The following is a 111,037-nucleotide window of genomic DNA, read 5'->3' as shown; positions in this document are numbered from 1 at the left end:
GATGTCTTCCAGGTTGACGCCGTAGTTGCCGATGTGCGGGTACGTCAGGGTGACGATCTGCTGGCAATAGCTGGGGTCGGTGAGGATTTCCTGGTAGCCGGTCATGGCGGTGTTGAACACCACTTCGCCGGCCGTGGCGCCGGGGGCGCCAATCGATTGACCGAGAAAGACCGTGCCGTCTGCGAGCGCCAGAATGGCGGGGGGGGTGGTTCCCTTGAGAGACAAAAGCACTGGGTTCTCCGGATTGTGCGGGTACGCCCAAGCGCGCGCAAGAACCAGAGCTCCTGTGACTGCTTTTGTGTGGGGGTGGGGCTTGGCTGCTGTAAGCGTACGGGGATGCGTGATAACCCTAGAGTATAGCCGAGCCAACCCCCTGGCCCGGCCCTAGAGCGCCCTGCCCAGACCCGAATCGGGTGCTGATTTCAGCCCGTGGCCGTGGTATCAGCCGGTGGCGCTGGCGTGCAGGCAGATCGCCGCGGCCGCCGCCACGTTGAGCGACTCCTCGCCGCCCGGCTGGGCGATGCGCACCCAGTGGCGGGCCGCGGCCTCCAGCAGCGGCGACACGCCCTGCCCTTCATGGCCCAGCACCCAGGCACAGGGCTGGGGCAGGGTTTGGTGGTGCAGATACTCGCCGCGGTGCGAGCTGGTGGCCACCAGCGGCAGGTTCAGCGCCACCAGGGCCTCGGGCGCCAGCCCTTCCACCAGGCTCAGGCCGAAATGTGCGCCCATGCCGGCGCGCAGCACCTTGGGCGACCAAAGGCCGGCCGTGCCCTTGACCGCCAGCACCTGGCGAAAGCCAAAGGCCGCCGCGCTGCGCAGCACCGAACCCACGTTGCCGGCGTCCTGCAGGCGGTCCAACACCACCGTGGGCATGTCGGCCCGGGGCTCTGCCGCCTCGGGCAGCGGCAGCACAAAGCCCATGCCGGCCGGCGACTCCAGGCCGCTGAGCTCGGCAAACAGCCGGTCGGCCAGCAGCACGGTTTTGGGGGCCGCCTCGCCAAACTCCCCGCTGGCCTGCGGCCAGAACGATTCGGCAAACACGGCAATCGCGGGCGCCAGGCCACGCAGCAAAGCCGCCCGACACAGGTGGTCGCCCTCCAGCCAGACCCGGCCCTGCTTGCGGTAGGCGGTGGTCTCCTGGGCCAGCCGCTTCAGGTCTTTCACCAGCGGGTTGTCGCGCGAGCTGATCAGCACCGGTCCGTCCTGGCTCATGAGGGCTCCCGTTGCGCCGCGGCGCCAGCCTGCCGCACCGGCGCGAACGAGCTGCGGTGATGGGCACAAGCACCATGGGCCTGCAGGGCCGCCAGGTGCACGGCCGTGCCATAGCCTTTGTGGCGGGCAAAACCGTACTGCGGAAACTGGGCGTCGATGGCGGCACACCAGCGGTCGCGGTGCACCTTGGCCAGGATGGAGGCGGCCGAGATGGCGGGCACGGTGGCGTCGCCCTTGACGATGGCTTCGGCCAGCACGTCCAGCGGCGGCAGGCGGTTGCCGTCCACCAGCACCTTGGCGGGTTTGAGGCGCAGACCGTCCACCGCCCGGCGCATCGCCAGCATCGTGGCCTGCAGGATGTTGAGGCGGTCGATCTCCTCCACCGAGGCCTCGGCGATCGCGCAGCACAAGGCTTTGGCGCGGATCTCGTCGTACAGCCGCTCGCGCTGCCGGGCGGTGAGCTTCTTGGAGTCGGCCAGGCCGGCAATCGGGTTCTGGTCGTCGAGGATCACGGCCGCCGCCACCACCGGCCCGGCCAGTGGCCCGCGGCCGGCCTCGTCCACCCCGGCCACCAGGCCCAGGCGGTCCCAGGGCAGCGGCACCTGCTCAGCGCGCAAGAAGGGCTTGGATCGCATCGGTGGCCAATTGGGCGGTGTCGCGCGACAGCTCGGCGTGCAGCGCGGTGAAACGGTGGTGCAAGGCCTCGCGGCGGGCTTGGGCTGCGGCGTCGTCGCGCAACCAGTCCAGCGTGGCCTGGGCCAGGGCCTCGGGCGTGGCGGCGTCCTGGATCAGCTCGGGCACCACCGTGTCGTTGCACAGGATGTTGGGCAGGCCCACCCAGGGCTGCAGCTGCTTGCGCCGCATCAGCCACCAGGACAGCCAGTGCATGTGGTAACCGATCACCATGGGCCGCTTGAACAGCGCCGCCTCCAGCGTGGCCGTGCCACTGGCAATCAGCGTCACGTCGCAGGCGGCCAGCACCGCGTGCGACTGGCCGGCCACGACCTGCAGCCGGTCGGCCACGCCAGCTTGGCGCGCCGCCTCCAGGATGCTGGCCTGCAGCGCGGGCACGGCCGGGGTGACAAATTTCAAGTCAGGCCGCTGCGCCGCCATGCGCGCCACCGCGGCGAAAAAACGCGGCGCGATGTACTGCACCTCGGAGCGGCGGCTGCCGGGCAGCACCGCCACCACGGTGTCGCTGTCGGCCAGGCCCAGGCTGCGGCGCGCTGCGGCACTGTCAACCTGTTCTGGAATGGCTCGGGCCAGCGGATGGCCCACATAGGTGGCGGCAATGCCGTGCTCGGCCAGCAGCGCCGGCTCGAACGGAAAGATGCACAGCACATGGTCGACGCTGCGGGCGATTTTGTGCACCCGCTCCGGCCGCCAGGCCCAGAACGACGGACAGATGAAATGCACGGTCTGGATGCCCTGCGCACGCAGGCCGCTCTCCAGGTCCAGGTTGAAGTCGGGCGCATCGACGCCGATGAACAAATCGGGCGGGTCGGCCAGCAAGCGGTCTTTGAGTTGGCGACGGATACCGGCGATCTCGCGGTAATGGCGCAGCACCTCGGCATAGCCGCGCACCGCCAGTTTGTCGCTGGGCCACCAGGGCGTGAAGCCCTGGGCCACCATCTGCGATCCGCCAATGCCCATCGATTGCAACGCGGGCCAACGGGCCTTCAGGCCCTGCAGCAACAGGCCGGCCAACAAGTCGCCTGAAGTCTCGCCGGCCACCATGGCCAGCCGTGGTGACATGGCCCCCACGCTCCCCGCTGCGCGTGGTTCGCTGCCCCCCTGGGGGGCCGTGCCTTGCTTGGGGCGGCCCGGCGCTGCGGCGCTCATGCCATTTTCAGCGGGCAATGCCGCGAGTGGCCTGCGCGAGGAAGCGCTCCATCATCGCCACATCGTCCTGGGCCAGCGGCTGGCTCTCCCCCAGCGCCAGGATGTCGGCGCGGGCGTCGGCCAGCGTCTTGCCGGAACGGTACAGCGCGCGGTGCATCTGCTTGACCGCGGCGATGCGTTCGGCGGCAAAGCCACGGCGGCGCAGGCCTTCGGCGTTGAAGCCGCGCACCGCCAGCGGGTTGCCGTCCACCATCATGAAGGGCGGCACGTCCTGGGTGACGGCGCTGGCAAAACCCACCATCGCATGGGCGCCGATCTTCACAAACTGGTGGATACCGGTCAGGCCGCCCACGATGACCCAGTCGCCCAGGTGCACATGGCCGGCCAGCGTGGCGTTGTTGGCCAGAATGGTCTTGTCGCCCACCAGGCAGTCGTGGGCGATGTGCACATAGGCCATCACCCAGTTGTCGTCACCCACGCGGGTGATGCCGCCGTCCTGCACCGTGCCGCAATTGAAGGTGCAAAACTCACGCACCGTGTTGCGGTCGCCAATCACCAGTTGGGTGGGCTCGCCGGCGTACTTCTTGTCCTGCGGCTCGGCGCCGATGGAGCAGAACTGAAAAAAACGGTTGTCGCGGCCGATGGTGGTGTGGCCCTCGATGACGCAATGCGCACCCACCCGGGTACCAGCGCCAATCACCACATGCGGGCCGATGGTGGTGTAGGGGCCGACCTCGACCGAGGGGTCGAGCTGGGCGGCCGGGTCAACCAGCGCGGTGGGGTGGATGGCCATCGCGCCGCTCCTCAGGCAATGTTGCGACGGGTGCACATCAGTTCGGCCTCGGCAGCCAGCTCGTCACCGACCATGGCTTTGGCCTTGAACTTGTAGATGCCAGCGCGCACGCGGTCCAGCTCAACCAGCAAACGCAGCTGGTCACCGGGCTCGACCGGCCGCTTGAAACGCGCGCCGTCGATGCCGACGAAATAAAACACCGAGTTGTCGTCGGCGGCCACACCCAGCATGTCAAAAGCCAGCAGCGCCGAGGCCTGGGCCAGGGCTTCCAGAATCAACACGCCCGGCATCACCGGGCGGTGCGGGAAATGGCCGAGGAAAAACGGCTCGTTGATCGACACGTTCTTCAGCGCCTCGATGCGCTGGCCGCTCTCCAGCGACAGCACCCGGTCCACCAACAAAATGGGGTAGCGGTGCGGCAGCTGTTTCAGGATTTGGTGGATGTCCATCGTCGTCATGTGCTTGTCTTTTTCTCAATGGCCTCGAGGGCCTTCAGGCGCTCACGCAGGCGGTGCAACTGCTTCAGCGTGGCGGCGTTTTTTTCCCAGGCGGCATTGTCGTCGATGGGGAACATGCCGGTGTAATGGCCCGGCTTCAGCAGCGAGCGGGTGACCACGGTGGCGGCCGACACGTTGACATGGTCGGCCACCGTCAGATGGCCCAGCACGATGGCGCCGCCGCCAAAGGTGCAATGGGCGCCGATGACGGCACTGCCGGCCACGCCCACGCAGCCGGCCATGGCCGTGTGTTTGCCGACCCGCACGTTGTGACCGATCTGCACCAGGTTGTCGAGCTTGACGCCGTCGTCCAGCACGGTGTCGTGCAGCGCGCCGCGGTCGATGCAGGTGTTGGCGCCGATCTCCACGTCGTTGCCGATGCGCACCGCGCCCAGCTGCTCGATTTTTTCCCAGGCGCCGGCGTTGGGCGCGAAGCCGAAGCCGTCGGCACCGATCACCACGCCGGGGTGGACCAGGCCACGTTCACCGATGCTGCAGAACTCGCCCACCGTGACCCTGGAGGTCAGCACCGTGCCGGCACCGATGCGGGCGCCCCGCTCCACCACACACAGCGGGCCGATGCGGGCCGTGGGATGGACCTCGGCCTCGGGATCGACCACCGCACTGGGGTGGATGGGCGGCCGGTTGGCCGGCGCGCGGCCCGCCTTCCACAGCTGGGTGACACGGGCGAAATACAGGTAGGGCTGGTCGGTGACGATGGCACCACCGCGGGCCAGTGCCGCCTCACGGGCGGCTGGGCCGACGATGACGCAGCCAGCGGCCGAGCTGGCGAGCTGGCTGGCGTACTTGGGGTGGCTGAGAAAGCTGAGTTCGCTGGGGCCAGCGGCCTCCAGCGGGGCCAGGCCGGTGATCAACAGGTCGGGCGGGGCCAGCAACTCACCACCCAGGGCGGCGGAGATGTCGGCCAGGCGCAGCGACCCCCCAGCCACGGACTTACTTGCCGCCGGAGTTCAGGACCTTGAGGACCTTCTCCGTGATGTCGTGTTTGGGGTTGATGTAGACGGCTTCCTGAAGAATCACGTCGTACTTCTCGGCCTCGGCCACCTGCTTGACGACCTTGTTGGCCCGCTCCAGCACCTGCTGCAGCTCTTCGTTCTTGCGCGAGTTCAGGTCTTCCTGGAATTCACGGCGCTTGCGCTGGAAATCGCGGTCCTGCTCGATCAGCTGCTTTTGCTTGGACGCGCGCTGGCTCTCGGACATGGTGGGCGCTTCGCGCTCGAACTTGTCCGACTGGGCCTTCAGCGCGTTGCCGGCGTCGACGATTTCCTTCTCGCGCCGCGAGAACTCCTGCTCCAGCTTGGTCTGCGCGGCCTTGGCCGAGTTGGCCTCGCGGAAGATGCGGTCGGTGTTGACAAAGCCGATGCGCACTTCTTGCGCCTGGGCGCTGCCGCACAGCGTCAACACGCCCAAGGCGGCACCCGCGGCAAAGTGACGGAAAGAATGCTTCATTAGAACGAGGTTCCGATCTGGAATTGCAATTTTTGGATTCTATCGCCTGCCTGCTTGCGAATCGGATTCGCAATGGCAAAGCGCAGCGGGCCCACCGGTGAGATCCAGCTCAAACCCACACCGGCCGAGGTGCGCAGTTCGTTGAAACGGATGGGGTCGTCGTCACCGAAGGCATTGCCGGCATCGAAGAAGCCGAACACACGCAAGGTGCGGTCGTTGCCGGCACCGGGAAACGGCGCCTGCAGTTCGGCGTTGAGGGTGATCTTCTTGGAGCCGCCGATGAAGGCGCCGGTGATGTCGCGCGGGCCCAATGTGCCCTGCTCAAAGCCCCGGACCGAACCCAGGCCACCGCTGTAAAAGCTCTTGAAGATGGGAAAGGGCCGGCCGCCCAGGCCCTTGCCGTAGCCAAACTCGCCGTTCAAGGCCACGGTGAGTTGCTTGTTGATGGGGATGTACTGCTGGGCCTGGTAGTTGCCGCGCACGTACTTCACATCACCGCCGACGCCGAAGTCGGCGTTGACGCGCTGGAAACGGCCGCGCGACGGCACCAGGGCGCTGTCGCGGTCGTCACGCGACCAGCCCACCGTCAATGGCAGCGATTGGCTGGTGTAGCCGAACTGGTTGGCATAGCTGAGGTAGGCGGCCGGGATGTTGGTGCCCGGCTTGATGGTGGTCTGCTCCACACCCGCGCCGAAGTAGACCACGTCGGTTTCGCTGAAGGGCACACCGAAGCGGGTGCTGGCGCCGCTGGTCACCAACTGGTAGTCGCCGCCCTGGTCGTTGAAGGGGCGGGAGGCACGGTGGTAGACCTCGAAGGTGCGGGACACACCGTCGGCGGTGAAATAGGGATCGGTGGTGTTCAAGACGATCTGGCGGTTGAACTTGCTGGTGTTGATTTCCACACCCAGGTAGTTGCCGGTGCCGAAGACGTTTTCCTGCTTGATGCTGAACACCAGCGACAGCTTTTCGGCGCTGGAGAAACCGGCACCGATCAACAGGTTGCCAGTGGGCTTCTCGGCCACGGTGACGTTCAGGTCAACCTGGTCGGTGGTGCCCGGCACCTCGGTGGTGTCGATGTTGACTTCCTTGAAATAGCCCAGGCGGTCGACCCGGTCACGCGACAGCTTGATTTTGTCGCCGTCATACCAAGACGATTCGAACTGGCGGAACTCGCGGCGAATCACTTCGTCGCGGGTGCGGTTGTTGCCCGCCACGTTGATGCGGCGCACATAGGCCCGGCGCGAGGGCTCGGCCTGCAGCACAAAGGCCACCCGGTTGTTTTCGCGGTCGATCTCGGGCCGGGCCTCGACCCGGGCGAAGGCATAACCAAAGGTGCCGAAGTAATCGGTGAAGGCCTTGGTGGTGTCGGTGACCTGGTCGGCGTTGTAGGGCTGGCCGGGCTTGATGGTCACCAGCGACTTGAACTCCTCGTCCTTGCCCAGGTAGTTGCCTTCCAGCTTGACGCCCGAGACCACGAAGCGCTCACCTTCGGTGACGTTCAGCGTGATGGAGATGCTTTGCTTGTCCGGCGAAATCGCCACCTGGGTGGAGTCGATGCGGAACTCCAGAAAGCCCCGGGTCAGGTAGTAGGACTTGAGGGTTTCCAGGTCGGCATTGAGCTTGGCGCGGGAGTAGCGATCGCTCTTGGTGTAGAAGCTCAACCAGCCACCGGTGTCGAGGTCGAACAGGTCGCGCAACGTGGATTCGCTGAAGGCCTTGTTGCCGACGATGCGGATGTCCTTGATCTTGGCGACATCGCCTTCGATCACGTTGAACGACACATTGACCCGGTTGCGCTCGATCGGCGTGACGGTGGTCACCACCTCAACGCCGTACAAGCTCTTGTTGATGTACTGGCGCTTGAGTTCCTGCTCGGCGCGGTCGGCCAGGGCCTTGTCGAAGGGCCGGCCTTCGGTCAGGCCGATGTCGCGCAGCGCGCTTTGCAAGGCGGTCTTGTCGAACTCCTTGGTACCGACAAAATCCACCGCCGCCACCGTGGGGCGCTCTTCCACCACCACCACCAGCACGTCGCCATTGACCTCCAGCCGCACATCCTTGAACAGGCCCAGCGCGAACAGCGCACGGATGGCCGCGGCGCCCTTGTCATCGCTGTAGCTGTCGCCCACACGGAAGGGCAGCGACGCGAAGATGGTGCCCGGCTCGACCCGCTGCAAGCCCTCGACCCGGATGTCCCGGACGGTGAAGGGTGCCACCGCCCAGGCCACATGGCTGGCCATGAGCAGCACGGCCAGCGCCGACGTGGAGAGAAGCTTGGAATGTTTGAATTGGTGTGTCATGAAGAGCGCCATGCGGCGGAATCTAACCTAGAAGACGGGTGACATCGTTGAACAAAGCGATCGACATCATGAGCAGCAGCACCGCGACGCCCCCACGTTGAAGCCGCTCCATCCATGCGTCGGACACACTGCGCCCTGTGACACCCTCCCAAAGATAATACATCAGGTGCCCCCCGTCCAAGACCGGCAGCGGCAGCAGGTTCAACACCCCCAGGCTGACGCTGATCAGCGCCAGAAACACCAGGTAGGCGCTCAGACCCAGGCTGGCCGATTTGCCGGCGTAGTCGGCAATCGTCAAAGGGCCGGTGAGGTTTTTCAGCGAGGCCTCGCCCACCACCATCTTGCCCATCATCTTCAGCGTCAGTGCCGACACCTCCCAGGTGCGAACCGCGCCGCGCCACAGCCCATCCAGCGGGCCGTAACGCACGGTCACGAAGGCCGGCGCGGCACCGACATAGGCACCGATGCGGGCCACCTTGGCACCGGCCTCGTCCACCAGCTCGGGGGTCACGTCCAGCGAGAGTGTCTGCCCGGCCCGCTCGATCTGCCAGGTGCGTGTGAGGGGCTGGCCATCGGTGTGGGTGTGCTTGATCAGTTCGCGCAGTTGCTGGCCGTCGACCACCGCCACCGCGCCCAGCTTCAGCACCTGGTCACCGGCTTTCAGGCCGGCCTTGTCGGCCGCGCTGCCGGGCAGGATGTCGCCCATCACCGGCCGGGTCCACGGGCCCAGCAGGCCGATCTTGCGGAACAGCGCGGCGTCGGCATCCTTGGCGCCCACCTGGGCGGTTGGCAGCGTCACGTCACGCAAGGCCCCGCCGTCGCCGGCCTGCAGCGCCAGCGTCACGTCGCGGCCGTCCAGCGCACCGCGCACCAGCAACCAGCGCAGGTCTTCAAACGAAGTCAAGGGCGCCAGGGCCTCGCCGGCGAACGCGCCTTGGGTCACCGTCTCGCCGCCCACCAGCCCGGCCCGCTCGGCCAGCGAACCGGCCACCGGGCTGGCCAGCACCGCCCGGGGCTGGTCCACACCGGCCCAGTTCACGGTGGCGTACAACACCACCGCCAGCAGCAAATTGGCCAGTGGCCCGGCCGCCACGATGGCCACCCGGGAACGCAGCGGCTGGGTGTTGAAGGCCAGGTGGCGCTCGGCCGCGTCCACCTCGCCTTCGCGCTCGTCCAGCATCTTGACGTAGCCGCCCAGCGGAAACGCGCCGATGACGAATTCGGTGGGGCTGCCCTGGGGCTGCCAGCGGTAAATCACCTTGCCAAAGCCCACCGAGAAGCGCAGCACCTTGACGCCGCAGGCCACGGCCACGCGGTAGTGGCCGTACTCGTGGACGGCGATCAGCAGCCCGAGGGCCACCACAAAAGCAACCAGGGTCAACATGGCAGAGTCCTCATGCGGCGAAACGCCGCACCGCATCTTGCGCCGAAGCCCGGGCCTGGGCATCGAGCGCCATCAAAGCCCCCAGGTCGTCCGGGTGGTCGGGCAGCACCGCCGACAAGGTGGCCAGGTTGACCGCGTGGATCTGGTCGAAACGGATGCGGCTGTTCAGAAAGGCGTCCACCGCCACCTCGTTGGCCGCGTTCAGCACCGCGCAGGTGCCCGACGGCGCTTGCAAGGCGTCCCAGGCCAGCTGCAGGCCAGGGAAACGGGCGCGGTGATCGAGGCTGTCAAACGACTCGAAGCTCATCGCCGCCATGGCCTTGAAGTCCAGCGCCGCGGCGCCCGACACCACCCGCTCCGGCCAGGACAGGCCGTAGGCAATCGGCACCCGCATGTCGGGTGTGCCCAGCTGCGCCACCACCGACATGTCGCGGTACTGCACCATGGAGTGAATCACGCTTTGCGGGTGGATCACCACCTCGATCTGCGCCGGCGCCAGGCCGAACAGGTAACGCGCCTCGATGACCTCCAGCGCCTTGTTCATCATGGTGGCCGAATCCACCGAAATCTTGCGGCCCATCACCCAGTTGGGGTGGGCACAGGCCCGCTCCGGCGTGACGTCGCGCAGCTCGGCCACCGGCAGGGTGCGGAAGGGCCCACCGGAGGCGGTCAGGATGATCTTGTCGACCCGCTCCGACCAGGTGGCCGGGTCTTCGGGCAGCGACTGGAAGATGGCGGAATGTTCGCTGTCGATGGGCAGCAGCCGGGCGCCGCCTTGGCGCACCGCGGCGAGAAACACCTCACCGCCCACCACCAAGGCCTCCTTGTTGGCCAGCAGCAGCCGCTTGCCGGCACGGGCGGCGGCCAGGCAGGCGGCCAGGCCGGCCGCGCCGACGATGGCAGCCATCACCGCGTCCACCTGTTCATGGGCGGCCACGCTGTCAATGGCATCGGGGCCAGACAGCACGGTGCAAGGCAAGCCAGCCTGCTGGACCTTGTCGGCGAGCAAGGCCGCATGGGGGGCGCTGGCCATCACCGCATAACGCGGGCGAAACTGCTGGCACTGGGCCAGCATCAGGTCGACCTGGGTGGCTGCGGTCAGCGCAAACACCTCAAAACGGTCGGGGTGGCGGGCCAGCACATCCAGCGTGCTGGTGCCGATGGAGCCGGTCGAGCCGAGAACAGCGATGCGTTGTTTCATGGGGCGGGCACAGCCGGTGCAGTGGCCATCACGCCGCTCATCGCGACACCAGCATCATGACCAGCGGCAGCGTGGGCAACAAGGCGTCCACCCGGTCCAGCACACCGCCATGGCCGGGCAACAGGCCGCTGCTGTCCTTGACACCGGCAGCGCGCTTGATCAGCGACTCCACCAGGTCACCAACCACGCTCATGGCCGACAAAAACAAGGCGCCCAGCACCAGCAGGCCCAGGTGCTGGCCGGCCAATCGACTGAAGACACTGGGCACGGCCGCCTGCCAATGCTGGTCGGCCCAGACCCAGCCGGCGGCCAGCAACAACACACACAGCATGCCGCCCCACACCCCTTCCCAGCTTTTGCCGGGGCTGATGGAAGCGGCCAGCTTGCTGCGGCTGAAACGGCCACCGAAAGTACGGCCGGCAAAGTAGGCACCGGTGTCGGCCACCCAGACCAGCACAAAGGCAGACAGCAAAAAGTTGACGCCGATCACCCGGGCCTGGGCAATCGCCAGCCAGGCCAGGCACAGGGCAAGCACACCGCCAACCACCCGCACGGCCAAAGGAATCAGCGGCCAGCCCACCACGCCCTGGCGCAGCAGCAGCGCACCACCCAGCACCCAGGCCGCACCGGCACACAGCCAGAGCACCGGTTGCGGCGTCAACAGCCAGCCCGCGCCCCACATGCCGGCACACAAAAGCACACTCAGCGCGGCCAGGGCCACAGCCGGCACCTGGCCCAGCCGGTTCAGGCGGCCCCATTCCCAGCCCCCGGCCGCGATCAGCAGCAGGGCCAGTGCACAGAACGGCTCAAACGAGGGGTAAAACAAGGCCGGCAGCAGCACGGCCAGCAGGACGATCGCGGTGATGATGCGGGTGCGCAGCATCAGGCGGCCTGCTGCACTTGGGCGGCGGTGAGTCCGAAACGGCGCTCACGCTGGCGGTAGGCGGCCAGTGCGGCGTCGAGTTCGGCCTCGTCGAAGTCGGGCCAGAACTTGGGGCTGAAATAGAGCTCGGCGTAGGCGGCCTGCCAGAGCAGGAAATTGCTCAAGCGTTGCTCACCGCCGGTGCGGATCAGCAGGTCGGGGTCATCGACATGGGCCAGCGCCATGGCCCGGTCCAGCGACTGCTCGGTGATGGCCTCGCCACGCGCCGCCAGCCCGGCCGCGGCCTGGGCAATGTCCCAGCGCCCGCCGTAGTTAAAGCAGACGTTCAACACCAGACGCCGGTTGTCCGCCGTGCTGCGCTCGGCTTCCGCCAGACCCTGGCGCATCTTGGGCGACAGCGCGCTCAGGTCACCGACAAAATGCAGTTGCACGCCGTTGCGCTGCAGCTCGGCCACCTCGGCGCCCAGCGCATGGGCCAGCAAGCCCATCAGGCTGGACACTTCTTCGGCGGGCCGGTTCCAGTTTTCCGAGGAAAACGCGAACACCGTCAAGACCTTCACGCCGCGGTCGATACAGGCCTGCACACAGCGGCGCAGCGACTCCACGCCCTGGCGGTGGCCCGCCACCCGTGGCAGGAAACGGCGGGTCGCCCAGCGGCCGTTGCCGTCCATGACGATGGCGATGTGGTGGGGTGCGGTCATGGGCGCGGCGTGCGGGTGGGTGGCGTCAGACGGCCAGGATGTCCTGCTCTTTGGCCGCCACCAGCTTGTCGATCTCGAGGATGGTGCGGTCGGTGAGCTTTTGCACCTCGTCGTGCGAGCGGCGCTCGTCGTCCTCGGAGATCAGCTTGTCCTTGACCAGCTTCTTGGCCGACTCGTTGGCGTCGCGGCGCAGGTTGCGCACCACGATGCGGGCCGACTCGCCCTCGTTGCGGACGAGCTTGGTCAGTTCCTTGCGGCGCTCTTCGCTCATCAGCGGCAGCGGCACGCGGATCAGGTCGCCCTGCGAGGACGGGTTCAGGCCCAGGTCGCTTTCGCGGATGGCCTTCTCGATCTTCGCGCCCATGCCTTTTTCCCAGGGCTGAACGCTGATGGTGCGGGCGTCCAGCAGGCCCACGTTGGCCACCTGGCTGATCGGCACCAGCGAGCCGTAGTACTCCACCTGCACCGTGTCCAGCAAAGCCGGGTTGGCACGGCCGGTGCGGATTTTGGTCAGGTTGTTCTTGAACGCGTCCACCGACTGGTGCATCTTGGCTTCGGTGGTTTTTTTGATGGTGTCAATCGTCATGGCGTTTCCTCATGGATGTCGGTGACGGCGATGGCGCCTGCAAGCGCCATGCGGTCAAACGTGGACCAATGTGCCTTCGTCTTCGCCCATGACCACCCGCTTCAGGGCGCCGTGCTTGAAGATCGAAAACACCTTGATGGGCAGTTTCTGGTCGCGGCACAGCGCAAAAGCGGTGGCGTCCATGATGCCCAGGTTCTTGGCCATGGCCTCGTCGAACGTGATCTGGGTGTACCGGGTCGCCGTGGGGTCGAGCTTGGGGTCGGCGGTGTAGACACCGTCGACCTTGGTGGCCTTGAGAACCACCTCGGCACCGATTTCGGCGCCCCGCAGCGCGGCCGCGGTGTCGGTGGTGAAAAACGGGTTGCCGGTGCCGGCGGCGAAGATCACGACCTTGCCCTCTTCGAGGTACTGCAAGGCCTTGGGGCGCACATAGGGCTCCACCACCTGCTCGATGGCAATGGCCGACATCACGCGGGCGATCAGGCCAGCTTTGTTCATGGTGTCGGCCAGGGCCAGCGCGTTCATCACCGTGGCCAGCATGCCCATGTAGTCGGCGGTGGCGCGGTCCATGCCGACCGAGCCGCCAGCCACACCGCGGAAGATGTTGCCGCCGCCAATGACCACCGCCACCTCGACGCCGAGCCGGGTGACCTCGGCCACCTCTTCGACCATGCGGGCGATGGTGGCGCGGTTGATGCCGAACGCGTCGTCGCCCATCAGGGCCTCACCGGACAGCTTGAGCAGGATGCGCTTGTGGGCTGGGCGGTCAGACGGCATGTTCACGGGCTCCTAAAACTGCGCGTAGTTTAGCGCCTGGGCCGGTCGCAACACCGGCCCTCGGCGTGGGAAAGACGCTCAGGCGGCGCCTTTCGCGGCGGCCACCTGGGCTGCCACTTCGGCGGCGAAGTCGTCAACCTTCTTCTCAATGCCTTCGCCCACCACGTACAGCGTGAAGCCCTTGACGCTGGTGCCAGCGGCCTTGAGCATCTGCTCCACGGTCTGCTTGTCGTTCTTCACGAAGGACTGGTTGAACAGCGAGACTTCCTTCAGGTACTTCTGCACGCCGCCTTCGACACGCTTGGTGACGATTTCGTCGGACTGCACCGGCTTGCCTTCGGCAATCGCCTTGGCCTTGTCTTCGGCGGCCTTGGCCACCGCCACCGAGCGCTCGCGCTCGATCAGCTCGGCGGGCACTTCGGCGCTGGTCAGCGAGACCGGCTTCATCGCGGCCACGTGCATGGCGACGTCCTTGGCGGCAACCTCATCGCCGTCAAACTCCACCACCACGCCGATGCGGGTGCCGTGCAGGTAGGCGGCCAGCTTGGCGCCGGAGGCGAAACGCTTGAAGCGGCGGAAGCTCATGTTCTCGCCGATCTTGCCAATCAGGCCCTTGCGCACGTCTTCCAGCGTGGGACCGAAACCGTCCTGGCTGTAGGCCACGGCGCCCAGGGCGGCAATGTCGGCCGGGTTGTGCTTGGCCACCAGCTCGGCGGCGGCCTTGGCCAGGGCCAGGAAGCTGTCGTTCTTGGTGACGAAATCGGTTTCGCAGTTGACTTCGATCAGCGCACCGGTGCTGCCGTCGATGAAGCTGGCGACCACGCCTTCAGCGGTCACGCGGGCCGCGGCCTTGCCGGCCTTGCTGCCCAGCTTGACGCGCAGCAGCTCCTCGGCCTTGGCCATGTCGCCACCGGCTTCGGTCAGCGCCTTCTTGCATTCCATCATCGGCGCGTCGGTCTTGGCGCGCAGTTCAGCCACCATGCTTGCAGTGATTGCCATTTGTGATTCTCCTGATTAGCGAGGGTTGTGTAGCGGTCGGGCGCCGGCCAACAACGGCCAGGGGCCCTGGCCAGCGTCGGCCGGCCTGAAGGGGGTGCGTAAAAAAGGGGCTACGCGAGCCCCTTTTCAACGCCGGAGGTGGCTCAAGCCGAAGCTTCGACTTCCACGAACTCGTCGGACTCGGCTGCCACGGCCTTGACCACGTCTTGCGAGGCGTTGGCGCGGCCTTCGAGGATCGCGTCGGCGATTTCACGGGCGTACAGCGTCACGGCCTTGGACGAGTCGTCGTTGCCGGGGATGACGTAGTCGATGCCGATGGGCGAGTGGTTGGAGTCGACCACACCGATCAGCGGAATGCCCAGCTTGCGGGCTTCGGCAATGGCGATCTTGTGGTAACCGACGTCGATCACGAAAATCGCGTCTGGCAGGGCGTTCATGTCCTGAATGCCACCGATGTCTTTTTCGAGCTTTTCGATCTCGCGGGTGAACATCAGCTGCTCTTTCTTGCTCAGGCTCTCGAGGCCGGCTTCTTGCTGCAGCTTCATTTCCTTCAGGCGCTTGATCGAGGTCTTGACCGTCTTGAAGTTGGTCAACATGCCGCCCAGCCACCGCTGGTCGACGTAAGGCACGCCAGCGCGCTGCGCTTCGGTGGCCACGATTTCGCGGGCCTGGCGCTTGGTGCCCACCATCAGAATGGTGCCGCGGTTGGCGGACAGCTGGCGGACGAACTTCGCCGCTTCCTGGAACATCGGCAGCGATTTTTCCAGGTTGATGATGTGGATCTTGTTGCGATGGCCAAAGATGTACGGGGCCATCTTGGGGTTCCAGAAGCGCGTTTGGTGGCCAAAGTGGACACCGGCTTCCAGCATTTCACGCATGGTCGTAGCCATAATTTCTCTCCAAAGGTTGGGTCTTAAAGCCGATTCGTTTTGCCCGCAGCCCTGATGGCCACTGGCAACACCTTGTTGAACCGGTTTGCGATTTCTGCGCCGATGTGGCCTTGAATCCAGGTTTCCCCGGCCAAAATCACCCCTGCACAGCCTGTCGAGTATACCACCCATGCCCTCCCCCGTCCTGCCCCTGTCTCCCCCTGCCCTGGACCTGGTGGCTGCCCGGGACGGCCTGCGGCGCGGCGACTGGACGGCCGAGGCGCTGCTGGAACCCTGCCTGGCCATCGCCCAGTCAGCGGCGGTGGCACCGGCCTTTCTGTTCACCGACCTGGACGGCGCACGGCAAGCGGCACGCGCCGCCTCGCCCGACCAGCCGCTGGCCGGGCTGGCGGTGTCGGTCAAGGATTTGTTCGACGTCCGCGGCCAGGTCAGCGCAGCCGGCTCACAAATCCTGGCCCACCAGCCCCCGGCCGCGGCCGACTGCCCGGCCGTGGCCAGGCTGCGGGCGGCCGGCGGCGCGTTGCTGGGTCGCACCCACATGGTGGAATTTGCCTTTGCTGGCGTGGGCACCCACCCCCGCCAGACCACCCCGGCCAATTGGGCCGACCCGTTGACGCCCCGCATCCCGGGTGGCTCGTCGTCCGGGGCGGCGGTGTCGGTGGCGTCCGGCGCAGCCTTTGTCGGCCTGGGCACCGACACCGGCGGCTCCATCCGCATCCCGGCCGCACTGAACGGCATCGTCGGCTTCAAAAGCACGGCAAGACAGGTGCCCACCACCGGCGTGGTGCCGCTGGCCCCCAGCCTGGACACGGTGTGCGCCATGACCCGCTCGGTGCGCGATGCGGTGGTGGTGCACGGGGTGTTGTCCGGTCGGCCGGTGGTGCTGGACGCCACCCCGCTGCCCCAGCGCCGGCTGGCAGTGGCCCGCACCGTGATGCTGAACGGGCTGGACGCCACGGTGGCCACCGCCTTCTGGCGCAGCGTGGACCGGCTGCGCCGGGGAGGCGTGACGGTGGACGAGATCGATCTGCCGGAGATCGCCGAGCTGGGTCCCATGCAGGCCAAGGGCGCGCTGGTGACCGCCGAAGCCTACGCCTGGCACCGCCCTTGGGTCGAGACCCGGCCGGCCGACTACGACCCCCGTGTGCTGAGCCGGCTGCTGCGCGGCGCCGCCCTCAGCGAGGCCGAGCTGCAAGCGCTGCGGGCCGAGCGCCAAGGCTGGATCACCCGCATGGCCGAGCGCCTGGCGCCCTTTGACGCGCTGCTGTCGCCCACCGTGCCCCTGGTGGCACCGCCGATGGCGCCACTGCTGGCCGACGACGACCTGTACTACGCCACCAACGCCTTGCTGCTGCGCAACACCAGCGTGGTCAACCTGCTCGACGGCTGCGCCTTGTCGCTGCCTTGCCACCAGGCCGGCGAACTGCCGGTGGGGCTGATGCTGTGGCATGGCGCGATGCAGGACGAGCGCCTGCTGGGTCTGGGCTTGCAGGTGGAGGCTGCGCTGGCGGCCGGCTGAGCCCGGTCGCGCGTGCCGCAAAATACGCCGTTGATCAACCGCCTGGACCTGTCATGAAAATTGCCGTTGTCGGCGCCGGCATTGTGGGTGTGTGCACCGCGTACGAACTGGCGCGCGACGGCCACGAGGTCACGGTGCTGGACCGGCGCAACTCGGTGGCCGAAGAAGCCAGCTTCGCCAGCGGCAGCCTGCTCGGCCCCGGCCATGTGCAGCCGGCCACCGGCGCGGTGGACAGCGGCCTGCGGCTGGCCACCCACGAGGTGGCGTGGCTGTGGCAGCGGCGCAAGCAAAAAACCACCCGCCCCGCCAGCCTGCAGGCCCTGAGCCAGCTGGCCTTGTACAGCCAGGCCCAGCGCCAGCGTGTCGCCACCGAGCTGCAGCTGACCTTTGACGGCGGCCAGGGCCTGATGCTGCTGTTCCGCAGCGAGCAAGACAGCCGGCAGGCCCAGCCCCGGCTGCAGGCCTTGCGCGAGGCCGGCATCAGCGTCAAAGACCTGACCCCGGCGATCGTGCGCAAGCTGGAACTGGCGCTGAACCCCGACACCGACTTCTTCGGCGCCGCGTTTTTTCAAGACGACGAACTGGGCAACTGCCGGCAGTTCGCGCTGCTGCTGAAAAACGCCGCCCAGGCCATGGGGGTGCGCTTTGTGCTGAACGCCGCGGTGCAGCCGCTGCAGCGCCGCGCGCCCACCCAGCTGGGCGTGGCGGGTGACCTCCAGGCCCAGGCCTTTGACGCGGTGGTGGTGTGCGCCGGTGCCGACAGCGCCCGGCTGCTCAAGCCCCTGGGCCTGACCTTGCCGCTGGCGGCGGTGCACGGCTACTCGGTCAGCGCGCAGATCCGCGAGCCACTGAACGCACCGCGCAGCGCCATCTGGGACGAGCGCCACCGGGTCAGCATCTCCTGCATTGGCCACCGGGTGCGGGTGGCGGGTGGCGCCGAGATGGGCCGCGGCGACGACAAGGCCCGCAGCACCGCCCTGCCCCTGCTCTACCAGGTGCTGCGTGACTGGTTTCCTGGCGCGGCCCGGGTCACCGGCGACGTGCAGGAATGGCGGGCCGCGCTGCCGGTGATGGCCGACGGCCTGCCCCGGCTGGGCGCCAGCGGCATCCCCGGCGTCTGGCTCAACCTGGGCCATGGCGCCAGTGGTTGGGCCCTGGCCAACGGCTCGGCCCGGGTGTTGGCCGACCAGATGGCCGGCCGCGCTGCCGCGCTGGCACTGGACGGCATGACGGTGGCCTGAGCCTGCCATGCGCCGCATCGACACCACCGCCGGACCGCTGCCGCTGTACCGCGTGGCCCGCACCCGGGCCATCGAACAAGCCGCCCAGAACCGGCTGCCGCCCCACACCCTGATGCAGCGCGCCGGCCTGGCCGTGGCCCGGCTGGCGCTGGCCAGCGCGCCCCATGCCCAACGCATCTGGATCGCCTGCGGGCCCGGCAACAACGGCGGCGACGGCCTGGAGGCCGCGGCCTGGTTGCAGGCCTGGGGCAAAGCCCCCACCGTCACCTGGCTGGGCAACCCGGCCAGCGCCAGCGCCGACACCCAGGCCGCCCTGGCGCGCGCGCGGGCTGCCGGCGTGGAGCTGGCCGACGACCCGCCGGCCAACCCCGACCTCTGCATCGACGCGCTGCTGGGCATCGGCGCCCGCCGCGCGCCCGAAGGCCGGCTGGCCCTGCAACTGCAACAGATGCAGGCCAGTGGCGCGACCGTGCTCTGCGTGGACCTGCCCTCGGGCCTGGACGCCGACAACGGCGCCCAGGCCGCAGGCTGGACTGCCCATGGCGCCAACCGCCGCATCACCCTGAGCCTGCTGACCCTGAAGCCCGGGCTGTTCGCCGGCGCCGGCCGGGACGCGGTGGGTGAGCTGTGGTTTGACGACCTGGGCGTCACGTCCGACGGAACGCCCGCCGACGCCCGCCTGGCCACCCCGCCCGCGCCGGCCATCGCCCGCCATGCCAGCCACAAAGGCACGCGGGGCGATGTGGTGGTGCTGGGCGGCGCGCCCGGCATGGTGGGTGCGGCCCTGCTGGCCGGCAGCGCGGCCTTGCACGGCGGCGCCGGCCGGGTCTACCTGGCGCTGCTGGATGGGGGCGGCCTGGCGGTGGACCCGCTGCAGCCCGAACTGATGGTGAGGTCGCCGGACGCCATCGACTGGACCCACACCCCGCTGGTGTGTGGCTGCGGCGGCGCTGACGCGGTGGCCACCTGGCTGCCCCGGGCCCTGGCCACCGAAGCGCCGCTGGTGCTGGACGCCGACGCGCTGAACGCGGTGGCGTCCACGCCGGTGTTGCGCCAGGCCCTGCTGGCACGCGGCCAGGCTGGCCGTTGCACCGTGCTGACCCCGCACCCGCTGGAAGCGGCGCGCCTGCTGGGCCAGACCACCGCCGCGGTGCAGGCCGACCGGCTGGCCGCTGCCCAGCGGCTGGCGGACGAATTGGGGTCGGTGGTGGTGCTCAAAGGCGCGGGCTCGGTGGTCGCCGCGCCCAGCCGTGTGCCGCTGCTGAATGGCAGCGGCAATGGCCGGCTGGCCACCGCCGGCACCGGCGACGTGCTGGCCGGCTGGCTGGGCGCGGCGCTGGCCGCACTGTCCGCCACCGCCGGCATGGGCGACTGGCAACAGCACACGGCCGAGGTGGTGTGGGCCCATGGCGCGCTGGCGGACCGTTGGCCCGCCGGCAAGGCACTCACCGCACAGCGGTTGGCCCAGGCCATCACCGCGTTGGCTTGAACGCCGGCGGCCGCAAGCCGCCGGGTTGTCAGCGCCGCGGCTTGCGGCCCTTCTTCTTGCCGGCCGCGAGTTTCACCGCCGCCTTCAGCGCCTCCACCGGGGACTTGGTGGGCCGCTCGCCGCCGCTGGACCGCTCTTCACCCCGCCCACTGCGCTTGGCCGAGGCCTTGGCACTGGCCTTGGGCGCCTTGCCCTGGGAGATCGGTGGCAAGGCCTCGCCAGACACCGCGCCCTTGTCCTTCATGGCACGCGTCAACAACTCTTCGTCGTCGCGCACCAGGCGGAAGTCGATCTTGCGGCCATCCAGGTCGACCCGGCTGACCTGCACCCGCACCCGGGTGCCGATGGCATAACGGATGCCGGTGCGTTCGCCGCGCAACTCCTGCCGCGCCTCGTCGAAACGGAAGTACTCGCCACCGAGCTCGGTGATGTGCACCAGGCCCTCGACATAGAGCGCGTCCAGCGTGACGAAGATGCCGAAGCTGGTGGCCGAGGTGACCATGCCGCCGAACTCCTCGCCCAGGTGCTCACGCATGTACTTGCACTTGAGCCAGGCCTCGACGTCGCGGCTGGCCTCGTCGGCACGGCGCTCGTTGGCGCTGCAATGCAGACCGGCGGCCTCCCAGGCCTGTTGCTCCGCGGTGAGCTTGCGCACCGGCTTGGCCGTCGGGTTCTTGGCGCGCTGGCTCAGCAGCCGCTTGCCCAGCTTGGCATGGGCCTCGCCCGGCGTGGGCAGCACCGGCAGCTGGTACTTGGACTTGGCCAGCACCGCCTTGATGACGCGGTGCACCAGCAGGTCGGGGTAGCGCCGGATCGGGCTGGTGAAGTGGGTGTAGGCGTCGTAGGACAGGCCAAAGTGGCCGCTGTTCATCGGCGTGTAAATGGCCTGCTGCATGGAGCGCAGCAGCATGCTGTGGATCTGCTGGGCGTCGGGCCGGTCCTTGGTGGCTTCGGCGATGCGTTGGAACTCACCTGGCGTCGGGTCGTCGCTGATGGTCAGACCCACGCCCATGGCCTTCAGGTAGCCGCGCAGGATTTCCTGCTTCTCGGCGGTGGGCCCTTCGTGGACCCGGAACAGGCCGGCGTGTTTGCTCTGCGAGATGAAGTCGGCGCTGCAGACGTTGGCCGCCAGCATGGCCTCTTCAATCACGCGGTGCGCCACGTTGCGGGTGCGCGGCACGATCTTCTCGATGCGGCCGTTGTCGTCGCAGACGATTTGTGTTTCGGTGGTTTCGAAGTCCACCGCGCCACGGTGGCTGCGCGCTTTCAGCAAGGCCTGGTAGACATCGGCCAGGTTGATCAGGTGGGGCACCAGCTCGCCCCGTTTGGCCGCTTCCGGCCCGCGGGTGTTGGCCAGGATGGCCGCCACCTCGTTGTAGGTGAAACGGGCGTGGCTGAACATCACCGCCGGGTAGAACTGGTAGGCATGGACCTCGCCCGACGCGTCGACCAGCATGTCGCAGACCATGCACAGCCGCTCGACCTCGGGGTTCAGCGAACACAGGCCGTTGGACAGCTTCTCCGGCAGCATGGGAATCACGCGGCGCGGAAAGTAGACGCTGGTGGCGCGGTCGTAGGCATCGATGTCGATGGCGCTGCCGGTGTCCACGTAGGCGCTGACGTCGGCAATCGCCACCAGCAGCCGCCAGCCGGTGAAGGCCGACTTGCCGCGGCCGGCTTTCACAGGCTCGCAGTAGACCGCGTCGTCAAAGTCACGGGCGTCTTCGCCGTCGATGGTGACCAGCGGGATGTCGGTCAGGTCGACGCGGTGCTTCTTGTCTTGCACCCGCACCTTGTCGGGCAGCGTGCGGGCCAGGGCGATGCAGGCCTCGGAGAACTCGTGGGGCACGGCGTATTTGCGCACCGCGATCTCGATCTCCATGCCGGGGTCGTCAACCTCGCCCAGCACTTCCTTCACCCGGCCCACCGGTTGGCCGAACAAACTTGGTGGCTCGGTGAGTTCCACCACCACCACCTGGCCGGGTTTGGCCGCGCCGGTGCCGGTCTTGTGAACCAGGATGTCCTGGCCGTAGCGCTTGTCTTCTGGGGCCACCAGCCAGACACCGCTTTCCTGCAGCAACCGGCCAATGATGGGATGGGCGGGACGCTCAACGATTTCCACCACCCGGCCCTCGGGCCGACCCCGCCGGTCCTGCCGCACGATGCGGGCCTTGACCCGGTCTTTGTGCAGCACGGCGCGCATTTCGTTCGGCGGCAAATAGATGTCTGGCTCGCCGTCTTCACGGACCACAAAACCATGGCCATCTCGGTGACCTTGCACAACGCCTTCAAATTCATCCAGCAATGCGCTGGAGGTGCTCAAATGTTTGATATACTTCTCTCTTTCCTGAAATGCCCAGGTGGCGGAATTGGTAGACGCACTAGTTTCAGGTACTAGCGAGTAACATCGTGGGGGTTCGAGTCCCTTCCTGGGCACCAATTTTAGTGACGGTATAAAGGTTCACGCGCAATGCGCGAACCACCGTGCTAAAAAGTATTTTTCCAAAGAAAGTCTGTTCTTCGGTGGCCATTTGCTTGATGCAGATGGACGCCGGCGAATGGCTTTTTGTCGTCTGGCTTTCGCCTCGGTCGGCCTGCACTGCGCCCAGCTCGCACCACCCGCCACGCACGGTCGACACCGGAGTGCCCTGCCGTGGGTTGGGCTGTGAAGCGCTGTCTGATGCTGGCATGCCGCCCTGAGACTCCAATTGACCTTCGCCCCTTGGCGTGACCACAAGCCCCGGGGCCCACACAACACCCCCGGGAAAGAACAATGCCAGCGCGCCTCCCGCAAGGGAAATGGCCGACATCCGAAGCGTCGAGCGTACCACCTGCTTACAACAAGGCATCGAACGCTGGCAGGAACATGCCAGTGGCCAGCTTGGCCGCAGGTCAGGAATTTTTCCTGGTCAGTGAAGCACCAAGCTCATCGACACTCGCAGGCGGAGACAAAACAGCCATTGAGCCACCGATGAACCAGCACAACACCCGGGCGCGCCGCCCCGCCAAGCCCGCTTTCCCGTCCTGCCTGATCGCGATGGCCATCGCCGCCACGTTCAGCCAACCGGCGCAGGCGCAAAACGAAGCCACGCTGCCAGAAATCACCGTCATCAGCACCACCCCACTGTCCGGTTGGGGCCTGCCGAAAAACCAGATCCCCGCCAACGTGCAAAGCGCCACGTCCGAAACCATGGACCGCAGCCGTGCGCTCGATCTGTCCGATTTCCTGAACCGCCAGTTCAGTGGCGTGCATGTGAACGAGATCTCTGGCAACCCCTTTGCCGTTGACCTGAACTACCGCGGCTACACCGCCTCACCCCTGCTAGGCACCCCCCAGGGTCTGTCCATCTACATGGACGGTGTTCGGCTGAACCAGCCCTTTGGTGACGTGGTCAGCTGGGACCTGATTCCCAAGGCAGCCATTGCCAACGTGACGCTGATGCCGGGGTCCAACCCGCTGTACGGCCTCAACACCTTGGGCGGCGCGGTGGCGCTGACCACCAAGGACGGTGTCAATTACCCAGGCACCTCGCTGCAGTTGCTGGCCGGCAGCCATGGCCGTCGCTCCGCAGAATTGGAAACCGGGGGCGCCAATGCCAATGGCCTGCACTGGTACGGCGCCGGCACACTGTTCCGTGACAACGGCTGGCGTGAAGAATCGCCAACCCGGGTGGGCCAGTTGTTCGGCAAACTCGGCCACAAGGACGCCAAGAGCGACATCAGCCTGTCGCTGGCCTATGCAGACAACAGCCTTCACGGCAACGGGCTGCAGGAGCAGCGGCTGCTGGCCCAGGACTACCGATCGATATACACCAAGCCCGACATCACCGAAAACCGCTCGCTGTTCCTGAACCTCACGGGCTCCCACGAGCTGTCCAACCGCGTGAGCTTTTCGGGCAACCTGTATTACCGCCGTCTGCGCACCGCCACCTTCAATGGCGACGTCAACGAAGGCGCACTCGACCAGAACGTGTACCTGAACGCCAGCGGCCGCAACTACCTTCGCAACCTGCCGGGCAACCCCTATGGCTTGTCGGCCAGCTACACCGAGAACGCCGCGAACACGCCCTTCCCCTACCTGGCCTGCGTTTACCAGACCCTGATCCTGGACGAACCAGGCGAAAAATGTTCAGGGCTGCTGAACCGCTCCGCCACCCGGCAGAGCAACCACGGCTTGTCGGGGCAATGGACCTTCAAGGGCGAGTTGGCTGGCCATCGCAACCAGTTCGTCGCTGGTGCCGCCATCGACCGCAGCCGCAGCCGGTTCACCCAAACCACCCAGTTGGGCTACATCACGCCCGACCGCGGTGTGACCGGGCTGCCCCATTTCGCCGACGGTGTGACCGGCGGCGAGGTCGACGGCGAGCCCTTTGACACCCGTGTCGACCTGAGCGGCCGGGTCCAGACCCACAGCGTCTTTGCTGCCAACACCACCAGCTTTGGCCAAACCCTGCACCTGAGCCTGTCGGGACGTTACAACCACACCCGCGTGCGAAACCGTGACGCGATCAACCCCGGGGGTGGCATCGACTCGCTGGACGGTGACCACAAGTTCAGCCGCCTCAACCCCGCCATCGGCCTGGCGTACACACCGTCACGCGACTTCAGTGCCTACGTGGGTTACAACGAGGCCAGCCGCGCGCCCACCGCCATCGAGCTGGGCTGCGCCAACCCCGACAACGAGTGCAAGTTGCCCAACGCACTGGCCGGTGACCCCCCGCTGAAGCAAGTGGTGTCGAGAACCATCGAGGCGGGCGTGCGGGGGCGGCTGAGCCCGTCCACCCAATGGAACGCCGGCGTCTTTCACGCGCAGAACCAGGACGACATCCTGTTTGTGGCGGGCAGCACGCCGGGCTATGGTTACTTCAAGAACTTTGGCAAAACCCAGCGCCAAGGCATGGAGCTGGGCCTGAGCACCCAGTCCGGTGGTCTGCACACCGCGGTCAATTACACCCACCTGATCGCCACCTTCCAAACCGCCGACAGCTTCAGCGCCAATGCCAACAGCAGCAACGACGCGGCGCAGACCGGACTGCCGGGCAATGTCAGCGTTCGACCCGGCGACCGCATTCCGCTGACCCCACGCCACCTGCTCAAGTTCGACATCGACTACCAGGTCAACCCCAGCTGGTCGGTCGGGCTCAACCTGATCGCCACCGCCAGCGCGTTGGCGCGCGGCAACGAGAACGGTGGCCACCAGCCAGACGGTCAGACCTCCATCGGCTCGGGCAAAAGCGCGGGCTACGGCGTGCTCAATTTCAACACCAGTTACCGCGCTTCACCGCAGCTGGAGTGGTTTGCGCAGATCAACAACCTGCTCGACCACCGCTACAGTTCCGCCGCCCAGCTGGGCACCACCGCCTTCAATGCGAACGGTGCCTTCCAGGCCAGGCCCTTTGGCGGTTCGGGGGCCAACGGCTTCCCACTGCAAAGCTCCACCTTCAATGCGCCAGGCGCGCCCCGCGCCTGTTTCGTTGGTGTGCGTTACCAGTTCGACCAGGCACCGCGCTGAGCCGGCGGCCGCGCCCGTTTTCCGTGCGATGGCCGCGGGCTTGCCTGCTGTTTTTTGGGAGGTTGGCGTGTTCGAATTACGATTCACTCCCAAACGGCATGGCCGGCAAGGAGACACCCCAGTGCGGAGACCCTCACGCGTCCGACGCGAACTGATCACCTCAGCAGGCTTGGCCCTGCTCGGGCTGCTGGCCCCCGGCGGCATGGCGACCGCAGCGACCCCCACGGAAGACCCCCTGCAATCCGTGCAGTGGAGCCAGCTGCGAAAAGAGTTCCTGGGCGCCAGCCCCTGGGTGTTTGATGACCGTGTCAAGGTCAGCGGTCCGCGCTTTGCGGAAGACCCGATGAGCGTGCCGATTGCGGTCGACGCCACGGCCCTGCTGGCCGATGGCCACAGCGTGGTCAAGATGGTGGTGATCGTTGAGCGCAACCCCATCCGCAAGGTGCTGGAGTTCGAACCGGTCGGTGTGTTGCCCCGCCTCACCTTCCGCTTCAAGCTGGAACAAGCCTCCCCGGTGCGGGTGGCCGTGCTGGACCAGAAAGGCCTGTGGCATGTGGGCAGTCTGCAGGTCGACGCCTCGGGCGGCGGCTGCACCGTGGCCGGCGCCACCCGGTCCGATGGCTCCTGGAGCCGCACCTTGAACCACGTGCAGGTCCGCTATTTTCAGGATGTGCTGAGCAACCACGCCGCCCGCCTGCGGCTGCGCATCATGCACCCCATGGACACCGGTCTGGTGGCCGGTATTCCCGCTTTCTACATCGAGCGCCTGGCCCTGCAAGCGCCCGACGGACAGGCCTTGCTGCGCCTGAGCCTGTTCGAACCGGTGTCGGAGAACCCCACCTTCTCCTTCGACTTCAGGGCCCAGCCAGTGGCCGGCCTGCGGCTCACCGGGGTGGACAACAACGGCAACAAAATCCTGGCCGAGGTGACCCCATGAAGGCGGTCCGCAGGGCCCTGCTGGGGGCCTGGCTGGCATGCCTGGGTTTTCCCTTGTGGGCACAAGGCCTGGACTACGCACTCAAGGCGCGAGCGGTAGCCCCCGACACCTGGGTCATTGAAGGGGCGAACGGCGACTTCTCGCCGCAGAACGGTTGCAACATCATCAACACCGGCTTCATTGCCACCTCGGCCGGCACGCTGGTCATCAACACCGGGCCGTCCCGCTTGTACGGCGAGGCGCAGCGCCGGCTGATCCAGCAAACCACCGCGCGGCCGGTGGTGGCGGTGTTCAACCTCAACCTGCACCCCGACTATTTCTTCGGCAACCAGGCCTGGGCCGACGTGCCCACCTACGCCCTGCCAGGCAGCCGCAAAGGCATGCAAGCCGAGGGCAACGCCTACGCCGACAACCTGTACAAACTGTGTGGTGACTGGATGCGCGGCACCGAGTCCACGCCCTCCTCGCAAACCCTGATACCGGAATCGCGCGCTTGGGGCGACCATGCAATTGCACTGATGCGGCTGCAAGGCCACACTGGCGACGACCTGGTGTTGGTGGACCAAACCACCGGAGTGGTCTTCGCGGGCGGCCTGGTTTTCGCCCACCGGGCGCCCACCACACCCCATGCCCACATCGGGCAATGGCTGGCCAGCCTGGACCGGCTGGAACAAACCACAGCCGGCCTGCGCGCGCCGGTGATCATCCCCAGCCACGGCCCTGTGGACAAGGGGAGCAACGGCTTTGCCGACACCCGACGCTACCTGCAATGGCTGGACCAACAACTGCGCTCGGCGGCCGCGCGCGGGCTGGACATTGCCGAGGCATTGCAGCTGCCGATTGGGGCCGAATTTAAGGGTTTCTCCGCAGTGGAAGCCGAGTTCCAGCGCAGTGTGTTTCACCTCTACCCGGACTACGAACGCCGGGCCATGAACGGTGAGCTTTCTCGCTGACTTCGCACAAGGCGCGTTCACATTTGGAACAGTTGATGACCTGGGGTACACCGATCGGCAACGTCCTCACGCAACCACCGTTCCATGGGGCAATTTTCCTTCGGTTTTCAGGGCTGTTTCCACTGGCATGGAATTTGCCCTTTAGCACCTGCTCAAGATCACTGCGCACACGCCAGAGTTGAGTCAGGGGCCATGTTGAATGGCCTATTCATCACTAAAGGAGATAAAAAAGCATGCGGAAACTACTTCTCTCGACCTTGGTCATGGCCGCACTGGCTGCGTTGAACGCCAACGCCGCCGTGACGGACGCCATGATCGAACAAGACGCCAAAACCGGCACCGACGTGCTGTCCTACGGCCTCGGCACCCAGGGCCAGCGTTTCTCGCCCCTGACCCAGGTCAACACCGGCACCGTCAAGAACCTGGTTCCGGCCTGGAGTTTCTCCTTCGGTGGTGAAAAGCAACGCGGCCAAGAGTCGCAACCCCTGGTGCACAACGGCAAGATGTTCGTCACGGCGTCCTACTCGCGCATCTACGCGCTGGACACCAAGACCGGCAAGAAGCTCTGGAAGTACGAGCACCGCCTGCCCGAAGGCATCATGCCCTGCTGTGACGTGGTCAACCGCGGCGCCGCCCTGTACGACAACGTGGTGATCTTCAGCACGCTGGACGCCCAGCTGGTCGCCCTCGACCAGACCACCGGCAAGGTGGTTTGGAAGGAAAAGATTGACGACTACGCAGCCGGCTACAGCAACACCGCTGCACCGCTGATCGCCAAGGGCCTGGTGCTGACCGGCGTGTCCGGCGGCGAATTCGGCGTGGTCGGCCGTGTGGAAGCACGCGATGCCAAGACCGGCAAGATGGTGTGGAGCCGCCCCACGGTGGAAGGCCACATGGGCACTCTGAATGGCAAGGACAACGGCATCACGGGCAACACCAACGCCACCTGGCCTGGCGAAATGTGGAAGACCGGCGGCGCAGCCACCTGGTTGGGCGGCACCTATGACGCTTCCACCGGCCTGGCCTACTTCGGCACCGGCAACCCCGGTCCGTGGAACAGCCACCTGCGCAAGGGTGACAACCTGTACTCCTGCTCCACCGTCGCCATCGACGTGGCCACCGGCAAGATCGTCTGGCACTACCAGAACACCCCCAACGACGGCTGGGACTTCGACGGCGTGAACGAGTTCGTGACCTTCGAATCCAACGGTCAACGTCTGGGTGGCAAGGCTGACCGCAACGGCTTCTTCTACGTCAACGACGCCAAGACCGGCAAGCTGGTCAACGCCTTCCCCTTCGTGAAGAAGGTGACCTGGGCCACCGGCATCGACCTGAAGAGCGGCCGTCCGAACTACGTGCCGGAAAACCGTCCTGGTGACCCGACTGCCGGCGCTGACGGCAAGAAGGGCGCTACCGTGTTCGCAGCCCCGTCCTTCCTGGGCGGCAAGAACCAGATGCCGATGGCTTACAGCCCCAAGACGGGCATGTTCTACGTGCCTTCCAATGAGTGGGGCATGGACATCTGGAACGAGCCGGTCAGCTACAAGAAGGGCGCTGCCTACCTGGGCGCTGGCTTCACTATCAAGACCATCAACGACGAGTACATCGGTGCCCTGCGTGCCATCGACCCCAAGACCGGCAAGATCGCCTGGGAAGTCAAGAATGGCGCTCCCCTGTGGGGCGGCGTGATGACCACCGCGGGTGACCTGGTGTTCTGGGGCACGCCAGAAGGCTACCTGAAGGCCGCCGATGCCAAGACCGGCAAGGTGGTGTGGCAGTTCCAGACCGGCTCCGGCGTGGTCGCTCCTCCCATCTCGTGGGAAGAAGGCGGCGTCCAGTACGTGGCCGTGGTCTCTGGTTGGGGCGGCGCTGTTCCTCTGTGGGGCGGCGACGTGGCCAGCAAGGTGAACTACCTGGAACAAGGCGGTTCCGTCTGGGTGTTCAAGCTCGCCGGCAAGTAATTTGCTGACAGCCAAAGGTGAATGCCGGCAACGGCATTCACCTTTTTTCTTGGGCGCCTCACCAGCGCTATTTCATTCCTCTCTCACTGACACACCATGCCATCTGCAAACCACCTGATCTGCAGCGCATTTGCCACCCTCGCACTGGTTGCCGGGGCCGGTGCCGCGCATGCCGACGCCAAAGACAATCCCGCCGCCAAGGACCTGGCCAACAAGAATGGCTGCATGTCCTGCCACGACATCGGAACCAAGATCATTGGTCCCTCCTTCGTTCAGATCGCCGAGAAATACCGCGGCCAGGCCGACGCCAAGGCGACCCTGGTGAAGAAGGTCAAGGAAGGTGGAAAAGGCGTGTGGGGCCGCATTCCCATGCCGCCCCATGAGCAACTGAAAGACAGCGACGCTGCGCTGATTGTGGGCTGGGTCCTCGCCCAGTGAACTGCCCCGGCAGGGGGCTACAGTGCGTAGTCCACCAGCCGATAGCGTATTTTTCCGCCAGACAGGAAGGAAGAGTTGACCAGCTCTTCCCGGTCAATCTGCACCAGCCCCACCCCCTTGCAATACCACTCGGTGGCGATGATGGGCTGGTCGGCGAAACCCTGAATCGGGTCTTTGAACAGCTTGAAGCTGGTCATGCCCTTGACCCGCAGGCAGTTGGTGAACACCCCTGCTGGAACCTCCACCGTGTCGGCCAGCGCTTCAATGCGGTAACGCATCGTGGTTTTGTGGCGATGCTTCAGCTCCCGCGGAAACTCGGCGTTGCGGGTCAACAGCAAGGGCGAGGTGGGCACATCCCACTCCATGCCCACTGCGGGAGACTGCGGCAAGACCATGCGGGGGGCTTCGTCCATCTGCGGCTGCTCTTCCAGATCGACCCGGCTCGCCAGCCGCCGAATGCCACTGGCATCCTGCTGCAAATAGTATTCAACCCCGGACGCGCTGCGGCGCACCGTGACGTCTTTGCCGTCCAGGCTGACCTGGCGGTCCACCGACAACTGCAGGCGGCTGTCCACCGGCGGATTGCTCATCTCGGTGACCAGTTCGTACGACCAGTGGGCGCCCACGTTCAGCGGGAAATAGGAGTCGCTGGCCGTGCCACTGCAGGCGGTGAGCAGCAGTGCGGCCGGCAGGCAGGCCAAAAGGCGGGCGGAACTCAAGATCACTTCTCCGGCAACTGGGGGCGTGGCAGATCGCTGATTTTGATGGTCAGCTTGTCGTTGCCGGGTGGCCGCAGCCAGGAGAAGCCCTTGGGGCCGGATTTCGGCTCGGTGGTCCCCATCTGGCTGATGCCCTGGCGGTTCTTTTTCATCGCCTCGTTGAACAGGCTGTGCAGGTCTTTCTCGTAGGGCAGCCGGTAGCTGCGCGGTTCTGCCACCGGCCGGTTGTCTTCGATGCCATTGACCCAGATGAACAAATTGCCCTTGGAGCCCTTTTCCTTGTTGGGCTCGTCCACCACCAGGGCCAGCAAAACAAAGCGCTTGGGCAAGGCCTCCTCGGCTGGCCAGCCCAACACCCCATGCACGCTGTCGAAGGCCATGAAGTAGAACACCGTCACCACACCCACCAGCGCAATCTTCAGCCAGGCGGACCACCGCGTCCACAGGCAGAGGCACAGCAGCAAAAAGGCCAGCAGCACGTAGACCGCGGTCAAAATCAAAAGGGAGGCGCTCATAGTCCTGTTCGCTGAACAATGGTTTTGGGGAGGGTGTTGATGTCCCGGACTTCCCCTTGCGAGTCCAGGGTGAAGCGCACCAGGGTGCGCTCCTCGCCTTTGGCCGGAATCTGCACCGTGCCGTAGTACACGATGTCGGCCCGGGGGTTGACCTTGACCACGGTGACGGTCACGTCCACCGGTTTGCCGTCCCGGGATTCGTAGTAATGGGCATTGACGATGTACTCACCGGGCACGATGCCGCGCATGGTGGCCATCTCCTGGCGGATCGGGTTTCTGATCTCGCGCCCGTTGACGATCACGCTGTTGTTGCTGGAACCCCGGTCGTCGCGGTCCAGGTGCATCAGGCCGATGTCGCGCTGGCGAAACCACAGCAGGTTGTCAGAGGGGTCCTGCATCCAGGCGTCGATGTCGTTGGGGTTGTTGTCGGGCCAGGTCACCGTGATGATGTACTCGGCCTTGGCGGGAATGTCCCCGGTCTTTCTGGCCTTCGGGTTGAACGCCAGCATCGCGATGATGAAGCAGAACACGAAGGCAATCAGCATGTTGAACAACATGTCGTAGAACGGATCGGTCTCCGTCTCGCGCTGGCGCCGCTTCAAAGCCATCGCTGGGGTCTAGGCCGAGGGGTCAAAAACGGCGCCGAGATCGCTCTCCGCAATGGCCAGGGCTTCGGCCACCAGCTCGTCCGCCACCCGATCCAGTCGGGTCAGTTGCAGACCCAGCAGGATGTTGGCGGCCAGGCCGGTCATGGTGGTCAACAGGGCGATGCCCAGGCCGTTGGTGAGGTTCTTCAGAAACAGCTGCGACTGGCCTGGATCGAAGGACTCCATGGAGCCGATCTGCAGCGCCAGAATCGAGAAGCCGATCACCTTGCCCAGCAAGCCCAGCTTGAGCTGGATGCCATTGACCCACCACACCGTCTCGTGCGGGCCGTGGGCCCGCTCCGCCAGCAGGTCGGTTTGCTGGCCGTTGTTGCGCCAGCCCGCAGCGCCCTTGGCCAGCAGGTCCTGGAAATAGGCGTGGACCCATTCGGTCCGCCGGTTGGCCGGGCCCATGGCGGTCAGCCGGGTCCGCAACTCGCGGGGATGGGCCAGCAGGGTCCGGGCAATGGCTTCCAGCATGACCTGTTGCCGCGCCAGTTGGTAGCTGCGTTTGCCACACCACAGCGTGCAACCAAAAAAGATCAGCACGATGACGATGGTGAGGAAGGTCGGGTCGGCCGTCACCAGCATGTGCCACACCCCCAGGCGCCAGAGCATGACGGTGGCAAACAGCAGCAGGCCAAAGAACGCCAGCCACAACAACAGCACCTGCTCGGGTGGCGACAGCAGGGTCAGAGAACGGCGGGGGGGGGAATTGCCCGGGCTGCGTGGCTGCAGAAATCCGGGCGTCGATGGGGATCGCAAAAGCATGCCGTTAACGGGTCTCAGTGGGCCGCAAGCGCGACGATGGCGCCAGGCTTGCTCTGGCAGATTTGTCGTGGGTGGATGAGAGCATCACAGTAGACTACCAGCAGGTTTGGTGCCAGCACCAGCAAAACATTGCACATCGTGAACACCCTCGGGTTACCCCGCATGAACCGGCGACATTTGCTGGCCCTTTTGGCCATGCGAACCGTCACCCAGGCGCCGTCGGCCCAGGCGGCCCAGGCGGCCAGCCGCCGCTTGCGGAAAATCGGCGCGCGGGCCTACGCCATGGCCAGCCTCACCACCCCACCCCGTCCGTCTGGCCATGGCCTGGTGGTCCACACCGGCATCCTGGTGGGGCCGCAGGGCGCCGTCGTCGTTGACCCTGGGCCCCATGTCCGCGCCGGCCAGGCGGTGCGCCAGGCGGTGCAGCGCGAACTCGGCCTGCCGGTGGTGGGGGTCATCAACACCCATGCCGCGCCCGAGTACGTGCTGGGCAACGCGGCCTTCGCCGGCCTGCCCATCCATGCGAGCGCCACCACCCGGCGCTTGATGGCACAGCGCTGCAAAGCCTGCCTGGCCCGTCTGACAAGCCTGCTGGGCAGTGCCGCCATGCAAGGCACACGCATCGTGCTGCCCACTCAGACCCTGGCCGCCGGGGACGCGGTGGTGTTGCATGGCCTCCGGCTGGACATCCGGGTGTTTGAGCAGGCGCACAGCCCTGGCGACACCGCGCTGTTCGACGCCGAGTCCTCCACCGTTCTCGGCGGGGGCCTGGCCTGCCGCCAGCAGCTGCCTGACCTGCGGGAAGCCTCGCTCTACGGTTGGATGGAGGCCCTGCGTGCGTTGCAGCAATGGCCGGCACGGCACTTCATCGGCGCCGGCCTGGGAACCATGGCCGACACGGTGGAGGCCACGCTGCATTACCTGAGCGGGCTGGAGCAGGAGATTGCGGCCCGGGTTCGCCGCGGCGACAACCCCAGCGACACCGCCTTGCCACCGCCGGCGCTGTGGGCCGACGCCCAGCGCCGCCATCCGTTGAACGTGCAGCGGGCCTGGCGCGAGATCGAAGAGCGGTGGTGGCGGGCCGAACCGCCCGAATGAGCCGGATCAGGTCCGGCGCTTGCGGCTGGGCTGCAGGTGTTCCAGCTTGCGGTACAGCGTGTTTCTGGACACACCCAGCGCGCGTGCGGCGGAAGACAGGTTGCCGTTGTGCTGCTCCAGCGCGGCCGCCATGGCGGCAATCTGCAGGTCTTCCAGCTTCATGTCGGTAGGCATGGCGGGCTTGTCCGCCACGACGATGGGCGGCACGACCGACACGGCCGCCGCCGGCATCATGGCCGAGGCCGACCAGACCGGTTCCACCGACAAGGCCGGCAGCTGCATCTCCTCCAACAGCTCCTCGGGCAAATGCTCGAGCCGGATCACACCGTCGTCGTCGGCCATCACACAGGCTGTGCGCAGCACATTGGCGAGCTGGCGGATGTTGCCCGGCCAGGCGTACTGGTGCATCAAGGCCTGTACCTCGGCGTCCAAGGTGTACACCACCCCGGCCGACAAAGACTCGGCCCCCAGGATCTTGTGCAGCAACACCGGCAAATCGGACCGCAGGCGCAGGGCCGGCAAACGCACCACCAGCCCGCTGAGCCGGTAATACAAATCGTCGCGGAACTCGCCGCGGGTGATCATTTCACGCAGATTGCGGTTGGTCGCACAGACCACCGCGATGTCCACCGGGATGGCTTTGGAACTGCCCAGTGGCGTCACCAGCCGGTCTTGCAAAACGCGCAGCAAGCGCGCCTGCAGCGACAAGGGCATGTCACCGATCTCGTCCAGGAACAAGGTACCGCCATTGGCCTGAGCGATCTTGCCCACGCCGCCCTTCTTGCGGGCGCCGGTGAAAGCGCCTTCCTGGTAACCGAAGAGCTCGGACTCGATCAGGTTTTCGGGAATCGAGGCACAGTTCACCGCCACAAAGTTGCCGTGGCTGCGTTGCGAATCGTTGTGGATGGCCTTGGCCAGCAACTCCTTGCCGGTGCCGGTCTCGCCCAGAATCAGGATGGGGATGTCCTTGCCCCTGACTTTGGACACCATCTGCACGGCCAGGGCCACCTGCCGGTCGCCGGTGTTCAAACACTTCAGCGTGGCCACCTGCGGGCCACTGCGTGACCGCGCCTCTTCCATCGGTTCCGGCGGCATTGGCTGTGCCGCGGCAAAAGGCATGCTGGCCCCGTGGCTGGCATCGGACGCCGTGGCGGCACCCGCCGTGCCGGCCCAGCCCATCGAGGCGAACATGAATGACGGGGTGCGGAATTCCGCGCGGGCCCGCAGCGTGGCGCCGCTGGCCAATGTCAGGCTGAGCAAGCCCGGATTGGCCGAGCGGTAATGCTCCAGCAAACTGGACATGGGCAGACCGAACAACGACGAGAAGGTATGGGCCTGCAAGGCCTTGATCGACATGCCCAGCTGGAACTGCGCGCTGCGGTTGGCCGACAGCAAACGGCCGGTGGTGGTGAACGCCACGATGCCTTCGACGATGGTGCCGATGAACTCCGCACGCGAGTGGAAGTGGATGCGCACACCTTCAGGAAAGGCTTCAGCAAAAAGCTGGTTTCCGATCATCTGTGCCGACATGTTGACCAATGCCAAAGTGTGACGATGAAAGCCCCGATGGTCGCCGCTGACGTCCAGCGCGCCAATCACCTGGCCGTGCGGGTCCAGGATGGGGGCGCAAGAGCAGGTCAGGAAATGGTTGGCCCGCAGGTAATGCTCAGGCCCGTTGACCACGATGGGCCGACGCTCATGCAGCGCCGTGCCCACGGCGTTCGTGCCCTTGTGCTGCTCGGCCCAGGACACCCCTGGCGACAGGGCCACGCGGTCGGCCTTCTCCAGGAAATCGTCGTCACCCAAGGCATGCAGAATCATGCCGTCGAGGTCGGTCAGGATGACCATGTTGTGGGTGTTGGAAATCTGCTCGTAGAGCGACTCCATCACCGGCAGGGCGTGGGAGTACAGGGCCCGGTTGATTTCCAGGCGCTCGGCCAGCTCAGGCTTGGAGATTTTTCCAAAGTCCGGGATGTCAGAGGCCCGCAGACCGAAGCCTGTGCACCGCTGGTGGGAACTGGCGATCAGGGCGGGATCCATCAATCCCACCGGGTCCGCGTGTCCCGATGTTCTCAGCTCGTACATGTCTCCTCCGTCTTGCCAACATCTGCAACACTTTGGCCGTGTTGCCGGTGAAAGCAGATAGATGTGTTGCTTTGGAAAACCGACTCGATTCTACAATTCGGGCTGGCATGAAACAACCGCTCAAATTTGCAGCGTAAGAAAAGCACAACGTTCAGATTCGCAGCAGTTGGTGGGCCATGGAGGCCCAAATCGACGCGAATCATACGGTACGGGATTTGCTTCCAGACAAGGGTTTGCGCCATCCGGTTTGCATACATACGGCAATATTTCACACAGAGGAAGATCATGATGAAAGTTTGGGCACGTCGGCCAGTTTCCGCACTCGCCAGCGCCTTGTTCCTGGCGCTGCCAGCAGCGGTTTTCGCGCACGGTGACGTCACACCTCAGGCCGTCGACACCAAGACCCTGCCCCAGCTGGGCGACAAGTGGCTGGGCTCCAACCCCTACAGCACGGGTCCGGCCACCAAGGAAGCCCTGCGTATCGGCACCTCGGCTTACAACCAGAACTGCGCGCGCTGCCATGGCCTGGAAGCCATCTCCGGCGGCATTGCCCCCGACCTGCGCAAAATCGACGCCGATTGCACCGGCCTGGCCGATGCCGCCAAGAAGTCGGCCTGCTTCAAGGAAATCGACGACTACTACATGACCACCGTGCGCCGTGGCCGTACCCGTGACGGCCGCGTCTACATGCCCCCTTTCGAGGGCACGCTGTCGCAAGAAGCGATCTGGGCCATCAAGACCTACCTCGAAACCCGTCGCGAGAAGTGATCATGTGAACGCGGGGCCGTTGCGCCCCGCGTTGTCAGGCGTTGTTCGTTCCCCGTTTCCAAAGGTCCAGTCATGACAGGTATCAGTCGGCGCAGCTTTGCCCAAGCCCTCTCCCTTGCCGCAGCAGGCGGTTTCCCGTTGTGGGCCCAGGCCGACCTGGACAAGGTTCGTGCAGGCGGCGTGCTCAAGGTCGCCGTTTACAAGGATTTCGCACCGTTCTCCTACGGCAGCGACAACGCCATGAAGGGTGTTGAAGTGGCGCTGGCCCAGGCCCTGGCCACCGAGATGGGCCTCAAGCTGTCCCTGCTGCCTTTTGATGCGGGCGAGAACATGGCCGACGACCTGCGCAACATGGTGTGGCGCGGTCACTACCTTGGTTATGGCCCGGCCCATGTGATGCTGCATGTACCGGTGGACCGCAACTTCATCATCGGCAACAAACAGTCGCTGATTTTCGCGCCCTACTACCGCGAAACCCTGGTGTTCGTGCACGACAAAAAGCAACTCCCTGAGCTCGAGAAGCTCGAAGACCTCAAGGGCGTGCAGATCGGCGTCGAGCGCGGCACGGCCGCCGCCAGCGCGGTCCTGGGCGCCCTGCAGGGCCAGCTGCGCGACAAGGTCAGCATCCTCAATTCCCCCACTGAGGCCATGGCCGCGCTGTTTGCCGGCAAAGTGGCCTCGGTGCTGGCCACCAAGGCCCAGATCGAAGCCGAACTTCACCTGGCACAGAAGACGGCGGCCGATTACCCCCTGACCACCTTGCAACTGAACGGCCTGCCGCCCAACGGCTGGACGGTGGGCATGGCCGTCAAGGCCGATGAAACCGATCTGGCCAAGGCCATCGAGGCCGCGCTGGCCTCGATCAACACCAAAGGCGATCTGAAGAAGATCTTCGAGCAGTCCGGCATCAGCCTGGGCAAGCTGTAATTCTCCCGGCCCCCAAACACCGATGTCCCGCAGCACTGTTTTCCGCGGCCCGCCCAGCCGGCCGCGCTGGGCCTTGCTGGCCCTGGCAGCCGCCTCACAGGCCCCCGCACTGGCCCAGGACGCGGAGCCGTCACTGGCACCGGTCGTGGTCAGCGTGACCCGGCGAGCGCAGGCCGCGTTCGATTTGCCGGCCTCGGTGGACGCCGTCGACGCCACCGACATCCGGGCCGCCCGTGCCCTGGTCAATCTGTCGGAATCGCTGAGCCGGGTGCCTGGCATCGTGGCCCAGAACCGGCAGAACTACGCCCAGGACCTGCAGATCTCATCGCGCGGCTTCGGGGCAAGGTCCAGCTTCGGTGTCCGCGGTCTGCGGCTGTACTCGGACGGCATCCCGGCCACCCAGCCGGACGGCCAGGGTCAGGTCTCGCATTTCGACCTCGCATCGGCCAGCCGCATCGAGGTGCTGCGTGGGCCGTTTTCGGCGCTGTACGGCAACTCGTCCGGTGGCGTGATCAGTGTGTTCACCGAGGACGGTGGTCCGCAGACCGTGATTGAAGGCGCGCTGTTTGTGGGCAGCGACGGCTTGCAGCGCATCGGCACCAAGGTCTCCGGGCAAGAGGGCCAGGCCCGCTACGTGCTCAGCACCAGCCGCTTCGAAACCGACGGCTACCGCGACCACAGCGCGGCGGAGCGCACCTCGTTCAACGGCAAGCTGCGCTACGACCCGTCGGAAGACACGCGCATGACCCTCGTGCTGAACAGCCTGGACATGCCCGACACCCAGGACCCGCTGGGCCTGACCCGCGCCCAGTACGAGGCCTCGCCCTCACAGGCCTCGCCGGCCGCCCTGCAGTTCAACACCCGCAAATCGGTCCGTCAGACCCAGCTCGGCGGCACGCTGGAGCAGCGCCTGTCCGCCGACCAATCGGTGCAGCTCACCGCCTATGCCGGCTCCCGGTCCACCAGCCAATTCCAGGCCATTCCGGTGGCCACACAGGCCCCCGCCAGCAATCCCGGTGGGGTGATTGACCTGGCACGCGATTACGGCGGCCTGGACGCGCGCTGGTCGCTGCAAGGGCAGCTGCTGGGCCGGCCGGCCAACGCCACCATCGGCCTGTCGTACGAAACCCTGGACGAGCGCCGCAAAGGTTTTCAAAACTTCATCGGTTCGACCTTGGGCGTGCAGGGACCGCTGCGCCGCGATGAAAACAACACCGTGCGCAGTGTCGACCAGTACGCCCAGGGCGAATGGCTGTTCGCCGACCAATGGACGGCGCTGGCCGGTGTCCGCCATTCCCGCGTCACCTTCAAGACCGACGACCAATTTCTCAGCAACGGCAACGACAGTGGCAACACGCGGTTCGAAGCCACCAACCCCGTCGTTGGCCTGACCTACCACGCCAGCGACAGCGTGAACCTTTACGGCACCGTGGGCCGGGGCTTCGAGACGCCCACCCTCAACGAGCTGGCCTACCGGCCCACCGGGGGCGCCGGCCTGAACCTGGGCTTGTCGGCCGCCACCAGCCAGCAGGCTGAAATTGGCGTCAAGGCCAAGCTGGCCCGCTGGCAATGGCAGGCGGCCTACTTCCAGGCCCACACGGCCAATGAAATCGTGGTGCAAACCAACACCGGGGGCCGCACCACCTTCCAGAATGCGGGCCGCACCGAGCGGCGTGGCTTCGAGCTCAGTGCCAACGGCGAACTGAGCAAGCAGCTCAGCCTCTACCTCGCAGCCACCCAGCTGGACGCGACCTATGCCGATGGCTTCAAGACCTGCACCGCCTCGCCCTGCGCCACGCCCACGGTCAACATCCCGGCCGGCAACCGCATTCCCGGCATCCCGCAAACCAATTTTTACGGCGAGCTGCGCTGGCGCCTGCCGGCCTGGGGATTCGAGAGCGCGCTGGAGTTGCGCAGGACCAGCCGCATCTTTGTGGACGACCGGAATTCGGACAGCGCTTCGGGCTACACCACCGCCGCCCTGCGCCTGATGCTGAAACAGCAGGCCGGCCCCTGGACCGTGCGGGAGTTTGTGCGCGTCGACAACCTGTTCAACCGCCAGTACGCCGGCTCGGTGATCGTCAACGAAGGCAACGCGCGCTACTTTGAATCGGCCCCCTTGCGGACCTGGTTGGCTGGCATTCAGGCCACCTACACCTTCTGAGTCTTTCGGCAGATGGCGGGCCCGTCCCGCCGTGCGGGCCTCTCTTCAAGCCCACCCCCAAAGCAGCCCTCGTGGCTGCTTTTTTCATGCCCCATCGCTCTGGGTTTGCCAGATCGCAGACCCAAAAAAACGGCCGACCACTGGTTTCCCAGTGACCGGCCGTGTCAACCCTTGAAGATACTAACTACGCAGCGAGATCAGAAGAAGAAGATACCGCCGAGTGCCAGGCTGTTTTGCTTGGCAGCAGCGCCGTTGAAGGCCTTGGACTTGGTCTGGCCGGCTTCAGCCACCAGGGTCAGGCCCTTGGTCAGGTTGAAGTACACGCCAGCGGTGGTGTTTTCGTTGGAACGGAAGCCGGTGCCGGTGTCGGTGTCATTGCGGCTGCGGCCGTTGCCCAGACCCAGCTTGACGCGCTCGGAAACCTGGTAGGTGCCTTGAACGATGTAGTTCTTGCCCTTGACGCCGCCTTGGTCGCCGTCAGACAGGATACCGATGCCCTTGCCTTGTTGGTAGTTGGCCACCACGCCGAAACCACCGAAGCTGGCAGAACCACCAACTTCAACAGCATTCATGGTGAAACCAGGCGTCGTGGCAGTGACGGCAGGCGTAGCGCCAAAGCCAGGGGTCAGCACGACCGTGCCGGTGTCAAATTTCTGGCTCTTGGTTGCAATCCAGCCCTTGAAGCCTTGACCACCGAAGGTGGCACGAGCCTGGAATTGCGGGCTGTTCTTGGCGGTCTGATTGCCACCCAGGCTCACGTCCACCGGGCTGAACACACCGACGTCCACGCCAACGCCACCGAGGTCGGGCGTGGAGTAAACGATCTGGCCATAATTGCCAACGTAGGTGTAGCCAGCGCCGATGTGGCCCAGGGACACGCGACCGTTCTGGGTGGCGTTGGTGGCAGCGCCGACGCCCAGCAGGGTCATGTCGCTGACGATGGGCAGGAAGCCGAAGGTGCCGTAGTCACGGCCCAGCTTGACGGTACCCATGGTCTTGTTGCCAAAGGTCATGTAAGCCTGACGAATGTCGACCACGTTGTTCTGGGCGATCGCGCTGTTGGTGGCGGTGGCGGCGCTGATGCCGAACACGGCGGCCAGGTCGTACTCGCCTTGCGTGCCACGGGCGCCAACGTTCAGTTGCGAGGGCAGCAGGCCGTTGCCGATGACGGTGCTTTTGCTCTTGCCACCGCAGGCCAGGGCGGCGTCGCCGAGGGCCAGGCCACCGACGGTGCCAACGGGCTGTTTGCACTCGGTCGCGGTGTAGAACGCATTGATGTTGCCGCCAACCGACACAGTCCAGTCACCGGCCTTGATGTCCACAGCGTGGGCGGCGGGAAAGGTTGCTGCTGCCAGGGCAACTGCTGCGATGTGTTTGATTTCCATGGGGTCTCCGTTTATCAGTGATTTACTTGCTTATTTGCAATACCAACTCCGCCGGCTCTTTCCGGCGCACCCCTTACCGCAAGTCCCATGCCTGCGCTTTCAAGCCCTGTTACCCCCTGGGTGACGGCATAAACTGCGCCAATTCCACACAAACCAGTGTCGAAACGGAGCGTTCCGGACCGGCGCCTGGCCCCCCACCAAATCGTGAACCGTTCGTGAAAAAATCGCCCAAACCCGTGGTGTTACCCGGTGTTACACCCGCCCTCTCATGTGCTCCAAATTGACGCACCCCACAGCCCTCAGGTCATACCCTGTCCTGACAAACCCGAATCCCCTGGCGGCGCTGGCTGGCCGGGGCCTTGCTTGACGGTGGCCGGATGAACCTCACCAAGCACCTGGTCAGCCGCATCGTGGGCGTCACCACCCTCTGCGTGGTGTTGTTTGCCGTGGTGGCGATTGCCCAGGCCATGCGCAACATCCGGGTCGAGAGCCTGGGCGCACGGCAGATCCAGCAGCTCACCGCCGGGCTGAACGACTTGCAGACCGCCTCGCCCGCGCAGGTGCCCGAGGCACTGGCCCGGGTTCAGCAACTGGCCCAGTCGCCGGACCTGCGCCATGTGCAGTTTGAACTGCGCGATGCCCAGGGTCAGCTGCTGGCCAGGTCCGCCCCGCGCTACACCGGCGACACCACCCGCCGCATCGGCGGATGGCTGGCCGGGCTGGGGGCGCGCGCGCGGCACGAAGACCCACCGCTGTCGTGGACACTGACCCGGCTGGACGGCCAGGCCTGGCAGGTGACGCTCAGGCCCAACCTGGTGAGCGAGCAAGAGGAGGCGGCGCAAGACCTGGTCGGTGTGCTGCTGATGCTGGTGTCGCTGTCGGCCGCGCTGGCCCTGGGCACCGCGCTGACCTTGCGGCGAGCGATGCGGCCGGTGGCCGACATGCTGGCCACACTGGACCAGCTGGGGCACAGCAACGAGGCCGCACGGCTGGCACCCTCGCCCATCCATGAGATCGACGCCGTGGGCCGGGCCATCAACCGGCTGGCCGATTCACTGGCCGAACTGGAGGCCTCACGCAAATCGCTGAGCATCCGGGCGCTGAGCCTGCAGGAAGACGAACGCGCCCACTTCGCCCGTGAACTGCACGACGAGCTGGGCCAGAAGCTCACCATCATCCGGATGAACGCCGGCTACCTGCAGAAAACCTCGACACTGGACCCGGAAGGCCAAGGCGCGCTGGCCGACATCACCGACGCCACCGCCAGCATCCAGCAGGAGGTGCGTGAGCTGCTGGGCCGGCTGCGCCCCGCCGGGCTGGGCCAGCGCCTGGATGTGGAGGGGTTCAACCGCCTGCTGCATGTGCTGGTGGAGAGCTGGCGCAGCCGGCCCGGCCAGGCCAGGCGCTTCACGCTGGCGCTGCACCTGGGCGAGCCACCGGTGGACGAGGCCATTCTGTTGGCGCTTTACCGCATGACACAAGAGGGCCTGACCAACATCGCCAAACACGCCCAGGCCACGCAGATCGACGTCCGCATCACCCGGGAGGCGGACAGCCTGGTCTGGCAGATCCGTGACGATGGCCAGGGCATCGCCAACATGCCCTCGGCCTACGCCGAAGGCAACGGCCTGGTGGGCATGCGGGAGCGGGTCTGGTCGCTGGGCGGCAGCTTCGACGTGTTGGCGTCCGCGCAGGGCACGGTGCTGAGCGCCAGCATCCCGCTGGCGCCCATGGGGACCGACGGTGCTAGCCTGCCGGCTGGCTCAAGCGGCGCGAATTGGCCGGGTCGCGAAACACCAGCGGCTTGACCACCACCACCGGCTGCTCGGCTTTTTCCACCGCCGCCTGCACAAGGCCATGGTGCGGGCTCTTGGGGCAGACCGGGTCGGCCACTGCCGGGTCGTTGGCCAGGGCAAAGGCCTGGCAACGGCAGCCGCCGAGGTCACGCTCCTTGTGCTCACAGCTCGTGCAAGGCTCTTTCATCCAGCCGGTGCCACGGTAGCGGTTGAAGCCCTCGGAGTCCTGCCAGATGCTGCGCATGTCCATCTCGCGCACATTGGGGAAGTCCAAGCCCGGCAGCATGCGGGCGGTGTGGCAGGGCACGGCCGTGCCATCGGGCGTGACCGTCAAAAACATGTTGCCCCAGCCGTTGACGCATTTCTTGGGCACGCCGTCGTGGTAGTCGGGCGCCACAAAGAACATGCGCAAGGCGTCGCCGTACTGGGCCCGCTTCTGCGTCACCACTTCTTCGGCATGGCGCAGCTGCGCGCGGGTGGGCAACAGCTGGTCGCGGTTCTCCAGGGCCCAGGAATAGTACTGCGTGTTGGCCAGCTCCAGGTACTCGGCGCCCAGCTCGGCCGCCATGTCGATGATGGTGGCGATGTGGTCGATGTTCATGCGGTGCATGACCACGTTCATCACCATGGGCCAGCCCTGGGCCTTGATCAGCCCGGCCACCCGCTGCTTCAGGTCGAAGGTCTTGGTGTGCGACAGGAAATCGTTCATCTCCTTCGTCGAGTCCTGGAAGGACAGCTGCACGTGGTCCAGACCGGCGTCGCGCAGTGCCTGGGCCCGGGCCGGTGTGAGGCCCACACCCGAGGTCAGCAGGTTGGTGTAGTAGCCCAGCTTGCGGGCCTCGGCGACCAGGATTTCCAGGTCGTCGCGCACCAGCGGCTCGCCGCCCGAAAAACCGCATTGCACCGCGCCCAGCGCCCGCGCTTCGCGCAGCACCCGCAGCCAGTCGTCGGTGGACAGCTCGGTCTCCTGGGTGGCGAAGTTCACCGGGTTGTAGCAAAAGGCGCAGTGCAGCGGGCAGCGGTAGGTGACTTCGGCCAGCAGCCACAGCGGGGGACCCAGGGTTTCGCTCATGTGACCTCCACCCATTTCTGCTTCAAGGCGATCTCTGCAAAGGCCAGCACATCGCCTTCCAGGCCACTGGCGTTGAAGGCGGTTTCCAGCTCGGTCACGATGGCGGCCACCGTGCGCTGGCCGTCCACCCGGGCCAGGATTTCGCCGGCGCTCTGGTTCAGCTTGACCATGCCCTCGGGGTACAGCAGCACCCAGGAAGTCTGCGCCGCTTCCCACTGCAGCCGGAAGCCCGGCGTCACCCTCAGAAGGGTGCTGGTCGTCACCGGCACCGTCACAGCGCCACCCCGTAGCGGTTGGCCATGGCGTCGCTCATGGCCCACAGCACGTCGAGCTTGAACTGCAAAATGTCCAGCGCCCGCTCCTGCAGCGCCCGGGTGTTGAAATGGTCCAGCGTGATGGCCAGGCCCTGCTCCACGTCGCGCCGCGCCTGACTGACCCGCTGGCGGAAATACTGCAGGCCAGCACTGTCGATCCAGGGGTAATGCTCGGGCCAGTTGGCCAGCCGCTGCTTGTGGATTTCCGGCGCGAACATCTCGGTCAGCGACGAGCACACGGCCTCTTGCCAGGGCGCGCGCCGGGCAAAGTTGACGTAGGCGTCCACCGCGAAACGCATCGCCGGCACCACATGGCGCAGGTCGGTGATTTCCTCGCGCGTCAGGCCGGTGGCCATGCCCAGCTGTATCCAGGCCTCGATGCCACCGGCGTCGTGGATGTCGCCGATGTCAAAGCCATCATGGTCCAGGATGCGTTGCACCCAGCCGCGCCGCACTCCCGCATCGGGGCAGTTGGACAGCACCGCGCCGTCCTTCACCGGAATGGCGATCTGGTAATAAAAGCGGTTAGCCACCCAGCCGCGGATCTGCTCCGGCGTGGCCTGGCCGCTGTTGAGCAGCCGGTTCAGCGGGTGATGGATGTGGTAGGCCCGGCCCTTGCTGCGCAGCTGGGCTTCGAATTCCTCGCGGCTCCAGGCCGGCTCGCTGGAAGGGCTCACACGGGGCGCGAGCGATGCATCAAAAAGGGCGATGATGGTCTCCTGGGACGGACGAAAACGCAGGCTCAGAGCTCGATGGCCATGCCATCGAACGCCACCTCGATGCCATGGTCTTGCAGCACCCGCCGCTCGGGCGAGGCCTCGTCCAGAATGGGGTTGGTGTTGTTGATGTGAATCAGAATTTTTCGCGTGGTGGCGGGCAGCGAGTCCAGCCACTCGATCATGCCGCCCGGGCCCGACTGCGGCAAATGGCCGATGCTACGGGCGGTTTTTCGGCTGAAGCCGGCATCGATCATCTCGGTGTCGGTCCAGAAGGTGCCGTCCACCATCACGCAGTCGGCTTCGCGCATCAGCGCGTCGATGTGCGGCTCGCGGGCGCCCAGGCCGGGCGCGTAAAACAAGCGCTTGCCGCCGGGGCGGCCGATGGTCAGGCCGATGTTGTCACCGTCCACCGATTGCTCGCGGTGCGGCGAATAGGGCGCGGCCTTGCTGGCCAGCGGCACGGCGGAAAACACCACACCGTCCACCCCGTCGACCGAGAACGCCGAGCCGTCCAGCGGCAGGGTGCGGCGGTCGACCCCGCAGTAATGGCCCAGCACCTTCAGGATGGGGTTGCCCTGGGTCAGGTCTTCAAACACTGGGTCGGCACACCACAGCGGCAGTGGCTGACCACGTTCGCGCAGCATGTACAGGCCGGTGGAATGGTCGACCTGGCCGTCCATCAGCACCACGCCGGCAATGCCGGTGTCGCGCGCGGCGCGGTTGGGCTGCAGTTCAGGGGTGGCGCGGATCTGCGCCAGGATGTCGGGCGAGGCGTTCAGCAGCGCCCAGTCCTGGCCGTTGCTGGACACACAGATGGACGATTGGGTGCGGGCCAAGGCTTGCAGGGTGCCCGCGCGCAGGCCGGCGCAGTTGCGGCAGTTGCAGTTCCATTGCGGGAAACCGCCGCCAGCGGCGGAGCCCAGGATTCGAATGTGCATGAATGGGAGGGCCTGGGGCCCGGGTTCAGCCGGCAACTCGCCGGCACAGGGTCTGCAAGCGACAAGGCCCGCTCGCGCGGGCCTTGTCGTTCACCGTCCGCAATCAGCGGGCGGCAACGTACATCGTGATTTCGAAGCCGAAACGGAAGTCGCTGGCTTTGGGTGTTTCCCAGATCATGCTTTATCTCCTTGTGGTTGCGAACAGTGGGCCCAGGCCCACCGAAAACGGCTTGTGCACGTTTGTACCGAGCATAGGGGAGGCGGTGTGCCCTTCCGTCGTCTGGGGCCGCGATCCACCCTCATGAATTTCATGAATCGCCGCACCGTCTGCCGGCCAAGCACCCCGCACGCCGGGCCGGGCCCCACCCGCTGCTAGCATTCGGCCTCCATGGCCACCCCCGCCCCCCAGCCCCGTCCCCAGGCCAATGCCACCCCCGGCCTGCTGCCGTTGACTGACGGCCACCGGATGCACTGGCAGGCCCAGGGGCCAACGGATGGCCTGCCAGTGCTGGTGTTGCACGGCGGCCCGGGCTCGGCCAGCTCCCCCCGGCTGTGTGACCTGGTGGCGCAGGCCGGGCCCTACCGGGTGGTGTCCTTCGACCAGCGCGGCTGTGGCCAGAGCCTGCCGCGTGGCACCACCTCACACAACACCCTGGCCCACCTGATGGCCGACATCGAGGCCTTGCGCACCGCCCTGGGCGTTGCCCACTGGCTGGTGGTGGGCGGTTCCTGGGGCGCCACCTTGGCCACTGCCTACGCCGTACAGCATCCACAGGCGGTGAGCGGCCTGCTGCTGCGTGGCCTGTTTGTGCCGTCCCTGGCCGAGATCGATTGGTTTTTCCAGGGTGCCGCTTCGTTGCACCCCGCGGCCTGGCAGGCTTGGGCCGGCCTTGCGCCAGCCCACCAGCAGCAGGATCTGCTGCCCTGGCTGGCCCATGTGTTCACCGAAGGCGACCCGGCCCTGCAGCACGCGGTGGCCCGCGCCTGGCTGAGCTGGGAACAAACGCTGGGAGACAGCCCCGACGCCCCCGCCCTGACCCCCTCCGACCTGGCCCTGGCCAGCGACCGCTACCGGGTGCAAACCCATTACCTGCAACACCAGTGCTGGCTGGGTGACCAGGGGGTGGCGCAAGCCTGTGCCCAGCTGACCAGCACGCCGCTGTTGCTGCTGCACGGCGAGAACGACCAGGTCTGCCGCCCCGCTGCCGCCCAGGCCGCCTGGCGGGCCAGCCAAACCGGCCTGTGGCGAGGCGTGGCAGGCGCCGGCCACCACCCGTTTCATCCTGCCATGATGGAGGCCATGACCCTGGCATTGCAGCAATTCGCCCGGCAGCAGCACTTCGCGGGCTGTGGAGACCCGCCATGAGCTTGCGCCTGAAGATCAACCTGATCATGGTGGCCGTCATCAGCTCGCTGGTGCTGACCATCATCGGCCTGCAGATCGACGGCCTGCGCCGCTCGGTGCGCGAGGAAGTGGCGGCGGCCAATGTGGTGGCGGCCCAGCTGCTCAAGCGCGTGGGCTGGGTCTACGCGATGGACGGCATGCCCACGCTGGTGCAGTTTCTGGAACAGCTGGGCCGGGTGCGGGCCAACGACATCACGTTGACCGACACCGACGGCAAGGTCTTGTACCGGTCCCCCCGCTCGGCCTACAAGGCCGGCCGCGAAGCGCCGGAATGGTTCCAATCGCTGCTGCTGCCGGCCTCGGCCCGGCAGGTCATTTCCCTGCCTCGTGGCCAGCTGACCATCGACGCCAACCCCTCGCGCGCCATCCTCGACGGCTGGGACGACCTGCTGCGCCTGACCGCGGCCGGCACCGCCGCGCTGCTGGTCATCAACCTGCTGGTGTTCTGGGCCATGGGGCGGGCGCTGCGCCCCTTCCATCAGATCGTCGACGCCCTGCACCGCCTGCAGGCCGGTGACTTCAGCGTCGTCCTGCCCCCGTTGCCGGGCAAGGAAGCGGCCGAAATCGGTGCCGCCTTCAACCGCATGACGGCGGTGCTGAAAGACAACATCGACGCCCGCCAGCGGGCCTTCGAGGCCGAACGCCAGCTCTCCGATTCGCGCGAGCTCTCCCGCCTGATCGAGGCCCATGTGGAAGCCGAGCGGCGCGAGATCGCCCGGGTGCTGCACGACGAACTGGGCCAGTCGGTCACCGCCATCCGCAGCCTGGCCACCTCGGTGGCGCGGCGCTGCGACGCCTCGGACGCCGCCACCGCCCAGGCCGCCCGCGTCATCAGCGAAGAAGCCGGTCGGCTGTACGACCACATGCACGGCATGATTCCCCGCCTGGCGCCGATGGCGCTCGACCAGCTGGGCCTGGCCGACGCGCTGCGCGACCTGCTGGACCGGGTGGAGGCCGCCCACCCGGACGCCCGCATCACGCTGGCGATGTCGCCCATCCCCGACCCGCTGGCCGACGAGGCCGCCATGGCCGCCTACCGGGTGGTGCAGGAGGGACTGACCAACGCCTTGCGGCACGGCCATGCGACCGAGGTCACCGTCACCGTGGGCGGCCAGCAGGACGCGCTGGACGTCACGGTGCAGGACAACGGCAGCGGCCTGCAGGGTGACTGGCGGCAGTCCGGGCATTTCGGCCTGCGCTGGCTGCACGAGCGTGTGGAAAGCCTGGGCGGCAAGCTGACGATTGCCAACGCCGAACCCCAGGGCGCACGGCTGCACATGGCCTTGCCAGTGGGAGCGTCCGCATGATCCGGGTGATGCTGGTCGATGACCATGCCATCGTGCGCATGGGCTTTCGCATGCTGCTGGGCACACCCGACATCGAGGTGGTGGCCGAGGCCGCCAGCGGCGAACAGGCCTGCCAGGACTACGCCCAGGTGCGGCCCGACGTGGTGGTGATGGACTTGTCCATGCCCGGCATGGGCGGGCTGGAGGCCTTGCGCCGCCTGCTGGCGCACGACAGCAAGGCCAGGGTGCTGGTGTTGTCGGCCCACGAGGCCACGGCCTACCCGCAGCGGGCGCTGAAAGCCGGCGCCCTGGGTTACCTCTCCAAACGCGGCGCACCGGACGCCTTGATCGACGCGGTGCGGGTGGTGGCCGCCGGGCGGCGCTATGTGGACGCGCAGATGGCGCAGAAGCTGGCGATTGCGCAGATCGAGGGCGAGGCCAGCCCGGCCGACATGCTGAGCGAGCGCGAATTTGCGGTGTTTCTGCAACTGGCCCAGGGCCTGACGGTGGCGCAGATCGCCGAACACCTGAAGCTGGCCAGCAGCACGGTGGGCACCCACCTGTACAACATCAAGCAAAAGCTCAGCGCCTCCAACCAGGCCGAGCTGACGCTGATTGCGCTGCGCTGGGGGCTGATCCAGCCCTGAGCGGCAGCGCCGTGGCTCAGATGGGCACGGCCAGCAGGTCGTGGCCTTGCACACCGACGATGCGGGCGCGGGTGAATTCACCCACCTTCAGGGTCTTGCTGATTTTTTCCGGCGGCAGCAGCTTGACCGTGCCGTCGATCTCCGGCGCGTCGGCATAGGTGCGGCCCACGCCGCCCTTGCGGCCCAGGGCCGGCGCCGAGTCCACCAGCACCTGCATGTTGGCGCCCACGCGGCGTTGCAATTTGGCCACCGACACCGCCTCGGCCACCGCCATGAACCGGGCCCGGCGCTCCTCGCGCAGCTCGGCCGGCAACATGCCGGGGATCTCGTTGGCCAGCGCACCCTGCACCGGGCTGTAGGCAAAACAGCCGGCGCGGTCGATCTGCGCTTCCTTCACAAAGGCCAGCAGGTCGTCGAACTCGGCCTCGGTCTCGCCGGGGAAACCGGCAATGAAGGTCGAGCGGATGACAATCTCGGGGCAGGCCTCGCGCCAGCGAGCGATGCGTTCCAGGTTTTTCTCGCCGCTGGCCGGGCGCTTCATGCGGCGCAGCACATCGGGGTGGCTGTGCTGGAAGGGCACGTCCAGGTAGGGCAGCACCTTGCCGGTGGCCATCAAGGGAATCACCTCGTCCACCGAGGGGTAGGGATAGACGTAGTGCAGCCGCACCCAGGCGCCATAAGGCTCGGCCAGTTCGCCCAGGGTCTGCACCAGCTCCAGCATGCGGGTCTTGACTGGCTTGCCATCCCAGAAACCGGTGCGGTATTTCACGTCCACACCATAGGCCGAGGTGTCCTGGCTGATCACCAGCAGCTCTTTGACCCCGCCTTCGAGCAGCGCGCGGGCTTCGCTCAGCACATCGCCAATCGGCCGGCTGACCAGGTCGCCGCGCATCGACGGGATGATGCAGAAGGTGCAGCGGTGGTTGCAGCCCTCGCTGATCTTCAGGTAGGCGTAGTGGCGCGGCGTGAGCTTGACGCCGGCCACGCCAAAGCTGTTGGGCACCAGGTCGATGAAGGGGTCGTGCGGCTTGGGCAGGTTGGCGTGCACCGCGTCCATCACCTCCTGGGTGGCGTGTGGGCCGGTCACGGCCAGCACGCTGGGGTGCATCTGCTTGACCAGGTTGCCACCGCCCTCGCCCGCCTTGGCGCCCAGGCAGCCGGTGACGATGACACGGCCGTTTTCGGCCAGCGCCTCGCCAATGGTGTCCAGGCTTTCACGCACCGCGTCGTCAATGAAGCCGCAGGTGTTGACGATCACCAGGTCGGCGCCCTCGAAGGTCTTGCTGGTCTGGTAACCCTCGGCGCTGAGTTGCGTGAGGATCAGTTCGGAGTCGGTCAGTGCCTTGGGGCAGCCCAAGCTGACGAAGCCCACCCGGGGGGTGGCATTGCCGGCCGGTGCCGGCGTGGTGGTGTCGCTCATGCCCCTATTGTCCCAGCAATTGGGAACACCCCCGGGCGGGGCCCGCCCTCAGCGCTTCAGGCCGAAGGCGCCAAACATCTGCTCGGCCTGCTTTTGCATCTGCTCCTGCATCTGCACAAACAGCCCCTTGGACTGCTCGGCGTAGGTGCCCAGCATGCCTTCCATGGCCGGCGACTTGGGGCTCAGGTACTTGGCCCACATCTCCGGCGTCAGCCCCTTGGACTGCTCGGCCAGCTTGAGCTGGATGTCCATCATGGCCTGCACGCTGTTTTCCAGATAGGGCCCCATGAAGCTCTGCATCGCATGGCCGTAGAAACGGATGATGTTGCCCAGCACCGCCTCGGTGAACATGGGTGCGCCACCGGCCTCTTCTTCCAGGATGATTTGCAGCAGGATGCTGCGCGTCAGGTCGTCGCCCGACTTGGCGTCGCGCACCACAAAGGGCTTGGTGTCCATCACCAGCTGCTTGACCTCTTGCAAGGTGATGTAGGACGAGGTGGCCGTGTCGTACAGACGCCGGTTGGGGTACTTCTTGATGACACGCTGCTGGTCGGCAGTGCTGTCGACCTTTTTGGTGGCCACGGCAAATCTCCTGAATGGTTCAAACGCAGATGCCCTGCAGGCATATTGCACTGCAACACATTCTAGGAAATTGGCTTGGGGCTAGCGCCCTAGGTATACCCTGACGGTGAACAGGTTAACCAGCAGGACAACAGGCTTGGCGTGCAGACGCCAGAAACTGAAAAGCCCCGGTTCCGTTGGGAAACCGAGGCTTCAAATTTGGTAGGCGCGATTGGACTCGAACCAACGACCCCCACCATGTCAAGGTGGTGCTCTAACCAGCTGAGCTACGCGCCTAAGGATGCATTCGAGCCCGCAAGTATAGCAGCACTCCGGGGCCCTTTTGGCCCGCCACTCAACGGCGGCGCGTGGTGCGCACGCCGGCCACGTCGTTCACATGGCCCATAACCCGGGCCAGGCGACCGGAATCGGCCACCTCCACGGTGAAGGTCATCCAGGCCGTGCCTTTGACCGACTGGGTTTGCACACCGATGACGTTCATCTTTTCCTTGGCAAAAACCTCGGAAATGTCGCGCAGCAGGCCTTGGCGGTCGGCCGCTTCCACCATCACGTCGACCGGGTAGACCGCCGCCGCATCCGACTTGGGCGCGCCCCACTGCACCTCGATCACACGCTCGCCATTGCGCGCCGCCATCTCGCGGAAATTGCTGCAGTCCGAGCGGTGCACGCTGACGCCTTTGCCGCGCGTGACAAAACCCAGGATGTCGTCCGGCGGCGCCGGCTTGCAGCATTTGGCCAGCTGGGTCATCAGCGAGTCGATGCCCACCACCAGCACGCCGCCCTTGCCGCTCTGGTCGGCCGATTTGCTGGACGGGCGCAGCGCCTTGAGCCGCAGGTACTCGTCCTGCGGCAGCGGCGGCTCGGCCGGCCGCAGCACCGCCTCGATGTTGCGCAGCGAAAACTCGTCCTTGCCGACCACATGGAACAAATCGTCGGCCGACTTGAAGCCCAGCTGCGAGGCCAGGTCGTCGAGCTTGACCGCCGTCTTGCCCTCGCGCTGCAGCAGCTTTTCCACCGCCTCGCGGCCGCGGGCCACGGTCTCGTGCTGCTGCAGCGCATTGAACCAGGCCCGCACCTTGGCGCGGGCCCGCGGGCTGGCCAGAAAGCCCAGCTCGGCGTTCAACCAGTCGCGTGACGGCCCGCCCTCCTTGATGGCGATGACCTCCACCGTCTGGCCGTTCTGCAATGCCGTGTTCAGCGGCACCATCACACCATCGACCCGGGCGCCGCGGCAGCGGTGGCCCAGGTTGGTGTGCACGCTGTAGGCAAAGTCCACCGGCGTGGCACCCTGCGGCAGCTCCACGATGGCGGCATCGGGCGTCAGCACGTAGATGCGGTCGTCAAACAGCCCTTGCTGGCGGGCGTGGCCGGACAGGTCGCGCTCCCAGGCCAGCAGCTGGCGTAGCACCGCGATCTTGGCGTCGTAAGCCCCGGAGGCACTCACCCCGCCATAGCCCTTGGCACCGGCCTCCTTGTAGGCCCAGTGGGCGGCCACGCCATGCTCGGCATGGTCGTGCATGGCCTGGGTGCGGATCTGCACCTCGATGGCCTGGCCGGCGGCGTCGCGCACCACGGTGTGCAGTGACTGGTAGCCGTTGGGTTTGGGCCGGGCGATGTAGTCGTCGAACTCGTCGGTCACCGGCACGAACTGCGCATGCACCCAGCTCAGCGCGGCATAACAATCACGCACCTCGGGCACCACCACACGCAGCGCGCGGATGTCGAACACCTGCTCGAAGCCCAGCGACTTGCCCCGCATCTTTTTCACGATGCTGTAAATGTGTTTGGGCCGACCCTGCACGGTGGCGGCAATGCCCTGGGCCTTGAGCTCCTGGGCCAGCCGCAGGCGCAGCTGCTCCACATAGGCCTCGCGCTCGACCCGCTTTTCGTCCAGCAGATTGGCCACCTGGCGGTAGGTGTCGGGCTCCAGAAAGCGGAAGGCCAGGTCTTCCATTTCCCACTTGATCTGCCAGATGCCCAAGCGGTTGGCCAGCGGCGCGAACACCTCCAGCGCCTCCCTGGCCAGGCTGGGTGGCACTGGCAACCGGGTGGCGGCGTAGTGGCGCAGGGTTTGCAGCCGCGAGGCCAGCCGCAGCATCACCACCCGCAGGTCGCGCGAGAAGGCCAGCAGCATCTTGCGCACGTTCTCGGTCTGCGCCGCAGCACCCTGCGCGGCCAGGCTCTGGGTCTCGCGGGCATGGCGTTGCAGCGCCATCAACTGGGTGGTTTCCACCGCCAGCGCGGCGAAGGTCTCGCCAAAGGCCTTGCCAATCACCTCGGCCGGCCGGTTCAGGTGCTCACAGGCGTGCACCAGGTAGCTGGCGGCCTGCATGGCCTCGGAGCCGCCGATGGCGCCGACGATCTCGGCCACCGCGTCGGCATGGGCCAGGGTGTTCTCGCCGGTGTCCAGCATCTCGCTGGCCATCAGCGGCTCGGCAAAGGCGCGGGCACGCAGCCGCACATCGGGCTGGGCCGGCATCTGCGCAGTGGCGGCAATCAGCTCGGGCAGCGCCTGGCGGGGCGCCCCGGCAGCGGCGTCAGCGGCCTGGCTCTTCATCCATTCGCCCCGGTTCAACGGGCCTGCGGGCCCAGCAGGAAGTCGCGCACCACCGCCACCTGGTCATCGGCCACAAAAGTGGGTGCATGGCCCACGCCGGCGAACTCCACCACGCGGGCCTTGGGGCCGCGCTGGGCCATGGCCTGGGCGGTGGCGGCCGACAGCAGATCGGATTGCGCACCCCGGGTCACCAGGGTCTCGGCGCTGATGTGGTCATAGAGCTGCCACAGCGCGGCCTCGCTGGCGGCGGTGGCCTCGGCGGTGATGTGGCGGAAGGCCTCGCCAATGGCGGGGTCGTAGTGCAGCGTGAAGCCACCGTCGCGCGGCTTCACCATGGGCTCGGACAAGGCCAGCCACTGGGCCGGCGTGTGCGGCCCAAAGCTCTGCGAGATGGCCCACAGCGCATCGGCCGCCTGCTGCACGGTGGCGAACTGGCCGGTCTTGCCGATGTAGGTGCCGATGCGCTGCAAGGCCTCCAGCTGCAGCACCGGGCCCACGTCGTTGAGCACCAATTTGCGCACGGGGACCGGCAAGGCAAGCCCCGGCGTGCCGCAGACCGCCATGCCGATCAGCCCGCCCATGCTGGTGCCCACCCAGTCCAGCGTGCCGGGTTTCAGCTGCGCCAGCAGGGCCAGCATGTCGGCCGCGTACTGTGGCACCTGGTAGCTGGCGGGGTCTTTGAGCCAGTCGCTCTGGCCACGGCCAGCCACGTCCACCGCCACCACCCGGACCTGGCCACACAGCGCGCGGGCCAGCGTGTCGAAATCGCGGCCCTGGCGCGACAGGCCGTGCACACACACCACCACGTGCGGGTGGATTGGGTTGCCGGTGGCGTTCCACTCCCAGTAGGCCATGCGGTGGCCGCCCTGGGCATCGGGGCAATGGACGTGGTTCAGGGTGGGTTGGGTCATGGGGGCAGCGGGAACAACAGCGGTGCGTGGCAGCGGGGCCAGGGGCGATTCAGGACAGTGCCTGCACCGCCACACCAGACCTTGATAATGAGGCCATTGCATCGTAATTCATCCGGAGAACCCCATGTCCACCCTCCCCCTGCAAGGCAAAACCGCCCTCGTCACCGGCTCCACCAGCGGCATCGGTCTGGGCATTGCCAAAAGCCTGGCCCGCCAGGGCGCGAACATCGTGCTGAACGGTTTTGGCGACTCGGCCGGCCCGCTGGCCGAGGTGCAGGCATTGGGTGTGCAGGCGATCCACCATGGCGCCGACATGAGCAAGCCGGCCGAGATCGCCGACATGATGACCCAGGCCGCAGCCCGCTTTGGCCGGGTCGACATCCTGGTCAACAACGCCGGCATCCAGCATGTGGCCAACGTGGAAGACTTCCCGGCCGAGAAGTGGGACGCCATCATCGCCATCAACCTCAGCAGCGCCTTCCACACCACCCGGCTGGCCATGCCCGCCATGAAGGCCGCCAACTGGGGCCGCATCATCAACGTGGCCTCGGCCCATGGCCTGGTGGCCTCGGCGCAGAAATCGGCCTATGTGGCGTCCAAACACGGCATCGTCGGTTTCACCAAGTCGGTGGCGCTGGAAACCGCCACCACCGGCGTCACCAGCAACGCCATCTGCCCGGGCTGGGTGCTGACCCCGCTGGTGCAAAAACAGGTCGACGCCCGCGCCGCCGCCAACGGCCAGACCAACGAAGAAGCCACCAAGGAGTTGCTGGGCGAAAAGCAGCCCTCGTTGCAGTTCACCACGCCCGAAGAACTGGGTGAGCTGGCGGTGTTCCTGTGTTCGCCGGCCGCCAACAACGTGCGCGGCGTGGCCTGGCAGGTCGACGGCGGCTGGACCGCGCAATAAGCCCCGTCCCCAGCCCGGTGATCCCGGGCGGCTTCACCCTGCTGCACGCCGACGCGGCCCTGCTGGTGCTGGACAAGCCGGCCGGCCTGCTGTCGGTGCCTGGCCGCGGCCCCGACAAACAGGACTGCCTGGCCAGCCGGGTGTTGGCCGCCCACCCCGAGGCGCTGGTGGTGCACCGGCTGGACATGGCCACCTCCGGCCTGTGGGTGATGGCGCGCAGGCCAGACGCCCAACGCGCACTGAACATTGCCTTTGCCAGCCAGGCGGTGCACAAGACCTACGAGGCGGTGGTGGCCGGCCAGCTGGCACCGCCCGACAGCGCCGACGGCTGGGGCGAGATTGACCTGCCCATGATGGCCGACTGGCCGAACCGCCCCATGCAGAAAATTGCCCGCGAGGGCAAACCCAGCCGCACCCGCTGGCGGCTGCTGGGCCACACGGCGGAGGGCCACAGCCGGCTGGCGTTGCAGCCGCTCACTGGCCGCACCCACCAGCTGCGGCTGCACCTGCAGGCCATCGGCCACCCCATCCTGGGCGATGCGCTCTACGGCACGCCGGCCAGCCAGGCGGCAGCGCCCCGGCTGCTGCTGCACGCCTGCGCGCTGCAATTGCCCCACCCCGACCATGGCGGCCCGCAGGCGTTTGCCAGCCCGCCACCGTTCTGAGACCATCACCGCATGGCCGATTCCTCCCCACTGCGCCGCCGCCTGCTCACCGCCCTGGTCTGTGCGCCCGCGGTTTGGACCGGCGTGCGGGCCCAGCCCACGCTGCCGCTGCAGCCGACGCCAGCGCAAACCGAGGGCCCGTTTTACCCGGTGACGCTGCCCGCCGACAGCGACGCCGACCTGCTGCACAACGGCGCGCTGCGCTACACCCAGGGCCAGCCGGTCTGGCTGGACGGTGTGGTCACCGACACCCAGGGGCGGCCGTTGCGCGGCGCACAGGTCGAAATCTGGCAATGCGACCAGGCCGGGCACTACCACCACCCTGGCGACGGCGGCCAGGCCGACCCGGCCTTCCAGGGCTTTGGCCGGGCCCTGGTGGACCGCGACGGCCGCTACCGCTTCCGCACGCTGCGCCCGGCCGCCTATGCCGGCCGCACGCCGCACATCCATGTGAAGGTGCGGCTGGGCCCGCGCAGCCTGCTGACCACCCAGCTCTACGTGGCCGGCGACCCCGGCAATGCCCGCGACTTTCTCTGGCGCAGCCTGTCAGAGCCGGAGCGCGCTGCGCTCACCCGCCCGTTCGTGGCCGGCAGCGACGGCCTGCGGGCCACACTGCCGCTGGTGGTGCGGGCCTGAACAGCGCCGCCCCCGTCACGCAGGTGGCAGCAGCCCCCCGGCCCGCTGGGCGACAATGTTTCGAGCCCGGAAGCGTTTCCGGCCCCCAACCGAGCAGGAGAGAACGATGAGTCGTGAAGTTGTTGTGGTCAGCGGTGTTCGCACCGCCATCGGTACCTTTGGTGGCAGCCTGAAAGACATCCCGCCCACCGAACTGGGTGCACTGGTGGTCCGCGAGTCGCTGGCCCGCGCCCAGGTCAGCGGTGAAGACGTCGGTCATGTGGTCTTCGGCCATGTGGTCAACACCGAGCCCAAGGACATGTATTTGTCGCGCGTGGCCGCGATCAACGGCGGCTGTGCCCAGAGCACGCCGGCCTACAACGTCAACCGGCTGTGTGGCTCCGGCCTGCAGGCCATCGTCAACGCCAGCCAGTCGATTCTGCTGGGCGACGCCGACATCGCCATCGGTGGCGGTGCCGAGAACATGAGCCGCGCGCCTTTTGCCAGCCTCAACATGCGCTGGGGCGCCCGCATGGGTGACACCAAGATGACCGACATGATGATCGGCGCGCTGCACGACCCCTTCCACACAATCCACATGGGCGTGACCGCCGAGAACATCGCCGGCAAATGGGGCATCAGCCGCGACGACCAGGACGCGCTGGCGCTGGAAAGCCACCACCGCGCCGAGCGCGCCACCGCCGCCGGCCTGTTCAAAGACCAGATCGTCCCGGTCATGCTCAAAAGCAAAAAGGGTGACACGCCTTACCTGACCGACGAGCATGTGCGCATCGGCGCCAAGGCCGAGGACTTCGCCAAGCTCAAGCCGGTGTTCGCCAAGGAAAACGGCACCGTGACCGCCGGCAATGCCTCTGGCATCAACGACGCCGCCGCCGCGGTGGTGCTGATGGAAGCGGGCACCGCCAAAGCCCGTGGCCTCAAGCCCATGGCCCGGCTGGTGGCCTATGCCCACGCCGGTGTGGACCCCAAGTACATGGGCATCGGCCCGGTGCCCGCCACCCAGGCCGCGCTGAAGAAGGCCGGTCTGACGGTGGCCGATCTGGACGTGATCGAGGCCAACGAGGCCTTTGCCGCCCAAGCCTGTGCGGTGACCCGCGACCTCGGTCTGGACCCGGCCAAGGTCAACCCCAACGGTTCGGGCATCTCGCTGGGCCACCCCATCGGTGCCACCGGCGCCATCATCACCGTGAAGGCGCTGTACGAACTGGAACGCATCCAGGGCCGCTACGCGCTGGTGACCATGTGCATCGGCGGTGGCCAAGGCATCGCGGCGATTTTCGAACGCCTGTAAGCCGGCGCACCGGACGCAAAAAAGCCCGCAGACTGCGGGCTTTTTTGTGGGCCTGGGCTGGGGACTCAATGGCCCTTGCCATGCTTGCCGTGCTTGCCGCCACCGTGGTCGTCGTCACGGTCACCACGGCCGCCACGGCCACGGTCGTCATCGCGGTAGCCCCGACCGTCACCCCGCTCCCACCAGCGGTTGCTCTGGTCGGCACGCACGAAGTACACCGGGCGGCCGCAGGCGTTGTAACGCGCGCAGTGTTTGCCCCAATGCTTGGCATGGCCCGGTGGCACATACAGGTACAGCGGCTCGGCCACGTAGGCGGGCCCACGCGAGATGACCACCGGCTGGGCGTAGAGCAGCGGCGGCGGCGGGTTGTTGCCGATCTGCACCTGGCCATAGACGCCGGGGGCGAAGACGCCGCCGACGGTGGCATTGATGTAGGCGTCGCCCGCCTGGGCGGGTGCAGCGGCCAGCGCGCCGAGGCCAATGGCGGCGGCAGCGATGAGTTGGATGGCGCGTGATTTCATGGTTTTGCTCCTGAGTCCTTGTATTTCATCCTGTTTAACGCCTCAGCCGGGCAAAGCACCGACAAAGATCCGGCCCAATTTGTAACAAGACCCCCGCATTCAGGCCAGCTTCAGGCCTGCTGATCCTGGAAGCCGCCGCGGCGGTAGGTCAGCACCAGGGTGTCGCGGTGGCCGCCAGCGGGGCTCAGCGGCTGGATGGGGGTGGACTCGTGGATCACCCGGGCGTCGTCCAGCAGCAGCGCCGACCAGGGCTCGGTCAGCGTGAAGCGCTGGCCGTTGGGCCCGTCGGCTTCAAAGACCCGGGTTTCACCGCCCTTGACCCCCTGCCGGTCGACCAGGAACACCGCCACATAGTCCACCCCGTCGCGGTGCGCACCCTCGGGCGTGGGCCGGCCGATGCCACCTTCGGTGTCGATGCGGAACTGGTGGGCCTCGACAAACCAGGTGCTGCGGCTGGCCGAGGCCTCGTCGAACACGCCGGCCAGGCCGCGCAACAGCCTCAGCCAGGCCGGCTGGGCACAGGTGGCGGCCCGCATGGGCTCGAACCAGCGGGCCATGCCGCCGTGCAAGGCGTTGTAGGCCACCGGTTGCCAGTGGGCACGGTGCGGCACGGTCTGGGCCGCGTCCACACTCACGGTGAAACAGGTGTGGCGGCGGCGGCGGTAACGGCCGCCGTCTTTCAGGTGGGCGTCGGGCGGCAGGTCGTCCCAGTCGCTGCGCAAGCCGTTCAGCGCCGGCAAGGCGTCCGGGCCACCGGCCAGCTGGGCCACGCCCTGCGGTGCCAGCACCGCGTAGCCACGGCCCTGCAGCGCGGGCAGCGCCTGCTCGGGCAGGTTGAACAAGGGAGTGAACGGGGCAGAAGGCATGCCCCAAGCTTAACCCGCCGCCCCGCTCGGGGCTGGCGCCCGCCCCAGCTCAGGGCTCGATCTTCACGCCCTTCCAGAAGGCCACCCTGCCGCGGATTTCCTCGGCCTCGGGCTTGGGGTCGGCGTAGTACCAGGCGGCGTCGGTGTTCAGCTCGCCATTGACCAGCAGCGAGTAGTAGCTGGCCTGGCCCTTCCAGGCGCAGGTGGTCTTGTGGTTGCTGAAGCTCACGTGCTCGCGGTTCAGTGCGCTCTCGGGAAAGTAGTGGTTGCCTTCCAGCACCACGGTGTCGTCGCTCTCGGCGATCACGGCGCCGTTCCAGGTGGCTTTCATTGCGGTGTCCTCGGCATGTTGGTGGCCCATTGTCGGGCCAAGCCCTTCAGGCCGCTTTGGCCAGCCGCAGGCCGGAGAACTGCCAGCGCGCCGCCGGCGGAAAGAAATTGCGGTAGCTGGGCCGGCTGTGGCCGGCCGGCGTGGCCTCGCTGCCGCCGCGCAGGACCTGCTGGCCAACCATGAACTTGCCGTTGTACTCGCCCACCGCGCCGGGGTGGGGCTGGAAGCCGGGGTAGGGGTCGTAGGACGAACGGGTCCATTGCCAGACCGCGCCGCTGAGCTGTCGCAGGCCGGGCGCGCGGGCCGCCACCTCCCATTCGAACTCGGTCGGCAGCCGGGCGCCGGCCCATTCGGCATAGGCACAGGCCTCGTAAAAACTGAGCTGCGCCACCGGCGCGGCCGGGTCCAGCGGCTGCAGGCCGTGCAGGCCAAACACCGTCCAGCCGTCGGCCGGCACGGCCATCGCGCCCGGCAGGCGCGGGTCGTCCGGGCTCAGCCAGTAGGCCGGCGCCTGCCAGCCCTGGGCCAACACCTGGGCCCAGCCGTCGGACAGCCACAGATCGGGCCGGCGGTAGCCACCGTCGGCCACAAAGGCCGCGTAGTCACCGCAGCTCACCAGGCGGTCGGCCATGGCAAACGGCGCCAGCAGCACCGCATGGGCCGGGCCCTCGTTGTCAAAGGCAAATCCCTCACCCCCATGGCCCACGCGGGCCTGGCCACCCGCATGCGCGACCCAGCCCAGCGGTGTGGGGCTGTGGCGCGGCGGCGGGCCGGACCGGTAGGCCGGCAGCAGCGGGTTGCACCACAGCAGGTGCAACAGGTCGGTCAGCATCAGCTCCTGGTGCTGCTGCTCGTGGTGCAGGCCCAGCACCACCAGCGGCTCGGCCACCCGCCACACCGCCTCGCTGCAGCCGGCCATGAAGGCGGTCATGGCCGCGTCCACATGGGCGCGGTAGGCGTGGATGTGGTCCAGCGGCGGCCGGGTCAGCAGACCACGCTGCGAACGCGGATGGCGCGGGCCCAGCGTCTCGTAGTAGCTGTTGAACAGGTAGAAGTAGCGGGCGTCGAAGGGCTGGTAGCCGGGCTGGTGGGGCTGCAGCAGCACCGCCTCGAAAAACCAGCTGGTGTGGGCCAGATGCCATTTGATCGGGCTGGCGTCGGGCATGGACTGCACACACTGGTCTTCGGCCGACAGCGGCGCAGCCCGCGCCAGGCTCTCGCGGCGCACCGCCTCAAAGTGCCGGGCCAGCCGCGCCCGCGCCTCCTGGGTGTCGGCAAGGGCATCGGGGGTCAGGACAGCGGTGGGCACAGGGCGACGGTCTCCGGATGGGTCAACAACAGCGCCAAAGAAAAATGCCAGGGCGCCCGCATGGGTCGAATGGCAGGCCAATTCATTACAGCACAGCCGCCCTCGCCGCGCGATGCCCTGCGCCACCTGGCCGCTGTCGCCTGGGCTACCGCCCCACCCCGCCCCCGGCGCTAACATGCGCGCCTCTTTGCCTTTCCAAGGAAACCCCATGACCGACCTCGTCAACTACCAGATCCGCCTGGCCGCCCGTCCGGTCGGCCTGCCCACTGCCGCCAACTGGCAGCACACCACCGAGCCCGTGCCCCAGCCCGGCGAAGGCGGTGTGCTGGTGAAAACGCTGGCCCTGTCGCTGGACCCGGCGATGCGCGGCTGGATGAACGAGGGCAAGAGCTACATCCCGCCGGTGGGCATTGGCGAGGTGATGCGGGCCGGTGGTGTGGGCGTGGTCGTGGCGTCCAAGAACCCCGCGTTCGCGGTGGGAGACACGGTGAGCGCCGGCCTGGGTGTGCAGGAATACGCGCTGTTTGCCGCCGACCAGATCCGCCGTGCCGGGCTGGTGAAGATCGACCTGCGCGCGGGCAGCCTGACGCAGTGGCTCAATGTGCTGGGCATGCCGGGCATGACCGGCTACTTCGGCCTGATGGACGTGGGCCAGCCGAAAGCCGGCGAGACCGTGGTGGTGTCGGGCGCGGCCGGCGCCGTGGGCCAGACCGTGGGCCAGCTGGCCAAGATCAAGGGCTGCCGGGTGGTGGGCATTGCCGGCGGCGCGGCCAAATGCGACTGGGTGGTGAACGAACTTGGCTTTGACGCCTGCATCGACTACAAGGCCGGCCCGAGCGCGGTGAAAGACGGCCTGAAAGCCCATTGCCCGGATGGCGTGGACATCTACTTCGACAACGTGGGCGGCGACATCCTCGACACGGTGCTGACCCGCATCAACCGCAAGGCCCGCATCATCATCTGCGGCGCCATCAGCCAGTACAACGCCACCAGCGCGGTGCAGGGGCCGAAGAACTACCTGAGCCTGCTGGTCAACCGCGCGCGGATGGAAGGCATCGTGGTGTTCGACTACGCCGACCGCTACCACCTCGCGGTGGCCGAGATGGCGGGCTACCTGAAAGACGGCCGGATGAAGAGCCGTGAGGACGTGGTGCCCGGCCTGGCCAACTTCCCCGACGCGCTGACCAAGCTCTTCACCGGCGAGAACTTCGGCAAGCTGGTGCTGCAGGTGGCCGAGGGCTGAGACCCCCGCACCCCATCACACCCCGCCGTGCGGGTGGGTGGGGTCCACCCACAACACGGTTTCCACCGCCTCGGCCGGCGTGATGTCGAGGTTGACGGCCACCGCCTCGCCGTCGCTGCGGCACAGCACACATTCCAGCGCCTCGGTGGGGCTGGCGTTGATCTCCTGGTGCGGCACATAGGGTGGCACGTAGATGAAGTCACCCGGCCCGGCCTCGGCGGTGAACTGCAGCCGGTCGCCCCAGCGCATGCGGGCCCGGCCCTTGATGACGTAGATCACGCTTTCCAGATGCCCGTGGTGGTGGGCGCCGGTCTTGGCGTTGGCGTGGATGGTCACCGTGCCGGCCCACAGCTTCTCGGCCCCGACACGGGCGAAGTTGATGGCCGCCTTGCGGTCCATGCCAGGCGTCTGCGCGGTGTTGCCGTCAAGCTGGTTGCCGGGCACCACGCGCACACCGTTGTGTTTCCAGGGCTCGTCGCCATGGTCATGCGAATGGGCGTGGTCGTGGGGGTCGTGTGAATGGGTCATGGTGGGCAGGGGCTCAATCGATCAAGGCAGCGTACACCAGGTTGCGGAAACGCTGGCGGTATTCGTCGCGCTGGTTGGGCGCCTGCACCAGCAGCAGGGCCCAGAGGTTTTGGACCGGATCGACGAAGAAGCTGGTGCCGGCAATGCCGCTCCAGTGGTACTGGCCCACCGAGCCGGGCACCGAGGCCAGGCCGGCGGTGGTGCGTACCGCCACACCCAGGCCAAAGCCATAACCCGGCGACAGCAGCGTGCCGTCCACCGGCAAATCACCCAGGTGGTCGGCCGTCATGAAGTCCACCGTGTGCGGGCTCAGCAGCCGCACGCCCTGGCGTTCGCCCCGTCCCAGCAGGCAGTCCAGAAAGCGGGCGTAGTCGGCCGCGGTGGACATCAGCCCGCCGCCACCGGCCTCCATGGCCGGCACCCGGCGCGGCTCCAGCACATGCATGGCCGGCAGGCCATCGGGGTCGCTGGCAAAGGGCTCGGCGATGCGGTGCTGCTGGTCGGGTGGCACGGCAAAACCGGTGTCCACCATGCCCAGCGGCGCGAAAATCTCGGTCTGCAAAAAGGCGCCCAGCGGCTGCCCACTGACCACCTCCACCAGCCGGCCCAGCACGTCGGTGGCGCGGCTGTACGCCCACACCGTGCCGGGCTCAAACTGCAGCGGCATGCGGGCCAGTTCGGCCGTGAAAGCGGCGTTGCTGCGCTCGCGCGAGGCGATGCGGCGCTGCCGGTACTGCTGCTGGACCCGGCTGTCGCCCAGAAACTCGTAGGTGAAGCCGGCGGTGTGGCGCAGCAGGTCCAGCACGGTGATGGCCTGGCGGGCCGGCTTCAGCACCGTGCCGGTGGGGCCGTCCACCGCCACCTGCATCGCGGCAAACTCGGGCAGCCATTTGGCCAGCGGGTCGCCCAGCAGCAGCTGGCCGCGCTCCATCAGCATCAGCGCCGCCACCGACACCACCGGCTTGGTCATGGAGTAGATGCGGAAGATGCTGTCGCGCGCCATGGGCAGGCCGCTGGCCGGGTCTTGCCGGCCCAGCGCCTCAAAGAAGGCCGGCTGGCCATGCCGCGCAATCGCCATCACCGCGCCCGGCAGGCGTTGCCGGTCGATTTCGGCCTGGAAGACCTGGCGCAGCCGGGCCAGGCGCTGTGGGCAAAAGCCCAGGTCGAGGGACACCAACCGGTCCATGGCTCAGTCCTGTGCGGCTTCGCGGTGGCGCTTGCGGGCCAGCGCCGCGCCCTTGGCCAGCGCATCCAGCTTCTTCATCGCCACCTCGCGGTCCATCGGCGCCAGGCCGCAGTTGGTGCAGGCAATCAGCCGGTGCTTGGGCACGTAGTGCAGCGCCAGCGCAATCGTGTCGGCCACCTGCTCGGGGGTTTCGATCACGTCGCTGGCGACGTCGATCACGCCCACCATCACATCCTTGCCGTCCAGCAGCTTCATCAGCTCGGGCGGCACATGGGAGTGGAAACATTCCAGGCTGACCTGCTGGATGCTGCTTTTGGCCAGCGCCGGAAAAATCAACTCGTACTGCCGCCACTCCTCGCCCAGCGTGTTCTTCCAGTCCAGGTTGGCCTGGATGCCGTAGCCGTAGCAGATGTGAACGGCGGTGGTGCAGGTCAGCCCCTGGGCCGCGCGCTCCAGCGCGGCCACGCCCCATTCGGCCGCCTCCTTCATGTAGACGTTGAAGGCCGGCTCGTCAAACTGCACGATATCCACGCCGTCGGCCTGCAGGGCCAGCGCCTCCTGGTTCAGCAGCTCGGCAAAGGCGAAAGCCATCTTCACGCGGTCGCCATAAAAGCGGTCGGCCACCGTGTCCACGATGGTCATGGGCCCGGGCAGGGTGAACTTGAGTTTGCGCCGGGTGTGGGCCCGCGCCAGCTGGGCCTCGAAGGCATGGACCCGGCCCTTGAGCTTCAGCGGCCCAACCACCTGCGGCACCATGGCCTTGTAGCGGTCGTTGCGGATGCCCATCTCCACCTTGTGCGCGAAGTCGATGCCGTCCACCTGCTCCAGAAAGCCATGCACAAAATGCTGGCGCGACTGCTCGCCGTCGCCCACGATGTCCAGGCCGGCGTCTTCCTGCGCCTTGAGCCACAGCAGCGTGGCGTCGGCCTTGGCCTCCAAGAGCGCCGCGCCCTCGGCTTTCCATTGCGGCCACAGCTTGTGGGTTTCAGCCAGCCAGCCTGGCTTGGGCAGGCTGCCAGCGATCGCGGTGTGGAACATGGTGTCTCCTGGAGTTTGAAATCCATTCTGGCAGTTTTTGCCGCGCTTGGTGCAGGGCCTGTGCCCCGGCCTGCCCGGGGCCGGTACGCCGCTGGAAAACCCCAGCGCGAAAAGTTGAAAACCATCCGGGGGCTGGGCCAACTGTCGTATAAGAACGGTCTTTGCACATTGACGGGAACACCATGGAGACAAACTTTTTCCGGCGGCCGACGCTGCGCGCAGGCGCTTCAGCCATGGGCTTGGCGCTGTCGGCGCTGGCGCCAACGGCCTGGGCCACCGACGCGATCTACGTGACCAACCAGGAGGCCGGCGTGTCGGTGCTGGACCCGGTCACCGGCGCCACGGTCAACAGCGTGGACCTCGCCGACGGCCCGCGCGGCATTGCCGTCACGCCGGACGGCAAACTGATCCTCACCGCCAACCAGAAAACCTCGGATCTGGCGGTCATCGACACCCAGACGCTGAAGGTGCTGCGCCGCATTCCCATCGGCAAGAACCCGGAGTTTTTGCGCATCCAGCCGGGCGGCAAGCTGGCCTTTGTGACCTACGAACCCAGTTCCGACGGCAAGCCACCGGCCCATGGCGGCAAGGACGATGACGACGATGATGACAAGCTGCCCGGCCATGTGGCCATCGTCGACCTGCAGAAGTGGAAGGTCGTCCGCTCGGTGGTGGGCGCGCCGGAAACCGAGGGCCTGGAGTTCATGCGCGACGGCAAGCACTTCGTCATCACCAACGAAGGCAACAGCACGCTCACGGTGCACAGCATCGCCACCGGCAAGCAGGTGCGCAAGATCGATCTGAAGCCCTATGGCAACCGCCCGCGTGGCATCAAGCTGTCGCCCGACGGCAAGACCTATGTGGTGACGATGGAGTTCTCGCACACCTTTCTGGTGCTGGACCAGAACTTCAAGCACCTGAAGACCGTGGCCACCGCCGAAGGGCCCTACGGCGTCGCCTTCGACAAGGCCGGCCAACGCATCGTAGTGGCCACCGGCCGCGGCGCCAAGGTCCAGGTGTTCGACGCCGGCAGCTACGCCACGCTGGCCGAGGTGCCGGTGGGCAAGCGCTGCTGGCACTTCACCTTCACGCCCGACGAAAGCAAGCTGCTGGTGGCCTGCGGCCGCTCGAACGACGTGGAGGTGATCGACACCACCACCTACAAGGTCACGCAGAACCTGCCGGGCTTCAAACTGCCCTGGGGCATCGTCAGCTGGCCCAAGGCCTCGGGCAGCCTGGACGCGCCCTGACCCCAGGGATCGCCCGGCCTGCGAAAGCGGGGGATGGCGGGGCGCGGCCGGTGGCTTGTCAGGCCGCTGACGAAGGACAACAATGTTCGACGCCAACACCGCCCCTGGAAGGAGTTCGCCATGTCACACGATCCCTTTGCCCAGCTCAAGGCTGTCCAGCGAGAAGGATGGTCGCTGTTCGCACCGCTCGAGGCCGTCACCACGGCAACGGCAGCGGAACTCGTCAGACATGCGCGCATCCGTGCCGGGCAGCATGTGCTGGATGTGGGTTGCGGCACCGGTGTGGGGGCGCTGACCGCCGCACGCGCGGGCGCGAAGGTCAGTGCACTCGACCTGTCTCCGGTGCTGATCGAGCACGGCAGGCGGCATGCGGCGCTGGCCGACGTCGAGATCGCATTCAGTGAGGGGGATGTCGAGGCCCTGCCCTTCGAGGACTCGACCTTCGATGTGGTGATCAGCCAGTTCGGCCACATGTTCGCGCCCCGGCCGGACGTCACCATCGCCGAGATGCTGCGTGTGCTCAAACCGGGCGGCACCGTGGCGTTTTCCACCTGGCCACCGGAACACTACGTGGGCCAGATGTTCGCGCTGGTCGGCCAATTCGTGCCCCCGCCGCCTGGCGCCGCGCCGCCGCCGCAATGGGGCGACCCCGGCATCGTGCGCCAGCGGCTCGGCGACGCCGTGACTGACATCGTGTTTGATCGCGCCGTCATGCTGTTTCCTGCGCTGAGTCCGCAGCACTACCGCAAAGGCATTGAGGAAACGCTCGGCCCGGTGGTGAAGCTGGTGGCATCCCTGAAGGACGAGCCGGCCAAGCTCGCGGCCTTCCGGGCGGAGCTGGACGGCTTCGTCGCACGTTACTTTGAGAACAACGTGGTGCGCCAGCACTACCTGATGACCCGGGCGACGAAAAAGTAAGCCGCCAACCAAGCCGACACGGGGCACCATGCCCGTCCCGACGGTCACCCCCGCTACCGCCAAGCCCGCCTCGATAATTTGGCGATGGCTTCTGTTGACCCCCACCCCAGCGCGGCGTCTCCCGCCGGCACCCCCCACATCGTCATCATTGGCTGCGGCTTCGGCGGGCTGGAAACCGCCAAGGCGCTGGCAGGTGAGGCGGTGACGGTCACGCTGATCGACCGCACCAACCACCATTTGTTCCAGCCGCTGCTCTACCAGGTGGCCACGGCCGGCTTGTCGGCACCATCGATTGCCGCGCCGGCGCGCCATCTGTTCCGCGACCAGGCCAACCTGACCACGCTGATGGGCGAGGTCACCCACATCGACCTGGCGGCGCGTCGGGTGGCGTTGCGCACCGGGCAAACTCTGGGCTACGACCGCCTGGTGGTGGCGGCCGGCAGCACCCACAGCTACTTCGGTCACGACGACTGGGCCGCCCATGCGCCGGGGCTGAAAACGCTGGAAGACGCGTTCGAGATCCGCCGCCGCATCCTGCTGACCTTTGAAGCGGCCGAGCGCGAGCAAGACCCGGCGCGCCGCGCGGCCCTGCTGACCTTTGTGGTGATCGGCGCCGGCCCCACCGGGGTGGAGATGGCCGGCACCATGGCCGAGATCGCGCGCCACACGCTGCCGGGCGAGTTCCGCCGCATCGACCCCGCCAGCGCCCGCGTGATGCTGGTCGAAGGCGGGCCCCGGGTGCTGCTGGCCATGCCGGACGAACTGAGTGAAAAAGCCCGCCAGCAGCTGGTCAAGCTGGGTGTGGAGGTCAGGCTCAACACCCGGGTCACGGCCATCGACAGCGAAGGCCTGCAGGTGGAATCAGGCACGGACAAGCACCGGATAGACAGCGGCTGCATGGTCTGGGCCGCGGGGGTGGCGGCCTCGCCGCTGGGCCGGCTGCTGGCCTCGCAATTGCCAGAAGGCGAGGCACTGGTTGACCGCGCCGGCCGCGTCAAGGTCACGCCGCAGCTGACGCTGCCCGGCCACCCCGAGGTGGCGGTGATCGGCGACCTGGCCGCCGCCATGAGCCACCTGCCGGGCCGCGAACCCCGGCCGGTGCCCGGCGTGTCACCGGGCGCCAAGCAGATGGGGCGCTGCGTGGCGGCCAACATCCGCCGCGAGCTGCGCGGCCAGCCGGCGCAGGCCTTTCGCTACAGCGACTACGGCAACCTGGCCACCATCGGCCGCAACGCCGCGGTGGTGGACCTGGCCACCCCCCTGGGCCCATGGCGCTTCAGCGGCTACTTCGCCTGGCTGTTCTGGCTGTTCGCCCACGTCTACTTTTTGATCGGTTTCCGCAACCGCACGGTGGTGCTGATCGACTGGGCCTCGGCCTATTTCAGCTTCCAGCGCCAGGCCCGTGTGGTGGCCGGTGGCGACAGCCCACCGCCCCCCACGCCGGACGCCTGAGCGTCAGCGCGGCGGCGGGTTGGCGGCCAACTCGCCTTCCTGCAGCTGGCGCCACATCACCTTGCCGCTGCCGCTCTTGGGCAGGGCCGTGGCGAACTGCACCACCCGCGGCGCCTTGTACACGGCCATGTGTTCGTGGCACCAGGCCACGATGTCGGCCTCGGTGGTGGCCTCGAAGCCGGCGCGTTTCACCACCACCGCCTTGACCGACTGGCCGCGGTAAGCGTCGGGTGTGGCGATCACGCAGGCCTCCTGGATGGCCGGGTGGCGGAACATCAGCGCCTCGACCTCGGCCGGCCAGACCTTGAAGCCCGAGGCGTTGATCATGCGTTTGAGCCGGTCGGTCAGAAAGTAGTAGCCGTCGGCGTCCACATGGCCCAGGTCGCCGGTGCGGAAATAACGCTCGCCTTCAAAGTCCACAAACACCTGGGCCGTGGCCTCGGGCCGCTTCCAATAGCCGCTGAACACACTGGGCCCACGCACGATGATTTCGCCCTGTTCACCCACGGCCATGCGCTGCAGCGTGTCGGGGTCGACCACCGCCGCCGCCACGCCGACAAAGGGCACACCCAGGCATTGCTGCTTGGGCGCGTCGGGCGGGTTGGAGTGGGAGGGTGCGGCGGTTTCGGTCAGGCCATAGCCTTCCACGTAAGCCAGGCCCAGCTCGCTCAACAGCCGCTGCGCCACCGCCTGCGGCATGGCCGCGCCGCCGCCGCCGATGTAGACCAGGCTGGACAAATCAAAGCGGCCCAGGTTGGGGCTGGCCAGCAGGTCAATCACCATGGTGGGGATGTTGGTCCAGTGCGTGACCTTCCAGCGGCCGATCAGGTGGCCGGCCAGCTCGCGGTCCCAGCGCGGCAGGATGACCAGCGTGGCGCCGGCAAAGATGGACGAGTGCATGCCCGACACCATGCCGGTGATGTGGAACATGGGCACCACCATCAGCGTGGTGCTCGTGGGGTTGCTCTGCACCCACAGGCTGGCCGCCATGGCGTTGTGCATCACCGTGGCATGCGGGTGCATGCAGCCCTTGGGCAGGCCGGTGGTGCCGCTGGTGTAAGGCAGCAGCGCCAGGTCGTCCGGCCCGGCCTCGATGGGGGGTGGCGGCGCGGTGCAGGCCAGCGCGTCGACCCAGGCGTGAACCTGGCCGCCTTGCAGCGCAGGCAAGGGGTGGCGGGGCAGCAGCCAGGGCTGCCAGGCGGCAGGGGGCGCGTCGTCGCCGGCGGTGTCGGGGTCAAAGGCGTCGGTGTACTGCGTCACCACCAGGTGGGCCAGCCGCTGCGCGGCGGGCAGGCTGTCGCTGCTGCGGGCCAGCTCGTCGGCCAGGTCGCCGGTGGTGATGGCCACGCGGGCGTCGGGGTCGGTCAGCAGGTGGCGCAGCTCCTCGCTGCGGTTCATGGGGTTCACCGGCACCACCACCGCGTTGACGCGCAAGATGGCGAAATGCGCCACCACCAGCTGCGGGCAGTTCTGCATCACCAGCAGCACCCGGTCGCCGCGCCGCACACCGCAGGCATGCAAATGGGCGGCCAGGCGCTCGGCCTGGGCGGCCAGCTCGGCGTAGCGGGTCACCCGGCCGAAAAACACCAGCGCCGGTTTGGTCGGGTAGCGCAAAGCGTTCACCGCCAGGTTGTGCCACAGCGAGGTGGCCGGCGGCTGAATGCTCAGCGGCACCCGCTTGGGCCAGACGCGGTGGTGGGCGGGCGGTGGGCGCAGGGTCATGCAAAGTCTCCAGAACGGCGGCGACCGAATCCTTGCAGAATACCGGAGCGGGCCGCAGGGCGGTGGCTTCCCTTGTCGCTGCAGAGACCCCCGCGCCACGCTGCCACACAATAGCCCCATGCCCCGCTTTCTGCCCCGTTCTCGGCTGATGTGCTGCGCCCTGCTGCTGGGCCTGGTGGCTGCCCATGCCCAGGCCGCCACCACGCTGGACCAGGTGCGGGCCCGTGGCCAGCTGGTCTGTGGCGTCAACACCGGTCTGGCCGGTTTTGCCGCGGTGGGCTCGGACGGCGAATGGCGTGGCCTGGACGTGGACACCTGCCGCGCCGTGGCCGCTGCGGTGCTGGGCGACGGCCGCAAGCTGCGCCTGGTGCCGCTGAACGCGCAGCAGCGTTTCACCGCTCTGCAGTCGGGCGAGATCGACCTGCTGGCCCGCAACACCAGCTTCACGCTGGGCCGCGACACCGCACTGGGCCTGGCCACCACCGCCGTGACCTATTACGACGGCCAGGCCTTCATCGTGCCCACCCGGAGCGGCCTGACCAGCGCCACCCAGCTCAAGGGCGCCACCGTCTGTGTGCAGTCCGGCACCACCACCGAGAAAAACCTGGCCGACTTCTCGCGCGCCCATGGCCTGGGCACCCGGCCGGTGGTGTTCGACAAGTTCGAGGCCGCCACCAGCGCCTACTTTGCCGGCCGCTGCGGTGCCTACACCACCGACGCCTCCGGCCTGGCGGCGGTGCGGCAAAAGGCGGTGCGGCCCACCGACCACCGCATCCTGCCCGAGCTGATTTCCAAGGAGCCGCTGGGCCCCATGGTGCGGCGCGGCGACGAGGCCTGGGGCGCCATCATCAAATGGGTGGTGATGGGCTTGATCGAGGCCGAAGAACTGGGCCTCACCGCGGCCAACGCCGACAGCCAACAGGCCAGCGCCGACCCCGCCATCCAGCGCCTGCTGGGCAGCGGCGAAGACCTGGGGCGGCCGCTGGGCCTGGACAAGGCCTGGCTGCTGCGCGCGCTGCGCACCACCGGCAACTACGGTGAGATGTTCGAGCGCAACCTGGGCCCACAGTCGCCGATCGGCCTGCCGCGCGGCCTGAACCGGCTGTGGACCCAGGGCGGCCTGATGTACGCGCTGCCGCTGCGCTGAGCCCCACCGTGACGCCACCCCCACCCCGTTCACCGCGCCCGGACTGGGCCGTCTGGGCCTGGCAGGCACTGGCTGTGGCGCTGCTGGCCTGGGGCCTGTGGCTGCTGACGCGCAACACCCTGGCCAACATGGAGGCCCGTGGCATCCAGAGCGGCTTTGATTTTCTGCGCCAGCGCGCCGGCTTCGACATCGGCGAAGGCCTGCTGCCCTTTGACGCCGCCGACAGCTATGGCCGCGCCTTTGTCGCCGGCCTGGCCAACACCCTCAAGGTGGCGCTGCCGGCCATCGTGGCCGCCACGCTGCTGGGCACGGCGCTGGGCATCGCCCGCCAAGCCCCCAGCCTGCTGTTGCGCGGGGTGGCCTCGGCGCTGGTGGAGCTGTTTCGCAACCTGCCGCTGCTGCTGCAGTTGCTGATGTGGTACTTGCTGTTGATCACCACGCTACCGGCGATGGAAGCGCCCTGGTTGGCCGGCCCGCTGGCGCTCAACAAGGCCGGCCTGCACCTGGCGCTGGCCGGCCTTTCCTGGAGCCTGAGCCCGGAGTTCCTGGCCCTGGGCTGGGGCCTGAGCCTGTACACCGCGGCCTTCATCGCCGAGATCGTGCGGGCCGGCCTGGGGGCGGTGCAGACAGGCCAGCACGACGCCGCCTGGGCCCTGGGCCTGAGCCGCGGCCAGGCCTTGCGCCATGTGGTGCTGCCACAGGCGCTGAAAGTGGCCGTGCCGCCGCTGACCAACCAGTGGCTGAACCTGACCAAGAACTCCTCGCTGGCGGTGGCCATCGGCTACCCCGACCTGGTGTCGGTGGCCAACACCGCGATCAACCAGACCGGCCGGGCACTGGAATGCCTGGTGGTGGTGATGGCGGTCTACCTCTGCACCTCGCTGCTCACTGCCTGGCTGATGCAGCGCGTCAATGCCCGCGCCCTGCGGGGCCATGGCTGACATGGCGTCCACCGTGCAAACCCAGCCCATTGCGGCCCGCCCGCCGCCGCCCGTGCCCGGTGGCCTGCGGGTCTGGGCCCACCGCCATCTGTTTGGGAACCGTGCCACCACCGTGGCCACACTGGTGCTGGCCGCGCTGCTGCTGGCCGGGCTGCCGCCGCTGGCCGACTGGGCGCTGTGGCGCGCGGTCTGGCAGGGTGGGCCGGAGGGCTGCCGTGCGGTGGGGGCCGGCGCCTGCTGGGCGGTGGTGTGGGACAAGCTGCGGCTGATTGTGTTCGGCCGCTACCCTCTGGGCGAACAGTGGCGGCCGCTGCTGGCCACCGTGCTGATGCTCATGGCGCTGGTGTGGAGCGCCTCGCGCCGCCTGCGCGCGCGTGGCCTGGTGGCCTTGTGGCTGCTCACGCTGCCGCTCGCTGGCCTGCTGATGGGCGGCGGCCCGGCGGGCCTGAGCCGGGTCGACACCGCGCGCTGGGGCGGCCTGCCGCTGACCGTGATGCTGGCCACCTTGGCCAGCGCGCTGGCCTTTCCGCTGGCGCTGCTGCTGGCGCTGGGCCGACAGTCCAGCCTGCCGGTGCTGCGCACGCTCAGCACCGTGTTCATCGAGTTCGTGCGCGGCGTGCCGCTGATCACCGTGTTGTTTGTCGCCTCCTTCATGCTGCCGCTGTGGATGCCGCCCGGCGTGGGCATCGACGTGCTGCTGCGGGTGCTGGTGGGCATCACGCTGTTTGCCGCCGCCTACATGGCCGAGGTGGTGCGCGGCGGGCTGCAGGCCGTGCCGCGCGGCCAGGTGGACGCCGCCACCGCGCTGGGCATGGGCTACTGGGCCCGCCAGCGCTGGGTGGTGTTGCCGCAGGCGCTGGCCACGGTGGTGCCGGGGCTGGTGAACAACTTCATCGGCATCTTCAAGGACACCTCGCTGGTGACCATCGTCAGCCTGTACGAGCTGACCGGTGCGCTGGACCTGGCGCTCAACGCCGACGCGCTGTGGCGGCCCTACAAGCTCGAAGGCTATCTGTTCATCGGCCTGATTTACTTTGGTTTTTGTTTTGCGCTGTCGCGCTTCAGCCAGCGGCTGGAGCGGCGGCTGGCCCGCCAGCCATGAACAGCCCCATGGTGAGTTTCGAGCGGGTCAACAAATGGTATGGCGCCAGCCATGTGCTGCGCGACATCGACCTGCAGGTGGCGCGCGGCGAGCGGCTGGTGGTCTGTGGCCCGTCGGGCTCGGGCAAGTCCACGCTGGTGCGCTGCATCAACGGCCTGGCACCGCACCAGCAGGGCCGGCTCACGGTCGACGGCCTGGTGGTGGGCGACGACCCAGTGGCGCTCGACCAGGTGCGGCGCCGGGTGGGCATGGTGTTCCAGCAGTTCAACCTCTTCCCCCACCTGTCGGTGCTGGACAACCTGACGCTGGCGTTGCGGCTGGTGCAACGCCAGCCGCGCCGCGAGGCCGAGGCGCTGGCCATGGTGCAACTGCAACGGGTGCGGCTGGCCGACCAGGCGCCCAAGTTCCCGGCCCAGTTGTCGGGTGGCCAGCAGCAGCGGGTGGCGATTGCGCGGGCGCTGTGCCTGCAACCCACCCTGCTGCTGTTCGACGAACCCACCTCGGCGCTGGACCCGGAGATGGTGCAGGAGGTGCTGGACGTGATGGTGGACCTGGCCGGCCAGGGCATGACCATGGTCTGCGTCACCCACGAAATGGGCTTTGCCCGCGCGGTGGCCGACCGGGTGGTCTTCATGGACCAAGGCCAGCTGATCGAGCAGGCCACACCGGCTGAGTTTTTCGGGCGGCCGCAGCACCCGCGCAGCCAGGCCTTTGTGGCCACGGTGGCCCACCGCCCATGAAAAAACCCGCCGGTTGGCGGGTTTGTCGGGGAGCGCGGGGACGCTCAGGCCAGCACGAGCAGCGCCACGCGGCGGTTTTGGGCCCGGGCCTCGCGGCCCTTGCCCTTGGCCACCGGCTGGCTGCTGCCGTAGGAGATGACGTTCATGCGGTGCAGCGGGATGCCGGCGTTGTGCAGGTAGTCGCGCACGGCTTCGGCGCGCTCCAGGCCCAGCTTCTTGTTGTAGTCCTTGGGGCCGACCTGGTCGGTGTGGCCCTGGATTTCGATGTAGGTGCCGCCGCGGTTCTCGGCCTTGAGCTTGCTGACCAGCTCGTCGAGCGCCGCGGTGGCGGCCGGGGCCAGCGCGGCCTTGCCGTTGCCGAACTTGACCTGGTCGTCGTTCAGCGTGACCTCGTAGACCAGCTTGCCTTCGGCCAGGCGGTGGGCGGCGTTGGCGCGGTCCAGCGCGTCCTGGGCCAGCTTGCTGGTGCCAGCCAGGGCCGACTCGGCGCTGCCGATGCGGGCGTCCAGGCTGGACAAACGGGTGTCCAGACGGAACACGTCGCCGTCGGTCCGTTTGGACAGCGCGGCGGTTTGCTCACGGACGAAATCTTTGGTGGCACAGCCCGACAGCACCGCAAACACACCGGCCAACAGCATCGAATAAGGCACAAATCTCACGGCAATTCCTTGGTAGAGCAGCCGGTTTCCCCCGGCCATGGATCGCGGCATTTTACCAGAGTAGGCCTTTGGTACTCAGGCCTGCGGCCGGGTCGGCGGCAGCGGCCGACCGATTCCACGACAATGATGGGATGCTTGGCCCCTGCACCCTGTTTGCTGGCACAGCCCCGCGGTGTGGCCCGGGGGCGCGGCGGTGAAGCGGCTGCCACCGGTGCTGTTCATCCTGGCCGCCGGCAACCTGGTCATCGGCAGCGGGGCCTTTGGCCTGGCCGGCATCCTGCAGCCCATCAGCGAGACCCTGGAGGTCAGCGTCGCCGCCGCCGGCCAGTCGATGACGGCCTACGCTTTTTCCACCGCCCTGCTGGCGCCGCTGGTGCTGCTGGCCACCGGCCGCTGGTCGCGCCGGGCCGTGCTGTTGCTGGGCCTGGCGCTGTTCATGGCCGGCGCCGCCGGTGCGGCGCTGGCCAACTCGCTGCCAGCGCTGTTGCTGGCCCGGGTGCTGATGGGGGCCGGCGCGGTGTTCACCCCGGTGGCGGCCGGCATCGCGGTGGCCACGGTGCCACTGGCCCGGCGCGGCCAGGCGCTGTCGCTGACCTTTCTGGGCATGAGCATGAGCTATGTGGTGGGCCTGCCGCTGGTGGCCTGGCTGGGCGAACACCAGGGCTGGCGGCTGCCGCTGTGGGGCATTGCCGGCGCCGCGCTGGCCATGGGCCTGTGGGTGATGGCGGCAGTGCCACGCCACATCGACGCGCCGGGCGCCAGCTTCGACGGCCTGGGCGCGGCGCTGAAGCATTCGGAGGTGCGGCGCACGCTGGCCTTCACCGCGCTGTACTTCAGCGCCATCTTCACCGTGTTTTCCTTCATCACCCCGGTGCTGCGGGCGCTCAACCCGATGACGGCCTCGCAGCTGTCGCTCACCTTAATGGGCTTTGGTCTGGCCGGCATGGCGGGCACGCTGTCGGGCGGCTGGGCCAGCGACCGCTTCGGCGCCGTGCCCACGCTGCGCTGGCAGCTGGCGGTGTTTCTGGCGGCCATGCTGGCCGTGCCCTTGACCCAGGGCTGGCCACTGGCCACGGTGGCGGCCTTCATGGTCTGGGGACTTTCGGGCTTTGGCATGATGTCGCCCCAGCAGTCGCGGCTGGCCGCGGCCGTGCCCAGCCAGGCGCCCATGCTGATCAGCCTCAACGCGTCCATGCTGTACTTTGGCACCGCCATCGGCGCGGCGGTGGGCGGCGCGGCCAGCGGCTGGCTCGGCATGGCCCAAATGCCCTGGCTGGGCGCCGCCTACGCCGTCCTGGGCGCATTCACTTTCTGGAGACCCCGGCCATGAGCCTGACCCCCACCCTCGGCGCGCTGCAAGCCGCCTTCGACCGCCTGCGCCAGGGCGATTTGGGCATTGCCGCCTTCTCGGACCAGGCCCGCGCCCAGACCGCGCTGCTGGCCGCGCTGCCGCCGCGTTACGGCGAGGTGCTGCTTCAGCTGCTGGACCGCTTGGAGTCGAGTGCGCTGTTCTCGGAAGAAAGCTGCTCCTTCAGCCAGCGTGACCTGTTCGACAGCCTGCAGCTGTGGCTGGACAAGGCCGCCGGCCAGTGGCCCGCCGAGTCCAATGCCACCGCACGCTGAGCCCGCCATGTCCGCCCACTGCGCCCACGACGCCGGCACCGGCAGTGCCGACCCCCGCTACCGCCGCGTGCTGTGGTGGGCGCTGGTGCTGAACGCCGCGATGTTTGCCATCGAGGCCGTGGCCGGGCTGGAGGCCAGCTCGGTCTCGCTGCTGGCCGACGCCATCGACTTCTTTGGCGACGCCGCCAACTACGGTGTCTCGCTGTCGGTGCTGGCCATGCCACTGCTGTGGCGCAGCCGCGCCGCCCAGCTCAAGGCGGCCTGCATGCTGGGCTTTGGCCTGTTTGTGCTGGCCCGCGCGCTGTGGGCCTTCTGGCATGGCGAGGCACCCGAGGCCGCCACCATGGGCCTGGTGGGCCTGCTGGCGCTGGCGGTCAATCTGGGCGTGGCCTGGATGCTGTACGCCTGGCGCGAGGGCGACGCCAACATGCGCAGCGTCTGGCTGTGCTCGCGCAACGACGCCATTGGCAACCTCGCGGTGATGGGCGCGGCGCTGGGTGTGGCTGGCACCGGCCGCAACTGGCCCGACCTGCTGGTGGCGGTGGGCATGGCCAGCCTGGCGCTGTGGAGCGGTGTCAGCGTGCTGCGCCACGCCCGGCAGGAACTGGCCGCCACCGACCCCCACGCCGGCCACTCGCACTGAAGCCGGCGGCCAGTTGACCGGCCGCAAGGGAACTTGCAGGCCCACGGCTTATCATCCACACCATGCGTGTGTTGTTGCTTGCCCTGATGATCGTCCTGCTGCCGCTGCGCGGCTGGGTGGGCGACGCCATGGCCATGGCCACGCTGGCACCGGCGGTGCATCAGGTCCAGGCCACCGAGGTGCACGCCGACCACGAAGCCATGGCGGCCATGGACACCGAGGCCACGCCCTGCGGCGACCACGCGTCGGCTGACACCGACGCGGGCTGTGGCCACTGTGTAGCCTGCGATGTGTGCCATTCGGCGGTTCACACCCCCGCCACGCTGGGCGCGCTGCTGGCCTTGGCCCCGGTGGCCCCGGTCGCCCATGCCCCCCGCTTCCCCGCCAGCGCCGAGCGCGCGGCCGGCTTCAAGCCCCCCATTTCCTGAGTCCCACGCCCGAGGTGCGTCTGCCGTCCGGCCCGGGGCGGCTGCGCGGTGTGTGTTTTCAGGAGATGACCATGACCCCTGTTGTGACTGTTCGCTGGCGCTTGGCCGCTGGCCTGGCCTGGGCCGCTGTGGCCCCGTTGTCGGCGCTGGCCGCGCCACCGTCCATCGCCGACCCCACGGTGTTTGTGCCGCCAGCCCGCTACCGCTCGGTGTTTGTTGACACCCCTACCGGCGTGGAGCAAGGCAGCACCGACTGGGTCAAGGCCAACGCCACCGTGGGCCCCGGGCACCCCAGCCCAACGGACCTGCCGCAGCCTGCGGCGACCCCGCCCAGCCCGCCCAGCCCGCCCACCGCAGCCCCGGCTCCGGGCGCCGTGCCGCCCGCGCACACCCACCACCACTGAGGCCCGCCATGCCCTTTGCCCGATTCCCCTTGGCGGCAGCCCTGCTCACCACACTGCTGGCCGGCTGTGCCACGGTGTCGCCCGACGGCCAGCGCGCTGCGGTGCAGGCCCTGGTGGCCGACCGCACCGGCGTGGCGGTGTCGCTGGCCGCGCCCAACGAACAGAGCGCGGCGCTGGTGGCAGAGCTGCTGGCCCAGCCTTTGACCGGCGACGCGGCGGTCAAGGTCGCGCTGCTCAACAACCCCGGCCTGCAGGTGGCGTTTGCCCAGCTGGCCATCAGCGACGCCGACCGTGCCCAGGCCGGCCGGCTGCCCAACCCCCATCTGGCGCTGGCCTCGCTGCGCGAGGGCGAGCTGCGCACCTTCAACCGTGCCATCGGCTTCGACGTGCTGGGCCTGCTGACCCTGCCCTGGCGCAGCGCCTGGCAGGGCCAGCAAACCGAACTGGCGAAACTGCAGGCCGCACAAACCGTGGTGCGGCTGGCGGCCGACACCCGCAAGGCCTGGGTGTTGGCGGTGGCCGCGCAGCAGACCGCCGCCTATTTGCGCGACGTCAAGGAGGCCACCGAGGCCGGTGCCGAACTGGCCCGGCGCATGGCCCAGGTGGGCAACTGGTCGCGGCTGCGTCAGGCCCAGGAGCAGCTGACGCTGGCCGAGGCCACCGCCCAGCTGGCCCGGGCCGAGTTGAATGCCCGCAGCCAGCGCGAACGGCTGGTGCGGCTGCTGGGGCTGTGGGGCACGCAAACCCAGTTCACGCTGGCCGAACGCCTGCCCGAGCTGCCCGCCGCACCGCGCGAGATTGCCGATGTCGAGGCCCAGGCCATCAACCGCCGGCTGGACGTGTTGAGTGCGGTCAATGCCTCACGCTACGTGGCCGACTCGCTGGGCTACACCCGGGCCAGCGGCGTGGTGAACGCGCTGAGCATCGGCTTCGAGAGCAACCGCAGCGTCGACGGGGCCACCGGCGCCCGCTCGGTCGAACGCGGCCCCACGCTGGAACTGAGCCTGCCGGTGTTTGACTGGGGCAGCGCCCGCAACGACCGGGCCCAGGCGATCTACCTGCAGTCGGTGGCAAGGGTCGGCGAGGTGGCCGGCCAGGCCCGCAGCGAGGCCAGAGAGACCTACCTGGGCTACCGTACCGCCTACGACCTGGCGCGCGCCTACCGCGACGAGGTGGTGCCGCTGCGCCGCTTCATCGCCGATGAAACCAACCTGCGCTACAACGGCATGTTCGTCAGTCTGTGGGAGCTGTTGGCCGAGAGCCGGCGCAGCGTGCTGGCGGTCAACAGCGCCATCGAGGCCCAGCGCGATTTCTGGCTGGCCGACACCGATCTGCAAACCGCGCTGACCGCCACCTCGCCCGGCGGCCTGCAAGCCCTTTCCGCCCCGCTGCCCACCGGCGGCGACGCCACCCAAGGACATTGAGATGCACAGACGCCATTTCGTCACCGGCGCCGCGCTGGCGGCCGCCTCCGTCAGCCGGGTTGCGCTGGCCGCGCTGCCGGAACCGGTGCTGCGCGACCACAGCGCCACCGCGCCGCCCTTGTTGCCCGCCAGCGGCCGGCCCTACAACCCGGTGGTCACGCTGAACGGCTGGACCCTGCCCTGGCGCACGAACCAGGGTGTGAAGGAATTTCACCTGGTGGCCGAGCCGGTGGTGCGTGAGATGGCGCCCGGTTTCAAGGTCAACATGTGGGGCTACAACGGCCAGAGCCCCGGCCCCACCATCGAGGTGGTGGAAGGCGACCGGGTGCGCCTTTTCGTCACCAACAAGCTGCCCGAACACACCACCGTACATTGGCATGGCCAGCGCCTGCCCAACGGCATGGACGGCGTGGGTGGCGTGACCCAGCCACAGATCGCGCCGGGCAAGACCTTTGTCTACGAGTTTGTCGCGCGCCGGCCTGGCAGCTTCATGTACCACCCGCATGCCGACGAGGCGGTGCAGATGGCCATGGGCATGATGGGCCTGTGGGTCACCCACCCCAAGGGCGCCCACCCGCAGATCGACAAGGTCGACCGCGACTTCTGCTTTCTGCTCAACGCCTTCGATGTCGACCCCGGCAGCATGACGCCCAAAATCATGACCATGCTGGACTTCAACATCTGGGGCTGGAACAGCCGGGTCTTTCCCGGCATCGACACGCTCAACGTGCGCCAGGGCGACCGGGTGCGCATCCGCGTGGGCAACCTGACCATGACCAACCACCCCATCCATTTGCACGGCCACGAGTTCCAGGTCACCGGCACCGACGGCGGGCCGGTGCCGCGCAGCGCGCGCTGGCCCGAGGTCACCACCGACATCGCGGTGGGCCAGATGCGGCAGATCGAGCTGCTGGCCGACGAGGAAGGCGACTGGGCCTTGCATTGCCACAAGAGCCACCACACCATGGGCGCCATGGGCCACAACACCCCCACCATGATCGGCGTCGACCACCGCGGCCTGGTGCAGAAAATCCAGAAATTGGTGCCCGACTACATGGTGATGGGCGAGCGTGGCATGGCCGACATGGGGGCGATGGAAATGCCATTGCCCGACAACACGCAGCCGATGATGAGCGGCGCCGGCCCGCACGGCGCGGTAGAGATGGGTGGCATGTTCTCGCTGCTCAAGGTGCGCAAGACCCAGAAGCCGGGGGATTACAGCGACCCCGGCTGGTACACCCAGCCACCCGGCACCCAGGCCTTTGAATGGACCGGCGCCCTGCCCCAGCCGGCCCGCTTTGCCTCGGAGGGCGGCACGGCCATGCCGCTGAACCAGGCGCTGAACCCACCGATCCAGGTCGACGCCCGCAAGCCGGGCGGCCACGCCGGGCACGGCGGGCACTGAACACCCCCAACACATCACCCAAGGAGCCGCCATGAAAACCACCCCTGCCCTGCTGTCCCGCCGCCGGCTGTTGCTGGCCGCCAGCCTCGCCCCCTGGGCTGCCGCCCAGGCCAACCCCGCCAAGCTGCCACCGGTACAGGTCTGGAAAGACCCGGACTGCGACTGCTGCAAGGGCTGGGTCGCCCATCTGCAAGCGCATGGCTTCGTGGTCACCGTGCACAACACCGGCAACGCCCAGGCCCAGCAGCGGCTGGGCATTCCACCGGCGCTGCGCGGTTGCCACACGGCCGAGGTGGCGGGCTACGCCATCGAAGGCCATGTGCCGGCCCGCGAGCTGCTGCGCCTGCTGCACGAAAAGCCCGAGGCGCTGGGCCTGGCCGTGCCCGGCATGCCGATGGGTTCGCCCGGCATGGACGGGCCGGCCTACGGTGGCCGCACCCAGCCCTACCAGGTGGTGCTGATGCGCCGCGGCGCCGCGCCCACCGTGTACCAGAACTACCCCGCTTGAAAGGATGACCATGACCCCACACCATCGCTTCTGGGGCCGGCGCGCCCTGGCCGCCTGTGCCCTGGGCCTGTCGCTGTGCGCCAGTGCCCAAACGCCAGGCCCGCTGGTGGACGCCGAGGTGCGCAAGGTCAACCCGGCGACGCAGAAGATCACGCTGCGCCACGGCGAGATTCCCAACCTGCAGATGCCGGGCATGACCATGGTCTTCCAGGCGCCCGACGCCGACCTGAAGGCCTTCAAGCCGGGCGACAAGGTGCGCTTCCGCGCCGAGAGCGCCGGCGGTGGTGCGCTGGTGGCGCGCGACCTCCAGCCGGCCGGGAAATGAGGGTCGGCGCCGGCGTTCAGGCCGGCGGGTAACCGGCCTCGGCCAGGGCCTCGGTGAGCGCCTCGGCCGGCGCGCTGCTGCTCACCCGCACGCTGTGCTGGGCCAGGTCGATCACCACCTCGGCCTGGGGGTCGACCTGTTTCAGCGCCTGGGTCACGGCGCCCACGCAGTGGCCACAGCTCATGTCGGGCAGTTTGAATTCAAGCATGGGAAGGTTCCGCAAAAAGTGAAGGACCACCCCACTCTAAACCCTGCCACGGTGGCAAGGTCAAAGCGGCGAAACTGTATCGCCCTGGCTTGACCAGGGTCATGTCGGGTGGCGCTTGACCTTGCCATCATGGCAAGCTTCACACTGACCGCCATGACATCCATTGCCCTGCCCCAAGAAGTCTCGCTCAGCATCACCGGCATGACCTGCGCGTCCTGCGCGACCCGGGTCGAAAAAGCCCTGAAGCGGGTGCCCGGTGTGGCCTCGGCCGAGATCAACCTGGCCACCGAAACCGCCCATGTGGTGTGGTCGCCGGGCACCATTGAGGACGGCCAGACGGAGGCCCTCACCGCCGCCGTGGTGAAGGCCGGTTACGGCGCCACCCCCATCGCACCGGAGGCGCCCGCCCCGGCCCCGGCCGAGTCCCCCACGCCCTGGCCGGTGGTCTGGGCCGCGGCCCTGTCGTTGCCGCTTTCATTGCCCATGCTGGGCCTGTTGTTTGGCACCGACTGGATGCTGCCGGCGGCCTGGCAATGGGCGCTGGCCACCCCCGTGCAGTTCTGGCTGGGCGCGCGTTTCTACAAGGCGGCCTGGGCCGCGCTGCGGGCCGGCGCCGGCAACATGGACCTGCTGGTGGCGCTGGGCACCAGCGCGGCCTATGGCCTGAGCGTCTACCTGCTGCTGCGCCATGGCTTGGGCAGCGGCCACCACCTGTACTTCGAGGCTTCGGCGGTGGTGATCACGCTGGTGCTGCTGGGCAAATGGCTGGAGCAGCGGGCCAAGCGCCAGACCACCGAAGCCATCCGCGCGCTCAATGCCTTGCGCCCCGAGCTGGCGACCGTGCGCCGCGACGGCCAGGACCTGACCCTGCCCATCGCCGAGGTGCGGGTGGGCGACCTGGTGGTGGTCAAGCCGGGTGAACGGCTGGCGGTGGACGGCCGGGTGCAGGAGGGCCGCAGCACGGTGGACGAGTCGCTGATCACCGGCGAGAGCCTGCCGGTGGCCAAACAGGTGGGCGACCACGTGACCGCCGGCGCGGTCAACGCCGAAGGCTTGCTGCTGGTGCACACCACCGCCGTGGGGGCCGAGTCCACGCTGGCCCGCATGGTGCGGCTGGTGGAATCGGCCCAGGCCCACAAGGCGCCGGTGCAGCGGCTGGTGGACCAGGTCAGCGCGGTCTTTGTGCCGGTGGTGGTGGGCCTGGCCGTGCTCACGCTGCTGGGCTGGGGCCTGGCCCGCGGCGACTGGGAACAGGCCTTGCTGAACGCGGTGGCGGTGCTGGTGATCGCCTGCCCCTGTGCGCTGGGGCTGGCCACGCCGGCAGCCATCATGGTCGGCACCGGCGTGGCGGCGCGCCACGGCATCCTGATCAAGGACCCCGAGGCGCTGGAGGTGGCGCACCGCATCCGTGTGGTGGCCTTCGACAAGACCGGCACCCTCACGGTGGGCCGGCCCACGCTGGTGGCCTGCGAGGCGGTGGACGGCGATGGGCCCGCCCTGCTGGATGCCAGCGCCGCCATCCAGGCCGGCAGCGAACACCCGCTGGCCCGTGCGGTGCTGGACGCCTTGCCCGCCGGCACCCGGCCCGCCGCCGCCAGCGAGCTGCAGGCGGTGGCCGGCCGTGGCATGTCGGCCGTTGTGGCCGGCCGGGCGCTGCGGCTGGGCAGTGCGCTCTACATGCAGGAGCTGGGCGTGGACCTGGGCGCCCTGCAGGCCAGTGGCGAGGCGCTGGCCGCCCAGGGCCGCACCGTGTCCTGGCTGGCCGATGTCACCGACCGCCCGCAACTGCGCGGCCTGCTGGCCTTTGGCGACGAGGTCAAACCCAGCGCCGCGGCGGCGGTGCGGCGCCTGCGTGCATTGGGCATCCACACCGTTCTGGTGACCGGCGACAACCCCGGCAGCGGCGGCGCGGTGGGCCGGCAGCTGGGCCTGGACAGCGTGCGCGCCCAGGTGCTGCCGGAGCACAAGGCCCGCATCGTGGCCGAGCTGCGCGCCACCCACGGCCCGGTGGCCATGGTGGGCGACGGCATCAACGACGCACCGGCGCTGGCCGCGGCCGACGTGGGCCTGGCCATGGCCACCGGCACCGACGTGGCCATGCACGCCGCCGGCATCACGCTGATGCGCGGCGACCCGGCCCTGGTGGCCGACGCGCTGGACATCTCGCGCCGCACCTACGCCAAGATCCGGCAAAACCTGTTCTGGGCCTTTGTCTACAACCTGGTGGGCATTCCGCTGGCCGCCTTCGGCCTGCTCAACCCGGTGCTGGCCGGCGCGGCGATGGCGCTGAGCAGCGTCAGTGTGTTGTCGAACGCGCTGCTGCTGCGGCGCTGGCAAGGCGGTGCGGCATGAACGCCCCGGCCCCCTTCACCATCGGCCAGGCGGCCAGCCAGGCCGGTGTGTCGGCCAAGATGGTGCGGCATTACGAGGCCCTGGGCCTGCTGCCGGCCGTGGCCCGCACCCAGGCCGGCTACCGGCTTTATGCCGAGCGCGATGTGCATGTGCTGCGCTTCATCCGCCGCGCGCGCGACCTGGGGTTTGGCATGGCCGAGATCGCGCAGCTGCTGGCCCTGTGGCACGACCGCCAGCGCGCCAGTGCCGACGTGCGCCGCATCGCCCAGCAGCATGTGGCCGACCTCGACCGTCGGCTGGCCGAACTGCAGGCCATGCGCGACACGCTGCAACACCTGGTGGGCTGCTGCCGCGGCAATGACCGGCCCGACTGCCCCATCCTTGACCAGCTGGGACCAGCTGGCGCCGACCCGGGGTTGGCGAAAAAAACGCGACGCCACTGAGCCCTTGGCCCAGCGGCGGCCATGCTAAGGTGCCGGCCATGCCCAAAACCCTGAGATACACCCTGGTGGCCGTGCGCGAGCTGCTGGTCTCGGCCGGCCCGCTGGTGCTGCTGGCCATCGGCCTGCTCGTGATGGCCTACTGGTGGCTCAACCCCAACCCGCCCACCACCGTCACGCTGGCCACCGGCCCGGCGCAAAGCGCCTACGACGAGTTCGGCAAACGCTACGCCAAGGCGCTGTCGGCCTACGGCATCACGGTCAAGCTGCTGCCCAGCCAGGGCTCGTCGGACAACCTGGAACTGCTGCGCAGCGGCCAGGCCGACCTGGGCTTTGTGCAAGGCGGCACCAGCGAGCGCAAGCCCGACGACGAGGAAGACCTGGAATCGTTGGGCAGCCTGTTCGTCGAGCCGCTGTGGCTGTTCTACCGCGCAGGCGCCGGACCGCTGGTGCGCAGCGAAGGGGGTGGCCAGACCCACAAGCCGCTCACCGCGCTGGCCCAGCTGAAAGGCCTGCGGGTCAATGTGGGCGGCGATGGCAGCGGCGTGCCGGCCTTGCTGGCCAAGCTGCTGGAAGCCAACAAGGTGGAGGTGGGCGCGCTCAGGCTCTCCCACCTGGAGCTGACGCCGGCGGTGAGCGCGCTGCTGGCCGGCCAGATGGACGCGGTGGTGATGGCCTCGGCCCCCGAATCGCTGATGGTGCAGCTGCTGCTGCAAACGCCGGGCATCAAGCTGATGGATTTTCCGCAGGCCGAGGCCTATGCGCGCCGCTTTGCCTTTCTGACACCGGCGCTGCTGCCGCGCGGCGTGGTGGACCTGGCCGGCGATGTGCCGCCGCAGAACCTGCGGCTGGTGGCCCCCACCACCGCGCTGCTGACCCGCAGCGACACCCACCCGGCGCTGGTGCAGCTGTTCTCGCAAACCGCGCAGTCGCTGCACAGCAGCGCCGGCTGGTTCAACAAGGCGCGGCAATTCCCCAACCTCGACAACACCGAGTTGCCGGTGGCCAAACAGGCCGAACGCACCATCAAGAACGGGCCGCCGCTGATGCAGCGCTACCTGCCGTTCTGGCTGGCCAACCTGATCGACCGGATGTGGCTGGCCATGGGCGTGATCCTGGCGCTGCTGCTGCCGCTGAGCCGGGTGGTGCCGCCGCTGTACGCGTTCCGCATCCGCTCGCGCATCTTCCGCTGGTACGCGCAGCTGCGCGACATCGAAGACCGGCTGGCCCACCACGAGGCCGACCCGGCCGCGCTGGCCGAGGAATTGGACAAACTGGACGCGGTGGCCGGCAAGATCGCCGTGCCACTGTCTTACGCCGACGAGTTGTACGCGCTGCGCAGCAACATCCAGCTGGTGCGCCGGCGGCTGCCCGAGCGCCAGTCCGCGGTGGCCTGACGCTCCGATTGAGGCGCTTTACTTCAGCGACTTGAAACGCACGCGGTGCGGCTTGGCGCCTTCTTCGCCCAGGCGTTTCTTCTTGTCGGCTTCGTACTCCTGGTAGTTGCCGTTGAAGAAGGTCCACTGGCTGTCGCCTTCCGCCGCCAGGATGTGGGTGGCAATGCGGTCGAGGAACCAGCGGTCATGGCTGATGACCATCACCGAGCCGGCAAACTCCAGCAGCGCGTCTTCCAGCGCGCGCAGGGTTTCCACGTCGAGGTCGTTCGACGGTTCATCGAGCATCAGCACGTTGCCACCGGCAATCAGCGTCTTGGCCAGGTGCAAGCGGCCACGCTCACCGCCCGACAGCATGCCGACTTTTTTCTGCTGGTCGCCGCCGTTGAAGTTGAAACGGCCGCAGTAGGCGCGGCTGGCCATGGTGAACTTGCCCACGGTCAGCATGTCCAGCCCACCGGAGACGTCTTCCCACACGGTTTTTTCGTTGGCCAGTTCGTCGCGGTGCTGGTCCACAAAAGCCATCTTGACCGTGGAGCCGATCACCACCTCGCCGCTGTCGGGCGTCTCGCGGCCGGCGATCAGCTTGAACAGCGTCGATTTACCGGCACCGTTGGGGCCGATGATGCCGACGATGGCGCCGGCCGGAATCGCAAAGCTCAGGTTGTCGATCAGCAGGCGGTCACCAAAAGACTTGCTGACGTTGTGGAACTCGATCACCTGGGTGCCCAGGCGCTCGGCCACCGGGATGAAGATTTCCTGGGTTTCATTGCGCTTCTGGTATTCGAAGTCGCTCAGCTCCTCGAAGCGGGCCAGCCGGGCCTTGCTCTTGGCCTGGCGCGCCTTGGGGTTCTGGCGTGACCATTCCAGTTCCTTCTTCAGCGCCTTGGCGCGGGCTTCTTCGCCCTTTTGTTCGCCTTCCAGGCGGGCCTGCTTCTGGGTCAGCCAGTCGCTGTAGTTGCCCTTGTAGGGAATGCCGGAGCCGCGGTCGAGTTCCAGAATCCATTCGGCGGCGTTGTCGAGGAAGTAGCGGTCGTGGGTGATGGCCACCACGGTGCCGGGGTAGCGCTGCAGGAACTGCTCCAGCCAGTCCACCGATTCGGCGTCCAAGTGGTTGGTGGGCTCATCGAGCAGCAGCATGTCGGGCTTGGACAGCAGCAGCCGGCACAGCGCCACGCGGCGCTTTTCACCGCCGGACAGCACGCCGATGTTGGCGTCCCAGGGTGGCAGGCGCAGCGCGTCGGCGGCAATTTCCAGCTGGTGCTCGGAGTCGGTGCCGGCCGTGGCAATGATGGCCTCCAGCTCGGCCTGCTCGGCGGCCAGGGCGTCAAAGTCGGCGCCTTCCTCACCGTAGGCCACATACACCTCTTCCAGCCGGGCGCGGGCGGCGTAGACCTTTTCCATGGCCGACTCCAGGCTCTCGCGCACCGTCTGGGTCGGGTCGAGCTGGGGTTCCTGCGGCAAATAGCCAATGTTCAGGCCGGCCATGGGGATGGCTTCGCCCTCGATTTCCTTGTCCACACCGGCCATGATCTTCAGCAACGTGGACTTGCCCGAGCCGTTGGTGCCCAGCACGCCGATCTTGGCACCGGGGAAAAAGCTCAGGGAAATGTCTTTCAGGATGTGGCGCTTGGGCGGCACGATCTTGCCGACGCGGTTCATGGAAAAGACGTACTGGGCCATGGGAATCACTTTCTCTACACAAGGGGGCGCGGGCCGCCGCAGGCTGCGGGGCAAACAGGGGCGAGCCGGGCTCGGACCCGGGGGTCCGGCAGGCTCGCTCTGGCGCGGGAATGCCCGATTATCGTGCCTCGCGGGGCCGGCTTCCCGATGGCCTTGCGTGCAGCTTGTCACACCCTGTCACCTTGGCCTCAGGCACGGGGCGGCGCAACGTGCGACAATTCAGTCTGTGCAGGCATCAGTGACCCGCACATCAGCATCTTGCTGGGGCTGCGCCACCGACCCATCGGTGAGGCGTGACTTCTCTCCCCGAAGAGCCCACCCTGAAACCGACCGGCCTTTGACTGACACGGTGTCCCCACCCTGACAGGCCGGTTCCAGGCGTCCGAGACGGGCGCTCCTCCATGACCTTTGATGAACTGAATTTGGCCCCGGCCATTGTGAAAGCCGTGCGCGAGCAAGGCTACGAAACCCCCACCCCCATCCAAGCCCAGGCCATCCCCTCGGTGCTGGAAGGCCGCGACCTGCTGGGCGGCGCCCAGACCGGCACCGGCAAAACGGCGGCTTTCATGCTGCCCATCCTGCAGATCCTGTCGGTCAACGCCGCGGTCAAGAACAAGTTTGGCGGCACCGGCATCCGTGCCCTGGTGCTGACCCCCACCCGTGAACTGGCCGCCCAGGTCGAGGAATCGGCCCGCGAATACGGCAAGTACCTGACGCTCAAGTCCACCGTGATCTTCGGCGGCGTGGGCATGAACCCGCAAATCAGCAAGCTCAAGAGCGGTGTCGACATCCTGGTCGCCACCCCCGGCCGCCTGCTCGATCTGGCCCAGCAAGGCATGCTGGACCTGTCCACCGTGGAAGTGCTGGTGCTCGACGAAGCCGACCGCATGCTGGACATGGGCTTCATCCACGACGTGAAAAAGGTGCTGGCCCTGGTGCCCAAGAACAAGCAAAGCCTGCTGTTCTCGGCCACCTTCAGCGACGAGATCCGTGACCTGGCCGCCGGCCTGCTGCACGACCCGCTGCACATCCAGGTCACGCCGCGCAACACCACGGTGCAGCGCATCACCCAGGTGATCCACCCGGTCGGCCGCGCCAAGAAAAAGGCCTTGCTGGCCCACATCATCAAGGAACACAACTGGAGCCAGGTGCTGGTGTTCACCCGCACCAAGTTCGGCGCCAACAACGTGGCCGAGTTCCTGGAAAAGAACGGCATCACCGCGATGGCGCTGCACGGCAACAAGAGCCAGGGTGCCCGCACCCAGGCGCTGGCCGGCTTCAAGAGCGGTGACGTGCGCGCCCTGGTGGCCACCGACATCGCCGCCCGCGGCATCGACATCGACGAGCTGCCGCACGTGGTGAACTACGAGATCCCCAACGTCTCGGAAGACTACGTGCACCGCATCGGCCGCACCGGCCGTGCTGGCAACAGCGGCGAAGCCGTCAACCTGGTGTGCCTGGACGAAGAAGGCTTCATGCAGGACATCGAGCGCTTCACCAAGCAGCAGATTCCCGTGCAGATGATCGACGGCTTCGGCCCCGACGCTGGCGAAAAGGCCGAGCCGCTGGCCATGGGCCGCCAGACCATTTGGGGTGGTGCCGGCAAGCCGCCCAGCCGCGACGTGATGCAGGCCGCCGCCAAGGCCGCCCGCACCGAGATGCTGCAGCGGGTGCGTGAAAACAAGGCCAGCCAGGGTGGTGGCGGTGGCCGCGCCGGTGGCGGCGGCGGCGGTGGCCGTGCCCCCGCACCGCGTGCGCCGCAAGGCCAGCGCCCAGCGCAAGGCCAGCCCCGTTCGGGCGCCGGTCGCTCAGCCCATGGCGGCGGCGGTGGCTACGGTGGTGGCGGCGGCAACGGCGGTGGCCAGCAGCCACGCGGTTTCCGTGACGAGAACCAGCCGCCGCGCAACCCCAATGCCCACGCCAACCCCTATGACGCCGGCACCAACCAGGGCCCGGCCCGCCAGCCCGACCCGCTGCGCACCAGCATCGACAGCATGGCCGAACGCGGCCGCCGCGGCGGTGGTGGTGGCGGTGGCCGTCGCAGCGGCGGCGGTGGTGGCTTTGGCCCGCGTGGCCCGGGCAACTCCACCCGCAGCTTCGGCCGTTGAGGCCCCCGGGTCTGTGCGCAGACCCGGAAATGACAAAGCCACCCTCGGGTGGCTTTTTTCATGGGCGCCGCGGCCGGCCTGTCAGTAGCGTTCCTTGCGGCCGGTGAACATGGCTTTCACCAGCCGGGTGCGTTCCAGCCGGCCCATGACGATGGCCGACAAGGCGTGTATCCCGGCCAGCGCGATCAGTGTGCCGGCCAGCAGCTCGTGCAGCTCCTGCAGCCATTCGTCGCCAAAAAAAGCGTCCAGCGACTGCATCCAGCCGGTCAGGCCCAGGCCCAGCACCAGGGCCATCAGCGCCAGCATCATCAGCGCGCCCAGCGGGTTGTGGCCGGCATGAAAGGGGTGGCGGCCGGCCCGCAGGTCGCGCAGGTGGTCCATCACCCGGCGCGGCGTGGGCCAGAAGCTGGCAAAACGCACATGGGGCGGGCCGATGACACCCCACACCACCCGCGCGCCCACCAGCGCCGAGGCCAGGTAGCCCAGCCACTGGTGGATGTCTTCGCCGTCGTCGAGCACAAAGTAATTGACCACGATGGTGGCCACCAGCGCCCAGTGGAACAGGCGCACAAAACGGTCCCAGACCGGCACGGCCTGCAGCGGGATGGGTGTGCTCATGGGCAGTGTGGCGTCGGCAGCGGCCGGCCGGGGTGAGGGGCGACGCAGACCCGGACATATTTCATGGTTTTCCTCACAACAACAAACAAGGGGTCAACAAGGCGTGGGCGGTGCCGTCAACCCCATTACACCAAGCCCGGCTGAACCGACGCTGAACCGCCGCCGATGGGCCGTTGGGATCGCACCGAATGTCACCACAGAGACAGGCCACAAGACACAAGACTTTTGGCCTATCAAGTTCTCCGTCCAGCGGCCGTAAAACTCTGCAAAGGCGGATTGTCCGCCCGGTTGCACAACGGGGGCCCGTGGCAACCGACCGACCCAACTGAAGCAGAAGGGCCTATGACCAGCGCGATGCAGGACCACCACGATGCCAAGCGGGCGCGCATTCTGGTGATTGACGACGAACCCGCCAACCTGAAGCTGCTGCAGATGATTCTGCGGGCCGACGGTTATGGCCAGGTGGGTCTGTTGCAGGACCCGCGCGAGGCGGTGCAGCGCTACCTGACGATGCAACCCGACCTGATCCTGCTCGACCTGAACATGCCGCACGCCGACGGCTTCGAGGTGATGCGGCAGATCATGGCGCTGAAGGACCCGATGCGTCCGCCCATCGTGATCCTCACCGCCCAATGCAGCGAAGAACTGATGCTGCGCGCGCTGCAGTCCGGCGCCACCGATTTCCTGAACAAACCCTTCAACCGCCGCGAGCTGCTGGCCCGGGTGCACAACATCCTGATGGCCCATCTGGCCCACCAGCTGCTGCAAAGCAACAACCAGGACCTGCTGCGGGTGGTGCAGCAGCGCAACGACGAGGTGCAAAACCTGCGGGTGGAAATGTTCCACCGGCTGGGCCGTGCCTCCGAGCTGCGCGACAACGAGACCGGTCAGCATGTGCTGCGCATGAGCCATGTCTCGGCGCTGCTGGCCGGCCATGTCGGCTGGAACGACGACGCCTGCGACCTGATCCTCAAAGCCAGCCCGATGCACGACATCGGCAAAATCGGCATTCCCGACGAGGTGCTTCTCAAGCCCGGCCCGCTGACGCCGCCGGAGTGGGAAATCATGAAAACCCACGCAGCGATTGGTGCCGACATCCTGTCCGGCTCGGGCAACCCGCTGCTGGAAATGGCCAGCGACATCGCGCTCTCGCACCACGAAAAATGGGATGGCAGCGGCTACCCGCGCAAGCTGGCCGGCTACGACATTCCCGAAGCGGCCCGCATCGTGGCGATCGCCGATGTGTTTGACGCACTCACCTCCGAGCGGCCCTACAAGAAAGCCTGGACGGTGCCCGATGCGGTGCAGTTCATGTCCGGCCAGGCCGGCAAACATTTCGACCCCCACCTGATGGAAGGGTTTCTCGACCTGGTGCCTCAGGTGGAGCAAATCCGCGCCCGCTTCGCCGACCTCCACCACGTGATCGCGGCCTGAGCCGCCCCCCGCCATGACTTCCTGGTTCCACCCCTGGGCCGCCGCTTTCGTGCTGGCCCCCACCGTCACCGCCGGCCATGCCGCGCCGCCCGCCGCCCCTGCCGCCGTGGCCACGCTGAAAAAAGTGCAGGCCGCCGGCGAGCTGCGGGTCTGCATCTGGCCGGCCTACTACGGCGTGACCTTTCGCGACCCCCGCACCCAGCAGCTGGTGGGCATCGACGTCGACCTGTCCCAGGCCTTCGCCAAGGACCTGGGCGTCAAGCTGACCTATGTCGACTCGTCCTTCCCCACGCTGGTGGCCGACCTGCTGGGCGAGCGTTGCGACGTGGCCATGTTCGCGGTGGGCGTGTTGCCGCAGCGGGCCGAGCACCTGAAATTCTCCCAGCCCTATTTGCAGAGCGACATCTACGGTGTGACCACCCGCAGCAACCGCGCCATCCGCGGCTGGGATGACATCGACCAGCCGGGCGTCAAGGTGGCGGTGCAGGCCGGCACCTTCATGGAGCCGGTGATGGCCGAGAGCCTGAAGCGGGCCCAGATGGTCACCATCAAGCCGCCGCAAACCCGTGAGCAGGAACTGGAGGCCGGCCGGGTGGATGTCTTCATGACCGATTACCCCTACAGCCGCCGCCTGCTCGACAACGCCGACTGGGCCCGCCTGGTGGCCCCGGCCAAACCCTTCCATGTGCTGCCCTACGCCTACGCGGTGAAGCCTGGCGACGAGGCCTGGCTGGCCAAGGTCAACGAGTTCGTCGTCCGCATCCAGCGCGATGGCCGGCTGCAGCGCGCCGCCGAACGCAACGGCCTGACGGCCATCATGGTGCCCAAATAGGCTACCGACTCGACGCCCAGACCCAGGCCGCCATCGCCCGCAACCGGTTGCCGGTGTGGCTGGGACGCCGGGGCGTGCTCGCCGTCGGCGGCGGGCTGGCGCTGGCGGTGCTGGTGCTGGCCGCCAGCTTTTTATGGCATGAACAGCGGGACCGGCAGGCCAACGAGCTGCAGTACACGCAGATGCTCACCCGGCTGCTGGAAGACCACGCCAACCGCACCTTCAACACCGTCGACGTGACGCTGGCCGCGGTGGCCGAAACCGTGCCCACACTGGAAGGCGGCAGCGACGCGCGCAAACTTGGCGCGCTGCTGCTGCAGGCCCAGCAAGGCCTGCCGGCGCTGCGCAGCCTGTCGCTGATGGACCGCCAGGGCCGGGTGCTGGCCAGCTCGGTGGCCGACAACCTGGGCGCGGTGGTGTCGGCCAACCAGGTGCCGCTGCCGACGGCCGGGGCAACCGACCGGCTGGGCGGCCTGGTGATGGGGCGCGACCTCTATGACGCCAAAGCCGCCAACCAGGCCTCGCCGCGCAGCTTCATCCCGCTGGTGCGGTCGGTGCACGACCATGCGGGCAACAACGCTTTTCTGGTGGCGGTGCTCAACCCCGACTACTTCGCCAACGAACACCAGCTGATCCTGGCCGACGACAGCCGCAGCGCCGCGCTGCTGAGCCTGCAGGGCCGGCTGCTCAGCGCCACCGACAACATCGACCTGCCGCTGGGCCATTCGGCCGCCGAGCACCCCTTCTTCCGCGACCAGCTGCCGGCCCATGAACGCGGCAGCCTGATCGGCCCCGGCATCGACGGGCGGCCAGCGGTGGCGGCCTATCGCACGCTGCGCCAGCGGCCGGTGGTGGTGGTGGTGCAGAGCAAGCACGCCGAGGTTGTTGCCGCACTGAACGAGCAGGCCCAGTGGGTGGGCATGGCCTGCGCGGTGGCGCTGGCGCTGATCGCGGCGATGACCACCGGGGCCTGGCGCAACTTGCGCAGCCACGAGGGCATGCAGCGGGTGCTGGAGTCCACCAGCGAGCAGGCGCTGGTCAGCGAACGCAACCTGCGGGTGATGGTGGAAAGCGTGCAGGAGCTGATCTTTCGCACCGACGCCGACGGCCGCATCAGCTTCGTCAATGAGCGCTGGCAGCCCTTCTTCGGCCGCCCGACCACCGACGCGCTGGGCCAGCACCTGACCGACTTCTGCCAGCCTGCCGACCGCGACCGGGTGGCCCGGCTGTTCCAGCCCGACCACCATCCCGACCTGCACGCGGTGCTGGTGCAGGTCAGCCTGCCCGGCGGCGGCCAGCGGGCGCTGGAGCTGTCGGTGGCGCCGGTGCGCGGCGACAACCAGGCGCTGCTGGGCTTTGCCGGCTGTGCGATGGACGTGACCGACCGCCAGATCGCCCGCAACAAGCTGGAATGGCAGCTGCAGTTCACCGCCCGGCTGCTGGAAGTCAACCCCACACCGATGTTTGTCAAGGACGCCCAGGGCCGCTACGTGATGGTCAACGCGGCCTGGCTGGCCATGGTGGGCCTGACCAAGCAGCAGGTGATTGGCCAGACCCCGGAAAGCCTGTACACCCAGCACACCGAGATGCCCCCACAGCGCGCCGAGCTGCACCGCCAGCAAGACCGGCGGCTGATGCAGTCCGACGAGGCGGTGCGCTACGAGTACCAGATCAACATGCCGGGCCGGCCCCCACGCGACACCGTCATCACCAAGGTGCGGCTGGTCTACGCCGACGGCACCCTGGCCGGCATCGTCGGCAGCATGATGGACGTGACCGAGTTCCGCGAAGCCGAGCGCAGCATCCGCCGCGGCAAGGAGGCAGCCGAACGGGCCAACCGCCTGCAGTCGGAGTTCATCGCCCACATCAGCCACGAGCTGCGCACCCCGCTGCAAGCCATCATCGGGTTCTCCGACCTGGGCGCCGAGTTCGCCGCCGACCAGGCCGACGTGAAGGAAATGTTCGACGACATCCATGGCGGCGGCCAGCGCATGCTGGCACTGGTCAACGACCTGCTGGACCTGGCCAAGGCCGAAGCCGAGGCCACCACCATGGACCTGCAGCCGCGCGACCTGGCCGAGCTGGTCAGCGAGGTGGCGCGCGAACTGCGGCCACTGGCCCAGCCCCGCCGGCTCAGCATCGCCTGGACCGCGCCGCCGCCGCCGCTGCCCACGCGGGCCGACAACCTGCGCCTGCAGCAGGTGGTGCGCAACGTGCTGGCCAATGCCATGCGCTACGCACCCGATGGCAGCACTATCGAGCTGCAGGGCCATGTGCGCGACAGCGACACCCTCGAGGTGTCGGTGCGCGACCATGGCCTGGGCATCCCCGAGGCCGATCTGGACGCCATCTTCGAGCCCTTTGTGCAGTCCAGCGCCACCGCCGGTGAGGCCGGCGGCACCGGCCTGGGCCTGACCATCTGCCGCCGCATCATGGCCGCCCATGGCGGCAGCATCACCGCCGACAACGCACCCGACGGCGGCGCGGTGTTCCGCCTGCAGCTGCCGGCCAGACCCGCAGCGCTGGGGCTGGACACCGCCGCCCGGCCCGCCGCCTTGGCCACCGCGCTGGCCTGAGCGGGCCCGATGGCGGCCGGCTTGGGTAAGCCCGGATAGCCCTGGCCCGGGGCGCCGGCTAAGGTGGCGGCCATGCCTGTTCCGCTTGCCCGTCCCACGCTGGTGGTCACCGCCCTGCTGGCCCTGGCCGGTCCCGCCCAGGCCGGCCTGCAGGTGGGCTGCGACATCGCCCAGGGCGGCGAGACCTGGCAGCTGACATTTGCACCTACGGCCACGCCTTACGAGGCGGCGCCGGTCGACATCCATGGCCTGTTCCGCTTCAAGGCGGTGGTGCTGGGCACGGCCGAGGTGATTGAGCATGTGACGCTGTCCAGCCAGTACCTTCAAGGCACCCTGCCCGTGCCGCTGCACCAGTCCACCCACGTCAAGCCCCGGCTGCCCGCCGGCGCCAGCCGCTTGCCGCTGGGCGGCCGACAGGTGGTTTATTCGCCCCGGTTGGGCCGCGAGATGGCTTACGAATGCGCACTGACCGAGGCCACACCGTGAAGCGGCTGGTGTGGGGGTTGCTGGCCAGCGCCTGGCTGAGCGCCCACGCGGCCGCACCGGAAGCCTTGCCGGTGGTGTCCATGGTTTTTGTCGGCGACGTGATGCTGGACGACCGCCCGGGCCGGCTGGTGCGGCGCGGCCAGGACCCGCTGGCTCCGTTCGCCAAGTCGCTGGCTGGCGCCGACATCCGCATCGCCAACCTCGAATGTGTGGTGGCCACCACCGGCCGCGCCGAGCCGGGCAAGCCCTACACCTTCCGTGCCCACCCACGGGTGCTGGGCCCGCTGAAACGCCACTTCGACGCGGTGTCGCTGGCCAACAACCACTCGGGGGATTTCGGGCCGCAGGCCTTTGCCCAGATGCTGGGCCTGCTCGAGCAAAAGGGCCTGGCCTATTTCGGCGGCGGCCGTACCCTGGCCGAGGCCCACCGCCCGCTGGTCATCGAACGCAATGGCCTGCGCATCGCGCTCCTGGGCTACAACGAGTTTTTTCCGCGCAGCTTCGAGGCCGATCACGACAAGCCCGGCATTGCCTGGAGCGACGACGAGCAGGTGTTGTGGGACATCCGCGAGGCGCGGCGCACCCACAAGGCCGACCTGGTGATCCCGTTCATGCACTGGGGCGTGGAACACGAGCCGCTGGCCAACGCCCGCCAGCGCCGGCTGGCCCGCTTGATGATCGAGGCCGGGGCCGACGCGGTGGTGGGCGGCCACCCGCATGTGGTGCAGGACACCGAAACCCACCAGGGCAAACCCATTTTCTACAGCCTGGGCAATTTCGTCTTTGACGGCTTTTCCGACGCCGACAACAACACCGGCTGGCTGCTGCGTCTGGAACTGAACCGCCAGGGTGTGAGCGGCTGGGCCATCGAGCGGGCCCGCATCGACCCGCAAGGTGTGCCCCACCCGGCTGGCCCCGGGCCACGCTCTGTCGGTCGCTGAGGCCAGGCCTCAGGCCGGCACAAAGTCCACAAAGCCGCGCTCCACCGAGGTCGACACCAGGCGCAGCCGCAGCTGCTGGCCCACCCTCAGGTCAGCGCCCTCCTCGGTCAAACGGCCCTCGGCCGGCGGGTCGAAGATGCGCACCCAGGCGCCGCGGTCGGTCAGGCCGGTGACAATGCCGTCGAAACGTTCGCCAATGCGCGGGTGCAGCAGCAGCGCCGCCTCCGACTTGCGCACCTGGCGCTCGACCTTGCGCACCGCGTCTTCCTGCACCGTGCAATGGGCGGCCAGGGCCTCGAGCTCGCGCACCGAATAAGGCAGGGGCACACCGGCCAGCGCGGCCTTGACCAGCCGCAGCGTCAGCAGGTCGGGGAAACGCCGGTTGGGCGCGGTGGAATGCATGTAGGCCTGGGCCGCCAGGCCGAAGTGGCCGATGGGCGGCCCCTTGGCCCGCTCGACCACGTACTCGCCCGAGCCCATCAGCTTGACGATGACCAGCGACAAATCCGGAAAACGCAGCGGATCGGCCCTGTGCTGCCGCGCCAGAAATGCCTCCAGTGCCCGGCCGTCGGGCTGGGGCGGCAGCGTGCAACCGTATCGGCTGGCCACCGCCACGATGCGCTGCCAGCGCTCCGGTGAACGCACCACCCGGCGCAGCGACACGCCGGCGTGTTCGCTCAGAAAGCGGGCGCAGCAGCCGTTGGTGGCAATCATCAACTCCTCGATCAGCTGGCGGGCCCGGTTGTGCACTTGCTGGGCAATGCCGGTGATGCGTTCGCCGTCGAAAAAGGCGCGCGGCTGGAAGGTCTCGAACTCCAGCGCGCCCCGGGTGCGCCGCAGCGCCCGCAGCTGCTGGGCCAGCGCGTCCTGCACCCGCAGTTGGCCGGCCAACGCTGGCACCGCCGCCGCGGACTCGGGCAGCTCGGCCTGGCCGTCCAGCCAGGCGGCCACCGCGTCGTAGGCCAGCTGGGCCTGGCTGCGCACCAGGGCGCGGTAAATCAGCGAGGCCTGCAACACGCCGTCGGCGGCAAAGTCCATCTGCGTCACCAGGGCCAGCCGGTCCTGGTGGGGATTGAGCGAGGTCAGGTCGGTGCACAGCCGTTCGGGCAGCATCAGAAACACCCGGGCCGAGGTGTAGACCGCGGTGGTGTTGTGCCGGGCGTGCACATCGATCGGCGAGTCTTTCGCCACCAGCGCGTCCACATCGGCCACCGCCACCAGCATGCGCACGCCGCCGTGCGGCAAAGGCGCGCTGACCGTGAGCTGGTCGAGGTCACGCGAGTCGTCGTTGTCGATGGAGCACCAGGGCAGCCGGGTCAGGTCGCGGATGGCGGGGTCGGTGTCGCGGGCCGGGCCGCCGATGCCGGCCAGCTGCGCCAGCACCGCATGCGAGAACTCCGGTTGCAGGCCGCGGCTGAACATCGCCCAGGTGGCGATGGTGGCAAGGTCACTGCGGTGTTTGGCCAGTCCACGTCCCATGGTGAGGTCTCGGCTGCTTGTGCGGTCCACCCATTCTGCGCTTCGCTCGCGCGCCGTGCGCCGGTCTCAGCCGGCCGACGCCAGCCGCGCCAGCGCCTCGTCGATCAAGGCATGCAAGGCCACCACCTGGTCGGCGCCGAGCCGGGCATTCAAGGCCAGCTGGGCGGCTTTCCAGCGGCGCTGCCCCTCGGCCCGCTTGGCCTGGCCGGCTTCGGTGGCCCACACCACCCGGCTGCGGCCGTCCACCCCCGGCCCCACCGCCAGCCAGCCGGCGGCCACCAGCGGCTGCAGGTTGCGCGACAAGGTGGACGGGGTGAGCTTCATCGCCGCCGCCAGGTCGGCCGGCCGTTGCGGCCCGCCCAGCACCAGGTGCGACAGCAGCGAATACTGCGTGCCCTTGAGGCCGCAGGGCGCCATCTCGGCGTCGTAATGCTGGGCCACCCGGCGCATCAGCTGGCGCAGTTTCAGGTTGGTGCAACCCCGCGGCTGGGCCGCGCCGGCGGGCGGTAGAAGGGTCGACACGTGGGTGACAGGCATGGCAATTTAATTGTACCTACAATTGTTGCAGATGCAATTGATTGATCACCCCGGAGCCCCCATGAACCACCCCACCCCCTCCCCCGCCGAAATCCAAGCCCAATGGGAGGCCGAGCTGGCCGCCGCGCAGTCCCGCATGCAGGCCGGCGGCGGCAAGGCCGGCCTGGCCACGCCCGACATGCTGGTGGGCAAAACCGGGCTGGAACAGATGCAGGCCATGCTGGATGGCCGCTCGCCCTACCCCCACATCGCCGACACGCTGGACTTCATGCTGGTGGAGGTCAGCCATGGCCGGGCGGTGTTCCAGGGCCGGCCGCAGCTCAAGCACTACAACCCGCTGGGCACGGTGCATGGCGGCTGGTACGCCACGCTGCTGGATTCGGCGCTGGGCTGCGCGGTGCACAGCAGCCTGCCGGTGGGCCGGGCCTACACCACCGCCGAGCTGGGGGTGAACATCGTGCGCGCCGCCTCGCACCAGACCGGGCCGCTGCGGGCCATTGGCACGGTGCTGCACAGCGGCAAACAGCTGGCCACCGCCGAGGCCCGCATCGTCGGCGCCGACGGCAAGCTCTATGCCCATGCCACCACCACCTGTTTGGTGTTTGAGTGGGCGCCGCGCTGAGCCACAATCTGCGCCATGCGACTCCTACACACCATGCTGCGCGTGGGCAACCTCCAGCGCTCGATTGACTTCTACACCCAGGTGCTGGGCATGACATTGCTGCGCACCTCCGAAAACCCGCAGTACAAGTACACGCTGGCCTTTGTCGGCTATGGCCACAACCCCGAGCATGCCGAGTTGGAGCTCACCTTCAACTGGGGGGTGGAGCAGTACGAGCTGGGCACGGCCTACGGCCACATCGCGCTGGGTGTGCCCGACGCCTACGCCGCGGTGGACAAGATCAAGGCCGCCGGTGGCAACGTCACCCGCGAAGCCGGCCCGGTGGCCGGCGGCAGCACGGTGATCGCCTTCGTGACCGACCCCGACGGCTACAAGATCGAGCTGATCCAGCGCGCCGAGGGTGAGGCCGGCAAGGGCCTGCGCTGAGCCCCCACCGGCCTCGCGCCCGATTCGGGCGCACCCCGCCCCGCCCGGCTGACGCGTTCTGACAACAAAAGCGCAAGCTGGCCGGCCAAATCGGTGCAGTTCGCGTCATCGGATGCGGCGATTTCGGCGTTAATCAGCTTGTGAGCGCCCTGCCCATCTCCGCCCCCCACGCTGCACCCCCGGTGCTGCGCGACCCCCGGCCGCTGCTGGCCCAGACGGTTCGCGAATGGGGCGAGGCCGACGACTTCTGGGTCTTTGGCTACGCCTCGCTGATCTGGCGGCCCGAGTTCGACTGTACCGAGCGCCGCCCGGCCAAGGTCCATGGCTGGCATCGGGCGCTGAAGATGTGGAGCCGGCTCAACCGCGGCTCCCCCGAATGCCCGGGCCTGGTGTTTGCCATGTTGTCTGGCGGCAGCTGCCAGGGCGTGGCGCTGCGGGTGCCTCGCCATGAGGGCCATGCGGTGCTGCAAAAACTCTGGGAGCGCGAGATGGTCACCGGCGTCTACGACCCGCGCTGGCTGCGTTGCCACACCCCCGCCGGCACTGTGCGTGGCCTGGCGTTCACGCTGTCACGCCGCAGCCCCAGCTTCACCGGCGAACTCAGCGAGCATGAATACCGCCGGGTGTTCTCCGGTGCCCGTGGCCGCTTCGGCACCACGCTGGACTACGCCCGCCAGACCCACGAGTGCCTGGGCCGCCACGGCATTGCCGACCCCATGCTGGGCCGGCTGCTGCGGCTGGCACCCCACAACTGACCCCCTCCGCCTCCGCCTGGCCTCAGCGCTGGCGCGCCTGCCACAGCGCCTCGGCCGCCTGCAAAGCATCCACGGTGTCGATGTCGGTCACGGTGCCCTCATCGTCCACCGCGATGCGCGCCGCCGGGTGGGCCTGCAGGATGGAGGCCGCGCCCTCGGGACCGCTGAGTCCCATCAAGGCCGGGCCGCAGGCCGCCGAGAATCCCACCGGGTGGCCACGCTGGCCCTGGTGAATCGGCACCACCACGGTGTGGTTGGCCAGCTCCAGCGCCAGCTCGCGCAAGGTGGCGCCGCGGATCAGCGGCAAATCGCCCGGCAGGATCAACCAGCCCGGCGACTGGGCGGTGGCCCGCACCGCCGCGGCAATCGAGTCGCCCATGCCGGGGTGGCCTTTGTCTTCCAGGTGCCAGGGCAGGCCGCTGGCCTTGACCGCGTCCAGCGTGTGCTCCAGCACCGGTTTGCCGCCCAGCAGCGCCTTGAGTTTGTAGACCTGGCCGCCCGAGGCGGTGAAGCGTTCGCCCTTGCCCGAGGCCAGCACCACCACCGTGGGCAGCTTGGGCGCGCGGCTCATGGCTTGCCCTCTGATCCGACCACCAGGCCGTGTTTGGCCATCACCAGCTCGGCCATGATGGCCAGCGCCATTTCCGACGGCGTGCGGCCGCCCAGCTTCAGGCCGGCCGGGCCGCGCACCCGGCTGAACTGCTCGGCCGTGCGGCCATAGCGTTCGGCCAGGCGCTGCTGGCGCATTTCCTGGTTGCGTTTGGAGCCCAGCGCGCCGATGTAGAAGGCCGGGGTGTCCAGCGCGGCGTGCAGGCCGGGGTCGTCCAGCGCCGGTTCGTGGCTGACCGCCACCACCGCGGTGTGGGCGTCGGGCCGGGCGGCACGCACCGCCTCACCCGGGTCGCCGTCCAGCCGCTGCACACCGGGCCGGTCGCGCTCAGGGCCGTGACCGGGCCGCGGGTCGACCATGGCCACCTCAAAATCCAGCGCCAGCGCCAGCCCGGCCACCGCCTGGCCCAGCTCGCTGGCGCCCACCAGCAGCACCCGCCAGGGCGGGCCGAAACGCCGCACCAGCTGGCGGCCGTCAAAAGCCAGCTTCTCGCCGGCGGCCTGGTCGTCGGGCAAATCGATCAGGCTGACCTGGCCGGTGGCCAGCGTCAGCTTGCGGGCCACCCGGCGGTGGTCATGGGTGCGGGCCAGCAGTTCCTGCACCCAGGTGGTGTCGGTGATGGGTTCGCGCACCAGGCGCAGGTTGCCGCCGCAGGGCAGGCCTTGTTCCTCGGCCTCCTGCTGGGTCAGTGCGTGCACCACCTCGGCCGGCAGGTCGCTGGGCGGGGCCAGCTGCAGCGCGGCGCGGGCACGGGCAATCAGGTCGTCTTCCAGCCCCAGGCCGGAGCCGCTGAACTGGCCGTCGCCGCGAAACGCCAGCAGGCCGCCCGCGGGGCGGGGCGAGGTGCCCCAGGTTTCCAGCAAGGTCACCAGGGTCGCCGCGTGGCCGGCCTGTTTCCAGGCGAGCAGGTCGGACAGCACCCGCAGGTCGATGTTTTCCATGGCGCTTTATACCGCACGCCCAGGGCCGCCCCAGGCCGGGCAGGCGACCGGGGCGCTGCCTATACTTGCCCGCATGACCCTGCCCAGCCCGATTGCCGACCTCCGCAAAAGCTACGAAAAAGCCGAACTCGACGAGGCCGCCTCGGCCGCCGACCCGTTGCAGCAGTTCGAGCGCTGGCTGGGCGAAGCCTTGCGCGCCGAGCTGCCCGAACCCAACGCGATGACGGTGGCCACCGTGGGCCCGGACCTGCGGCCCAGCACCCGGGTGGTGCTGATCAAGGGCGTGGATGCGCGGGGCATCGTCTGGTACACCAACTACGCCAGCCGCAAGGGCCAGGAACTGGCTGGCAACCCCTATGCCGCGCTGCAGTTCCATTGGGTGGAGCTGGAGCGGGTGGTGCGCATCGAGGGCCGGGTGGAGCAGGTCAGCGCCGAAGAAAGCGACACCTATTTCCACAGCCGGCCGCTGGACTCGCGCATCGGCGCCTGGGCCAGCCCGCAAAGCCAGGTGATTGCCGGCCGCGGCACGCTGGTGGCCAACGCCGCCAAATACGCCGCGCAGTTCCTGCTACAGCCGCCCCGCCCGCCGCACTGGGGTGGCTACCGGCTGGTGCCCGACCGCTGGGAGTTCTGGCAAGGCCGGCCCAGCCGCTTGCACGACCGGCTCTGCTACCGGCCCGACGGCCAGGGCGGCTGGCAACGCGAGCGCCTGGCGCCCTGAAGCACCGTCAGACGGCCGGCGCCCACAGCGTCAGCGCCGTCATCACCGCCGACAAGGTCAGCAGCCCCAGCAGGCTGGACACCGCCACGCTGGCCGTCACCAGCTCCTCGGCCACCTGGTAGCGCTGCGAAAATAAAAACACATTGGCGCCAATCGGCAGCGAGGCCGCCAGCACCATCACCAGCAGCGACAGGCCGGAGAGCTGCAGCGCCCAGCCCAGCCCCACCACCAGCAGCGGGTGCACCAGGTTCTTGGCCAGCGCCAGGGTGAGCGCGCCACGCCAGTGCACCCCCACCGCGGTGCGGGCCAGCGTGATGCCCACCAGCACCAGGGCCAGCGGGGTGAAGGCATTGCCCAGCAGCTGCAGGGGCTTGTCGATCACGCCGGGCAGGCCCCAGCCGGTCTGGGCGAACAGCAGCCCGGCCAGGATGGGCAGCGGCACCGGGTGCAGCACGGTGTTGCGGGCGGCCTGGGCCACCGTGGCCAGCAGCTGGCCGGGGCGCTGGCCCTGCCCACCGCCGGCCTCGCGGGCCACCGCCAGCTCCAGCACCGCGGTAGAGAGTGTCAACAGCACCAGCGCGTGCACCGACACCAGCGTGAACAGAATCACCAGCCCGGCCTCGCCGTAGGCCAGGCCCACCAGCGGCACGCCAATCATCAGCGTGTTGCTGAAGGTGGCGGCCAGCGCCAGCACCGCGGCGCGGCGGTTCAGGCCCTGGGTAGCGAGCACCGTGGCAAAAATCAGCCCGGCGGCCACAAAGTACACACCCACCGGCCGGAAATCGAGCTGCTGCACCTGCACCCCGGCCATGGTGCGGAACAGCAGCGACGGCGTCAGCACCAAAAACACCAGGTTGGACAGGTCTTTCACCGCCTCGGGCCGGATCCAACGGGCCCGGCCGGCGATGAAGCCGATGGCGATCAGCACGACCACGGGCATCAGCGCGGCCACAACGGGATGGTTCATGCCCTGATGTTAGTGGGCCGCCCTGCCCCCTGCTTCAGAAACTGGCCTGCACACCCGCCGTCAGCCCCCGCCCCGGCAGCGGCGCCTTGCCTGGCGCGGTCTGCGTCAGGATGGAACTGGCGCTGTAGGCCAGGCGGTCGGTGGCGTTGTCCAGCCGGGCAAACCAGGTCAGGTGGCTCGTCCCCAGGCGGGCCTTGTAGGTCAGTGCGGCCTGCACCAGCGTGTAGCCCGCGGTGGGCAGCTCGCCGCTGGGCACCCGGGTTTGCGCCGCCGCGCGGGTGGCAGCCAGGCGCCAGCCCCAGGGGCCGCTGGCATAGACCAGGGCCGCGCCCAGCCGGACCGGTGCGATGCGCGGCAGCGGCTCGCCGGTGTCGGTCTGGGTGGCGCGCACCAGGTCGCCACTGAGTTCCAGGTCCAGCGTGGCGGGGCTTTGCAGCAGCCTCACAGTGCCGCTGGCCTCCAGCCCATGAAAGCGCGCGGGCACGCCCTGGTAGCGGTACTCGGGCAAGGCCTCGGGGTCGGCCGGGTTCAGCGTGCCGTCGGCGCCGCGGCTGTTGCCAGTGGCCTGCAGCGCAATGAAGTTGCGGAAGCGGTTCACAAAGGCGTTCAGGCCAAAGCGGTGGGCGCCAGATTTCCAGGCCACGCCCACGTCGAGGTTGGTGGACTTTTCCACCCCCAGCGCGCTGCTGCCCTGCTCGTAGGCACCGGTGGCCACATGCGGGCCGTTGGCAAACAGCTCGTAGTCGCGCGGCGCACGCTCGGTGGACGCGAGGTTGGCCGTCAGGTCCCAGCCGGGGCTGAGCTTGACCAGCCCGCCCAGCGCCAGGCTGCGCGGCGCAAAGCCCCGGCTGCCCAGCTCGAAGCGCGCCACGTCGGGGTTGCCCAGCGAGGTGACGCGCACCGCCTCCACCCGGCCACCCAGGCTCAGCTTGCCCCAGGCGGTGGCCAGCTCCTGGTGGGTGAACAGCGCGCGCTGCCGGGTAGTGGAAAACGGCGCAAAGGCCTCTTCGCCGTTGGCGCCAAAGCGGTTGTTTTCGGTCTGCAGGCCCCACACGCCGTCGAGCGCGCCCCTGCGGGTTTGCCGGGCCTCCAGCCGCAGGTCGTTGCCGCGGTTGGTGAACAGCGTGCCGGGGTCGGGGCCGTCGAACTCGGTGTGGCGGTAGTCGGTGTGGCTGGCCTGCAGCTTGACCGACTGGAACGGCCCACCCAGGCCACGCCGCTCGCCTTCGAGCGCGGTGCGTTGGCTCTTGAGTCGGATGCTCACGTTGTCCTCGGCCACCGTGCCGTAATGGCTGCTGTAGCCGCTGGTAGACAGGCCCAGGTGGCCGCGGTCGAACAGCAGCGTGCCGCCCAGCGCCAGGCCCTCGCTGTCGCTGGCCGAGTTGCAGATGCGACGGGCCAGGCCGGGTGCGCCGGGCCGGCTGCAGGCCAGGTCCAGCGGCACCCGGGTGTCGGCCGTGTGGCGCTGGAAGGCGTCGACATGCAGGTTGAAGCGGTCGGTACCGGTTTCGAGCAAGGCGCTGGTGCCGCGCTCGCTGGCCGCGCCGCCGGCCCGCAGCTCGGCCCGGCCGCTGACGCCGCCCTCAGGGCCGAACAGCGGCTCACCGTTGATGCGGTGGTCGATCAGGTTGACCACGCCGCCCACCGCGCTGCCGCCGTACAGCAGCGCGCCGGGGCCACGCAGCACCTCCACGCCCTCCACCACCAGCGGGTCCACCGGCACCGCGTGGTCAAAGCTCAGACCGGAGGCGTCCAGGCTGGCGCCGCTGTTTTGCAGCACGCGGATGCGGTCGCCGTCCAGGCCACGCACGATGGGCCGGCTGGCGTTGGGGCCAAAGTAGCTGCTGGAGACACCGGGCAGGCCGTCCAGGGTTTCGCCCAGCGTGGACTTTTGCTTCAGCAGCAAGGCCTCGCCCGACAAGCGGGTGGTGGGTGCGGTGGATTGCTCGCTGCCCAGCGGGTTGCCGGTGACGGTGACTTCTTTCAGGCTGGCATCGGCCTGCTGGGCCCCGGCGGGCGCGCTGAGGCCGGCGCAAAACGCCGAGCACAAGGCCACGCCCAGGGCGGGGCGGGAAAAGGTTTTGTTCATGAACACTCCGTTGAACCAAAAGCAAGAGACGGGCGCCCCACACAGGGCGCCCGCTCAGCGGCGGGATTCAGCGGAGAAAGGGTGGGCCCCGGGCCTCAAAGGCCAGCGGTGCGGCCTGCGGCCAGGCCAGCCCGGTGGCCAGCGCCAGCCCGACGGCAAACACCACCGGCGGCAAGGCCCAGGCGGCGGCGCCCAGACCATGGCCGAGGGCCAGCTGGTCGAGCAGCCGGCACAGGCCGTCGTCGGCCGCGTGGCTCCCCAGCGTGGCCAGCCCGGTCACCGGCGCGGCGGTGGCCGCGGCGGAGGACGCATGCAGCCCCGGCGCGTGCGCCACCCGGTGGATCTGGCCCAGCGTCTGCCACAGCAAAGGCGCCAGCGCCAGCACGAGCAGCCAGCCACCGGCCAGCCGCCGCAGACTGCGGGGGCCGGCCAGCGGGCGGGCTGGAACGCGTGGAACGGAGGTCATGCCGATGGAAAAAACCGAAGCGGTGAAGTGTGGATTGTCGGCCGGTCAGCCCTTGAAGCGGTCGGCAAAGGTCTTGCGGAACTTGGCCACCTTGGGGCCGGCCACCGCCATGCAATAGCCCTGGTGGGGGTTGCGCTCGAAGAAGTCCTGGTGGTAGTCCTCGGCCGGGGTGTAGCTTTGCAGCGCCTCCACCTCGGTGACGATGGGCTGGCCGTACACGCCCGAGGCCTGCAGCGCGGCCACGAAGGCCTGCGCCTCGGCCAGTTGTTCCGGCGTGGTGGTGTAGATGCCGCTGCGGTACTGGGTGCCAACGTCGTTGCCCTGGCGGTTGAGCGTGGTGGGGTCGTGGATCAGGAAAAATATTTCCAGGATCTCGCTCAACGAGATGTCGGCCGGGTCGTAGTCCAGCTTGACCACCTCGTTGTGGCCGGTGGTGCCAGAGCACACCTGCTCGTAGGTAGGGTTTCGGGTGTGGCCGTTGGCGTAGCCCGATTCCACGTCGGACACGCCGCGCACCTTGACGAACACCGCCTCGGTGCACCAGAAACAGCCGCCGCCCAGGATCACGGTGTGGGTTGTCATGCAGTTGACCTCGCAAAAAGACAAGCCTGATTAAACTCCAAAGGCTTTTTCCCTTCACGACACCCGAGGAATCCGAATGAAAGCCAAGTTCAACTGGGAAGACCCGTTTTTGCTCGCCGACCAGCTCAGCGACGACGAACGGGCGGTGGTGGACGCGGCCCACACCTTCTGCCAGGACAAGCTGCAAACCCGGGTGCTGATGGCCGCCCGCCACGAAAGCTTTGACCGCGCCATCATGACCGAGGCCGGCGCCATGGGCTTTTTGGGCTCCACCATTGAGGGCCATGGCTGCGCCGGCATGAGCTACGTGGCCTACGGCCTGATTGCCCGCGAGGTGGAGCGGGTGGACAGCGGCTACCGCAGCGCCATCAGCGTGCAAAGCTCGCTGGTGATGCACCCGATCAACGCCTACGGCAGCGAAGCCCAAAAGCAGAAATACCTGCCCAAGCTGGCCACCGGCGAATGGGTGGGCTGCTTCGGCCTGACCGAACCCAACCACGGCTCCGACCCTGCCAGCATGCTGACCCGGGCCAAGCCGGTGGACGGTGGCTACCAGCTCAAGGGTTCCAAGATGTGGATCACCAACAGCCCGATTGCCGATGTGTTTGTGGTTTGGGCCAAACTGGCCGACCCCGACGGCAAGGTGGGCGGCCAGGAATGCATCCGCGGCTTTGTGCTGGAAAAAGGCATGAAGGGACTGAGCGCCCCCAAGATCGATGGCAAGATGAGCTTGCGCGCCAGCATCACCGGCGAGATCGTGATGGACGACGTGTTTGTGCCCGAGGCCAACCTGCTGCCCAACGTGGCGGGCCTCAAAGGCCCATTCGGCTGCCTCAACAAGGCCCGCTACGGCATTGCCTGGGGCGCCTTGGGCGCGGCCGAAGACTGCTGGCACCGCGCCCGCCAGTACACGCTGGACCGCGTTCAGTTTGGCCGGCCGCTGGCGCAAAACCAGCTGATCCAGAAAAAACTGGCCGACATGCAGACCGAAATCGCCATGGGATTGCAGGGCTGCTTGCGCGTGGGCCGGCTGATGGACGAGGGCCGCGACCAGCCCGAGATGGTGAGCCTGATCAAACGCAACAGCTGCGGCAAGGCGCTGGACATTGCCCGCATGGCGCGCGACATGCATGGCGGCAACGGCATCCACGACGAATACCACGTGATCCGCCACATGATCAACCTGGAAACCGTCAACACCTACGAAGGCACACACGACGTGCACGCGCTGATTCTGGGCCGGGCGCAAACGGGGCTGCAGGCGTTTTACTGAACGCCTCAACGCCGCGCTAAGTGTCCAAACCCACCCGGTGGAAGGTGGCGAAACAGGATTCCAGACGCTGGTCGGCGCACAGCAGAAAACGCTGACCGTCGTCCAGCAGCCGCGCAAAGTGCACCATCACCTTGCCCACAGCGGCCACACCGCCGCCGCAGTCGGGCCGGCCGTTGCCGCGCTCCACCCGGTCCACCCAGCGGTAATAACCCTGGGGCGACGGCAGGGCCGACAGCTCGAACACCGCGTCGTTGCGCTCCTCGCCCGACAGCGAGCTGCGGGTGCCGTCACCGCGCAGCGTGTGCTCCTCCACACAAGAGGCCACCGGCAGCGCCACCCGCCAGGCGCCCAGCAGCGGGTGGCTGGGTGGCACGGGGGCGGCGCGCAGGTCTTGCGCCAGGGCCGGCCAGGCCAGCAGCCAGGCAACCAGCGCCATCCCGGTGGAGAGTTTGCGCAGGGTGCGGGGCATGGTGAAAACCGTTCAGACCGCGCCCGCCAGCGCCAGGCCCAGCAGCAGCCACATCGCAATCAACACCCCGTTGCTGGCGCCAAAGGCGGCAAAGCGGTGCATCACATGGTTGTAGGTCAGGTGTACCAGGCTGTGCACCACCCGCAAGGCCACATAGGCCCAGGCCAGCGCCACCAGCGTGGGCGAGGCCAGGCCGGTGACGTGGGCCAGCACACAGGCCAGGTAGAACAGCACTGGGAGTTCCAGCAAATTCATGTAGTTGCGGTTGGGCAGGCGCACATGGTCGGGCACCCGAGGCGACTCTCCCATGGCGTATTCACGCGGATGCACCAAGCCCTGCCTACCGGCCATCACCCGCCGCGCCGCCACCATCACCAGCACACAGCCGGTCCAGGCGGCCAGCGCGAACACGGGCCAGAGGATGGCGAATTTGGAGGTCATGGGCTTGGGTCAGATCAAGGTGTAGCGAGATCCAATATTGCCACCGGCCCCGGGTGCTGGCGAGTGCGGAGGTGACAAAGGCGAGCGATGCTGTCGGATGTTGGTGGTGAACCAGCGGAGCCGACACAGCGTTGGCGAGGGATTTGCGGTTGAATCCGCCACCGAAAGTGGCAGCTGGGCGGCTCGCCCCTACAACGACAGCTTCGCAGCGTTAGCTGCCACTCGAACCCGAACCATTGACTCACCGTTCGAAGTGCTAAGCGGTCAAAGAGAAAAACGTGGCGGCGCGCCAGTTGCGTGTTCCTTGTCCTAGCGAGCCTAGGTCGCCCAGGCTGTTCGCCAAGCGATTGAGCATGCCGACGACAAGGCTGGGCCTGCCAAGACAACCCCGACAACGGCCCCGGAGTTCTGTTCTGGACGATGCTGCTGCGCCGCCCGGCAAGCCATTGCCATTGACATGAATCAAGGCGCGCCGGTGAAAACTCCCGGATGCTGCAATTGATCGACCATTAGGAGAAAACCATGCGCCTGCAAGTCTTTGCGTCCACCCTCGTCGCCCTGACGGCGTCCAGTTTTGCCCTGGCCCAGGCCACCAAGGCCGATCAAGACCATTCGGCCCACCATCCGCCGGGCGGTCCGCCCGCAGCAGCAGCCCCTGCGCAGAAGAAGCCAACCACGCCCGACGCGTTCGACAAGCAGATGAAGACCATGCAGGACATGCACCAGCTCATGCAATCGGCCAAGACACCGGCCGAGCGTGCATCCCTGATGGATGAACACATGAAGCTCATGCAGTCGGGCATGTCCATGATGGGCCAGATGCAGGGCATGGGCGGAACCAACAGCCAGGGCGGAATGGGGATGATGCCGCCACAGAAGGCGGCGTCCGGCGCTGCCCCGGGTGCGTCTGGCATGCAGGGCATGGGCGGCATGATGGGAATGCATCAGCAAATGGAGCGGCGCATGACCATGATGGAGCAGATGATGCAAATGATGGTGGACCGCGAGGCGGCTATGCCCAGAAAATAGCGCCAGAGGCATCCATGGATCACTTGCCAGACGGTCCGCAACTGTCCTTCTGGAGTCACCTGCTGGCCTTACCTTGTTGGTGGCAGCAGTGGTGTGTGGCGTCTACCTGTGAAAGCAGTCGCAGGATTTCTACGGTTGACCGGCTGCAGCCAGCCTGTTTCGGCCATTCACTGCCGGTAGAGCAGATGGAATTCCTTGCTCCAGGCGGCCCTACCCAGGCACCTTAACCCGGCCCCTCCCAACTCTCCCTGCTCTGGCGCCCGGGCATGCGTCGCCCCGGCTTGACGCCCCTCTCTGCGCCACGTACATTACTAACCAGTCAGTCAGTAATTACATGTCACCCGATTCCTCCGATTCCCCCGAACCCACCGCCAAGCGCGAGCGGCGCAAGCAGGCCCGCCCGGGCGAGCTGCTGGAGGCGGCGCTGGACTTGTTTGTGGAAAAGGGCTTTGCGGCCACCCGGTCCGAGGAGGTGGCGGCGCGGGCCGGGGTGTCCAAGGGCACGCTGTTTCTGTACTTCCCCAGCAAGGAAGAGCTGTTCAAGGCGGTGGTGATGGACAGCATTGCCAAGCGCTTTGTCGAGTGGAACGCCGAGTTCGACGCCTCGCAGGCCCCCACCGCCGAGCTGCTGCGCTACGCCATGACCTCGTGGTGGGAGCGGGTGGGTGCCACCAAGGCCTCGGGCATCACCAAGCTGATGATGAGCGAGGCGCGCAACTTTCCCGAGCTGGCGCAGTTCTACCAGCGCGAGGTGATGCAGCCCGGCCGCGAGCTGATTCGCCGCATCCTGCAGCGTGGCATTGACCGCGGCGAGTTCCGCCCGATGGACCTCGACTACGCGGTGTTCAGCGTGGTGGCGCCGATGATTTTTCTGATCATGTGGAAACACTCCATGGGCCCCTGCGCGACCGACGTGCAGATGGACCCGCACGACTACATTGCCAGCCAGATCGACATCATCTTGCATGGCCTGCTGCGGGGCGACGGCCCCGCCCCAACGAAAGACAAGGCATGAAGCGCTGGCTCTCCTGGATTCTGGTG

Annotated in this window: 109 protein-coding genes and 2 tRNA genes (2 of these 111 running past the window's edge); 55 read left to right on the top strand and 56 right to left on the bottom strand. The window is 67.8% G+C overall.

Annotated features, from left to right (window positions below):
- From carA to rpsB, 17 genes are all read right to left on the bottom strand, one after another.
- Window positions 1–231 carry the start of a glutamine-hydrolyzing carbamoyl-phosphate synthase small subunit gene (gene carA / locus AC4BAR_RS03010; RefSeq protein WP_490626327.1) on the bottom strand. It extends 942 nt beyond the left edge of the window, so 231 of the gene's 1,173 nt are visible here — the first part of the coding sequence; its start codon is at window positions 229–231; the stop codon falls past the left edge of the window.
- Window positions 232–441: 210 nt separating this feature from the next.
- Window positions 442–1,212: a TrmH family RNA methyltransferase gene (locus AC4BAR_RS03005; RefSeq protein ID WP_490626326.1), complete on the bottom strand. Its 771-nt coding sequence runs from the start codon at window positions 1,210–1,212 to the stop codon at window positions 442–444.
- The gene (gene rnhB / locus AC4BAR_RS03000) at window positions 1,209–1,847 is read right to left on the bottom strand and encodes a ribonuclease HII (protein WP_490626325.1); all 639 of its coding nucleotides are present in this window, start codon (window positions 1,845–1,847) and stop codon (window positions 1,209–1,211) included. The genes AC4BAR_RS03005 and rnhB overlap by 4 nt, the downstream gene beginning before the upstream one ends.
- Window positions 1,819–2,967, bottom strand: a complete 1,149-nt coding sequence (gene lpxB / locus AC4BAR_RS02995; protein WP_490626324.1) for a lipid-A-disaccharide synthase — start codon at window positions 2,965–2,967, stop codon at window positions 1,819–1,821. The genes rnhB and lpxB overlap by 29 nt, the downstream gene beginning before the upstream one ends.
- 94 nt (window positions 2,968–3,061) lie before the next feature.
- Window positions 3,062–3,847, bottom strand: a complete 786-nt coding sequence (gene lpxA, locus AC4BAR_RS02990) for an acyl-ACP--UDP-N-acetylglucosamine O-acyltransferase (RefSeq protein ID WP_490626323.1) — start codon at window positions 3,845–3,847, stop codon at window positions 3,062–3,064.
- An 11-nt stretch (window positions 3,848–3,858) separates the two neighbouring features.
- The gene (gene fabZ, locus AC4BAR_RS02985; protein ID WP_490627180.1) at window positions 3,859–4,296 is read right to left on the bottom strand and encodes a 3-hydroxyacyl-ACP dehydratase FabZ; all 438 of its coding nucleotides are present in this window, start codon (window positions 4,294–4,296) and stop codon (window positions 3,859–3,861) included.
- A gap of 5 nt (window positions 4,297–4,301) precedes the next feature.
- Window positions 4,302–5,294 carry a UDP-3-O-(3-hydroxymyristoyl)glucosamine N-acyltransferase gene (lpxD, locus tag AC4BAR_RS02980; RefSeq protein WP_490626322.1) on the bottom strand — a complete coding sequence of 331 codons (993 nt, stop codon included), beginning with the start codon at window positions 5,292–5,294 and terminating at the stop codon, window positions 4,302–4,304.
- A 4-nt stretch (window positions 5,295–5,298) separates the two neighbouring features.
- A complete protein-coding gene (locus AC4BAR_RS02975; protein WP_490626321.1) occupies window positions 5,299–5,814 on the bottom strand; it encodes an OmpH/Skp family outer membrane protein in 516 nt (171 codons plus the stop codon).
- Complete coding sequence (bamA, locus tag AC4BAR_RS02970; protein WP_490627179.1) at window positions 5,814–8,051, bottom strand: outer membrane protein assembly factor BamA; 2,238 nt, start codon at window positions 8,049–8,051, stop codon at window positions 5,814–5,816. The genes AC4BAR_RS02975 and bamA overlap by 1 nt, the downstream gene beginning before the upstream one ends.
- Before the next feature lie 82 nt (window positions 8,052–8,133).
- Entirely contained in the window at window positions 8,134–9,495 is a 1,362-nt protein-coding gene (gene rseP, locus AC4BAR_RS02965) for an RIP metalloprotease RseP (protein WP_490626320.1), read from the bottom strand.
- Between the two features lie 10 nt (window positions 9,496–9,505).
- A complete protein-coding gene (ispC, locus tag AC4BAR_RS02960) occupies window positions 9,506–10,696 on the bottom strand; it encodes a 1-deoxy-D-xylulose-5-phosphate reductoisomerase (RefSeq protein ID WP_490626319.1) in 1,191 nt (396 codons plus the stop codon).
- 37 nt (window positions 10,697–10,733) lie between these two features.
- A complete protein-coding gene (locus AC4BAR_RS02955; protein WP_490626318.1) occupies window positions 10,734–11,579 on the bottom strand; it encodes a phosphatidate cytidylyltransferase in 846 nt (281 codons plus the stop codon).
- Window positions 11,579–12,280 carry a polyprenyl diphosphate synthase gene (gene uppS, locus AC4BAR_RS02950; protein WP_490626317.1) on the bottom strand — a complete coding sequence of 234 codons (702 nt, stop codon included), beginning with the start codon at window positions 12,278–12,280 and terminating at the stop codon, window positions 11,579–11,581. Before uppS ends, AC4BAR_RS02955 begins: the two co-directional genes overlap by 1 nt.
- 25 nt (window positions 12,281–12,305) lie before the next feature.
- Window positions 12,306–12,866: a ribosome recycling factor gene (gene frr, locus AC4BAR_RS02945; RefSeq protein WP_490626316.1), complete on the bottom strand. Its 561-nt coding sequence runs from the start codon at window positions 12,864–12,866 to the stop codon at window positions 12,306–12,308.
- Between the two features lie 54 nt (window positions 12,867–12,920).
- Window positions 12,921–13,643 (bottom strand): UMP kinase, encoded by a 723-nt coding sequence (pyrH, locus tag AC4BAR_RS02940; RefSeq protein ID WP_490626315.1) that lies wholly within the window; start codon window positions 13,641–13,643, stop codon window positions 12,921–12,923.
- A 78-nt stretch (window positions 13,644–13,721) separates the two neighbouring features.
- Window positions 13,722–14,642: a translation elongation factor Ts gene (tsf, locus tag AC4BAR_RS02935; protein WP_490626314.1), complete on the bottom strand. Its 921-nt coding sequence runs from the start codon at window positions 14,640–14,642 to the stop codon at window positions 13,722–13,724.
- Between the two features lie 143 nt (window positions 14,643–14,785).
- Window positions 14,786–15,532, bottom strand: a complete 747-nt coding sequence (rpsB, locus tag AC4BAR_RS02930; RefSeq protein WP_490626313.1) for a 30S ribosomal protein S2 — start codon at window positions 15,530–15,532, stop codon at window positions 14,786–14,788.
- Between the two features lie 169 nt (window positions 15,533–15,701).
- On the opposite strand from rpsB, the gene AC4BAR_RS02925 reads away from it, so the two are divergent.
- The 3 genes from AC4BAR_RS02925 to AC4BAR_RS02915 are packed head-to-tail and all read left to right on the top strand — an operon-like array spanning window position 15,702 to window position 19,781.
- Window positions 15,702–17,051, top strand: coding sequence for an amidase (locus AC4BAR_RS02925; RefSeq protein ID WP_490626312.1), 1,350 nt, complete (start codon window positions 15,702–15,704; stop codon window positions 17,049–17,051).
- Window positions 17,052–17,104: 53 nt separating this feature from the next.
- Window positions 17,105–18,292: an FAD-dependent oxidoreductase gene (locus tag AC4BAR_RS02920; protein ID WP_490626311.1), complete on the top strand. Its 1,188-nt coding sequence runs from the start codon at window positions 17,105–17,107 to the stop codon at window positions 18,290–18,292.
- A 7-nt stretch (window positions 18,293–18,299) separates the two neighbouring features.
- Window positions 18,300–19,781 carry an NAD(P)H-hydrate dehydratase gene (locus AC4BAR_RS02915; protein WP_490626310.1) on the top strand — a complete coding sequence of 494 codons (1,482 nt, stop codon included), beginning with the start codon at window positions 18,300–18,302 and terminating at the stop codon, window positions 19,779–19,781.
- 28 nt (window positions 19,782–19,809) lie between these two features.
- Here AC4BAR_RS02915 and rnr read toward each other — a convergent pair whose 3' ends face one another.
- Window positions 19,810–22,086: a ribonuclease R gene (gene rnr / locus AC4BAR_RS02910; protein ID WP_490627178.1), complete on the bottom strand. Its 2,277-nt coding sequence runs from the start codon at window positions 22,084–22,086 to the stop codon at window positions 19,810–19,812.
- A 49-nt stretch (window positions 22,087–22,135) separates the two neighbouring features.
- On the opposite strand from rnr, the gene AC4BAR_RS02905 reads away from it, so the two are divergent.
- The 6 genes from AC4BAR_RS02905 (at window position 22,136) to AC4BAR_RS02880 (ending at window position 29,582) form a co-directional block, all read left to right on the top strand.
- Window positions 22,136–22,220, top strand: a tRNA-Leu gene (locus AC4BAR_RS02905).
- Window positions 22,221–22,752: 532 nt separating this feature from the next.
- Entirely contained in the window at window positions 22,753–25,293 is a 2,541-nt protein-coding gene (locus AC4BAR_RS02900; protein WP_490626309.1) for a TonB-dependent receptor, read from the top strand.
- A 202-nt stretch (window positions 25,294–25,495) separates the two neighbouring features.
- Window positions 25,496–26,230, top strand: coding sequence for a quinoprotein dehydrogenase-associated SoxYZ-like carrier (locus tag AC4BAR_RS02895; protein WP_490626308.1), 735 nt, complete (start codon window positions 25,496–25,498; stop codon window positions 26,228–26,230).
- Entirely contained in the window at window positions 26,227–27,183 is a 957-nt protein-coding gene (locus AC4BAR_RS02890; protein ID WP_490626307.1) for a quinoprotein relay system zinc metallohydrolase 1, read from the top strand. Before AC4BAR_RS02895 ends, AC4BAR_RS02890 begins: the two co-directional genes overlap by 4 nt.
- Window positions 27,184–27,416: 233 nt before the next feature.
- Complete coding sequence (locus AC4BAR_RS02885) at window positions 27,417–29,144, top strand: PQQ-dependent methanol/ethanol family dehydrogenase (RefSeq protein ID WP_490626306.1); 1,728 nt, start codon at window positions 27,417–27,419, stop codon at window positions 29,142–29,144.
- Between the two features lie 96 nt (window positions 29,145–29,240).
- Window positions 29,241–29,582 carry a c-type cytochrome gene (locus AC4BAR_RS02880; protein WP_490626305.1) on the top strand — a complete coding sequence of 114 codons (342 nt, stop codon included), beginning with the start codon at window positions 29,241–29,243 and terminating at the stop codon, window positions 29,580–29,582.
- A gap of 17 nt (window positions 29,583–29,599) precedes the next feature.
- Here AC4BAR_RS02880 and AC4BAR_RS02875 read toward each other — a convergent pair whose 3' ends face one another.
- Genes AC4BAR_RS02875 through AC4BAR_RS02860 form a run of 4 tightly spaced genes read right to left on the bottom strand, consistent with a single transcriptional unit; the run spans window position 29,600 to window position 32,231 of the window.
- A complete protein-coding gene (locus tag AC4BAR_RS02875) occupies window positions 29,600–30,301 on the bottom strand; it encodes a hypothetical protein (protein WP_490626304.1) in 702 nt (233 codons plus the stop codon).
- A 2-nt stretch (window positions 30,302–30,303) separates the two neighbouring features.
- The gene (locus AC4BAR_RS02870; RefSeq protein ID WP_490626303.1) at window positions 30,304–30,816 is read right to left on the bottom strand and encodes a hypothetical protein; all 513 of its coding nucleotides are present in this window, start codon (window positions 30,814–30,816) and stop codon (window positions 30,304–30,306) included.
- Window positions 30,813–31,424 carry a hypothetical protein gene (locus tag AC4BAR_RS02865; RefSeq protein WP_490626302.1) on the bottom strand — a complete coding sequence of 204 codons (612 nt, stop codon included), beginning with the start codon at window positions 31,422–31,424 and terminating at the stop codon, window positions 30,813–30,815. The genes AC4BAR_RS02870 and AC4BAR_RS02865 overlap by 4 nt, the downstream gene beginning before the upstream one ends.
- Window positions 31,425–31,433: 9 nt before the next feature.
- Window positions 31,434–32,231, bottom strand: coding sequence for a hypothetical protein (locus tag AC4BAR_RS02860; RefSeq protein WP_490626301.1), 798 nt, complete (start codon window positions 32,229–32,231; stop codon window positions 31,434–31,436).
- 195 nt (window positions 32,232–32,426) lie between these two features.
- Here AC4BAR_RS02860 and AC4BAR_RS02855 point away from each other — a divergent pair, with 195 nt between their 5' ends.
- Window positions 32,427–33,329 (top strand): MBL fold metallo-hydrolase, encoded by a 903-nt coding sequence (locus AC4BAR_RS02855; protein WP_490626300.1) that lies wholly within the window; start codon window positions 32,427–32,429, stop codon window positions 33,327–33,329.
- A 6-nt stretch (window positions 33,330–33,335) separates the two neighbouring features.
- Here AC4BAR_RS02855 and AC4BAR_RS02850 read toward each other — a convergent pair whose 3' ends face one another.
- Window positions 33,336–35,369, bottom strand: a complete 2,034-nt coding sequence (locus AC4BAR_RS02850) for a sigma-54-dependent Fis family transcriptional regulator (protein WP_490626299.1) — start codon at window positions 35,367–35,369, stop codon at window positions 33,336–33,338.
- A 333-nt stretch (window positions 35,370–35,702) separates the two neighbouring features.
- On the opposite strand from AC4BAR_RS02850, the gene pedF reads away from it, so the two are divergent.
- From pedF to AC4BAR_RS02835, 3 genes are all read left to right on the top strand, one after another.
- Window positions 35,703–36,182, top strand: coding sequence for a cytochrome c-550 PedF (gene pedF / locus AC4BAR_RS02845; protein ID WP_490626298.1), 480 nt, complete (start codon window positions 35,703–35,705; stop codon window positions 36,180–36,182).
- Between the two features lie 72 nt (window positions 36,183–36,254).
- Complete coding sequence (locus AC4BAR_RS02840; RefSeq protein ID WP_490626297.1) at window positions 36,255–37,109, top strand: substrate-binding periplasmic protein; 855 nt, start codon at window positions 36,255–36,257, stop codon at window positions 37,107–37,109.
- A 22-nt stretch (window positions 37,110–37,131) separates the two neighbouring features.
- Window positions 37,132–39,273 (top strand): TonB-dependent receptor family protein, encoded by a 2,142-nt coding sequence (locus tag AC4BAR_RS02835; protein ID WP_490626296.1) that lies wholly within the window; start codon window positions 37,132–37,134, stop codon window positions 39,271–39,273.
- A gap of 197 nt (window positions 39,274–39,470) precedes the next feature.
- Here AC4BAR_RS02835 and AC4BAR_RS02830 read toward each other — a convergent pair whose 3' ends face one another.
- On the bottom strand, window positions 39,471–40,658 hold the full coding sequence (locus AC4BAR_RS02830; protein ID WP_490626295.1) for a porin: 1,188 nt from the start codon (window positions 40,656–40,658) through the stop codon (window positions 39,471–39,473).
- 377 nt (window positions 40,659–41,035) lie between these two features.
- Between AC4BAR_RS02830 and AC4BAR_RS02825 the strand changes: the two genes are divergently transcribed.
- On the top strand, window positions 41,036–42,466 hold the full coding sequence (locus AC4BAR_RS02825) for a HAMP domain-containing sensor histidine kinase (RefSeq protein ID WP_490626294.1): 1,431 nt from the start codon (window positions 41,036–41,038) through the stop codon (window positions 42,464–42,466).
- On the opposite strand, the gene pqqE is transcribed toward AC4BAR_RS02825, so the two are convergent.
- From pqqE to pqqA, 5 genes are all read right to left on the bottom strand, one after another.
- Window positions 42,405–43,526 carry a pyrroloquinoline quinone biosynthesis protein PqqE gene (pqqE, locus tag AC4BAR_RS02820; RefSeq protein ID WP_490626293.1) on the bottom strand — a complete coding sequence of 374 codons (1,122 nt, stop codon included), beginning with the start codon at window positions 43,524–43,526 and terminating at the stop codon, window positions 42,405–42,407. The genes AC4BAR_RS02825 and pqqE overlap by 62 nt on opposite strands.
- Window positions 43,523–43,789: a pyrroloquinoline quinone biosynthesis peptide chaperone PqqD gene (gene pqqD, locus AC4BAR_RS02815; protein WP_490626292.1), complete on the bottom strand. Its 267-nt coding sequence runs from the start codon at window positions 43,787–43,789 to the stop codon at window positions 43,523–43,525. Before pqqD ends, pqqE begins: the two co-directional genes overlap by 4 nt.
- 8 nt (window positions 43,790–43,797) lie before the next feature.
- On the bottom strand, window positions 43,798–44,517 hold the full coding sequence (gene pqqC, locus AC4BAR_RS02810; protein ID WP_490626291.1) for a pyrroloquinoline-quinone synthase PqqC: 720 nt from the start codon (window positions 44,515–44,517) through the stop codon (window positions 43,798–43,800).
- Window positions 44,518–44,582: 65 nt separating this feature from the next.
- Window positions 44,583–45,497, bottom strand: a complete 915-nt coding sequence (gene pqqB / locus AC4BAR_RS02805) for a pyrroloquinoline quinone biosynthesis protein PqqB (RefSeq protein ID WP_490626290.1) — start codon at window positions 45,495–45,497, stop codon at window positions 44,583–44,585.
- Window positions 45,498–45,600: 103 nt separating this feature from the next.
- Complete coding sequence (gene pqqA, locus AC4BAR_RS02800; protein ID WP_490627177.1) at window positions 45,601–45,675, bottom strand: pyrroloquinoline quinone precursor peptide PqqA; 75 nt, start codon at window positions 45,673–45,675, stop codon at window positions 45,601–45,603.
- Window positions 45,676–45,885: 210 nt separating this feature from the next.
- On the opposite strand from pqqA, the gene AC4BAR_RS02795 reads away from it, so the two are divergent.
- The 3 genes from AC4BAR_RS02795 to AC4BAR_RS02785 are packed head-to-tail and all read left to right on the top strand — an operon-like array spanning window position 45,886 to window position 48,835.
- The gene (locus tag AC4BAR_RS02795; RefSeq protein WP_490626289.1) at window positions 45,886–46,863 is read left to right on the top strand and encodes an alpha/beta fold hydrolase; all 978 of its coding nucleotides are present in this window, start codon (window positions 45,886–45,888) and stop codon (window positions 46,861–46,863) included.
- The gene (locus AC4BAR_RS02790; RefSeq protein ID WP_490626288.1) at window positions 46,860–48,209 is read left to right on the top strand and encodes an ATP-binding protein; all 1,350 of its coding nucleotides are present in this window, start codon (window positions 46,860–46,862) and stop codon (window positions 48,207–48,209) included. The genes AC4BAR_RS02795 and AC4BAR_RS02790 overlap by 4 nt, the downstream gene beginning before the upstream one ends.
- Window positions 48,206–48,835 carry a response regulator gene (locus tag AC4BAR_RS02785; RefSeq protein WP_490626287.1) on the top strand — a complete coding sequence of 210 codons (630 nt, stop codon included), beginning with the start codon at window positions 48,206–48,208 and terminating at the stop codon, window positions 48,833–48,835. Before AC4BAR_RS02790 ends, AC4BAR_RS02785 begins: the two co-directional genes overlap by 4 nt.
- 16 nt (window positions 48,836–48,851) lie before the next feature.
- Here AC4BAR_RS02785 and rimO read toward each other — a convergent pair whose 3' ends face one another.
- The 5 genes from rimO to AC4BAR_RS02760 form a co-directional block, all read right to left on the bottom strand.
- Complete coding sequence (rimO, locus tag AC4BAR_RS02780) at window positions 48,852–50,255, bottom strand: 30S ribosomal protein S12 methylthiotransferase RimO (protein WP_490626286.1); 1,404 nt, start codon at window positions 50,253–50,255, stop codon at window positions 48,852–48,854.
- 48 nt (window positions 50,256–50,303) lie between these two features.
- Window positions 50,304–50,837, bottom strand: a complete 534-nt coding sequence (gene phaR / locus AC4BAR_RS02775) for a polyhydroxyalkanoate synthesis repressor PhaR (protein ID WP_490626285.1) — start codon at window positions 50,835–50,837, stop codon at window positions 50,304–50,306.
- Between the two features lie 199 nt (window positions 50,838–51,036).
- Window positions 51,037–51,113: transfer RNA gene (locus tag AC4BAR_RS02770), tRNA-Val, on the bottom strand.
- 58 nt (window positions 51,114–51,171) lie between these two features.
- Window positions 51,172–53,394 (bottom strand): RelA/SpoT family protein, encoded by a 2,223-nt coding sequence (locus tag AC4BAR_RS02765; protein ID WP_490627176.1) that lies wholly within the window; start codon window positions 53,392–53,394, stop codon window positions 51,172–51,174.
- Between the two features lie 14 nt (window positions 53,395–53,408).
- Window positions 53,409–54,305, bottom strand: coding sequence for an alpha/beta fold hydrolase (locus AC4BAR_RS02760; RefSeq protein WP_490626284.1), 897 nt, complete (start codon window positions 54,303–54,305; stop codon window positions 53,409–53,411).
- Window positions 54,306–54,429: 124 nt separating this feature from the next.
- Here AC4BAR_RS02760 and AC4BAR_RS02755 point away from each other — a divergent pair, with 124 nt between their 5' ends.
- The 4 genes from AC4BAR_RS02755 (at window position 54,430) to bktB (ending at window position 57,804) form a co-directional block, all read left to right on the top strand.
- Entirely contained in the window at window positions 54,430–55,212 is a 783-nt protein-coding gene (locus AC4BAR_RS02755; RefSeq protein WP_490626283.1) for a 3-hydroxybutyrate dehydrogenase, read from the top strand.
- Window positions 55,213–55,229: 17 nt separating this feature from the next.
- Window positions 55,230–55,877 carry an RluA family pseudouridine synthase gene (locus AC4BAR_RS02750; RefSeq protein ID WP_490626282.1) on the top strand — a complete coding sequence of 216 codons (648 nt, stop codon included), beginning with the start codon at window positions 55,230–55,232 and terminating at the stop codon, window positions 55,875–55,877.
- 12 nt (window positions 55,878–55,889) lie between these two features.
- Window positions 55,890–56,513, top strand: a complete 624-nt coding sequence (locus AC4BAR_RS02745) for a dioxygenase family protein (RefSeq protein ID WP_490626281.1) — start codon at window positions 55,890–55,892, stop codon at window positions 56,511–56,513.
- A 106-nt stretch (window positions 56,514–56,619) separates the two neighbouring features.
- Window positions 56,620–57,804 carry a beta-ketothiolase BktB gene (bktB, locus tag AC4BAR_RS02740; protein ID WP_490626280.1) on the top strand — a complete coding sequence of 395 codons (1,185 nt, stop codon included), beginning with the start codon at window positions 56,620–56,622 and terminating at the stop codon, window positions 57,802–57,804.
- A gap of 65 nt (window positions 57,805–57,869) precedes the next feature.
- Here bktB and AC4BAR_RS02735 read toward each other — a convergent pair whose 3' ends face one another.
- The 4 genes from AC4BAR_RS02735 to egtB form a co-directional block, all read right to left on the bottom strand.
- Entirely contained in the window at window positions 57,870–58,325 is a 456-nt protein-coding gene (locus tag AC4BAR_RS02735; protein WP_490626279.1) for a hypothetical protein, read from the bottom strand.
- Window positions 58,326–58,435: 110 nt separating this feature from the next.
- Entirely contained in the window at window positions 58,436–59,191 is a 756-nt protein-coding gene (locus AC4BAR_RS02730; RefSeq protein WP_490626278.1) for a 2OG-Fe dioxygenase family protein, read from the bottom strand.
- A gap of 49 nt (window positions 59,192–59,240) precedes the next feature.
- Window positions 59,241–59,522, bottom strand: coding sequence for a DUF427 domain-containing protein (locus AC4BAR_RS02725; protein ID WP_490626277.1), 282 nt, complete (start codon window positions 59,520–59,522; stop codon window positions 59,241–59,243).
- Between the two features lie 46 nt (window positions 59,523–59,568).
- Window positions 59,569–60,831, bottom strand: a complete 1,263-nt coding sequence (gene egtB / locus AC4BAR_RS02720; RefSeq protein WP_490626276.1) for an ergothioneine biosynthesis protein EgtB — start codon at window positions 60,829–60,831, stop codon at window positions 59,569–59,571.
- Window positions 60,832–61,039: 208 nt separating this feature from the next.
- On the opposite strand from egtB, the gene AC4BAR_RS02715 reads away from it, so the two are divergent.
- On the top strand, window positions 61,040–62,074 hold the full coding sequence (locus AC4BAR_RS02715; RefSeq protein ID WP_490626275.1) for an NADP-dependent oxidoreductase: 1,035 nt from the start codon (window positions 61,040–61,042) through the stop codon (window positions 62,072–62,074).
- Between the two features lie 15 nt (window positions 62,075–62,089).
- Here AC4BAR_RS02715 and AC4BAR_RS02710 read toward each other — a convergent pair whose 3' ends face one another.
- Genes AC4BAR_RS02710 through AC4BAR_RS02700 form a run of 3 tightly spaced genes read right to left on the bottom strand, consistent with a single transcriptional unit; the run spans window position 62,090 to window position 64,826 of the window.
- Window positions 62,090–62,602, bottom strand: a complete 513-nt coding sequence (locus AC4BAR_RS02710) for a cupin domain-containing protein (protein WP_490626274.1) — start codon at window positions 62,600–62,602, stop codon at window positions 62,090–62,092.
- 13 nt (window positions 62,603–62,615) lie between these two features.
- Window positions 62,616–63,788 (bottom strand): serine hydrolase domain-containing protein, encoded by a 1,173-nt coding sequence (locus tag AC4BAR_RS02705; protein ID WP_490626273.1) that lies wholly within the window; start codon window positions 63,786–63,788, stop codon window positions 62,616–62,618.
- A gap of 3 nt (window positions 63,789–63,791) precedes the next feature.
- Entirely contained in the window at window positions 63,792–64,826 is a 1,035-nt protein-coding gene (locus tag AC4BAR_RS02700) for a methionine synthase (protein WP_490626272.1), read from the bottom strand.
- Between the two features lie 182 nt (window positions 64,827–65,008).
- On the opposite strand from AC4BAR_RS02700, the gene AC4BAR_RS02695 reads away from it, so the two are divergent.
- From AC4BAR_RS02695 to AC4BAR_RS02685, 3 genes are all read left to right on the top strand, one after another.
- A complete protein-coding gene (locus AC4BAR_RS02695) occupies window positions 65,009–66,076 on the top strand; it encodes a beta-propeller fold lactonase family protein (RefSeq protein ID WP_490626271.1) in 1,068 nt (355 codons plus the stop codon).
- 120 nt (window positions 66,077–66,196) lie between these two features.
- Window positions 66,197–66,994, top strand: a complete 798-nt coding sequence (locus AC4BAR_RS02690) for a class I SAM-dependent methyltransferase (RefSeq protein WP_490626270.1) — start codon at window positions 66,197–66,199, stop codon at window positions 66,992–66,994.
- Window positions 66,995–67,078: 84 nt separating this feature from the next.
- Entirely contained in the window at window positions 67,079–68,446 is a 1,368-nt protein-coding gene (locus AC4BAR_RS02685; RefSeq protein WP_490626269.1) for an NAD(P)/FAD-dependent oxidoreductase, read from the top strand.
- Between the two features lie 3 nt (window positions 68,447–68,449).
- Here the strand turns inward: AC4BAR_RS02685 and AC4BAR_RS02680 are convergent, their stop codons facing one another.
- Complete coding sequence (locus AC4BAR_RS02680) at window positions 68,450–70,168, bottom strand: long-chain fatty acid--CoA ligase (protein ID WP_490626268.1); 1,719 nt, start codon at window positions 70,166–70,168, stop codon at window positions 68,450–68,452.
- A gap of 118 nt (window positions 70,169–70,286) precedes the next feature.
- On the opposite strand from AC4BAR_RS02680, the gene AC4BAR_RS02675 reads away from it, so the two are divergent.
- From AC4BAR_RS02675 to AC4BAR_RS02660, 4 genes are read left to right on the top strand one after another with little or no spacing between them, the layout of a single operon-like run.
- Complete coding sequence (locus AC4BAR_RS02675; protein ID WP_490626267.1) at window positions 70,287–71,315, top strand: amino acid ABC transporter substrate-binding protein; 1,029 nt, start codon at window positions 70,287–70,289, stop codon at window positions 71,313–71,315.
- 8 nt (window positions 71,316–71,323) lie between these two features.
- Complete coding sequence (locus AC4BAR_RS02670) at window positions 71,324–72,256, top strand: ABC transporter permease subunit (protein ID WP_490626266.1); 933 nt, start codon at window positions 71,324–71,326, stop codon at window positions 72,254–72,256.
- 1 nt (window position 72,257) lies between these two features.
- Window positions 72,258–73,358: an amino acid ABC transporter permease gene (locus AC4BAR_RS02665; RefSeq protein ID WP_490627175.1), complete on the top strand. Its 1,101-nt coding sequence runs from the start codon at window positions 72,258–72,260 to the stop codon at window positions 73,356–73,358.
- Entirely contained in the window at window positions 73,355–74,098 is a 744-nt protein-coding gene (locus tag AC4BAR_RS02660; RefSeq protein ID WP_490626265.1) for an amino acid ABC transporter ATP-binding protein, read from the top strand. Before AC4BAR_RS02665 ends, AC4BAR_RS02660 begins: the two co-directional genes overlap by 4 nt.
- A 44-nt stretch (window positions 74,099–74,142) precedes the next feature.
- Here AC4BAR_RS02660 and AC4BAR_RS02655 read toward each other — a convergent pair whose 3' ends face one another.
- A complete protein-coding gene (locus AC4BAR_RS02655) occupies window positions 74,143–74,757 on the bottom strand; it encodes an OmpA family protein (RefSeq protein WP_490626264.1) in 615 nt (204 codons plus the stop codon).
- A gap of 193 nt (window positions 74,758–74,950) precedes the next feature.
- On the opposite strand from AC4BAR_RS02655, the gene AC4BAR_RS02650 reads away from it, so the two are divergent.
- From AC4BAR_RS02650 to AC4BAR_RS02610, 9 genes are all read left to right on the top strand, one after another.
- Window positions 74,951–76,087, top strand: a complete 1,137-nt coding sequence (locus AC4BAR_RS02650; RefSeq protein WP_490626263.1) for an MFS transporter — start codon at window positions 74,951–74,953, stop codon at window positions 76,085–76,087.
- On the top strand, window positions 76,084–76,380 hold the full coding sequence (locus AC4BAR_RS02645) for a hypothetical protein (protein ID WP_490626262.1): 297 nt from the start codon (window positions 76,084–76,086) through the stop codon (window positions 76,378–76,380). Before AC4BAR_RS02650 ends, AC4BAR_RS02645 begins: the two co-directional genes overlap by 4 nt.
- Before the next feature lie 7 nt (window positions 76,381–76,387).
- Window positions 76,388–77,023 carry a cation efflux transmembrane domain-containing protein gene (locus tag AC4BAR_RS02640; protein WP_490626261.1) on the top strand — a complete coding sequence of 212 codons (636 nt, stop codon included), beginning with the start codon at window positions 76,388–76,390 and terminating at the stop codon, window positions 77,021–77,023.
- Window positions 77,024–77,085: 62 nt separating this feature from the next.
- On the top strand, window positions 77,086–77,451 hold the full coding sequence (locus tag AC4BAR_RS02635) for a hypothetical protein (RefSeq protein ID WP_490626260.1): 366 nt from the start codon (window positions 77,086–77,088) through the stop codon (window positions 77,449–77,451).
- 71 nt (window positions 77,452–77,522) lie between these two features.
- A complete protein-coding gene (locus AC4BAR_RS02630; RefSeq protein WP_490626259.1) occupies window positions 77,523–77,855 on the top strand; it encodes a hypothetical protein in 333 nt (110 codons plus the stop codon).
- A gap of 8 nt (window positions 77,856–77,863) precedes the next feature.
- A complete protein-coding gene (locus AC4BAR_RS02625; protein ID WP_490626258.1) occupies window positions 77,864–79,279 on the top strand; it encodes a TolC family protein in 1,416 nt (471 codons plus the stop codon).
- A gap of 1 nt (window position 79,280) precedes the next feature.
- Window positions 79,281–80,684: a multicopper oxidase family protein gene (locus AC4BAR_RS02620; RefSeq protein WP_490626257.1), complete on the top strand. Its 1,404-nt coding sequence runs from the start codon at window positions 79,281–79,283 to the stop codon at window positions 80,682–80,684.
- Between the two features lie 31 nt (window positions 80,685–80,715).
- Window positions 80,716–81,192, top strand: a complete 477-nt coding sequence (locus AC4BAR_RS02615; RefSeq protein WP_490626256.1) for a DUF411 domain-containing protein — start codon at window positions 80,716–80,718, stop codon at window positions 81,190–81,192.
- 10 nt (window positions 81,193–81,202) lie between these two features.
- Window positions 81,203–81,517, top strand: coding sequence for a copper-binding protein (locus AC4BAR_RS02610; protein ID WP_490626255.1), 315 nt, complete (start codon window positions 81,203–81,205; stop codon window positions 81,515–81,517).
- A 16-nt stretch (window positions 81,518–81,533) separates the two neighbouring features.
- Here the strand turns inward: AC4BAR_RS02610 and AC4BAR_RS02605 are convergent, their stop codons facing one another.
- On the bottom strand, window positions 81,534–81,725 hold the full coding sequence (locus tag AC4BAR_RS02605) for a heavy-metal-associated domain-containing protein (RefSeq protein ID WP_490626254.1): 192 nt from the start codon (window positions 81,723–81,725) through the stop codon (window positions 81,534–81,536).
- 153 nt (window positions 81,726–81,878) lie between these two features.
- Here AC4BAR_RS02605 and AC4BAR_RS02600 point away from each other — a divergent pair, with 153 nt between their 5' ends.
- Genes AC4BAR_RS02600 through AC4BAR_RS02590 form a run of 3 tightly spaced genes read left to right on the top strand, consistent with a single transcriptional unit; the run spans window position 81,879 to window position 85,914 of the window.
- Entirely contained in the window at window positions 81,879–84,077 is a 2,199-nt protein-coding gene (locus AC4BAR_RS02600; RefSeq protein WP_490626253.1) for a heavy metal translocating P-type ATPase, read from the top strand.
- A complete protein-coding gene (gene cueR, locus AC4BAR_RS02595; RefSeq protein WP_490626252.1) occupies window positions 84,074–84,520 on the top strand; it encodes a Cu(I)-responsive transcriptional regulator in 447 nt (148 codons plus the stop codon). The genes AC4BAR_RS02600 and cueR overlap by 4 nt, the downstream gene beginning before the upstream one ends.
- A gap of 38 nt (window positions 84,521–84,558) precedes the next feature.
- Window positions 84,559–85,914: a TAXI family TRAP transporter solute-binding subunit gene (locus tag AC4BAR_RS02590; RefSeq protein ID WP_490626251.1), complete on the top strand. Its 1,356-nt coding sequence runs from the start codon at window positions 84,559–84,561 to the stop codon at window positions 85,912–85,914.
- 18 nt (window positions 85,915–85,932) lie between these two features.
- Here the strand turns inward: AC4BAR_RS02590 and ettA are convergent, their stop codons facing one another.
- Window positions 85,933–87,594, bottom strand: a complete 1,662-nt coding sequence (gene ettA, locus AC4BAR_RS02585) for an energy-dependent translational throttle protein EttA (protein WP_490626250.1) — start codon at window positions 87,592–87,594, stop codon at window positions 85,933–85,935.
- 401 nt (window positions 87,595–87,995) lie between these two features.
- Here ettA and AC4BAR_RS02580 point away from each other — a divergent pair, with 401 nt between their 5' ends.
- Entirely contained in the window at window positions 87,996–89,702 is a 1,707-nt protein-coding gene (locus AC4BAR_RS02580; protein WP_490626249.1) for a DEAD/DEAH box helicase, read from the top strand.
- 81 nt (window positions 89,703–89,783) lie between these two features.
- Here AC4BAR_RS02580 and AC4BAR_RS02575 read toward each other — a convergent pair whose 3' ends face one another.
- Complete coding sequence (locus tag AC4BAR_RS02575; RefSeq protein WP_490626248.1) at window positions 89,784–90,320, bottom strand: cytochrome b/b6 domain-containing protein; 537 nt, start codon at window positions 90,318–90,320, stop codon at window positions 89,784–89,786.
- A 342-nt stretch (window positions 90,321–90,662) separates the two neighbouring features.
- Between AC4BAR_RS02575 and AC4BAR_RS02570 the strand changes: the two genes are divergently transcribed.
- The 5 genes from AC4BAR_RS02570 to AC4BAR_RS02550 all read left to right on the top strand — a co-directional run bounded on the left by AC4BAR_RS02570 (window position 90,663) and on the right by AC4BAR_RS02550 (window position 96,589).
- Entirely contained in the window at window positions 90,663–91,754 is a 1,092-nt protein-coding gene (locus AC4BAR_RS02570; RefSeq protein WP_490626247.1) for an HD-GYP domain-containing protein, read from the top strand.
- Between the two features lie 13 nt (window positions 91,755–91,767).
- Window positions 91,768–92,586 (top strand): ABC transporter substrate-binding protein, encoded by an 819-nt coding sequence (locus AC4BAR_RS02565; protein ID WP_490626246.1) that lies wholly within the window; start codon window positions 91,768–91,770, stop codon window positions 92,584–92,586.
- 74 nt (window positions 92,587–92,660) lie between these two features.
- The gene (locus tag AC4BAR_RS02560) at window positions 92,661–95,162 is read left to right on the top strand and encodes a sensor histidine kinase (protein WP_490626245.1); all 2,502 of its coding nucleotides are present in this window, start codon (window positions 92,661–92,663) and stop codon (window positions 95,160–95,162) included.
- A 72-nt stretch (window positions 95,163–95,234) separates the two neighbouring features.
- Window positions 95,235–95,648 carry a hypothetical protein gene (locus AC4BAR_RS02555; protein ID WP_490626244.1) on the top strand — a complete coding sequence of 138 codons (414 nt, stop codon included), beginning with the start codon at window positions 95,235–95,237 and terminating at the stop codon, window positions 95,646–95,648.
- A complete protein-coding gene (locus AC4BAR_RS02550) occupies window positions 95,645–96,589 on the top strand; it encodes a CapA family protein (protein ID WP_490626243.1) in 945 nt (314 codons plus the stop codon). The genes AC4BAR_RS02555 and AC4BAR_RS02550 overlap by 4 nt, the downstream gene beginning before the upstream one ends.
- 9 nt (window positions 96,590–96,598) lie before the next feature.
- Here the strand turns inward: AC4BAR_RS02550 and AC4BAR_RS02545 are convergent, their stop codons facing one another.
- Both AC4BAR_RS02545 and AC4BAR_RS02540 read right to left on the bottom strand, forming a co-directional pair.
- A complete protein-coding gene (locus tag AC4BAR_RS02545) occupies window positions 96,599–98,068 on the bottom strand; it encodes an RNB domain-containing ribonuclease (RefSeq protein WP_490626242.1) in 1,470 nt (489 codons plus the stop codon).
- 66 nt (window positions 98,069–98,134) lie between these two features.
- Window positions 98,135–98,605: a MarR family winged helix-turn-helix transcriptional regulator gene (locus AC4BAR_RS02540; RefSeq protein ID WP_490626241.1), complete on the bottom strand. Its 471-nt coding sequence runs from the start codon at window positions 98,603–98,605 to the stop codon at window positions 98,135–98,137.
- 61 nt (window positions 98,606–98,666) lie between these two features.
- Between AC4BAR_RS02540 and AC4BAR_RS02535 the strand changes: the two genes are divergently transcribed.
- From AC4BAR_RS02535 to AC4BAR_RS02525, 3 genes are all read left to right on the top strand, one after another.
- A complete protein-coding gene (locus AC4BAR_RS02535) occupies window positions 98,667–99,227 on the top strand; it encodes a PaaI family thioesterase (protein ID WP_490626240.1) in 561 nt (186 codons plus the stop codon).
- A gap of 15 nt (window positions 99,228–99,242) precedes the next feature.
- Window positions 99,243–99,653: a lactoylglutathione lyase gene (gloA, locus tag AC4BAR_RS02530; RefSeq protein ID WP_490626239.1), complete on the top strand. Its 411-nt coding sequence runs from the start codon at window positions 99,243–99,245 to the stop codon at window positions 99,651–99,653.
- 140 nt (window positions 99,654–99,793) lie between these two features.
- Window positions 99,794–100,408, top strand: coding sequence for a gamma-glutamylcyclotransferase (locus AC4BAR_RS02525; protein WP_490626238.1), 615 nt, complete (start codon window positions 99,794–99,796; stop codon window positions 100,406–100,408).
- 22 nt (window positions 100,409–100,430) lie between these two features.
- Here the strand turns inward: AC4BAR_RS02525 and AC4BAR_RS02520 are convergent, their stop codons facing one another.
- Complete coding sequence (locus AC4BAR_RS02520; RefSeq protein ID WP_490626237.1) at window positions 100,431–100,979, bottom strand: nucleotidyltransferase family protein; 549 nt, start codon at window positions 100,977–100,979, stop codon at window positions 100,431–100,433.
- Window positions 100,976–101,959 carry an XdhC family protein gene (locus tag AC4BAR_RS02515; RefSeq protein WP_490626236.1) on the bottom strand — a complete coding sequence of 328 codons (984 nt, stop codon included), beginning with the start codon at window positions 101,957–101,959 and terminating at the stop codon, window positions 100,976–100,978. Before AC4BAR_RS02515 ends, AC4BAR_RS02520 begins: the two co-directional genes overlap by 4 nt.
- Window positions 101,960–102,032: 73 nt before the next feature.
- Here AC4BAR_RS02515 and pdxH point away from each other — a divergent pair, with 73 nt between their 5' ends.
- On the top strand, window positions 102,033–102,680 hold the full coding sequence (gene pdxH / locus AC4BAR_RS02510) for a pyridoxamine 5'-phosphate oxidase (RefSeq protein WP_490626235.1): 648 nt from the start codon (window positions 102,033–102,035) through the stop codon (window positions 102,678–102,680).
- 7 nt (window positions 102,681–102,687) lie between these two features.
- Here pdxH and AC4BAR_RS02505 read toward each other — a convergent pair whose 3' ends face one another.
- From AC4BAR_RS02505 to msrA, 4 genes are all read right to left on the bottom strand, one after another.
- Window positions 102,688–103,647, bottom strand: a complete 960-nt coding sequence (locus AC4BAR_RS02505) for an AEC family transporter (protein WP_490626234.1) — start codon at window positions 103,645–103,647, stop codon at window positions 102,688–102,690.
- Between the two features lie 34 nt (window positions 103,648–103,681).
- Complete coding sequence (locus tag AC4BAR_RS02500) at window positions 103,682–105,736, bottom strand: TonB-dependent receptor (protein ID WP_490626233.1); 2,055 nt, start codon at window positions 105,734–105,736, stop codon at window positions 103,682–103,684.
- Window positions 105,737–105,803: 67 nt separating this feature from the next.
- A complete protein-coding gene (locus AC4BAR_RS02495) occupies window positions 105,804–106,202 on the bottom strand; it encodes a hypothetical protein (protein WP_490626232.1) in 399 nt (132 codons plus the stop codon).
- A gap of 45 nt (window positions 106,203–106,247) precedes the next feature.
- Complete coding sequence (gene msrA / locus AC4BAR_RS02490; RefSeq protein ID WP_490626231.1) at window positions 106,248–106,784, bottom strand: peptide-methionine (S)-S-oxide reductase MsrA; 537 nt, start codon at window positions 106,782–106,784, stop codon at window positions 106,248–106,250.
- 76 nt (window positions 106,785–106,860) lie between these two features.
- Here msrA and AC4BAR_RS02485 point away from each other — a divergent pair, with 76 nt between their 5' ends.
- Window positions 106,861–108,057, top strand: coding sequence for an acyl-CoA dehydrogenase (locus tag AC4BAR_RS02485; RefSeq protein WP_490626230.1), 1,197 nt, complete (start codon window positions 106,861–106,863; stop codon window positions 108,055–108,057).
- A gap of 16 nt (window positions 108,058–108,073) precedes the next feature.
- Here AC4BAR_RS02485 and AC4BAR_RS02480 read toward each other — a convergent pair whose 3' ends face one another.
- Window positions 108,074–108,526: a hypothetical protein gene (locus tag AC4BAR_RS02480; RefSeq protein WP_490626229.1), complete on the bottom strand. Its 453-nt coding sequence runs from the start codon at window positions 108,524–108,526 to the stop codon at window positions 108,074–108,076.
- Between the two features lie 12 nt (window positions 108,527–108,538).
- Entirely contained in the window at window positions 108,539–108,967 is a 429-nt protein-coding gene (locus tag AC4BAR_RS02475) for an MAPEG family protein (protein ID WP_490626228.1), read from the bottom strand.
- Window positions 108,968–109,489: 522 nt separating this feature from the next.
- On the opposite strand from AC4BAR_RS02475, the gene AC4BAR_RS02470 reads away from it, so the two are divergent.
- From AC4BAR_RS02470 to AC4BAR_RS02460, 3 genes are all read left to right on the top strand, one after another.
- A complete protein-coding gene (locus AC4BAR_RS02470) occupies window positions 109,490–109,996 on the top strand; it encodes a hypothetical protein (RefSeq protein ID WP_490626227.1) in 507 nt (168 codons plus the stop codon).
- A 334-nt stretch (window positions 109,997–110,330) separates the two neighbouring features.
- A complete protein-coding gene (locus AC4BAR_RS02465; protein ID WP_490626226.1) occupies window positions 110,331–111,011 on the top strand; it encodes a TetR/AcrR family transcriptional regulator in 681 nt (226 codons plus the stop codon).
- Window positions 111,008–111,037: the start of an efflux RND transporter periplasmic adaptor subunit gene (locus AC4BAR_RS02460; protein WP_490626225.1), read on the top strand. The gene runs 1,173 nt beyond the window's last position; the window shows 30 of its 1,203 coding nt (coding positions 1–30); its start codon is at window positions 111,008–111,010; the stop codon falls past the right edge of the window. The genes AC4BAR_RS02465 and AC4BAR_RS02460 overlap by 4 nt, the downstream gene beginning before the upstream one ends.

This window comes from Rhodoferax sp. SPJ4, assembly GCF_058216275.1.
The sequence above is the reverse complement of the archived record's forward strand: the minus strand, read 5'-3'. Positions and strand labels throughout refer to the sequence as shown.

Bases quoted from the DNA above. Each gene is read 5' to 3' on its own strand.
- AC4BAR_RS03005 (WP_490626326.1), bottom strand. From the start codon at position 1,212: ATGAGCCAGGACGGACCGGTGCTGATCAGCTCGCGCGACAACCCGCTG.
- rnhB (WP_490626325.1), bottom strand. From the start codon at position 1,847: ATGCGATCCAAGCCCTTCTTGCGCGCTGAGCAGGTGCCGCTGCCCTGG.
- lpxB (WP_490626324.1), bottom strand. From the start codon at position 2,967: ATGTCACCACGGCTGGCCATGGTGGCCGGCGAGACTTCAGGCGACTTG.
- lpxA (WP_490626323.1), bottom strand. From the start codon at position 3,847: ATGGCCATCCACCCCACCGCGCTGGTTGACCCGGCCGCCCAGCTCGAC.
- fabZ (WP_490627180.1), bottom strand. From the start codon at position 4,296: ATGGACATCCACCAAATCCTGAAACAGCTGCCGCACCGCTACCCCATT.
- AC4BAR_RS02975 (WP_490626321.1), bottom strand. From the start codon at position 5,814: ATGAAGCATTCTTTCCGTCACTTTGCCGCGGGTGCCGCCTTGGGCGTG.
- bamA (WP_490627179.1), bottom strand. From the start codon at position 8,051: ATGGCCAGCCATGTGGCCTGGGCGGTGGCACCCTTCACCGTCCGGGAC.
- rseP (WP_490626320.1), bottom strand. From the start codon at position 9,495: ATGTTGACCCTGGTTGCTTTTGTGGTGGCCCTCGGGCTGCTGATCGCC.
- ispC (WP_490626319.1), bottom strand. From the start codon at position 10,696: ATGAAACAACGCATCGCTGTTCTCGGCTCGACCGGCTCCATCGGCACC.
- AC4BAR_RS02955 (WP_490626318.1), bottom strand. From the start codon at position 11,579: ATGCTGCGCACCCGCATCATCACCGCGATCGTCCTGCTGGCCGTGCTG.
- uppS (WP_490626317.1), bottom strand. From the start codon at position 12,280: ATGACCGCACCCCACCACATCGCCATCGTCATGGACGGCAACGGCCGC.
- frr (WP_490626316.1), bottom strand. From the start codon at position 12,866: ATGACGATTGACACCATCAAAAAAACCACCGAAGCCAAGATGCACCAG.
- pyrH (WP_490626315.1), bottom strand. From the start codon at position 13,643: ATGCCGTCTGACCGCCCAGCCCACAAGCGCATCCTGCTCAAGCTGTCC.
- tsf (WP_490626314.1), bottom strand. From the start codon at position 14,642: ATGGCAATCACTGCAAGCATGGTGGCTGAACTGCGCGCCAAGACCGAC.
- rpsB (WP_490626313.1), bottom strand. From the start codon at position 15,532: ATGGCTACGACCATGCGTGAAATGCTGGAAGCCGGTGTCCACTTTGGC.
- AC4BAR_RS02925 (WP_490626312.1), top strand. From the start codon at position 15,702: ATGCCCTCCCCCGTCCTGCCCCTGTCTCCCCCTGCCCTGGACCTGGTG.
- AC4BAR_RS02920 (WP_490626311.1), top strand. From the start codon at position 17,105: ATGAAAATTGCCGTTGTCGGCGCCGGCATTGTGGGTGTGTGCACCGCG.
- AC4BAR_RS02915 (WP_490626310.1), top strand. From the start codon at position 18,300: ATGCGCCGCATCGACACCACCGCCGGACCGCTGCCGCTGTACCGCGTG.
- AC4BAR_RS02900 (WP_490626309.1), top strand. From the start codon at position 22,753: ATGAACCAGCACAACACCCGGGCGCGCCGCCCCGCCAAGCCCGCTTTC.
- AC4BAR_RS02895 (WP_490626308.1), top strand. From the start codon at position 25,496: ATGGCGACCGCAGCGACCCCCACGGAAGACCCCCTGCAATCCGTGCAG.
- AC4BAR_RS02890 (WP_490626307.1), top strand. From the start codon at position 26,227: ATGAAGGCGGTCCGCAGGGCCCTGCTGGGGGCCTGGCTGGCATGCCTG.
- AC4BAR_RS02885 (WP_490626306.1), top strand. From the start codon at position 27,417: ATGCGGAAACTACTTCTCTCGACCTTGGTCATGGCCGCACTGGCTGCG.
- AC4BAR_RS02880 (WP_490626305.1), top strand. From the start codon at position 29,241: ATGCCATCTGCAAACCACCTGATCTGCAGCGCATTTGCCACCCTCGCA.
- AC4BAR_RS02870 (WP_490626303.1), bottom strand. From the start codon at position 30,816: ATGAGCGCCTCCCTTTTGATTTTGACCGCGGTCTACGTGCTGCTGGCC.
- AC4BAR_RS02865 (WP_490626302.1), bottom strand. From the start codon at position 31,424: ATGGCTTTGAAGCGGCGCCAGCGCGAGACGGAGACCGATCCGTTCTAC.
- AC4BAR_RS02860 (WP_490626301.1), bottom strand. From the start codon at position 32,231: ATGCTTTTGCGATCCCCATCGACGCCCGGATTTCTGCAGCCACGCAGC.
- AC4BAR_RS02855 (WP_490626300.1), top strand. From the start codon at position 32,427: ATGCGAACCGTCACCCAGGCGCCGTCGGCCCAGGCGGCCCAGGCGGCC.
- AC4BAR_RS02850 (WP_490626299.1), bottom strand. From the start codon at position 35,369: ATGGATCCCGCCCTGATCGCCAGTTCCCACCAGCGGTGCACAGGCTTC.
- pedF (WP_490626298.1), top strand. From the start codon at position 35,703: ATGAAAGTTTGGGCACGTCGGCCAGTTTCCGCACTCGCCAGCGCCTTG.
- AC4BAR_RS02840 (WP_490626297.1), top strand. From the start codon at position 36,255: ATGACAGGTATCAGTCGGCGCAGCTTTGCCCAAGCCCTCTCCCTTGCC.
- AC4BAR_RS02835 (WP_490626296.1), top strand. From the start codon at position 37,132: ATGTCCCGCAGCACTGTTTTCCGCGGCCCGCCCAGCCGGCCGCGCTGG.
- AC4BAR_RS02830 (WP_490626295.1), bottom strand. From the start codon at position 40,658: ATGGAAATCAAACACATCGCAGCAGTTGCCCTGGCAGCAGCAACCTTT.
- AC4BAR_RS02825 (WP_490626294.1), top strand. From the start codon at position 41,036: ATGAACCTCACCAAGCACCTGGTCAGCCGCATCGTGGGCGTCACCACC.
- pqqE (WP_490626293.1), bottom strand. From the start codon at position 43,526: ATGAGCGAAACCCTGGGTCCCCCGCTGTGGCTGCTGGCCGAAGTCACC.
- pqqB (WP_490626290.1), bottom strand. From the start codon at position 45,497: ATGCACATTCGAATCCTGGGCTCCGCCGCTGGCGGCGGTTTCCCGCAA.
- AC4BAR_RS02795 (WP_490626289.1), top strand. From the start codon at position 45,886: ATGGCCACCCCCGCCCCCCAGCCCCGTCCCCAGGCCAATGCCACCCCC.
- AC4BAR_RS02790 (WP_490626288.1), top strand. From the start codon at position 46,860: ATGAGCTTGCGCCTGAAGATCAACCTGATCATGGTGGCCGTCATCAGC.
- AC4BAR_RS02785 (WP_490626287.1), top strand. From the start codon at position 48,206: ATGATCCGGGTGATGCTGGTCGATGACCATGCCATCGTGCGCATGGGC.
- rimO (WP_490626286.1), bottom strand. From the start codon at position 50,255: ATGAGCGACACCACCACGCCGGCACCGGCCGGCAATGCCACCCCCCGG.
- AC4BAR_RS02765 (WP_490627176.1), bottom strand. From the start codon at position 53,394: ATGAAGAGCCAGGCCGCTGACGCCGCTGCCGGGGCGCCCCGCCAGGCG.
- AC4BAR_RS02760 (WP_490626284.1), bottom strand. From the start codon at position 54,305: ATGACCCAACCCACCCTGAACCACGTCCATTGCCCCGATGCCCAGGGC.
- AC4BAR_RS02755 (WP_490626283.1), top strand. From the start codon at position 54,430: ATGTCCACCCTCCCCCTGCAAGGCAAAACCGCCCTCGTCACCGGCTCC.
- AC4BAR_RS02745 (WP_490626281.1), top strand. From the start codon at position 55,890: ATGGCCGATTCCTCCCCACTGCGCCGCCGCCTGCTCACCGCCCTGGTC.
- bktB (WP_490626280.1), top strand. From the start codon at position 56,620: ATGAGTCGTGAAGTTGTTGTGGTCAGCGGTGTTCGCACCGCCATCGGT.
- AC4BAR_RS02735 (WP_490626279.1), bottom strand. From the start codon at position 58,325: ATGAAATCACGCGCCATCCAACTCATCGCTGCCGCCGCCATTGGCCTC.
- AC4BAR_RS02730 (WP_490626278.1), bottom strand. From the start codon at position 59,191: ATGCCTTCTGCCCCGTTCACTCCCTTGTTCAACCTGCCCGAGCAGGCG.
- AC4BAR_RS02725 (WP_490626277.1), bottom strand. From the start codon at position 59,522: ATGAAAGCCACCTGGAACGGCGCCGTGATCGCCGAGAGCGACGACACC.
- AC4BAR_RS02715 (WP_490626275.1), top strand. From the start codon at position 61,040: ATGACCGACCTCGTCAACTACCAGATCCGCCTGGCCGCCCGTCCGGTC.
- AC4BAR_RS02710 (WP_490626274.1), bottom strand. From the start codon at position 62,602: ATGACCCATTCACACGACCCCCACGACCACGCCCATTCGCATGACCAT.
- AC4BAR_RS02705 (WP_490626273.1), bottom strand. From the start codon at position 63,788: ATGGACCGGTTGGTGTCCCTCGACCTGGGCTTTTGCCCACAGCGCCTG.
- AC4BAR_RS02700 (WP_490626272.1), bottom strand. From the start codon at position 64,826: ATGTTCCACACCGCGATCGCTGGCAGCCTGCCCAAGCCAGGCTGGCTG.
- AC4BAR_RS02695 (WP_490626271.1), top strand. From the start codon at position 65,009: ATGGAGACAAACTTTTTCCGGCGGCCGACGCTGCGCGCAGGCGCTTCA.
- AC4BAR_RS02690 (WP_490626270.1), top strand. From the start codon at position 66,197: ATGTCACACGATCCCTTTGCCCAGCTCAAGGCTGTCCAGCGAGAAGGA.
- AC4BAR_RS02685 (WP_490626269.1), top strand. From the start codon at position 67,079: ATGGCTTCTGTTGACCCCCACCCCAGCGCGGCGTCTCCCGCCGGCACC.
- AC4BAR_RS02680 (WP_490626268.1), bottom strand. From the start codon at position 70,168: ATGACCCTGCGCCCACCGCCCGCCCACCACCGCGTCTGGCCCAAGCGG.
- AC4BAR_RS02675 (WP_490626267.1), top strand. From the start codon at position 70,287: ATGCCCCGCTTTCTGCCCCGTTCTCGGCTGATGTGCTGCGCCCTGCTG.
- AC4BAR_RS02665 (WP_490627175.1), top strand. From the start codon at position 72,258: ATGGCGTCCACCGTGCAAACCCAGCCCATTGCGGCCCGCCCGCCGCCG.
- AC4BAR_RS02660 (WP_490626265.1), top strand. From the start codon at position 73,355: ATGAACAGCCCCATGGTGAGTTTCGAGCGGGTCAACAAATGGTATGGC.
- AC4BAR_RS02645 (WP_490626262.1), top strand. From the start codon at position 76,084: ATGAGCCTGACCCCCACCCTCGGCGCGCTGCAAGCCGCCTTCGACCGC.
- AC4BAR_RS02640 (WP_490626261.1), top strand. From the start codon at position 76,388: ATGTCCGCCCACTGCGCCCACGACGCCGGCACCGGCAGTGCCGACCCC.
- AC4BAR_RS02635 (WP_490626260.1), top strand. From the start codon at position 77,086: ATGCGTGTGTTGTTGCTTGCCCTGATGATCGTCCTGCTGCCGCTGCGC.
- AC4BAR_RS02630 (WP_490626259.1), top strand. From the start codon at position 77,523: ATGACCCCTGTTGTGACTGTTCGCTGGCGCTTGGCCGCTGGCCTGGCC.
- AC4BAR_RS02625 (WP_490626258.1), top strand. From the start codon at position 77,864: ATGCCCTTTGCCCGATTCCCCTTGGCGGCAGCCCTGCTCACCACACTG.
- AC4BAR_RS02620 (WP_490626257.1), top strand. From the start codon at position 79,281: ATGCACAGACGCCATTTCGTCACCGGCGCCGCGCTGGCGGCCGCCTCC.
- AC4BAR_RS02615 (WP_490626256.1), top strand. From the start codon at position 80,716: ATGAAAACCACCCCTGCCCTGCTGTCCCGCCGCCGGCTGTTGCTGGCC.
- AC4BAR_RS02610 (WP_490626255.1), top strand. From the start codon at position 81,203: ATGACCCCACACCATCGCTTCTGGGGCCGGCGCGCCCTGGCCGCCTGT.
- AC4BAR_RS02605 (WP_490626254.1), bottom strand. From the start codon at position 81,725: ATGCTTGAATTCAAACTGCCCGACATGAGCTGTGGCCACTGCGTGGGC.
- AC4BAR_RS02600 (WP_490626253.1), top strand. From the start codon at position 81,879: ATGACATCCATTGCCCTGCCCCAAGAAGTCTCGCTCAGCATCACCGGC.
- cueR (WP_490626252.1), top strand. From the start codon at position 84,074: ATGAACGCCCCGGCCCCCTTCACCATCGGCCAGGCGGCCAGCCAGGCC.
- AC4BAR_RS02590 (WP_490626251.1), top strand. From the start codon at position 84,559: ATGCCCAAAACCCTGAGATACACCCTGGTGGCCGTGCGCGAGCTGCTG.
- ettA (WP_490626250.1), bottom strand. From the start codon at position 87,594: ATGGCCCAGTACGTCTTTTCCATGAACCGCGTCGGCAAGATCGTGCCG.
- AC4BAR_RS02580 (WP_490626249.1), top strand. From the start codon at position 87,996: ATGACCTTTGATGAACTGAATTTGGCCCCGGCCATTGTGAAAGCCGTG.
- AC4BAR_RS02575 (WP_490626248.1), bottom strand. From the start codon at position 90,320: ATGAGCACACCCATCCCGCTGCAGGCCGTGCCGGTCTGGGACCGTTTT.
- AC4BAR_RS02570 (WP_490626247.1), top strand. From the start codon at position 90,663: ATGACCAGCGCGATGCAGGACCACCACGATGCCAAGCGGGCGCGCATT.
- AC4BAR_RS02565 (WP_490626246.1), top strand. From the start codon at position 91,768: ATGACTTCCTGGTTCCACCCCTGGGCCGCCGCTTTCGTGCTGGCCCCC.
- AC4BAR_RS02555 (WP_490626244.1), top strand. From the start codon at position 95,235: ATGCCTGTTCCGCTTGCCCGTCCCACGCTGGTGGTCACCGCCCTGCTG.
- AC4BAR_RS02545 (WP_490626242.1), bottom strand. From the start codon at position 98,068: ATGGGACGTGGACTGGCCAAACACCGCAGTGACCTTGCCACCATCGCC.
- AC4BAR_RS02540 (WP_490626241.1), bottom strand. From the start codon at position 98,605: ATGCCTGTCACCCACGTGTCGACCCTTCTACCGCCCGCCGGCGCGGCC.
- AC4BAR_RS02535 (WP_490626240.1), top strand. From the start codon at position 98,667: ATGAACCACCCCACCCCCTCCCCCGCCGAAATCCAAGCCCAATGGGAG.
- gloA (WP_490626239.1), top strand. From the start codon at position 99,243: ATGCGACTCCTACACACCATGCTGCGCGTGGGCAACCTCCAGCGCTCG.
- AC4BAR_RS02520 (WP_490626237.1), bottom strand. From the start codon at position 100,979: ATGAGCCGCGCGCCCAAGCTGCCCACGGTGGTGGTGCTGGCCTCGGGC.
- AC4BAR_RS02515 (WP_490626236.1), bottom strand. From the start codon at position 101,959: ATGGAAAACATCGACCTGCGGGTGCTGTCCGACCTGCTCGCCTGGAAA.
- pdxH (WP_490626235.1), top strand. From the start codon at position 102,033: ATGACCCTGCCCAGCCCGATTGCCGACCTCCGCAAAAGCTACGAAAAA.
- AC4BAR_RS02505 (WP_490626234.1), bottom strand. From the start codon at position 103,647: ATGAACCATCCCGTTGTGGCCGCGCTGATGCCCGTGGTCGTGCTGATC.
- AC4BAR_RS02500 (WP_490626233.1), bottom strand. From the start codon at position 105,736: ATGAACAAAACCTTTTCCCGCCCCGCCCTGGGCGTGGCCTTGTGCTCG.
- AC4BAR_RS02495 (WP_490626232.1), bottom strand. From the start codon at position 106,202: ATGACCTCCGTTCCACGCGTTCCAGCCCGCCCGCTGGCCGGCCCCCGC.
- msrA (WP_490626231.1), bottom strand. From the start codon at position 106,784: ATGACAACCCACACCGTGATCCTGGGCGGCGGCTGTTTCTGGTGCACC.
- AC4BAR_RS02485 (WP_490626230.1), top strand. From the start codon at position 106,861: ATGAAAGCCAAGTTCAACTGGGAAGACCCGTTTTTGCTCGCCGACCAG.
- AC4BAR_RS02480 (WP_490626229.1), bottom strand. From the start codon at position 108,526: ATGCCCCGCACCCTGCGCAAACTCTCCACCGGGATGGCGCTGGTTGCC.
- AC4BAR_RS02475 (WP_490626228.1), bottom strand. From the start codon at position 108,967: ATGACCTCCAAATTCGCCATCCTCTGGCCCGTGTTCGCGCTGGCCGCC.
- AC4BAR_RS02470 (WP_490626227.1), top strand. From the start codon at position 109,490: ATGCGCCTGCAAGTCTTTGCGTCCACCCTCGTCGCCCTGACGGCGTCC.
- AC4BAR_RS02465 (WP_490626226.1), top strand. From the start codon at position 110,331: ATGTCACCCGATTCCTCCGATTCCCCCGAACCCACCGCCAAGCGCGAG.